Consider the following 114,537-nt stretch of genomic DNA (forward strand, 5'->3'; position numbering starts at 1 on the left):
TGGACCTCGCCCTGGACGGGGCCGCCAAGACCGCCCGCGCCGACGGCGACGCCCGCACCACCGACCAGCTCCGCGCCGACATCCTCACCAGCGTCGGCGCCAGCGCCCTGCGCCACGGCTGGATCGGGCCCCCGCCAGGCCAGCTCCCCCTACCCGAGAACGAACCCACCACCAGCAGCAGCGACAGCGGAGCCAGCGGCAACAGCAGCAGCGGGGCCGAGGGCCCCTGTGCCGGCGCGAGCACCGGCGCTGAGAACACCGGTACCGGCAGCGACCGCGAGACCGATGAATCTCACGGCCCTACCGCCGCCACCGGCGCCGGCGAGGCCGGTGGTGGGTATCGGGTCGGGTCGGTCGGTGGTGCCCCGGTTCAGCTCCGCGTCACCGTCCCGCTATCGACCCTGCTCGGCGGGAACGAACCCGGCGACCTCGACGGCGCCGGACCCATCGACGCCCTCAAAGCCCGCGCCCTGGCCCTGCAGGCCCCCACCTGGCAACGCCTGGTCACCGACCCCATGACCGGGACTGTCATCGACATCGGACGCACCCGCTACAAACCACCGGCCGACCTGGCCCGCCTGGTCCGAGAACGCGACCGCACCTGCGTACGACCCGGCTGCAACACCCGCGCCACCGCCTGCGACCTCGACCACACCACCCCCTTCGCCCACGGCGGGATCACCGCACTGATCAACCTCGGCGCGGTGTGCACCCCGGACCACCGCCACAAGACCCTCGGCGACTACCGCGTCATCCAGCACCCCGGCGGCGTCTTCGACTGGATCTCCAAAACCGGACACACCTACCGCCGAGAAGCCAACGGCACCACCACCCACCACGGACGCAGCACCCCACCACCACCGAAACCCCCAGCACAACACCAGCCCGAGCCGGCCAGCAGCAACCCGACCGAACCCGCTGATCCCGTCGATCCCGCTGATCCCAAGGACGACGAACCACCCTTCTGATTTCGGCAGTTACCGCCCTTCTGACCCGCTCCAGTAACAAGCCCGAGGGACGACTGTGGCCCCCGGCTATCAGCCGGGGGCCACAGTGCGAATTCGTCGAACACCGGATGCGTCTCGATCAGCGGTCTCGGTCAGCCGCCGCGCCGTTCGCGAAGTGCGGCGAGTGCTTCGTCGAGGAGCGCTTCGCCATCCTTCTCCGAGCGACGCTCCTTCACATAGGCCAGGTGCGTCTTGTACGGCTCATTCCTCGGAGCGAGCGGCGGATTCTCCTGGTCCTGGCCGGAAGGTAGTCCACACCGCGGGCAGTCCCACGTCTCAGGGACAACGATGTCCGGTTCCTTCGCGAAACTGGGCCGCACCTCGTGGCCGTTCGAGCACCAGTAGCTCACCCAAACCCGGGGTGCTGCCTCGCCTCGCTCGGATTCTCCCATGGGCCCCGCACCGACGCGCGAACCCCGGATAGCACTTCCGCCAGCCACACGCACTCCCTCAGACGTCGAACTTTTGGATCAGACCGAGCAGCGCCACGGTCACGATCCAGAGAACCGCGACCCCGATCGTGAGTCGGTTGAGGTTGCGCTCGGCGACCCCGGAGGATCCGACAGAGCTCGTCAAGCCACCGCCGAACATGTCGGACAGGCCGCCGCCCCTCCCCTTGTGCAGGAGGACCATCATGATCAGCAAACCGCTGCTGATCACCATCAGCACCTGAAGCGTTATCCGCAGTGCGTCCAAGATCTGTCCTCGTGTCGTCGTGTTGTCTGTGCCAGCAGTTCGGCATCAGCCACCGTCCAGGATAGGCGATGGGTCGCCGTGATCAGGCGAAGTCGTGCCGACTGTCACGGGAGCGCCGCCCGTAGAGCCTCATGAGCGCCTCCACCGCTACCCGAGCACAGTGGGTCTACGCGCCCTCGGAAGAGACCGGATGCCTGTTCGAGTGGCCCGGGCAGCGGTGATCTAGAGCCCCACCTGGTGGTGCTGGTAGCGCACGATTGCCGCGAACTCCTCGGCCTGAAGGCTCGCTCCGCCCACCAGAGCACCGTCGACGTCGTCCTGCGCCATGATCGTGGCAACGTTCGACGACTTCACGGAGCCTCCGTAGAGCACGCGGACCTTGTCCGCGAGCCCCTGCGTGTACAGCTCGGCCAGCCGTGCACGGATCGCCTGGCAGACCTCCTGGGCGTTCTCGGGCGTGGCGACCTCGCCGGTGCCGATCGCCCAGACGGGCTCGTAGGCCACCACGGTCTTCTCAGCCTCGTCCTGGGTCAGGCCCGCGTAGGCCCCGTCGAGCTGCGCGGTCGTGTGCTCGACGTGCTCCCCAGCCTTACGCACGTCGAGACCTTCGCCGACGCAGATGATCGGGCTCATGCCGCCGCCGAGAGCAGCCTTCGCCTTCGCGGCGACGAGCGCGTCGTCCTCCGCGTGGTGCTCGCGTCGCTCGCTGTGCCCGACCACGACGTAGCTCACGCCGAGCTTGGCAAGCATGGCCGCCGAGATCTCCCCGGTGTAGGCACCGGACTCGTGCGCCGAGATGTCCTGGGCGCCGTAGCGGATGTCGAGCTTGTCGCCATCGACCATCGTCTGTACGGAACGGATGTCCGTGAACGGCGGCAGAACCGCGACCTCCACGTCCGCGTAGTCGTGCTTGGCGTCCTGCAGCGTCCAGGCGAGCTTCTGGACGAGCGCGATGGCCTCATGGTGGTCGAGGTTCATCTTCCAGTTGCCCGCCATCAGCGGGGTGCGGTTGGCCATGTCAGTCCTCCGTGTTGATTGTCCGTTTCCTCGCGCTCCGCCGCGTGCGGGTGTTGTTCCTCGCCGCCCACCGTTTGCGCTCGTCAGTCCTCCAGGACGGCGATGCCCGGCAGGGTCTTGCCTTCGAGGAACTCGAGGGACGCTCCCCCGCCGGTCGAGATGTGCGAGAACGTGGACTCGTCGAAACCGAGCTGACGGACGGCTGCGGCCGAGTCCCCGCCGCCGACGATGGTGAAGCCCTCGGCGTCGGACAGCGCCCGCGCGACGGCCTTCGTGCCGGCCGCGAACGCTTCGAACTCAAAGACACCCATGGGACCGTTCCACACAATGGTCTTCGCGTCCGCCAGCTTCGCCGCGAACGCCTGCTGCGACTCCGGCCCGACGTCGAGACCCATCTGGTCGGCCGGCATCGCGTCGGCGGCCACCACGGTCGCCGGCGCGTCGGCCTTGAACTCGGGCGCCACGACGATGTCCGTCGGCAGCACGATCTCGACGCCCTTCTCCTCCGCCTCGGCGAGGTAGCCCTTGACGGCCTCGACCTGGTCATCCTCGAGGAGCGAGCTTCCGACCCCGTAGCCCTTGGCGGCGAGGAACGTGAAAACCATGCCGCCACCGATGATGAGGCGATCGGCCTTGCCCAGCAGGTTCGCGATCACGCCGAGCTTGTCGGAGACCTTCGACCCGCCGAGCACGACGGCGTAGGGCCGCTCGGGACTCTCGGTCGCCCGGGACAGGGACTTGATCTCGGTGAAGACCAGCTTGCCGGCCGCGTGCGGCAGCCGCTGCGCGACGTCGTACACGGACGCCTGCTTGCGGTGCACGACGCCGAAGCCGTCGGAGACGAACACGTCAGCGAGCTCGCTCAGCTCGTCCGCCAGGGCGCCACGCTCGGCGTCGTCCTTGGAAGTCTCGCGAGCGTCGAACCGCACGTTCTCCAGCAGGGCGACCTGGCCGTCGGCGAGACCGGCGACGACGGACCTTGCATCGTCACCGACGACGTCCTTCGCCAGTGCCACCTCGGCACCGAGCAGCTCGCCCAGCCGAGCGGCCACCGGGGCCAGGGAGTACTTCTCGTCGGGCGTGCCCTTCGGCCGGCCCAGGTGTGCCGTGACGACGACACGGGCGCCCTCGGCCAGCAGCGCCTGCAACGTCGGCAGGGCGGCCTTGATACGCCCGTCGTCGGTGATCGTCGTCCCCTCCAGGGGGACGTTGAAGTCGGAGCGGACCAGTACACGCTTGCCGCGCAGGTCGCCCAGGTCCTCGATGGTCTTCACGTGAGGCTCCTCAGCTCAGAGCGAGGCCGCCGGCCAGTGATAGCCGGAGCGGCCGGGGATGGCCAGTGAACAGTCGGCCAGGTGGTCGAACAGTCGGCCAGGCGGCCGGCGAGCAGCCAGCCAGGTGGCCGGTGGACCGTCGGCCCAGAGGTGGCCGGACCATTCACGCGCGGACGCCCGCGTGCACCACGCGGGCACGCGGGCGTCCACCGTCATCGCGTCACAGGCGCTCGCCGACGTACGCGGCGAGCTTGACGAGCGAGTTCGAGTAGCCGTACTCGTTGTCGTACCAGGAGACGACCTTCACCTGGTCGTCGATGACCTTCGTCAGTCCGGAGTCGAAGATGCTCGGATACGGGTTACCGACGATGTCCGCGGACACGATCGGGTCGTCCGTGTAGGCGAGCACGCCCTTCATGGAGCCCTCGGAAGCCTTCTTCATGGCGGCGTTGACCTCGTCGACCGTGACCGAGCGGCTCGCGGTGAAGGTGAGGTCGGTGGCTGAGCCGGTCGGCACAGGAACGCGCAGGGCGTAGCCGTCGAGCTTGCCCTTGAGCTCGGGCAGGACCAGAGAGACGGCCTTCGCGGCGCCCGTCGAGGTCGGGATGATGCTCAGGGCGGCAGCGCGTGCACGGCGCAGGTCCTTGTGCGGACCGTCCTGGAGGTTCTGGTCCGCGGTGTAGGCGTGGACCGTCGTCATGAGGCCTCGCACGATGCCGAACTCGTCGTTCAGGACCTTCGCAAGCGGGGCGAGGCAGTTCGTCGTGCAGGAGGCGTTCGAGATGACGTTGTGGGCGGCCGGGTCGTAGTCGGTGTGGTTCACGCCTACGACGAAGGTCGCGTCCTCGTTCTTGGCGGGCGCGGAGATGATGACCTTCTTCGCACCGGCGTCGATGTGGGCCTTGGCCTTGGTGGCGTCGGTGAAGATGCCGGTCGACTCGATGACGATGTCGGCGCCGAGGTCGCCCCAGGGCAGCTTGGCCGGGTCGCGCTCCTCGAGCGCCGTGAAGCTCTGGCCCCCCACCGTGATCGTGTCCTCGGTGAAGGACACGTCTTCCTTCAGCGGACCGAACACCGAGTCGTACTTCAGCAGGTGCGCGAGGGTCTTGTTGTCGGTCAGGTCGTTGACACCCACGATCTGGATGTCCGCCCCCGATGCCAGCACAGCGCGGGTGAAGTTTCGCCCGATTCGGCCGAAGCCGTTGATGCCGACGCGGATGGTCACAGTGTCCTCCTGGGAGTGCGCCAGCCGGCGCACGCATTCGTCCTATTCGTCAGCACCGCGGAGGGTGCTCCCGGTCCACGGCAACCCGAGCGCGCAGCGCCTGGCGGGTGGCCCGTACCGGCACGGGCGAGTCTACCCACGGCCAGGCGGCGCACCACGCGCAGAGGGCCTCAGCGGACCACCCTTCTCACAGGTCGAGCATGTCCGGGGTGAGCGTGGCCTCGGTGTCCGGGATTCCGAGCTCGTTGGCGCGCCTGTCCGCCATGGCGAGCAGCCTGCGGATCCGTCCGGCGACGGCGTCCTTGGTCAGCGGCGGGTTGGACATCTGGCCGAGCTCCTCGAGGCTCGCCTGCTTGTTCTGCAGCCGCAGCCTGCCGGCCTGGACGAGATGTTCGGGGACGTCTTCACCGAGGATCTCGAACGCGCGCTCCACCCGGGCCCCCGCCGCGACCGCGGCACGGGCCGAGCGCCGCAGGTTCGCGTCGTCGAAGTTCGCGAGGCGGTTCGCGGTGCCGCGCACCTCCCGGCGCATGCGCCGCTCCTCCCACGCGAGGACCGCGTCATGCGCGCCCATGCGTGTCAGCATCGCCGAGATGGCGTCACCGTCACGGATGACGACGCGGTCGATCCCGCGCACCTCACGGGCCTTGGCGACGATGTTCATCCGGCGCGCGGCGCCGACCAGTGCCAGCGCCGCCTCCGGGCCCGGGCAGGTGACTTCCAGCGAGCTGGACCGGCCGGGTTCGGTGAGCGAGCCGTGGGCGAGGAACGCGCCGCGCCAGGCCGCCGTCGCCTCGGCCACGCCGGCCGAGACGACCTGCGGCGGCAGGCCCCGGACGGGTCGGCCGCGGTTGTCCAGCAGGCCGGTCTGTCGGGCCAGCGACTCGCCGTCCCGGATCACCCGGACGACGTAGCGGTTGCCGCGGCGCAGTCCGCCGCCGGAGACGACGACGACGTCGGACTGGTGGCCGTACACGTCGAGCATGGTCTGGCGCAGCCGGCGGGCAGAGACACCGGCGTCCAACTCGGCCTCGACGACGATGCGCCCGGAGATGATGTGCAAGCCGCCCGCGAACCTCAGCGTCGCGGCGACCTCCGCCTTCCGTGCGGAGACCTTGTCCACGCGGGTTCGGGCGAGCTCATCTTTCACGGCAGAGGTCAACGACATGCCGGTCATCTTCGCACTCATCAGGTCGTCTCCCCCGATCGGCCTCGTCCGACGTCACCCAGCACACCCTCGAACGCATCGCGGTACGCGGCCGCCAGACGCAGCGGGTCGTGCCGCGGCGTGCCGTCCCCGACACGGATCTGGCGCAGCACCACCCGCGCGCCGCACGCGTTGGCGGCGTCGGTCAGATCATCGACGTCCTCGACGGCCGTGGGGTCTGCCAGGACCACGTCGAGCCGGAAGTCGGGAGCGGTCTCGCGCAGGCTCCGGACATGGTCGGCCGCCGTCATGTCGTCCGTCTCCCCCACCTGGGCCGAGAGGTTCACGGTCAGCGCCCGCCGCGCCGGCGTGTTGTGCAACGCCTCGGACAGCTCGGGCACGAGCAGGTGCGGGACCACGGAGGTGTACCAGGACCCGGGGCCGAGCACGACCCACTCGGCCTCCCGCACGGCCGCGACCGCCTCAGGACAGGCCGGCGGATTCTCGGGCAGCAGGCGGATCTCCTCGACCCGGCCCGGTTCGACGGCGACGGCGGACTGGCCGTGCACGGTACGCAGCCCGCCGGCCGAGTGCACGTCCGCCTCGATCTCGAGCGGTACCGCCGCCATGGGGAGCACTCGCCCGTGCACGCCGAGCAGTCGTCCCACCATGTCGAGGCCGGCGACCTCGTCCTCGAGCAGCTCCCACAGGGCCACGATGAGGAGATTGCCGACGGCGTGGTTGTCGAGCTCGCCGTCGGAGAGGAAGCGGTGCTGCAGGACGTCCCGCCACAGCAGACCCCAGTCGCCGTCGTCGCACAACGCGGACAGCGCCATGCGCAGGTCACCGGGCGGCAGGACGGACAGCTCGCGGCGCAGCCTGCCCGACGATCCGCCGTCGTCCGCGACGGTGACGACGGCCGTGAGGTCCTTGGTCAGGTGCCGCAGGGCGCCCAGTGTGGCGGCGAGGCCGTGGCCGCCGCCGAGCGCGACGACGGGGGGCCCGGCGGGGCGGCGTCGCACCGAGGTCGGAAGTTCCGGGGATACGGTCATTCGCGCCCCATGTCCCGGTGCAGGGTCCGGACCGACTGGCCGTGGTCCCGCAGCCGCTGAGCGAACATCTCCGCCATCGCCACCGAGCGGTGCTTGCCGCCCGTGCAGCCGACAGCGATCGTCACGAACGGCTTGAGCTCGTTGAGGTAGCCGTTCAGGACCGGGGTAAGGGTGTCGACGTACTGCTCCGCGAACTGCCTCGCGCCCTCTTGTCCCAGCACGTAGTCGCTGACGGCCTGGTCCTGGCCGGTGAGGTGGCGCAGCTCGCTGACCCAGTAGGGGTTCGAGAGGAACCGCACGTCGACGACGTGGTCGGCGTCCAGCGGGAGGCCGTACTTGAACCCGAACGAGACGACCGTCAGCCGCAGCGGGCGGTCGGCGGACTCGCCCGCCACGACCTCGCGCACCTTGCGGGCCAGATCGTGCACCGACAGGTCGGTGGTGTCGATCAGCACGTCGGCGCGCTGGCGCAGGTTCACCAGCAGCGCCCGCTCCTCGGCGATCCCGTCCAGGAGCCGGCCGTCACCCTGCAGCGGGTGCGGCCGCCGGACGGACTCGTAGCGCTTGACGAGCTCGGAGTCCGACGTGTCGAGAAAGACGATCCGGTACTCGGTGCCCTGGGCGCGCAGCTGGTCCAGCACGCCCACGAGCTCGGCGAAAAAGGTTCGCGAGCGGACATCCACGACGGCCGCGAGTCGGCGCACGCCGCCGTCGGCCGGGCTCATCAGGCGCGCGAGCGTCACGAGGAGCCGTGGCGGCAGATTGTCGACGACATACCAGTCGAGGTCCTCGAGCGCCGCAGCGGTGCGCGAGCGGCCCGCGCCGGACATGCCCGTGATGATGAGCAGCTCCGGCGGTTCGTTCGGCGGGAGCCGCGTCGTCTCGTCGAGGACGGGAATGCCCTCGGGGACGGTCGGCGGCCCCCCGTCGCTGCCCGGTGTCTCCATGGTTCTCAGGATGCCAGGTGCTCCGTGGTGCCGCTGTCAGGACCGGCTGCACCGGCATCGGTGGCGTCGTCGTCCGTGGCCACCGGCGTGCCGAGGGACTCGAGCACGGCCTCGGCGGTCCGCGGACCGATGCCCCTGACGGCCGCGACCTGCTCGACGCTCGCGGCCTTGATGTTCTTCACCGAGCCGAACGCCTTGAGCAGCGCCGCCTGCCGCGTGGGACCGAGGCCGGGAACGTCGTCGAGCACCGACCGTGTCATCGCCTTGGCCCGTCGGGAACGGTGGTGGGAGATGGCGAACCGGTGCGACTCGTCGCGCAGGTGCTGCAGCAGGTAGAGCGCCGGCGAGGTACGGGGCAGCACCACCGGGAAGTCTTCGCCGGGCAGCCACACCTCCTCCAGCCGCTTCGCCAGGCCGATCAGGGCGACCTCGTCGATGCCGAGGTCGTCCAGGACGCGTCGGGCGGCGGCCACCTGCGGCTGACCGCCGTCGACGACCACCAGCTGCGGCGGGTACGCGAACTTGCGGGCCCGGCCGGTCTCCGGGTCGACGGGCCCGCTGCGCAGGGGCACGCCGTCGTCGTCCACGGCCGGCGAGCCATCCCCGGCACGCGCCGTCTCGGCACGGGCCGCGTCGCGCTCCGCGACGTAGCGCGTGAACCGGCGGCGCAGGACCTCGTCCATGGCGGCGGTGTCGTCCATGTGACGATCAGTGCCCTCGACCGCTTCTCCGCGCACGACGAACTGCCGGTACTCGGACTTCTTCGGCAGGCCGTCCTCGAAGACCACCATCGAGCCCACCTGGTGCGAGCCCTGCGTGTGCGAGATGTCGTAGCACTCGATCCGCAGCGGAGACTCGGTCAGCTCGACGGCGTCCTGCAGCTCCGAGAGCGCCTGCGAGCGGCTGGTGAGGTCACCGGCCCGGCGCGTCTTGTGCAGGCTCAGCGACTGCACGGCGTTGGTGCGGACGGTGTCGGCGAGGGACTTTTTGTCGCCTCGCTGCGGCACACGGACGGAAACCTTCGACCCCCGCAGGCCTGTCAGCCATGCCGCCATGCCGTCCGGGTCGGTCGGCAGGTAGGGCACGAGGACCTCACGGGGCACCGTGGTGGTCGGGTTGTCGCCGTAGACCTGCTGCAGCAGGTGCTCGACGAGTCCGGGCTCGTCGAGCGCCTCGACCCGCTCGACCACCCAGCCGCGCTGGCCGCGGATGCGCCCGCCGCGCACGTGGAAGACCTGGACGCTGGCCTCGAGCTCGTCGGCCGCGAGGCCGAAGACGTCGGCGTCGGTGCGGTCGGGCAGCACCACGGCGTTCTTCTCCACGACCCGGCGCAGCGCCGCGGCGTCGTCACGACGCCGGGCGGCCGCCTCGTAGTCCTGGTCCGCGGCCGCCGCCTTCATCTCGCGCTCGACCCGCCGCAGGTAGGGCCCGGTCTCGCCGTCCATGAAACGGCAGAACTCCTCGGCCAGGGCACGGTGGTCCTCCGGGGAGATCCGGCCCACGCACGGCGCGGAGCACTTGTCGATGTAGCCCAGCAGGCAGGGCCGGCCGGAAGACTGCGCTCGACGGTAGACACCCGGCGAGCAGGTCCGGACCGGGAAGACGCGGAGCAGCTGGTCCACCGTCTCGCGGATCGCCCAGGCGTGGCTGTACGGGCCGAAGTACCGCGTGCCGGACCGCTTGGCGCCGCGCATGACCTGCACCCGGGGGATCTCCTCACCCATCGTCACGGCCAGGAACGGGTAGGACTTGTCGTCGCGGTACTTCACGTTGAACCGCGGGTCGAACTCCTTGATCCACGAGTACTCGAGCGCCAGCGACTCCACCTCGGTGCCGACGACCGTCCACTCGACGGACGCCGCCGTGGTGACCATCTGCTGGGTGCGCGGGTGCAGCGCGGTGATGTCCTGGAAGTAGGAGTTGAGCCGATTACGCAGGCTCTTGGCCTTGCCAACGTAGATGACGCGCCCGTGCGGGTCGCGGAAACGGTAGACCCCCGGCTGGTCAGGCACCTCGCCCGGTCTCGGACGGTAGGTGGACGGATCGGCCATACGTTCGAGGGTACGTCAGCGCGCAGACGGCCCGGGGGCCCGCGAAGGCGACGCGACGGCGTCGGTCGGGCCGCCGGGCGTCAGGCACTGGTGACAGGGACGTCAGGCGCTGGTGACACGGGCGTCAGGCGCTGGCGACAGGGACCGGGACGGGCTCGACGATGACGGGGAAGCCGACCGACCGGGCCAGGTGGTTGTACTCGCGTGCCTCGTGGTGCAGCCGGGCCGCCAGCTCCTCGGTGATGCCCGGGTCTCCGTAGGTCACGTGCGGCCGGAGCACGACCTCGACGAACGGCCCGGAGCCGGCGCCCTCGACGCGCTGGGTGGCGGTCGCCTTGTCCGAGTACCCGGTCACGACGATGTCCCGCTTGGCGGCGATGCGCAGCAACCACAACATCTGTGCCTGCGCGAGTGCGCCCACGAACAGCTCCTCGGCGCGGTAGCGGCTGACGTCGGTACGCACCTTGAGGTCCGAGGTGGCGAGCAGCGTGGGCTTGCCCTCCACGCGCACCTCGTGGTCCCGCGAGTAGCTCGTGTAGCTCGCGGTGCCACGCTCGTCCGCCCCGGTCCAGTCGACGTTGACGTTGTAGGTCTGGAGAGCTCCCATGCACCAACGGTAGTCACAACCCTGCTGCGGCGGGCCTGTGTCGGCCGCGGCCATGCCCGGGTGTCGCAGATGTCGCTCGTGGACCGGGGCGGCGCCGCGGCCGTCCGTGCTCCGGCCGCGAGCTCGTACGCGGGGCAGGCCCCATGCTCCGCGTGCTGCTCGAGCGTGGTGCTCGAGGTGCGGCTCGAGCGTGGTGCCTCACCGCGACGCCGTCATACCGCGGCGGCCTCCCTGTTATCGGCGTCGACGGCGTCGAACATGTCCGCCAGGAACTGCCCGGTGTACGACTCCGGCACCCGGGCGACCCGCTCGGGCGTACCCGTCGCCACCACGGTGCCGCCGCCGTTGCCGCCTTCCGGGCCCATGTCGATGACCCAGTCGGCGTTCTTGACGACGTCGAGGTTGTGCTCGATGACGATGACGGTGTTGCCCTTGTCCACCAGTCCCTGCAGCACCATGAGCAGCTTGCGGATGTCCTCGAAGTGCAGGCCGGTGGTCGGCTCATCGAGCACGTACACGGTGCGGCCCGAGGACCTCTTCTGCAGCTCGGAGGCGAGCTTCACGCGCTGCGCCTCGCCGCCGGACAGGGTCGGCGCGGGTTGGCCGAGGCGGACGTAACCGAGCCCCACGTCGACGAGTGTGCGCAGGTGCCGCGTGATCGCCGGCACCGCACCGAAGAAGTCCGCGGCCTCCTCGATCGGCATGTCGAGCACCTCGGCGACGGTCTTGCCCTTGAAGTGCACCTCCAGCGTCTCGCGGTTGTACCGCGCTCCCTGGCACACCTCGCACGGCACGTACACGTCCGGGAGGAAGTTCATCTCGATCTTGATGGTGCCGTCACCCTTGCAGGCCTCGCACCGGCCGCCCTTGACGTTGAAGGAGAACCGACCGGGCCCGTAACCGCGGATCTTCGACTCGGTGGTATCGGCAAACAGCTTGCGCACGTGGTCCCACACCCCCGTGTACGTCGCCGCGTTGGACCGCGGGGTCCGTCCGATCGGCGACTGGTCCACGTGGACGACCTTGTCTAGATCGTCCAGCCCGGTGACCCGCCTGTGTCGCCCCGGCACCGACTTCGCCCGGTTGAGCTCCCTGGCCAGCGCCCGGTACAGGATGCCGTTCACGAGCGTCGACTTCCCGGAACCGGACACGCCGGTCACACCGATGAACGTCCCGAGCGGGAAGCTGACGTTGATGTCCTTGAGGTTGTTCTCGGTCGCTCCGACGACGGTGAGCTGGCGCTTCTTGTCGATCTTTCGTCGGATCGCCGGCGTCGGGATCGTGCGGCGCCGAGCGAGGTAGGCACCGGTGACCGACTCCTCGACCTCCAGCAGCTCCGGCAGGTGCCCGGAGTGGACCACCTTGCCGCCGTGCTCCCCGGCGCCCGGGCCGATGTCGACGATCCAGTCGGCGGAGCGGATGGTGTCTTCGTCGTGCTCGACGACGATGAGGGTGTTGCCGAGGTTCCGCAGCCGGCTGAGGGTGTCGATGAGCCGCCGATTGTCGCGCTGGTGCAGCCCGATGCTCGGCTCGTCGAGGACGTAGAGCACGCCGACCAGCCCGGAACCGATCTGGGTGGCCAGCCGGATCCGCTGCGCCTCCCCGCCGGAGAGCGTCGCCGCTCCTCGGGAGAGCGTGAGGTAGTCGAGGCCCACGTCCAGGAGGAAGCCGAGCCGGGCGTGGATCTCCTTCAGCACCTGAGCCGCGATGGCCGCCTCACGGTGACCGAGCTCCAGAGAGTCCAGAAAGACCTTGGCGTCCGCGATCGACAGGTCGCAGAGCTCCGCGATGTTGAGGTCGCCGACCCGCACGGCGAGCACCTCGGGCTTCAGGCGGGCACCGTGGCACACGGGGCACGGAATCTGCCGCATGTAGCCCTCGTAGCGCTCGCGGGACCACTCGGACTCCGTCTCGGCGTGCTTGCGCTTGACGAAGTTGACGACGCCCTCAAAGCCGGACGTGTACGCGCGCTCCCGGCCCCACCGGTTGCGGTACCGGACGCGAACCTCGTAGTCCTTGCCGTGCAGGACAGCGTCCTTGGCGCGGCGCGGCAGTGCGCGCCACGGCACGTCGACCGAGAACTCGAGCTGCTCGCCCAGCGCGCGGAGCTGCCGCAGGAAGTAGTCGCCCTGCGCGGCCCACGGGGTGATGGCGCCTTCCGCGAGGCTGAGCTCCTCGTCCGGCACGACGAGCTCCGGATCCACCTCGAGCCGCGTCCCGAGACCGGTGCACCCCGGGCAGGCACCGTAGGGGGCGTTGAACGAGAAGGTGCGGGGCTCGACCTCCTCGAGGGAGAGCTCATGGTCGTTGGGGCAGGCGCGCTTCTCGGAGAAGCGCCGCTCCCGCTCGGGGTCGTCGGCGTCCAGATCGACGAGGTCGACCAGCACGAGGCCGTCGGCCAAGCGCAGCGCCGTCTCGACCGAGTCGGTGAGGCGCTGACGCACGTTCTCGCGCACCACGAGCCGGTCGACGACCACCTCGATGTCGTGCTTCAGCTTCTTCTCGAGAGCCGGCGGCTCCGACAGCTGGACGACCTCACCGTCCACCCGCGCCCGTGCGAAGCCCTGCGCCTGCAGCTCACGGAAGACGTCGGCGTACTCGCCCTTACGGCCTCGCACAACAGGCGCGAGCACCTGGAACCGAGTGCCCTCGGGCATCTCGCGAAGGCGGTCGACGATCTGCTGCGGCGTCTGGGCGACGACCGGCTCACCACATACCGGGCAGTACTGGGTGCCGGCACGCGAGAACAGCAGACGGAGGTAGTCGTAGACCTCGGTGATCGTGCCGACGGTCGAGCGCGGGTTGCGGTTCGTCGACTTCTGGTCGATCGACACCGCGGGCGAGAGACCCTCGATGAAATCGACGTCGGGCTTGTCCATCTGCCCGAGGAACTGGCGCGCGTAGGCACTCAAGGACTCGACGTAGCGCCGCTGCCCCTCCGCGAAGATGGTGTCGAACGCCAACGACGACTTCCCGGAGCCCGACAGGCCCGTGAAGACGATCAGTTGGTCGCGCGGGAGGTCGAGGCTGACGTTCCGGAGGTTGTGCTCGCGCGCACCGCGCACGAGTAGCTCGTCACTCACCCGGCGATGATAAGTCCGCCGACCAACGCTCGTACACTCGTTCGACGGCGTGTCTTGCCTGCTGGTCCGTGAGTCCGGTCACCATAGCCATCGCCGGCCCGCTCGGCGTCTGTCAGGATGCACGTGATGCCTCTCCCTCCGAACCTTTCCCAAGCACCCGGGCTCGTCCCCATCGGGGACTACGCCGCCATCGGGGACGCCCGCACGGTCGCCCTCGTCTCGCACGAGGGATCGGTGGACTGGCTCTGCCTGCCGTGGCTCGACTCGCCCGCGGTGTTCGCCGCCCTGCTCGGCACGCCGGAGAACGGTCGGTGGCGACTAGCCGCCGTCGCCGACGACGACGAGGGCGACGGCGAAGGTGACGACGGCGACGGCGACTCCGGCGGGGTCACGGCGGAGCGCCGGTACCGCGGTGACAGCTTCGTCCTGGAGACCACCTGGACGACGCCGACCGGTAGCGCCCGCGTCATCGACGCCATGCCCCTGGGTGACGACCGGTCGGACCTGGTCCGCCGCGTCGAGGGCGTCAGCGGTTCCGTGACGTTCGAGCACGAGTGGCTGGTGCGGTTCGGGTACGGCAAGACCACGCCCTGGGTGCACCGCGTGCGCACGAAGGACGGCGCCGAGGCGATCCGCGCCGTCGCGGGGCCGGACTCCCTGACGCTGGAGGGCGATCGCCTGCCACGCGGCGACCGGCGCAAGCACGCGGACCGGTTCACCGTCTCCGCCGGTGAGACGGTCGACCACGTGCTGACGTGGTCGCGCTCCTGGTTGCCGGTCCCGGATCTGCCCGACGTCGACGCGGCGCTGGCGGAGACCGAGGAGATCTGGGGCCAGTGGGCGCGCAGCACCACCTACTCCGGCCCGCACCGCGAGACCGTCGTCCGGTCCCTGCTGGTGCTGAACCTGCTGACGCAGGAGCCGACGGGAGGCATCGCGGCGGCCGCCACCACGTCGTTGCCCGAGGAGATCGGCGGCGAGCGCAACTGGGACTACCGGTTCTCCTGGCTCCGGGACGCGGCCCTGACCGTGGAGGCCCTGATCGAGCTGGGCTTCCGCGACGAGGTCGAGCAGTGGCGGGCCTGGCTCCTTCGGGCGGTCGCGGGCGACCCCGAGAACCTGCAGATCATGTACCGGCTGGACGGCTCGCGGGACCTGCCCGAGCGCGAGCTCGAGCACCTGACCGGATACGCCGGCTCCACGCCGGTCCGGATCGGCAACGCTGCCGTTGACCAGCACCAGAACGACGTCCTCGGCGAAGTCATGCTCGCTCTCGACCTCGCCCGCCGCAACGGCGTCGAGGGCGACCACGACGCCTGGGCCCTGCAGCGCGTGCTGGTGAACAAGATGGTCGATCACTGGCGCGAGCCCGACCACGGAATCTGGGAGATCCGTGGACCGCTGCGCCACTTCACCCACTCCAAGGTGATGTGCTGGGCCGCGCTGGACTGCGCGGTCCGCGCCGTCGAGGAGCACGGGATGGAGGGTCCGGTGGAGCAGTGGCGCGCCGTGCGTGACGAGGTGCGCGAAGACGTGCTCTCCCAGGGCTACGACGAGGAGCTCGGCTCGTTCGTGCAGTACTACGGCGGCAAGGCGGTCGACGCCTCGTTGCTGCAGCTCGTGGCCGTCGGGTTCCTCCCGCCCGACGACCCACGCATCCTGGGCACGGTCGACCGCGTGCGGGCCGAGCTCGCCGACGGCCCCTGGGTGAACCGGTATCGCACGGAGACCGGGGTCGACGGCCTCGCCGGCGGCGAACATCCCTTCCTCGCCTGCTGCTTCTGGCTCGTGGACGCCCTCGCCCGCACGGGCGACGTCGAGACGGCAACGGCGTACATGGACGAGCTGGTCGACGCCGCGAACGACCTCGGGCTCTTCGCCGAGGAGTTCGACCAGCACCAGCAACGATTCACCGGGAACTTCCCCCAGGCGTTCTCGCACCTCACCCTCGTGCGCGCCGCGTACTCCCTGCAGGCCGCCACGGAGGCCCGCACCGAGGCTCGTGAACCGGTCGGGGCCGATGCCGGCGAGCTGGAGTCGGTCGAGACTCCCGGTCCCGTCGGCGAGGAACGCAAGGAGTAGGCGTGCCGAGGAGCAGGGCTCGGAAAGGAGCAAGAGATGGCTGACGACCTGCTGGCGGATGCCCACGCCGAACCCGGTGGACCGAGTGTGGTCCACCGGCTCGGCGCGGTCACGGTGCGCAAGGCCTCCGTCTCGCGCGAGGACAACAACGCCTACCTGATCACCTCGGGCGACGGCAGCCAGCTGCTGGTCGACGCCGCCGACGACCCAGAGCGGGTGCTCGCACTCGTCGCCGAGGGCACCGGCAGCCTGCCCGCGGTCGTCACCACGCATCGTCACTGGGACCACCACCGCGCCCTGGCGGCCGTCGTGGAGGCCACCGCGGCTCAGGTGCTCGCCGGCGCCGAGGACGCTCGGGAGCTGCCGGTGGCGGCCACCCGGACGCTCTCGCACGGGGACGCGATCGTCGTCGGCGATGTCGAGCTGGAGGTCGTCGCGCTCCGCGGGCACACGCCCGGCTCCGTCGCACTCGCCCTGCGCGAGGACGACGACGGACCGCAACCAGGGCGGGTCCACCTGTTCACGGGCGACAGCCTCTTCCCGGGCGGCGTGGGCAGGACCTGGTCCCCCGACGACTTCCGGATGCTCATCACCGACGTCGAAGTACGTGTCTTCGCTCGGTTCGACGACGACACCCGCGTCTACCCGGGTCACGGCGACGACACCACGCTGGGTGCCGAACGACCGCACCTGCCCGAGTGGCGAGCGCGAGGTTGGTGAGGCCTGACCGGCGATGTTGCTGCTGGTGAGGCTCCCGTAGCCTGACGACCCATGATCGTTCACCACGAGACCACCGGTGACCCGGCCCGCCCGACCGTCGTGCTGTCCAACTCCCTCGGGACCGACCTCGCCCTCTGGGCGCCTCAGGTCGCGGCGCTGGCCGAGCGCTTTCACGTCGTGCGATACGACAGCCGGGGTCACGGCCGCTCCCCCGTCCCGGCCGGGCCGTACACGATCGAGGACCTCGGTGGCGACGTCGTCGCCCTGCTCGACCACCTCGGCATCGAGCGGGCCCACGTCGTCGGCATCTCGATCGGCGGCCTGACGGGGCAGCACCTCGCCGTCGCGCACCGCGACCGGGTGGACCGCCTCGTCGTCGCCGACACCGCCGCCAAGATCGGTGAACCGAAGACCTGGCGCGAGCGCGCCGCACTCGTGACACGTGACGGGATGTCGGCCGTCGCGTCCGGCGTCGTCGAACGCTGGCTGACGCCGGAGCACGCCGCCGCCCACCCGGAAAAGGTCAGGTGGCTGACCGAGATGCTGCTCGCCACCGACCCCACCGGCTACGCCGCCACGTGCGAGGTGCTGGCGACGACAGACCTGCGCGAGTCGATCGCCGGCATCACCGCGCCGACGCTCGCCATCGGTGCCACCGGCGACGTCCCGACCCCGCCCAGCGCCACCCGGGCGATCGCGGAGGCCGTGCCCGGAGGGCAGTACCGGGAGGTCGACGCCGCCCACATCTCCAACGTCGAGGCGGCCGAAGACTTCACCAGCGCGCTGCTGGACTTCCTGGCGTGAGGGTGCCCAAGCGCCGGCCCCGCAGGACAGCGTTGCCCCGGTCGGTAACCTGTCGTTCATGACCCTCTACGCCGTCGAGTACGTGTACGACCAGAGCCGCACGACGGACGTGGAGACCCTGCGTCCGCAGCACCGGGAGTTCCTTCAGGCTCTGCACGAGGACGGGGTGCTCGTCGCCTCCGGCCCTTGGCAGGACGCGGCCGCGCCCGGTGCGCTGCTCCTCGTCAAGGGCGAGGACCACGACAGCGTGCTGCACCAGCTCGACCGAGACCCGTTCCACCGCGCGCATCTCATCGTGCGCCGCACGGCCCGGGCCTGGAACCCGGTCATCGGCTCGCTCTCCTGATGGCGCGAGTCGTCCGCTGGGTCGACCCGTTCATCCTCACCCTCGTCGCCATCCTGGCGCTCGGCATCCTGGTGCCGGTGCCCGCCGGCGCGCGCCAGGTCATCTCCGTGGCGAGCGGCGTCGCCGTCACGGTGCTGTTCCTGGTCTACGGCATGCGGCTGTCGACCCGCGAGGTTCTCGGTGGCCTGCGGAACATCCGGCTGCAGGGTGCGATCCTCGCCTCCACCTACGTCCTCTTCCCGCTCCTCGGCCTGGGCCTGCACGCACTGACCGGGTCGCTGATCGGGGCGTCGCTGGCCACCGGCCTGCTCTTCCTCACCCTGCTGCCCTCGACGGTGCAGTCCTCGGTCGCCTTCACCTCGATCGCCCGCGGAAATGTCGCGGGAGCGCTGTGCGGAGCCACGATCTCCAACGTGCTCGGCATGGTGCTCACGCCGCTGCTGGTGCTCGTCGTCATGGAGGAGAGGGGCGCGGTGAGCCTCGACGGGTTGCGCGGCGTGCTCCTGCAGCTGCTGCTGCCCTTCGTGGTCGGGCAGCTGCTGCAGCCGTTCGTCGGCTCCTGGATCCGGGCCCGCCGAGCCCTCACCCTCGGCGTCGACCGAGGGACCATCCTCATCGTGGTCCTCGGTGCCGTCACCACCGCCACCGCCGACGGCGTCTGGCGCACCGTCTCGTGGGGCATGGTCGCCCTGCTGCTCGCGCTCTGCGCGCTGATCCTCGCCGTGATGCTCGCGGCGACGTGGTGGGGCGGTCGTATCCTCGGGCTCGGTCGGCCGGACCGGATCGCGCTGCTCATGGGCGGCTCGAAGAAGTCGCTCGCGACCGGCCTTCCGATGGCTGCCGTGCTCTTCCCGGTGGCCACGGCCGCCGTCGTCGCGGTCCCGGTGATCGTGTTCCACCAGCTGCAGCTGATCGTATGCGCTGTCATTGCCCGCCGGTTGGCGCGCCACGGCGCGTGACGAACGGCGTCGCCTCCCCGGCGGCCCCGCGCCTGTAGCGCCGATACCTTGACCACAGGCACCGCCAGCGGAAGAATCAGTTCCCCAGGCGCGCAAGTGTGCGTATAGCGAACAGAAAGTGAGCGGCACCGATGCTGATCGCCGAGGACGTCCGGGAGGCGGTGGACGGCATCCCCGACGGTGCCACCGTGATGATCGGCGGCTTCGGCTCGGCCGGGCAGCCCGTCGAGCTGATCGACGCCCTCATCGAGCAGGGCGCCAGCGACCTCACGGTCATCAGCAACAACGCCGGGAACGGCGACGTCGGGCTCGCCCAGCTCGTCGCGCTCGGGCGGATCCGGAAGATGGTCTGCTCGTTCCCGCGGCAGAAGGACTCCTGGCACTTCGACGAACGCTACCGCGCGGGCGAGATCGAGCTCGAGGTGGTCCCACAGGGCAACCTCGCCGAACGGATCCGCGCCGCAGGCGCGGGCATCGGCGCCTTCTTCACCCCCACCGGTTACGGCACCCTGCTCGCCGAGGGCAAGGAGACTCGCGAGATCGGCGGGCGCAGCTACGTCCTCGAGTACCCCATCCAGGCCGACGTCGCCCTCGTCAAGGCGTTGCGCGCAGACCGCTCCGGCAACCTGGTCTACCGCAAGACCGCCCGCAACTTCGGACCGATCATGGCCGCCGCGGCCGCGACCGCCATCGTGCAGGTCCGCGAGGTGGTCGAGGTCGGTGCGATCGACCCCGAGACCGTCGTCACGCCGGGTATCTACGTCGATCGAGTGGTCGCCGTCCCGTCGGCCGAGAGCCGAGCCACCGAGGAGGTTGCCCAGTGAGCACAGCGCTCGACCGCGACGGGATCGCCCGCCGCGTCGCCCAGGACATTCCTCGCGGCGCCTACGTCAACCTCGGCATCGGCATGCCGACGAAGGTCTCCGACTACCTCGACGTCGAGCACGACATCACGCTGCACACCGAGAACGGCATGCTCGGCATGGGCCCGGAGGCCCACGGCGACGAGATCGATCCCGATCTCATCAACGCGGGCAAGGTGCCGGTCACCGAGGCGCCCGGGGCCTCGTACTTCCACCACGCGGACTCCTTCGCCATGATGCGCGGCGGACACCTCGACCTCTGCGTCCTCGGCGCCTTCCAGGTCTCCGGCACCGGCGATCTCGCCAACTGGCACACCGGCAAGCCGGGCGCCATCCCCGCCGTCGGCGGCGCCATGGACCTGGCGATCGGCGCCAAACAGACGTTCGTCATGATGGAGCTGCTCACCCGCGACGGCGCCTCCAAGCTCGTGCGCGAGTGCACCTACCCGCTGACCGGCGTCGGTTGCGTCTCCCGCGTCTACACCGACCTCGCTGTCTTCGACCTGGTCGACGGCGTCAGCGTCAGCGAGACCTTCGGGGACACGACCGTGTCCTCCCTGCGCGAGCTCACCGGCCTCGAGCTGCGTGACGCCACCGCCGACTCCCCCGTCGGCTGACCCTCTGAGCCGAGGAGCCACCGTGACCACCTCCGCATTCGTCTACGACGCGGTCCGCACCCCGTTCGGCCGCTACGGCAAGGCGCTGGCCGGTGTCCGGCCGGACGACCTCGGCGCCACCGTCATCTCGGCAATTCTCGAGCGGAGCCCCGACCTCGACCCGGCAACCATCGACGAGGTCCTCTTCGGCAACGCCAACGGCGCCGGCGAGGAGAACCGGAACGTCGCCCGCATGTCGTCGCTCCTCGCCGGAGTGCCGACCTCGGTGCCGGGCGCGACCGTCAACCGGTTGTGCGGATCCGGCGTCGAGGCGATCATCCAGGGCGCCCGGGCGATCGAGACGCACGACGCCGATGTCGTCCTCACCGGAGGCACCGAGTCGATGTCTCGCGCGCCGTGGGTTCTCCTGAAGACGGAGAAGCCCTATCCGGCCGGGGACGCCACCCTCGTCTCGACCACGCTCGGGTGGCGGCTCGTCAACCCCCGGATGCCGCAGGAGTGGACGGTCGCGCTGGGCGAGGGCGCCGAGATCCTCGCCGACCAGCACGGGATCGACCGCGAGACGCAGGACGCGTTCGCGATGCGGAGCCACCAGCTGGCCGCGCGCGCCTGGGACGAGGGCCGCTACGACGCCGAGAGCGTCACCGTTCCCGGTGTGGACCTCGCCCGGGACGAGAACATCCGCCCCGACTCCTCCGTGGAGTCGCTCGGCAAGCTGAAGCCGGCCTTCCGTCGCGAAGGTGGCACGGTCACCGCGGGGAACGCGTCACCGCTCAACGACGGCGCCTCGGCCGTGCTCCTGGCCCGCGAGAGCGCCGGCGCTCGGCTCGGTCGCGACCCGCTCGCCCGCGTGGTCAGCCGCGGCGCGTCCGCCGTCGAGCCGCAGATCTTCGGCATCGGTCCGGTCGAGGCCGCGAACATCGCCCTGGACCGGGCCGGGAAGACGTGGGAGGACGTCGACCTCGTCGAGCTCAACGAGGCGTTCGCCTCGCAGTCTCTGGCATGCCTGGAGCTCTGGCCCGACCTCGACCCCGAGAAGGTCAACGTCGACGGCGGAGCGATCGCCATCGGGCACCCGCTCGGCGCGTCGGGCGGGCGGATCGTCGGGCACCTGGCCCACGCCCTCGCCGCGCGCGGAGGCGGGATCGGCGTCGCGGCGATCTGCATCGGCGTGGGCCAGGGCCTCGCCGTTGTCCTGGAGGCCTGAAGCGCTCCGGCTACTCCTCGGAGCCCCGCCGATAGCGACCTGCGGCGGACTCCTCCTCGCGCGTCTCCTGCCACGTCCCCGTCGCGCCTTCCTCGTCGGCTGACGACGGCGACACGACGTGGTGCTCCTCGGCGGGGATGGCCTCCCCGCGGTGGATCACGGCGGACTCGGCAGCCTCGAGTCGTTGGTCCCTGGCGTTGCGCATCAGGCTGGTGATCACCGTGATGGCCAGGACGCCGACGATCCAGCCGAGCGAGACCGCGATGTTGGGCTCCGGGATCACGGACCAGTGCTCGCCGGAGTTGATGAAGGGCAGCGTGTTCTCGTGCAGGGCGTGGTTGAGCAGCTTGAGGCCGATGAAGCCGAGGATCGCGGCAAGACCGTACGGCAGGTAGACCAGCCGGTCGAGCAGGCCGTCGATCAGGAAGTACAGCTGACGCAGACCGAGCAGCGCGAAGGCGTTCGCCGCGAAGACGATGTAGGGCTCCTGGGTGAGTCCGAAGACCGCCGGGATGGAGTCGACGGCGAACATCAGGTCGGCCGAGCCGAGTGCAAGGATGCAGATGAGCATCGGCGTCACGAAGGTCTTGCCGCTGTGCTGGTGGAAGAGCTTGCCGCCGACGAAGCCGTCCGTGACGGGCATGATGCGTCGCATGGTGCGCACCACGGCGTTCTCGTGGTACTCGTCCTCCTCCTCGTCCGGCTTCTTGCCCTCCCGGATCTGGGTGATCGCGGTGTAGATCAGGAAGGCGGCGAAGAGGTAGAACACCCACGAGAACCGCGCGATGGCGGCAGCGCCGACCAGGATGAAGATCAGGCGCAGGACGAGCGCGATGATGATGCCGGCCAGCAGGACCTTCTGCTGCTGGATGCGGGGAACCTTGAACGCGCCGATGATGATGATGAAGACGAAGAGGTTGTCGACCGAGAGGCTGTACTCGGTGATGTACCCGGCGTAGTACTCGCCCGCGTACTGACCTCCGTAGACACCCCAGATGATGAGGCCGAAGACGATCGCGAGGCTGACGTAGAAGGTTGTCCAGCGGGCGGATTCCTTCAGGGTCGGCGCATGCGCCTTCCTGACGTGTCCGACGAGATCCAGCGTGATGAGCGAGACGACGACACCCGCAAGGGCGATCCAGCCGAGGGCATGAACGTCCAACCTGTCCTCCGGTACGTAGGGTTTCGGCACCGGAGGTCTCTTCCGCCAGGTCCGGGCCGTCCGGCGCGCGTGCACGCAGGACAACCGGTGGTCCGGGCCCGTGGAACCGAGCAGACGATCGCGTCCGCCGTGATGACGGCTCCACTGTTGGGGGAATACTCCCCTCCGGCCGTCAGGATACGGCACCGCCCAGGAGCTCGACGACGGCGCAGCGCCGTGACGTGGGTCGCACTCGGCGCTCGGGCGAGGGCATGGACCGACCGACCCGGGAGCTGAACCGGTCAGGCGTTGGCGGCCGTCATCTGCCGCAGCTCCTTCTTCAGGTCCGAGATCTCGTCACGCAGCCTCGCCGCGAGCTCGAACTGCAGCTCCTCGGCCGCCGCGTGCATCTGGTCCGAGAGGTCCTGGATGAGCTGGGCGAGGTCGCCCGTGGCGGCACCGGCGAGCTGCTCCCGGTTCGACTCCCCCGCCTTGCGGCGTTCGGTGCGCCCCGCGCCCTTCCCGGCCCCCCGGTAGCCGCCCTCGAGGAGTTCCTGGGTATCCACGTCCTCCCGGGCGAGCATGTCGGTGACGTCCGAGATCCGCTTGCGCAGAGCCGTCGGCTCGACCCCGTTGGCCTCGTTGTACGCGAGTTGCTTCGCACGCCGCCGGTTCGTCTCCTCGATGGCCTGAGCCATCGACGCCGTCACCGTGTCGGCGTACATGTGCACCTGGCCGGAGACGTTGCGTGCGGCGCGGCCGATCGTCTGGATGAGAGATCTGCCGGATCGGAGGAAACCTTCCTTGTCGGCGTCCAGGATGGCCACCAGGGAGACCTCTGGCAGGTCGAGTCCCTCGCGCAGGAGGTTGATCCCGACGAGCACGTCGAAGGTGCCGAGCCGCAGCTCGCGCAGCAGCTCCACGCGCCTGAGGGTGTCGACGTCGGAGTGGAGGTACCGGACCTGGACACCTCGCTCGAGGAAGTAGTCCGTGAGGTCCTCGGCCATCTTCTTGGTCAGCGTGGTGACCAGGATCCGCTCGTTGCGGCCGACGCGGTCGTGGATCTCGCCCAGGAGGTCGTCGATCTGACCCTTGGTCGGTTTGACGACGACCTCGGGGTCCACGAGCCCGGTGGGCCGGATGATCTGCTCGACCACGCCGTCGGACTGGCTGAGCTCGTACGGGCCGGGAGTGGCCGAGAGGTAGACGGTCTGCCCGATGCGTTCGAGGAACTCCTCCCACCGCAGCGGTCGGTTGTCCATGGCGGACGGCAGGCGGAAGCCGTGCTCGACAAGGGTGCGCTTGCGCGACATGTCGCCCTCGAACATGGCCCCGATCTGCGGGACTGTCACGTGCGACTCGTCGATGACGAGCATGAAGTCCTCCGGGAAGTAGTCCAGGAGGGTGTTCGGAGCGGTGCCGGCCTCTCGGCCGTCGATGTGGCGGGAGTAGTTCTCGATGCCGGAGCAGGTGCCGATCTGCCGCATCATCTCGATGTCGTAGGTGGTGCGCATGCGCAGCCGTTGCGCCTCGAGGAGCTTGTTCTGCCGTTCCATCTCCTCGAGGCGCTCGGCGAGCTCGGCCTCGATCCCGGCGATCGCCCGCTCCATACGCTCCGGACCGGCGACGTAGTGGGTGGCGGGGAACAGGTGGATGGCCTCCTCGGAGCGGATCACCTCGCCGGTGACGGGGTGCAGCGTGCTCAGGGCGTCGATCTCGTCCCCGAACATCTCGATCCGGATGGCCAGCTCCTCGTAGACCGGGATGATCTCGACGGTGTCGCCGCGCACCCGGAAGGTGCCGCGGGAGAAGGCCGTGTCGTTGCGGGTGTAGAGCATCTGGACGAACTGGCGCAGCAGCTCCTGCCGCTCGATCTGGTCGCCGACCTTGAGCTGGACCATCCGGTCGACGTACTCCTGCGGCGTGCCCAGGCCGTAGATGCAGGAGACGGACGCGACCACGACGACGTCGCGACGAGTCAGCAAGGAGTTGGTGGCGCTGTGCCGCAGGCGCTCGACCTCGTCGTTGATCGAGGAGTCCTTCTCGATGTACGTGTCCGTCTGCGGCACGTACGCCTCCGGCTGGTAGTAGTCGTAGTAGGAGACGAAGTACTCGACCGCGTTGTGCGGGAGTAGCTCGCGGAACTCGGTGGCGAGCTGCGCCGCCAGGGTCTTGTTCGGCGCCATGATGAGCGTCGGCCGCTGCACCTGCTCGACCAGCCAGGCGGTGGTCGCCGACTTGCCGGTGCCGGTGGCTCCGAGAAGGACGACGTCTTTCTCCCCCGCCTTGAGGCGCTCGGTGAGGGCGGCGATCGCCGCCGGTTGGTCACCCGACGGTGAGAAGTCGGAGACGACCTCGATGGGGGCGACGGTGCGCTGCAGGTCGGTCACGGGACGCATAGCACTACGGTACGGCTGGGCACCGACACGACGCGTCCGAGGCGACCGGCCTCACATCGTGGCACCGGCGACGGCACCCGCGGTGCTCCTGGTTCCGGATCGGCTCGCGCGCAGTGGTCCCGCCCTCGAGGCTCGGGTGGCGGATGCGTCGTCCGGCCGACCCGTTCGAGGCCTGGCACCGAATCGACTCCCGTCAATCCGTACGGTTCGAGCCATGGCGAAGGAACCAGCGGTGGACCAGTCGATCGAGCGAGCGCGGCAGGCGCCGGAGGGCCGCATCGAGTCCGTTCGTGAACTCGCGACGGCGCGGCGCCGTGCCCACCCGTCACAGCGCGCGCTGCCTGGCCGAGGCCGGGAAGGGTCGCCGAGGTGGCCGCGTGGCTCCTCAGTGATCGCGCCTCCATGGTGACCGGCGCCGTCATGCCGGTCGACGGCGGCGCCGGCGCGTGACGCCAACAGTCCGCCCGACCCGCCGAACAAGCCCTCACTGCCTTTCGGAGCGCGCAGAAAGGCAGCTACCGCTTGTTCGGCGCCGGTTGGGGCGAAGGTGACCTGGAAGCGGAACGAACCTCCCACTCGTGACGGTTTGCCCGGCGCGCCTCCTGGGACGGGTCCATGCCTGAGCGGCCCTAGCATTCGAACCATGGCGATGCCCGACACGCTGCAGACAGATCGCCTATCGCTGCGACTCTTGGGCCCCGCCGATCTCGATACCGTGCACGGACTGTTCTCAGGCCCCGGCCACACGATCGGTGGTGGACCGGTCCAGGATCGGGCACAGACTGCTCGCTGGCTTGAGAGAAGATCGATGCGTTACCAGGAAGACGGACTGCCCTGGTACGGGCTTTGGACCGTACGTTCCACCTTCGCCGGGACCTGCGGTGTGTTCCTGGGTGAACGCTGTGGAGACGATCCTGAGATCGGATACGAGGTCGACGTCGCGCACCGTGGTAAGGGCTTCGCTCTTGAGGCAGCAGACGCCGTCACTCAGGCGGCGCATTCGGTGGGCCACGCCCGGCTCTGGGCGACGATTCGACCGAGGAATATCGCCTCGAAGCGCGTCGTCGAACGGATCGGCTACCAACTCGTCCGGAGACAGCCCGACGCTAAGGGTGACCTCGACTACTACCTGAGCGCACGCGGGGGTCCATGCCGATAGCCAGTGCCTCATCCGGCCACCGCCTTCCGGGCAACGCTGAACCGCGCATGGGGACCAACGTCGTCTACGACTTGGTCCTCGTTCGGCTGCCCACCGTTGTTGATGGCTTGACGGCACAGACGACAAAGAGACTTACCGCCGCGAAGAAGGTCTGAGCTCCGGAGAGGTGATCGAGCCAGCGCTGACCCTCATCGGGAGTCATCACCTCGTGCTCGATCGCTCGCCGCGTGACGCGGTGGAGACCCAGGACCTTGTCCGCCGCGCCCGCGTCATCGAACACGGTGGTGATCGGGATGATGGTTCGCACTGCCAGGCCGGCATCGTTGGCGAAGCCGGCGAGTTGACGGCCGATGCGCGCGTTGCGGACCTGGAACTCGGTGACGTAGCGGGTATAGGCCGTACTGAGCCGTGGTTCCGGATGGTCAACCACCAGCGTTTCCCAGTCGGGTTCGGCGAACGCTGCCGCCCCGCCCGGTCGAAGGACCCGGGCAACTTCGGCCAGCACCTCGGCCGGGTCGAAGACGTGCTGGAGGACCCTGTCCGTGTGTGCCGCATCAAAGGACTCGTCGGCCTCGTTGAGCCGGTGCCCATCGCCGATATGTACCTGCACCTGCGGTAGATGCAGCGTTCGCTTCCGCGCAGCTTCAACGGCGGTGTCATCGTGGTCGACCCCGACTACGGCACCTGACGGCCCCACCAGCTCGGCGTAGTCGGGAAGATCCGCACCTGGACCGCAGCCCACATCAAGGACACGGCTACCCGGTCGCAGCCCCAGTTGCCCACGGACCATGGATTTGTAGGACCGGCCCAGGTCAGAGGCGGCCAACCGCAGCATGTAGTCGGTCGACACTACTTCCGCTTCGAACCGACTCGAGGTCATCGCTCGAACTTACGTGGTATCGGGCCGGATAGATACAGGGCGTACAGCGACCGGCCTGCGGGCGTGCACAACCCGCTGCTCTTCCGGAAGAACACCGCGATGCTGTTCGGTGATGCGAAGGGGCAGGTGGAGACGATCATTCAGGCGCTGTGCCCGGCTTGCGGGCCCGTAGCCAGAACCTCTTCCGGGACAACCGGACCGGCTCCCCGTGCGCAGGTCCGGCGTCGTGCAGCGCGAGCAGGGCCCGGACGTAGCGGTCCACGGAGAAGTCCGCCGGTCCCTGCCAGGGAACCATCTGCAGGTAGGCGACCACGGCCGCGACATCGGTGAACTCGTACGTGCCGGACCACTCTGCCCCGTCGACGACCTCCAGGCCGGCGCCCGCCAGGGCGTCACGGAACTCCTCGTACCGGATCTGCGGCACGGACGGGCACACACCGGTGACCGCGGCGAGCTCGGCAAGCTCGCCGCCACCGACCTGCTGGGTCACGAACGTGCCGCCGGGCCGGAGCACCCGCGCCACCTCGGCCGGGTGGTAGGCCTCGTGCCGGTTCAGGACGACGTCGAAACGGCCGTCGGGGAACGGCATCCGCGCCGGGGCGGGATCGTCGTCGGGCTGCCCGAACTGGACGACCTCGAACCCGTGCGGGGCCAGGGCCGCCCGTGCCACCGGCGCATTCGGCTCCCACCCCTCCGCGGCGGTCGTGTCCTGCGGGAGCACGTCGCGGAAGCGGAGGAGAAACTCCCCGCCGCCCGTTCCCATGTCGAGCACGGAGCGCGCGCCGTCGAGCGTCTCCCGGTAGCTGGCGTCGAGATCCCAGGGGACCGCGGACTCCGACATGCGACCGTCTAGGGCGGAGAAGTCCCAGCCCTCGGGCTGGGGCCTCTCCTCGGCGCGCCAGGCGGTGATGAGTCCCCAGAGCTCGTCGACCTGCCCCGCCAGTCCCTCTTCGGCACCCGAGGCGTCGAGCACGACGTCGGCGACCGCCAGCCGGTCTTCGTCGGTCACCTGGGCGCTCAGGCGTGCCCGTGCGTCCTCTTCGCTGAGGTCGCGCGACACCACGAGCCGGGACACCCGCTGCTCGGCGGGAGCGTGGACGACGACCACCATGTCGAACCCGTCCACCTGGCCGGTCTCGACGAGCAACGGGATGTCGTGGACGACGACCGCGTCCGGCTCCGCCGCGTCGGCCTCCCGCTCGTGCGAGAGCCGGCGGACCTCGGGATGCACGATGCCGTTCAGACGCTCGCGTGCGTCGTCGTCGCCGAAGACGCGCGCCCCCAGCGCCGGCCGGTCGAGGCTTCCGTCCGCGGCGAGCACGCGCTCACCGAAGGTCTCCACGATCCTGCGCAGCCCGGCCGAGCCAGGAGCGACGGCCTCCCGGGCGAGCACGTCGTGGTCGATGACGGCGGCGCCGAGCTCGGCGAACCGGCGGGCCGCGACCGACTTGCCGGCCGCGATGCCGCCCGTGAGGCCGATGCGGATCATCCGGCGAGGGCCACGGCGGCGGGACGGTGGGCGCTCTGCAGGGGCACGCCTGGAGACTACTCGTCCGCCCGCGGTGGTAGTCCAGGCGCCTGGCACGGCAGGATGGCCGTGACCGATCGTCGTTCGCCCGGCCGGCCCGGGCGTAGACCCGAAGGAGCGCACTATGCCCAATCCAATCGTGAGCAAGGCAAGCACCACCTGGAACGGCGACCTCTTCGGGGGCTCGGGATCCACCCGGCTGGACAGCTCGGGCCTGGCGACCTTCGACGTCGCCTGGAAGAACCGCGCCGAGTCGCACGACGGCGGGACCAGCCCCGAGGAGCTCATCGCCGCGGCGCACGCCACGTGTTTCTCAATGGCGCTGGCGAAGGAGCTGAACGACAACGGCACACCGCCGACCCAGCTGGACACCTCCGCCGAGGTGACCTTCGTCGCCGGCGAGGGCATCACGGGCATCGTCCTGCGCTGCGACGCCCAGGTCCCCGACATCTCCGCCGAGGACTTCCAGTCCATCGCAGACACCGCCAAGACCGGCTGCCCGACCAGTCAGGCTCTCCAGGCCGTCCCGATCACGCTGGACGCCAAACTGGTCTGACCTTCCCGATCTCCCCGGCCCGAGAGAGGCATGCCCCTGCGGATCACGACGCGCAACGCACGCTTCCAGCTGCTGGAGACCCTGCTGACGAACCGGACCAAGCGCGGCCGGGCCGGGGAGTTCCTCGTCCAGGGCGTCCGACCGATCACGTTGGCCGTCGAGCACGGCTGGCAGATCAGGACGCTGCTCTACGACGGCGACCGACGGCTCTCCTCGTGGGCGCGCGCCATGCTCGACGGCGCCGACGCCGGGGAGCGCATCGCCATGTCGCCGCAGCTGCTGGCCGAGCTCGGCGAGAAGGACGACGGCGACGTCGAGCTGCTCGCCGTCGTCGCCATGCGTCCGGACGACCTCGGACGCCTCCCTACCGGTGAGCACTTCCTCGGCGTCGCGCTGGACCGGCCCAGCCAGCCCGGGAACATCGGTGCGATCGTGCGCTCGGCGGACGCCTTCGGAGCGCACGGTGTCGTTACGACCGGTCATGCCGCCGACGCGTACGACCCGCGGTCCGTGCGAGCGTCGACGGGCTCGTTCTTCGCGACGCCGGTGGTCCGGGTGCCCTCGCACCGCGAGGTGATGGCATGGGTCGAGTCCGAGCGGGCCGCGGGGACGCCGATCGTCGTGGTGGCCACCGACGAGGCCGGCGAGACGGACCTCGCCGACTTCGACCTGACCCTCCCGGTGCTGCTGCTGGTCGGCAACGAGACCGTCGGCCTCTCGCGCGCCTGGCGCGACGCTGCGGACGTGACCCTGCGCATCCCGACCACCGGTTCCGCGAGCTCGCTGAACGCGGCGAACGCCGCCTCGGTGGTCCTCTACGAGGCCCGCCGCCAGCGTCGCTGACCCAGCCGAGCCGCTGGATCGCGGCGCCGCTGCTCGGCGATGAGAAGCAACAAGGCCCGCCGTCCCTGAGGACGGCGGGCCTTGTCGGTGCTGCTGGACGCTCGGTGCGCAGAGCGCCCGGGTGGTGCTAGCGACTCACTGGCCGGTGAGCTTCTCACGCAGCGCGGCGAGCGCCTCGTCCGAGGCGAGCGTGCCGCCCTCCTCCTGCGGGGAGGAGTACGACGACGGAGCGCCGGCACCGGTGCTCTCGCTGCTCGCCGCCGCGGGACGCGCCGGAGCCGGGGTGGACGACGACGCGCCAGCGCTCGTCTCGGCCGCCGCCTCGGCGTCGGCGTCGATCGCCGCCTGGACCTGCTTCTTGTGGGCCTCCCAGCGGTCGTGGGCCTTGGCGTACTCCGCCTCCCAGGCCTCGCGCTGGGCCTCGTAGCCCTCGAGCCACTCGTTGGTCTCCGGGTCGAAGCCCTCGGGGTACTTGTAGTTCCCCTGCTCGTCGTACTCGGCGGCCATGCCGTACAGCGACGGGTCGAAGTCGTCGCTGTTCGGGTCGACGCCCTCGTTGGCCTGCTTCAGGGACAACGAGATGCGGCGGCGTTCCAGGTCGATGTCGATGACCTTGACGAAGACCTCGTCACCGACCTTCGCGACCTGCTCCGGCAGCTCGATGTGGCGCTGCGCCAGCTCGGAGATGTGCACCAGCCCCTCGATGCCGTCCTCCACGCGGACGAACGCACCGAACGGGACGAGCTTGGTGACCTTGCCGGGCACGACCTGGCCGATGGCGTGGGTGCGTGCGAAGGCCTGCCACGGGTCCTCCTGCGTCGCCTTGAGCGACAGGGAGACACGCTCGCGCTCCATGTCCACGTCGAGAACCTCGACGGTGACCTCCTGGCCGACCTCGACGATCTCGTTCGGGTGGTCAATGTGCTTCCAGGACAGCTCGGAGACGTGCACGAGGCCGTCCACGCCGCCCAAGTCGACGAAGGCGCCGAAGTTGACGATCGAGGAGACGACGCCCGGACGGACCTGGCCCTTCTGGAGGGTCTGCAGGAAGTTGGAACGGACCTCGGACTGGGTCTGCTCCAGCCACGCACGGCGGGAGAGCACGACGTTGTTGCGGTTCTTGTCGAGCTCGATGATCTTCGCCTCGAGCTCCTTGCCGACGTACGGCTGGAGGTCGCGGACGCGGCGCATCTCCACGAGGGAGGCCGGGAGGAAGCCGCGGAGGCCGATGTCGAGGATGAGACCACCCTTGACGACCTCGATGACCGTGCCGGTGACGACACCGTCCTCGTCCTTGATCTTCTCGATGGTGCTCCAGGCGCGCTCGTACTGGGCGCGCTTCTTCGACAGGAGCAGCCGACCCTCCTTGTCCTCCTTCTGGAGAACCAGGGCCTCGATCTGGTCACCGACGGCGACGACCTCGTCCGGGTCGACGTCGTGCTTGATGGACAGCTCGCGGGAGAGGATCACGCCCTCGGTCTTGTAACCGATGTCGAGGAGAACCTCGTCCCGGTCGACCTTGACGATGGTGCCCTCGACGATGTCCCCGTCGTTGAAGTACTTGATGGTCTCGTCGATCGCGGCGAGGAGCTCTTCCTCGGTCCCGATGTCGTTGACGGCCACCTGGGGGGACGTCGGCTGAGTGGGCGTAGTGGTGGTCATTGAGCTGTGGACTCCGATGCGGACAGGGGTAGGACGTCGGTAGACGTACAGGGGTGGACTGGATGATGTTGTGACGGCGACGGGCCGGCCATGTGCACCCGGTCCGCCTGGACGCCGCCTACGATGTGAGATAGTTCGGCGCGCGCCGACGCGAGGCCGCAATGCGCCAAAGACTGATGCTACCGAGGTCGCGCAACGCGCGGCAACCGGGCGGGCGCGGCAGCGGGGCACGCCGGCGTGAGATGCGTCTCCCGTCTCGTCACCGTGCCCACCCGTCATGCCGCTCGCGCCGGCCTCGTCATACTGCTCGCATGGGCAGCGACACCCCGGCCCGGGCAGGGTACGAACCGGTCGACGGCGAGGCGGCGGCCGTCGCGAACGCCCGCTGGTGGACCGACAGCTCGGCAGACTACCTCGCCGAGCACGGCGAGTTCCTCGGAGCGGCCGACTTCTGCTGGTGCCCCGAGGGGTTGCGGGAGGCGGACGCCCAGCTCCTGGGCCGCCTCGAGGACCTGCGCGGCGGCGGACGCGTGCTCGAGGTCGGCTGCGGCGCCGCCCAGTGCTCGAGGTGGCTGGCGGCGCGCGGTGTCGACGTCGTCGCGACCGACGTCTCCGACGGCATGCTCGCGCGGGCGGCCGAGCTCGACGCCGACACCGGCACCGCCGTGCCGACCGTGCTCGCCGACGCGCGGCACCTCCCGTTCCCCGACGCCGCCTTCGACGTGGCGTTCAGCGCCTTCGGTGCCGTGCCCTTTGTGCCCGACCCTGCCGCCGTGCACGCGGAGGCGGCCCGTGTGCTGCGCGCGGGTGGCCGCTGGGTCTTCTCCGTCACCCACCCGGTGCGGTGGGCGTTCCCGGACGATCCCACCACCCGCGGCCTGACAGTGACCCGCTCCTACTTCGATCGCGACCCGTACGTCGAGCGGGGGGCCACCGGCGCCCCGCTGTACGCGGAGTTCCACCGCACGCTGGGCGATCACGTCCGTGACCTCGTCTCGGCGGGCCTGATCATCGAGGACCTGGTGGAGCCGGAGTGGCCGGACGGGTACGACGGCGTCTGGGGCGGCTGGGGCCCGGAGCGGGGCAGGATGCTGCCCGGCACGGCCATCTTCGTCACCCGGAGGCCCTAGTGGCCAGGCTCGACGAGCGGACGTGCCGAGACCGTGTTCGAGCGGCGCGGGTCGGACGCCTCGCGACCGCCGACGCCGGCGGCGCACCGCACATCGTGCCGGTGACCTTCGCCGTCATCGGGGGCCCGGTCGGCACCGAGCTGGTCTCCGCCATCGACCACAAGCCCAAATCGACGGCGGCGCTGCGCCGGTTGCGCAACCTCGCCGCCAATCCACGTGCGGCCCTTCTGGTCGACCACTACGGCGAGGACTGGACCCGGCTGTGGTGGGTGCGCGCCGACGGCCACGTGGTCGTCGATCAGCACGGGCCGGCGTGGGCCGTCGCGATCGACGCGCTGGTCGAGAAGTACCGGCAGTACGCCGATCGCCGACCGGACGGCCCGGTGATCCGTCTGCGGGTCGAGCGTTGGTCCGGGTGGGCCTACCAGGACGGCTGAGTCGTCACTGAGCCGTGCCCGTCTGGCTCATCTCCTCACCCTCCGGCTCCGGCAGCCGCTTGTTCCTCACGGCTGCCCTCCGCCTCGGGCTCGTCAGTGAGCCGCGTCGCGCCAGGAACGTCCGGTACCGACCGAGATGTCCAGCGGCACGGACAGCTCCGCGGCGGCCCCCATCTCGCGGCGCACGAGCTCGTCGACCTGCTCGGCCTCGCCCGGTGACACCTCGAGCACGAGCTCGTCGTGAACCTGCAGGAGCAGGCGGGACCTGCAGCCGGCCTGCGTCAGGGCGCGATCGGTACGGATCATGGCCACCTTGATGATGTCCGCCGCCGAACCCTGGATCGGGGCGTTGAGCGCCATCCGCTCCGCCATGTCGCGCCGCTGCCTGTTGTCGCTGGTCAGGTCCGGCAGGTAGCGCCGCCGCCCCATGATCGTCTCGGTGTAACCCGTGCGGCGGGCCTGGTCGACGACGGTGGTGAGGTAGTCCCGGACGCCGCCGAACCGCTCGAAGTACACGTCCATCAGGGTGCGTGCCTCGGCGACCTCGATGCCGAGCTGGCGGGAGAGCCCGAACGCGCTGAGGCCGTACGCCAGCCCGTAGCTCATCGCCTTGATCTTGCTGCGCTGGGCGGGCGTGACCTCGTCGGTGCCGACCTCGAAGACGCTGCTGCCCACGAAGGAATGCAGGTCCTCGCCCGACCGGAACGCCTCGATCAGACCGTCGTCCCCCGACAGGTGCGCCATGATGCGCATCTCGATCTGGGAGTAGTCCGCGGTCATCAGCGCCTCGTAGCCGTCGCCGACCACGAACCCCTCACGGATGCGCAGGCCGTCGTCGCTGCGCACCGGGATGTTCTGCAGGTTGGGCTCGGTCGAGCTCAGCCGGCCGGTCGCGGCGATGGTCTGGTGGAAGGTCGTGTGGATCCGGCCGTCCGGGGAGATGGACTTCAGGAGCCCCTCGGCGGTCTGGCGCAGTCGGATCTGGTCGCGGTGGGCGAGGAGGTGCTCGAGGAAGGGGTGCTCCGTCTTCGCGTACAGCTCGGCGAGCGCGTCCGCGTCGGTGGTGTAGCCGGTCTTCGTCTTCTTGGTCTTCGGCATCTCCAGCTCGCCGAACAGCACCTCCTGGAGCTGCTTGGGGCTGGAGAGGTTCACCTCGCGCCCGATCGCCTCGTAGGCCGCGGCGGCGTGGCGCTCCACGGCCTCGTCGAACCCGCCGCGCAGCTCCTCGAGATTCGACGTGTCGGCGCAGATGCCGACGCGTTCCATCTCGCGCAGCACGCACTGCACGGGCAGCTCGACCTCCTCGAGGAGGTGCCGTCCGCCGCGCGCCTTCAGGTCGGCGCCGAGCACCTCGGTCAGCTCGACCAGGGTGGCTGCTCGTTGACCGGCTTCGCGGTCGGCACCGCCCTCGAGGGACAGCACGGCTTGGCCGTCCGGCTCGGTGTCCGTGGCCAGCTCACGCCGCAGGTAGCGGAGGCTGAGGTCCGCGAGGGAATAGCGCCGCTGGTCCGGGTGGGCGAGGTAGCCGGCCAGCGCGGTGTCGAAGACCACGCCGGCCAGCTCGAAGCCGCGACCGCGGAGCTCGTGCCAGGCGACCTTCGCCTCGTGGAGGACCTTGGGCCGCGCCTCGTCGGCGAGCCACGCGGCGAACGAGGCCTCGTCCGCGGGCGGGATCTCGGCGAGGTCCACGGTGACGGCGTGCCTGTCGGCGTCGCCCAGCGCGACGGACCAGGCGTCACCGCTGCCCTGGGCGGCCGTGCCGGTGATGTCCAGGCCGACGAGGGTGCCGGGTCCGGCGTGCTCGGCCAGCCACGCCTCCAGCCCGTCCGGCAGGTCGGCGAGTGCGACGACGTCGACATCGGCTCCCGGGGACGGCGCCACGGGAGCCGTCTCCGGCAGCGTCGCGAACAGCCGGTCTCGCAGCACGTCGAACTCGAGGGTGTCGAAGAGCTGGTGCACGGCCTCGCGGTCCACCGGCCGGCGCTGCAGCTCCCCGACCTGCATCGGCAGCTCGACGTCGAGGAGCAGGTGGTTGAGCTGACGGTTGCGGATCACCTGGTCGAGATGGTCGCGCAGGCTCTGCCCCGCCTTCCCCTTGATCTGGTCGGCGTTCGCGATGACGTTGTCGAGCCCGTCGTAGAGGTTGACCCACTTCGCGGCCGTCTTCGGCCCCACACCGGGCACCCCCGGCAGGTTGTCGCTGGTCTCCCCCACCAGCGCGGCCAGGTCCGGGTACCGGGCAGGTGGCAGGTCGTACTTCTCCAGCACCGCCGCGGGCGTCATCCGCGTCAGCGTGGAGACGCCGCGGATCGGGTAGAGCACCGTGATGTCGTCGTCGACCACCTGGAACGTGTCCCGGTCCCCGGAGATCACGAGGACCTCCATGCCGGACTTCGCCCCCGCGACGGCGAGCGTCGCCAGGATGTCGTCCGCCTCGTAGCCCTGCTTCTCCAGCACGTTCACGTTCATGGCGGTCATGACCTCGTGGATCAGGTCGATCTGACCCGCGAACGGCTCCGGGGCGGCCATCCGGTTCGCCTTGTACTCGGCGTACTGCTCCGTGCGGAACGTGCCGCCGGACATGTCGAACGCCACGGCGAGATGGGTCGGCTGCTCCTCGTCGAGCAGCTTGATCAGCATGGACAGGAAGCCGTACACGGCGTTCGTGTGCTGGCCGGTGGTCGTGGAGAAGTTCTCGGCCGGCAGGGCGTAGAACGCCCGGAACGCCATCGAGTGGCCGTCGACGAGAAGGAGCCGTGGGCGGTTCGACGGGGTTGTTTCCGAGCTCGATGCTGCGCTTGTCTCGTTCACGGATGACACCCTATGGCTCATGACTGACGTGACGGACCACCCCGCAGGCGCCGACGCCCGTGCCCGCGAGCTCCTCGCCCGGCTGGAGACCACCGCCGGCGGCACGCTCGTCGGACGGCTCGGGATCGAGTTCCTCGAGGCGGGCCCGGAGACGGTCGTGGCGAGGATGCCGGTGGAGGGGAACACCCAGTTCCATGGTCTGCTGCACGGTGGCGCGACGGCGGCGCTCGCCGAGAGCGTGGGCTCGGTGGCAGCCTCGCTGCACGCGGGGCCGCAGGCGCGGGCGGTCGGCACCGAGCTCAGCGCGAGTCACCACCGCGCCGCCAGGACCGGTCACGTCACCGCCCGGACGACGCCGTTGCACCAGGGTCGCCGGACGGCGACCTACGACATCACGGTGGTCGATGACGACGGCCGGCGCATCTGCACGGCACGCCTCAGCTGCATGATCCTCGAGGCGGGAACCGGCAGCGCCGGGTGAGCGCCGCCGTCGGCACTACTTGCTGGCGCTGCCGACCTGCTCGATCACGGCGTCGGCGACCTCACGCATCGTCAGGCGACGGTCCATGGACGTCTTCTGGATCCAGCGGAACGCCTCGGGCTCGCTCAGGCCCATCCTCGTCATCAGCAGTCCCTTGGCCCGGTCCACGCGCTTGCGGGTCTCGAACTGCTCGGCCAGGGACGCCACCTCAGACTCCAGCGAGGTGATCTCCTCGTGGCGCGAGATGGCGATCTCGACGGAGGGCAGCAGGTCTGCCGGGGTGAACGGCTTGACGACGTAGGCCATGGCTCCGGCGTCACGGGCACGCTCCACGAGCTCCTTCTGGGAGAACGCGGTCAGCATGACGACGGCGGAGGTGCGCGAGCCGATGATGCGCTCGGCCGCGGTGATGCCGTCCATGACGGGCATCTTGACGTCCATCACGACGACATCGGGCTCGAGCTCCTCGGCGAGCGAGATCGCCTGCTCGCCGTCGGCGGCCTCACCGACGACCTCGTACCCGGCCTCGGTGAGGGACTCGACGATGTCCAACCGGATGAGGGTCTCGTCCTCGGCGACGACGACCCGGCGCTTCTTGCCGGTGTCCTCGGCGGCGCCCGCCTCCGGCCCGGGCAGCTCGATGGGCTCCGCGCTCGTGGTCTCCTCGGCCGCGGCGTCACTGGTCACGGCGTCGTTCTCGTTGCTTGTCACGTGGGCAAGCCTATAGCCGCCACCCCGGTGGAAGCACTCTCCGAGGGGCGGACGTGACAGCACTCACGCCGCAGGACCTGGTGCGAGACGTTCGTGCTCCCGGCGGGACTCGAACCCGCATGCCTCTCGGCGCCGCATTTTGAGTGCGGAGTGTCTGCCTGTTCCACCACGGGAGCGTGGCGCCGCCCAGCGTAACGCCGGGACGACGGCGGCGGCCGTCAGGCCTGGAGACGCGTGTAGGTCTCGCCGATCTTGTGCACGCGGATCGAGTTGGTCGAGCCCGCCTGCCCGGGCGGCATGCCGGCCACGATGACGACGCGGTCGCCCTCGGCGGCCAGGCCGGTCGTCTGCAGCACCTGGTCGACCTGGTTGACCATGTCGTCGGTGTGGCTGACCTCCGGGACCGTGTACGTCTCGATGCCCCACGTCAGGGCGAGCGCGTTGCGGGTCACCGGGTCCGGGGTGAAGGCCAGCAGCGGGATGGGCGAGCGCAGGCGGGACATGCGGCGGGCGGAGTCACCGGACTGGCTGAACGTCACGAGGTACTTGACCTCGAGCATGGTGCCGATCTCGTTGGCCGCCCGGGTGATCACGCCCCCGCGGGTGTGCGGCGCCGAGCCGAGCGGGGCGATCCGCTCCCCGCCGCGCTCCTCCGTGTTCTCCACGATCCGCGACATGGTCCGCACGGTCTCGATCGGATAGTCGCCGACCGAGGTCTCGCCGGAGAGCATGACCGCGTCCGCACCGTCGAGGATCGCGTTCGCGACGTCGGAGGTCTCGGCGCGGGTGGGTCGCGGGCTGGTCACCATCGACTCGAGCATCTGCGTGGCGACGATCACCGGCTTGGCGTTGCGGCGGGCGAGCTCGATGGCCCGCTTCTGCACCAGCGGCACCTGCTCGAGCGGCAGCTCGACGCCCAGGTCACCGCGGGCGACCATGATCGCGTCGAACGCGTCGACGATCTCGACGAGGTTGTCGACGGCCTGCGGCTTCTCGATCTTGGCCACGACGGGGACCCGGTGACCCACCTCGTCCATGATCTCGTGCACGTCGTCGAGATCGGAGGCGGCGCGGACGAACGACAGCGCGATGAAGTCGGCGCCGAGGCGCAGGCCCCAGCGCAGGTCCTCCTTGTCCTTCTCGGACAGTGCGGGCACCGACACCGCGACGCCCGGGAGGTTCAGGCCCTTGTGGTTCGAGACCGGCCCGGCAACCTCGACGCGGGTGATGACGCGCGGCCCGTCCACCTCGAGGATCCGCACGGCGACCTTGCCGTCGTCGATGAGGATCCGGTCGCCGGGATGGCAGTCGCCCGGCAGGCCCTCGTACGTGGTCGAGGCGATCTCGGCGTTGCCGGGCACGTCCTCGGTGGTGATGGTGAAGGTGTCGCCCTCGTGGAGCTCCTCCTGGCCGTTCGCGAACGTGCCGAGACGGATCTTCGGGCCCTGCAGGTCCACCAGCACGGCGACCGCGCGGCCGGAGGTCTGGGCGGCCTCACGGACCTGCCGGTACACCACCTCGTGCTCCGCGGCGGTGCCGTGGGAGCGGTTGATGCGGGCGACATCCATCCCGGCGTCGACCAGCTCCTGGATCTTCTCGGCCGACGCCGTGGCCGGACCGATCGTGCACACGATCTTCGCTCTACGCATGGTCCAACCCTATTGCCTGCGTGACCGGTTCCCGACTGCTGATCGGACCCCGGACACTCCGGTCCGGCACCTTCCGTGGCGGCGTGCCGGCACGGCCCGCTAGGCCGAGACGGCGACCGTCGAGGGCAGCACCGGTGCGGGCAGCTCGCTCTCCCCGCACAGATACTCGTCGACGGCGGAGGCGGCGGACCGGCCCTCGGCGATCGCCCACACGATGAGCGACTGCCCGCGTCCAGCGTCACCGGCGACGAAGACCCCGGGGGTGGATGTGGCGAACGTCTCGTCCCGCACGATGCGGCCGCGCTCGTCGACCTCGACCCCGAGCTGCTCCACGAGCCCGCCGCGCGGGACGCCGGTGAAGCCCAGGGCCAGCAGGACCAGCTGGGCGGGGATGAGGCGTTCGGTGCCCTCGATCGGCTCGGCACGTCCGCCGGTGCGGACCACGTCGACCAGACGCAGGTGGCTGACCTGCCCCTCGCCGGCCGAGCCGTCGGAGACGAGCTCGACGGTCGAGGCACCGAAGACCCGCTCGCCGCCCTCCTCGTGGGACGTCGAGACGCGGTAGACGCGCGGGTAGGTCGGCCACGGCTGGTCCTCGGGCCGCTCCTGCGAAGGCTCGGGGTTGATGTCGATCTGGGTCACCGACCGCGCACCCTGCCGCATGGCGGTCCCGTAGCAGTCGGAGCCGGTGTCGCCGCCACCGATGACGACGACGTCCTTGTCGGTGGCGACGATCTGGTCGCGCACGTCCTGACCGTCCACGACCCGGTTGTGCTGGACGAGGTACTCCATCGCGGGGTGGACGCCACCGTGCTCGCGTCCGAGGACGGGAAGCTCGCGCGGCACGGTCGAACCCATCGCGAGCACCACGGCGTCGTACCGCTCCAGCAGGTCCTTGCCGGTCAGCGCGCCCTCGCCCTCGCCGCCGACGTCGACGCCGGGGCGCAGCCGGGTCCCCTCGGCCTCCATCTGCGCGAGCCTCCGGTCGACCTGGATCTTCTCCATCTTGAAGTCGGGGATGCCGTACGTGAGCAGGCCACCGAGCCGGTCGTCCTTCTCGTACACGGCCACGGTGTGCCCGGCGCGGGTGAGCTGCTGGGCGGCGGCCAGGCCTGCCGGTCCGGACCCGACGACGGCGATCGTGTTGCCGGTGAGCCGCTCGGGTATCTGCGGCTCGACCATCCCGAGGTCGAAGGCGTTGTCCGCGATCGACTGCTCGACGTACTTGATGGTCACGGGCGGCTGGTTGATGCCCAGCACGCAGGCCGTCTCGCACGGGGCGGGGCACAGGCGCCCGGTCCACTCCGGGAAGTTGTTGGTCGCGTGCAGCCGCTCGATGGCGCCCTCGTAGTCCTCCCGGCGCGTCAGCTCGTTCCACTCGGGGATGAGGTTGCCCAGCGGGCAGCCGTTGTGGCAGAACGGCACGCCGCAGTCCATGCACCGCGCGGCCTGCCGGGTCAGCGCCGGCGAGTCCTCCACGCGGCGCGTGTAGACCTCTCGGTTGTCGAGGATGCGCACCGGCACGGGGCGCCGGGGCGGCAGCTCACGCTCGCGGTACTTCAGGAAACCTTGGGGGTCAGCCACGGGACGCCTCCATGATCGTGGCCCACACGTCGGGCGAGGCCGGGTCGAGGCCGTCCTCGGTCGCCTTGACGAGGGCGGCCGAGACGGCGGCGTACTGGCGCGGGAGCACCTTGGTGAATCGTGCCGACAGCGCCGCATCGTGGTCCGGCAGCTCCTCGAGCAGGGCATCGGCCACGGTGGAGCCGGTCAGCTCGCGGTGCCGGCGCAGCAGGTCGGCGACGATCGAGACGTCCTCCGGGTCGAGGCCGGACAGGATGAGCTCGCCCGAGGCGAGCGCGGGCCCGTTGATCTTCGCGGTGTCGAGGTCGAGCACGTAGGCGGTGCCGCCGGACATGCCGGCACCGAAGTTGCGTCCGGTGGATCCGAGGACGAGCAGCGTGCCGCCGGTCATGTACTCGGCGGCGTGGTCGCCCACGGCCTCGACGACGGCGGTCGCGCCCGAGTTGCGCACGCAGAACCGCTCCCCGGCGCGGCCGCGGAGGAAGATCTCGCCGGAGGTGGCGCCGTAGGCGACGACGTTGCCGGCGATGACGTTGTCCTCGGCGGCGAAGACGGATCGCTCGTCCGGGCGCACGACGATCCGACCGCCGGAGAGCGACTTGCCGACGTAGTCGTTGGCGTCGCCCACCAGCCGCAACGTGACACCACGGGTCAGGACGGACCCGAAGGACTGCCCGGCCGAACCGGTGAGGGTGATGTCGATCGTGCCGTCCGGCAGGCCGTCGGGGCCGTACCGCTTGGTGATCTCGTGGCCGAGCATCGTGCCGACCGTCCGGTTCACGTTGCGCACCGGCAGGTCGATGCGCACCGGTTCGCCCCGTTCCAGGGCAGGTTCGGACAGCGCGATGAGCTGGTTGTCCAACGCCTTGTCGAGCCCGTGGTCCTGCGGACGAACCTGCCGCAGGGCGCTGCCCGGCCGGGGCTCGACCTTGGTGAGCAGCGGCTGGAGGTCCAGGCCGGAGGCCTTCCAGTGCTCGACGGCCTCGGTGGTGTCGAGCAGCTCGACCTGGCCGATCGCTTCCGCCAGGGACCGCAGCCCGAGGGAGGCGAGGTACTCGCGGACCTCCTGCGCGATGAACTCGAAGAAGGTCACGACGTGCTCGGCCTGGCCGGTGAACCGGTCCCGCAGCTCGGGGTTCTGCGTGGCCACACCGACCGGGCAGGTGTCGAGGTGGCAGACCCGCATCATGATGCAGCCCTCGACCACGAGCGGGGCGGTGGCGAAGCCGAACTCCTCGGCGCCGAGCAGGGCGGCGACGAGCACGTCACGGCCGGTCTTCATCTGCCCGTCCGCCTGGACGACGATCCGGTCGCGCAGGTCGTTGTGCACCAGCGTCTGCTGGGTCTCGGCCAGCCCGATCTCCCACGGCCCGCCGGCGTGCTTGAGGGAGGTCAGCGGGCTGGCGCCCGTGCCGCCGTCGTGCCCGGAGATCAGCACGACGTCGGAGTGCGCCTTCGCCACGCCCGCGGCCACCGTGCCGACACCGATCGAGGAGACGAGCTTGACGTGGATCCGGGCGGCCGGGTTGGCGTTCTTGAGGTCGTGGATCAGCTGTGCGAGGTCCTCGATGGAGTAGATGTCGTGGTGCGGCGGCGGCGAGATGAGCCCGACGCCGGGGGTCGAGTGCCGGGTCTTGGCCACCCAGGGGTAGACCTTGTGGGCGGGCAGCTGACCGCCCTCGCCGGGCTTGGCCCCCTGGGCGACCTTGATCTGGATGTCGTCCGCGTTGGTGAGGTAGTCGGACGTCACGCCGAACCGGCCGGAGGCCACCTGCTTGATGGCCGAGCGGCGCCTCGGGTCGCGCAGCCGGTCGGTGTCCTCCCCGCCCTCGCCGGTGTTCGACTTCGCGCCGAGGATGTTCATGGCGATGGCGAGGGTCTCGTGCGCCTCGGCGGAGATGGAGCCGTAGCTCATCGCGCCGGTGGAGAAGCGCTTGACGATCTCGCTGACCGGCTCGACCTCCTCGACGGGGATCGGCTCGCGACCCTCGGCCTTGAGCCTCATCAGGCCGCGCAGGGTCATCAGACGCCGGGACTGGTCGTCCACACCCTGGGTGTACCTGCGGAAGATGTCGTACCGGCGGGTCGCGGTGGAGTGCTGCAGCCGGAAGATCGTCTCGGGATCGAACAGGTGGGCCTCGCCCTCACGGCGCCACTGGTACTCCCCGCCCATCCGCAGGGTGCGGTGCGCGGGTGCGATGCCCGACGGTGGATACGCGGTGGCGTGCCGGGCGGCCACCTCGGCCGCGATGACGTCGAGGCCCACGCCGCCGAGCGGGCTGGGGGTGCCGGTGAAGTACTCGGCCACGAGGTCCTCGGACAGACCGAGGGCCTCGAAGACCTGCGCGCCCCGGTACGACATCACGGTGGAGATGCCCATCTTGGACATCACCTTGAGCACGCCCTTGCCCAGGCCCTTGATGACGTTCTTCACGGCCTGCTCGGGCGTGACGTCGGTGACGACGCCCTCCCGGACGAGGTGCTCGACGCTCTCCATCGCCAGGTACGGGTTGACGCAGGCGGCGCCGTACCCGATGAGCAGTGCCACGTGGTGCACCTCGCGCACGTCACCGGCCTCGACGATCAGCGAGATCTTGGTCCTGCTGTGCCTGCGCAGGGTGTGGTGGTGCACCGCCGAGGTCAGCAGCAGCGACGGGATCGGGGCGAGCTCGGACGTCGACTCCCGGTCGGAGAGCACGATGAAGCTCACGCCCGCGTCGATCGCGTTGTCGACCTCGTAGCGGATCTCGTCCAGGCGGGCCTTGAGCGCCGCTCCCCCGCCGGACACCTGGTACAGGCCCTCGATCGTGACGGCAGAGAAGCCGCCGCCCCGGTCCGGCGTGCGGCCGATCTTCTTGATCTTGGCCAGCTGGTCGTTGTCGATGGTCGGGAAGGGCACGACCACCTTGCGGGCGTGGCTCGCCGAGTCGGCGAGCATGTTGGGCTCGGGGCCGATGGCGCCGGCCAGCGACGTCACCAGCTCCTCGCGGATGGAGTCCAGCGGTGGGTTCGTCACCTGGGCGAAGAGCTGGGTGAAGTAGTCGAAGAGCAGCCGGGGGCGCGCGGACAGCACGGCCAGGGGCGTGTCGGTCCCCATGGAGCCGATCGCCTCGGCACCGCTCGCGGCCATCGGCGCCAGCAGGATCCGCAGCTCCTCCTCGGTGTAGCCGAAGGTCTGCTGGCGGCGGGCCACCGAGAGCCTGGAGTGGTCGACATGGTCGCGCGGCGGCAGGTCCTCGAGGTGGATGAGCCCCTCCGACAGCCACCTGCCGTACGGGTGCGCATCGGCGAGCGAGCGCTTGACCTCCCGGTCGTCGACGACGCGCCCGGTGCCGGTGTCGACCAGGAACATCCGTCCCGGCTCCAGGCGGCCCTTCTGGCAGATCCGGGCCGGGTCCAGGTCCAGGACGCCGGACTCGGAGGCGAGGACGACCAGACCGTCGTCGGTGATCCAGTACCGCCCGGGTCGCAGCCCGTTGCGGTCCATGACGGCGCCGATGTGCGTGCCGTCGGTGAAGCAGATGGCGGCCGGCCCGTCCCACGGCTCGATGATCGTGGAGGCGAACTCGTAGAAGGCCCGCAACGAGGGGTCCATCTCCTCGTTGTTCTCCCAGGCCTCCGGCACCATCATCAGCATCGCGTGCGGCAGCGGCCGGCCGGCGAGGTGCAGCAGCTCGAGCACCTCGTCGAACGTGGCCGAGTCGGAGGCGCCGGGGGTGCAGACGGGCAGCAGGTCCTCGAGGTCACCGAGGACGTCGGAGGCGAGCATCCCCTCCCGGGCGGACATCCAGTTCCGGTTGCCGCGGACGGTGTTGATCTCGCCGTTGTGGGCCACGAGCCGGAACGGGTGGGCGAGCGGCCACGAGGGGAACGTGTTCGTGGAGAAGCGCGAGTGCACCAGGGCGATCTCGGAGGCGAACCGCTCGTCGGACAGGTCCGGGAAGAAGGGCTGCAGCTGCCGGGTCGTGAGCATGCCCTTGTAGACCAGCGTGCGGCAGGACAGCGAGGCGATGTAGACGCCGGTGGCGTGCTCGGCCCGCTTGCGGAGCCGGTAGGCCATGCGCTCGAGCAAGATGCCGTCCGGACCCTCGGCACCTGGCTCGTCGCCGTCGGGCGCGACGAAGAGCTGCCGGAACGCGGGCATGGTGCCCAGCGCACCGGGTCCGATCATGGACGCGTCGACCGGCACGTCCCGCCAGCCGAGCACCTCCAGGGACTCCTCGGCGGCGATCGACTCGAGGGTCGCGACGGCCTCGTCGCGGGCCTGCGGCTCGTCGTCGGTCGGCAGGAAGACCGTGCCGACGGCGTACCGGCCCGCGGGCGGCAGCTCGAAGTCCACCACCTCGCGCAGGAACGCGTCGGGCACCTGGGTGAGGATGCCCGCCCCGTCGCCGGTGTTCTCCTCGGCACCGACGGCTCCGCGGTGGTCGAGGTTGAGCAGGGCCGTCAGGCCGGCGTCGACGATGTCCCGGCCCGGGGTGCCACGCAGGGTGGCGACGAATGCGACGCCGCAGGCGTCGTGCTCACGTTCCGCCGAGTACAGCCCGCCGGGTTCGGGGGTCCGGAAAGCGGGGAAGACGGAAGTTCCTCCGGTCACCTGCGCTGACTCCATCCGCGTACTCCCTCACCGCGAAGGGCCCCGGACGGGACGGCTCCGCATCGTCATGCTCGTGCCTGATGGGTCGCCGTCGTCCCGCTGTCGACGGGACGTCAGTCCCGCGTGGCGAGATGTTACTCGCCCATGACCACTACGTAACACTTCATGTCCACATGTTTGACGTTCACATGGTGATGTGGTGCGTACGACAAGCGAACGGTGCCGGTGCGCACCTGTCAAGGGAGTCGAGCTTGAGGAGTGCTCAGGTGGCGGTGGCCCCGGGACGCGGCTCGCTCTCGTCCGGCGGCGCGGTCGCCGACTCGTCGTCGACCTTGTCACCGGAGCCGTCGACGTCGTCGTCCGCATCGTCGCCGGCCGGCTCACGGCCGGGCAGCCAGACCGATTCGGGCACGTCCTTGGTACGTCGGCCGATCGCGACGAAGAACACCAGGGCCAGCAGGAAGACGGCGATCGAGGTCCACACGTTGAGGCGGAGCCCGAAGATGATCTCCGCCTCGTCGATACGCACCGCCTCGATCCACACGCGGCCGGCGGTGTAGAGCATGACGTAGAGCCAGAAGACCCGACCGTGCCGGAGGTCGAGGCGTTTGGCGATCCGCACCAGCACCAGCGCCGCCAGCAGGTTCCACAGCATCTCGTAGAGGAACGTCGGGTGGAACAGCGTGTCGGCCGGGTAGCCGCCGACCAGGTGGGCGGCGTCGATCTCCAGGCCCCACGGCAGCGTCGTCGGACCGCCGTAGAGCTCCTGGTTGAACCAGTTCCCGAGGCGGCCGATCGCCTGGGCGACGAGCAGGCCGGGGGCGACGGCGTCGGCGAACGGAGCGAGGCGCAGACCCCTGCGGCGCAGTGCCCACCACGCGGCGAGCGCACCGAACGGGATGGCCCCCCAGATGCCGAGGCCGCCCTCCCAGATCCTGAGCGCCTGGAGGAGGTCGCCGTCGGGGCCGAAGTAGGCGTCCGGGGAGGAGAAGACGTGGTAGATCCGTGCCCCGATGATGCCGGCGGGCACGATCCAGAAGGCGACGTCCAGCGCCGCCTCCTTCGGGCCTCCCTTGGCGGTGTAGCGCCGTTCGAGGATCCACAGCGCGGCGACGATGCCGAGCAGGATGCAGATGGCGTACGCACGCACCGGGAAGGGACCGAGGTACCACTCTGCCTGCGGCGGGCTGGGGATGGAGGCGAGCGGTGTCAGCACCCGACGACCCTACTTCGTCCCGCCGTGCGCGCCGGTCGCCAGCTCTTCGGCGAGGACCGCCAGATCTCGCAGGCCGGCCTCGGCGTCGTCCTCCCGCTCCAGGAGCGTGCGCACGAAGGCCGACCCGACGATGACGCCGTCGGCGTACTCGGCGATCTCCGCGGCCTGCTCCCCGGTGGAGACACCGAGCCCGACGCAGACGCGCTCCGCACCGGCCCGGCGGGCACGGGCGACAAGCGTGCGCGCGGCGGTGTCGACGCTGGCCCGCGCACCGGTCACGCCCATGGTGGAGGCGGCGTAGACGAACCCGCGGCACGCCTCGGCGGTCATGGACAGCCGCTCGTTCGTGGAGCTCGGGGCGACGAGGAAGACCCGGTCGAGCCGGTGGGCGTCGGATGCGGCGAGCCACTCCCCTGCCTCGTCGGGGATGAGGTCCGGCGTGATGAGGCCGGCTCCGCCGGCGGCCGCGAGGTCCCGCGCGAAGCGGTCGACGCCGTAGCGGTGCACGGGGTTCCAGTAGGTCATCACCAGCACGGCGGCGCCCGTCTCGGCCACCTGCTCGACGGCGCGGAGCACGTCCGCCGTCCGCACGCCGCGCTCGAGGGCAGCTTGGGCGGCACGCTGGATGACGACGCCGTCCATGCCGGGGTCGGAGTACGGCAGCCCGAGCTCGATGACCTCGGCGCCGGCCGAGACGAGGGTGCGTGCGGCGCGGACGGAGGTGTCGACGTCCGGGTACCCGACGGGCAGGTAGCCGACGAGGCCGGCGCCGCCACGTTCCTTGGCGGCGTCCAGCGCCGCGGCGGTGCGTGACGTCGCGGCGGCGGGCCGGGCCGTGACGGTGTCGCTCATGTCTCGACGCTCCCCGTCGCTCGGTACGGGGCCTCGTCCACGGCCCCGGTCTTGGCGTCCTGCTCCGGTTCGGCGGCCTCCGGGACACCGCCGTCGTGCTGGTCGGCGTCGAGCAGCTCGAACCAGCTGGCGGCCGTCTCCACGTCCTTGTCACCGCGGCCGGAGAGGTTGACCAGGATCGTCGGCGCGCGGCGCCCGGCCGCGACCGCCTCGTTGCCGATGCGCATGGCGCCGGCGAGGGCGTGCGCGCTCTCGATGGCCGGGATGATGCCCTCCGTGCGGCAGAGCAGCTGGAAGGCGTCCATGGCCTCCGCGTCCGTGACGGGCTGGTACTCCGCCCGCTCGATGACCGAGAGCCACGAGTGCTCGGGGCCGACGCCCGGGTAGTCCAGCCCCGCGGAGATCGAGTGCGACTCCTTGGTCTGACCGTCCTCGTCCTGCAGCACGAAGGTGCGCGCGCCGTGCAGCACGCCGGGGTCGCCGCCGGTGATGGAGGAGGCGTGCCGGCCGGTCTCGACGCCGTCGCCGGCCGCCTCGAGGCCGACCAGGCGGACGGACTCGTCGTCGAGGAAGGCGTTGAAGATGCCGATGGCGTTGGACCCGCCGCCCACGCACGCGCAGACCACGTCGGGCAGCGCGCCCGTGAGGTCCAGGACCTGCTGGCGGGACTCCTCGCCGATGACCTTCTGCAGGTCGCGCACCATCGCGGGGAACGGGTGCGGCCCGGCGGCGGTGCCGAAGATGTAGTTGGTGGTCTCGACGTTGGTCACCCAGTCGCGGAACGCCTCGTTGATGGCGTCCTTGAGGGTCCTCGAGCCGGTCGAGACGGGCACCACCTCGGTGCCGAGCAGCCGCATCCGGGCGACGTTGAGGGCCTGGCGGCGTACGTCCTCCTCGCCCATGTAGACGGTGCACTCGAGCCCCAGGAGCGCGGCGGCGGTGGCGGTGGCGACGCCGTGCTGGCCGGCGCCGGTCTCGGCGATGACGCGCCTCTTGCCGACCTTGCGGGTGAGCAGGGCCTGGCCGAGCACGTTGTTGATCTTGTGCGAGCCGGTGTGGTTGAGGTCCTCGCGCTTGAGGATGATGCGGGCCCCGCCCGCGTGCTCGGCGAACCGCGGCACCTCGGTGACGATGCTCGGCCGGCCCGTGTAGGTCCGGTTGAGGTGGTCCATCTCGGCGAGGTACTCGGGGTCGACCTTGAGCTTGTCCCACGCGTCGCTGAGGTCGTCCAGGGCGGCGACGAGCGCCTCGGCGACGAACCGGCCGCCGAACTCGCCGAAATAGGGCCCGGAGGCTTCAGCCAGGCGACCGGTGGTCGTGATGCGCGGGTCCTCGCCGGTCATCTCCCCACCGTCCGCAGGGAGGGGTGAGAGCCGGCAGCCACCATGTCGGCGACGGCGGAGCGGGGGGCGCCGCCGGTGACCAGCGCCTCGCCGACGAGCACCGTGTGGGCGCCCGCGCGGGCATAGTCGAGCACGTCGTGCGGGCCGCGGACACCGGACTCGGCGACCCGGACCACCTCGTCGGGGACGACCTCGGCGACGTCGCGGAACACGGACCGGTCCACCTCGAGGGTGTGCAGGTTCCGGGCGTTGATGCCCACGACCCGGGCGCCGGCGTCGAGCGCGCGCCGGGCCTCCTCACGGTCGTGCGCCTCGACGAGGGCGGTCATCCCGAGGGAGTGGACCCGCTCGACCAGGCTGGTGAGGACTTGCTGCTCGAGGGCGGCGACGATGAGGAGCACCATGTCGGCGCCGTGCGCCCGGGCCTCCCACACCTGGTAGGGGGTCACCACGAAGTCCTTCCGCAGCACCGGGATGTCGACGGACGCCCGTACGGCCCCGAGGTCCTCCAGCGAACCGCCGAAGCGGCGGCGCTCGGTGAGGACGGAGACGACGGCGGCGCCGCCCGCCTCGTACTCGGTGGCCAGCCCGGCCGGGTCGGCGATGGTGGCGAGCGCACCCTTGGACGGGCTCGAGCGCTTGACCTCGGCGATGATCGTCACGGCGCCGCTGCCCCCGCGCAGGGCCGCGACGCCGTCGCGCGCGCTGGGCCGGCGAGAGGCTTCCTCCTTGAGGACCTCGAGCGGACGGCGCTCCTGCCGCTCGACGAGATCCTCGCGGACCCCCGCGACGATGTCTTCGAGCACGGTCACGGCGCGCACTTCCTTTCCGTTCGGGCCGTTCGGGCCTCCATCGTAGGCCGCATCAGGGGGCTTCTCGTGCGCGTCCGGGTGCTGGCGCTCAGCTGCCGTACCAGTCCCTCGGCTCCCCGTCCTCGCGCGAGTCCGGCTGCCCGAGGCCCATGCCCCGCATGACGGCGCTGACGACCAGCGCGACGACGGTCACGACGACCCCGGCCACGGTCACGGGCATGCTGGAGAAGATCAGGCCGAGGCCGACGACCAGCACGCCGATGCTGGCGCCGATGGCCAGCACCCACGCCGCCTTGGTGCGGCCGTGGTTGTGGTTCGGCGCCGCCGGGGGCAGCGTGTACGTCTGCGGCTGTGGGATCTGGGCCATGGGGTTGCTCTCCTGGATCGTTCCGGTGCTCCCAGACTAACGCGGAGCCGTGGCCGTCTCGTTCACGTCGGCGGACGTTCTCCGCGCCCTTCGGCGTCCTGGGTCGGGTCCTCGCCACGGCCGAGCGCGTCCCAGTCGTCCATGGCGCGGGTGCGCGCGTCGCCCGCCCGCCCGACGGCGCTGCGAGCGCCGGCGCTCCCCACGCCGGCAGCCGGCCGCTCGAACCGGCGTCCGGCGCCCCCCCACGTGCGTCCGGCGACGACCGCCAGCACCCCGGCGGCGGCCGCGAGGACGGCGAGCGCCAGCGTGACGTAGGGCCACACGCCGACGGTCACCGTGCCGGCCAGCCGGGGCACGCCGCTGACCTCCGCGGCGCTCGCCCGCAGGGGTGCCGCGGGGTCGGAGAGGAAACCGGTGACGACGGCGACGACGACCGATGCCGCCCCCACCATGGCGAGTCCGCCGAGCGCGGCGCCGACCCGACGCCCGATGGCCACGGCGAGGGCTGCCGCCGCCACGACGAGCGCCGCGGCCACGAGACCGGGCGCCGCCGTCGTCCCGGAGACCGCGACGTCCTGCTCGCCCAGCACGGTCAGGACCTGCCCGCTCGCCCAGGTGGCCGACCCGGCCGCCAGCAGCAGCGCGCCCAGGGCCAGTGCCGCGAGGACGACCCGTGACCGGCGCACCCGGTCGGCCGGCCGCGTCACGGCGACGCGACGCCCCGCAGGCCCGCGGCGACCTGGATGGCGCGGACGGCGGCGGCAGCCTTGTTCCGGCTCTCCTGGTACTCGGCGGCGGGGTCGGAGTCGGCCACGATGCCGCCGCCGGCCTGCACGGTGGCGTGCCCGTCGGCGATGACCGCGGTGCGGATCGCGATGGCGAGATCGGCGTTGCCGGCCAGGTCGAGGTAACCCACCACGCCGCCGTAGATCCCGCGACGAGCGGGCTCGAGGGTGTCGATGAGCTCGATCGCACGGGGCTTGGGCGCGCCGGAGAGCGTCCCGGCCGGGAAGGTCGCCGTGAGGCAGTCCAGGGCCGTCGAGCCCGGCCGTTGCTGCCCGACCACCGTGGAGGAGATGTGCATGATGTGGCTGAACCGCTTGATCTCCATGAGGTCGACCACCTCGACCGTCTCCGGGCGGCACACCTTCGCGAGGTCGTTGCGGGCGAGGTCGACGAGCATGATGTGCTCGGAGAGCTCCTTGGGGTCGCCGAGCAGCTCCTCGGCGAGCTCCTTGTCGGCCGCGGGCGTGGCGCCGCGCGGCCGTGAGCCCGCGATCGGGAACGTGGTGACGTCGCCGTCCTGGACGTGCACGAGCGTCTCGGGGCTCGAGCCGACGACGGCGAAGTCGCCGCTCGGCCCCCCCGTCTCGTCCCCGTCGCCTGTCTCGCCGACCACGCCGCTGTCGAGCCGGAGGTAGTACATGTACGGGCTCGGGTTGATGGTGCGCAGCACGCGGTAGACGTCCAGCGGGTCCGCCGGGCAGTCGATGTCGAGGCGCTGGGACAGCACCACCTGGAAGACCTCACCGTCACGGATGGCCTGCTTGGCGGCCAGCACCGCGCTCTCGAAGTCCTCCCGCGGCGTGCGGAAGCGCAGCTGCGGCTCGTCGGTGGGCACGTGCACCGCGGCGGCACTCGTCGTCGGCCGGGCGAGGGCCGCGGCCATGGCATCGAGCCGGGCAACGGCGTCGGCGTACGCGGCATCGACGCGTTCGTCGGTGTCGTCCGCGTTGACGGCGTTCGCGATGAGCCACACCGAGCCGTCGTGGTGGTCGACGGCGACCATGTCGGTGGCGAGGCACAGCGCCACCTCGGGGGTGTCGTGCTCGACGGGCGCGAGCGCCCGCAGGTTGGGCTCCCACTGGCGCAGCACGTCCCAGCCGAGCGCGCCGACCAGTCCGCCGGTCAGCGGCGGCAGACCCGGGAGGGCGGGGGTCCGCAGCGCCTCGAGGGCCGCGGCGATCACCTCGAGGACCGGCCCCTCGGCGGGGATGCCGACGGGCACGTCCCCGCTCCACCGGGCCCGGCCGTCGCGCGAGGTGAGCGTGGCCCGGGAGTCGACGCCGACGAAGGACCAGCGGGACCAGGCGCCGTCGTGCTCGGCCGACTCCAGGATGAAGGTGCCGGGCCGCCCGCCCGCGAGCTGGCGGTACAGGCCCACGGGCGTGACGTCGTCGGCCAGGAGGCGGCGGACCACGGGGACGACGCGCCGGTCGACGGCCATGCTGCGGAACTCCCCGAGCGTCGGCCAGGTCTGGCCCCAGCTCAGCTCGGGGACGGCGGTCGGGGCGTCTGCGCGCGCGTCACCGGTGAGGGTCACGGCCTTTGCCCCGCGTCCCCGACGACGGCCCCCAGGTCGCCGCCGGCCTCGAAGCAGGTCCGGGTGCCGGTGTGACAGGCGGCGCCGACCTGGTCGACGCGGACCAGCACCACGTCGCCGTCGCAGTCGAGCGCGACGGACTTCACGTGCTGGGTGTGCCCGGAGGTGTCACCCTTGCGCCAGTACTCCCCGCGTGAGCGCGACCAGTAGGTGGCGCGACCGGTGGTGAGGGTGCGGTGGAGGGCCTCGTCGTCCATCCAGCCGACCATGAGCACCTCGCCGCTGTCGTGCTGCTGGACGACGGCGCAGACGAGGCCGTGCTCGTCGCGCTTGAGCTGCTGTGCGATCTCGGGGGCTAGAGAAGACATCGTCGACACCGGAGAATCTTGTCATGTACGTCGTGAGGTCGGCTCACTGACGAGGACCGGCCGGGAGGAGAAGGCATGAGTTGGACGGAGCTGGAGCGCGAGGCGCTCGTCGAGACGCTGCGGGCGGCCGATCCCGAGGCGCCGACCCTGTGCGAGGGCTGGTCCGTGCACCGGCTCACCGCGCACCTGGTGCTGCGGGAGCACCGGCCGGACCTGGCCGCCCGCGACGCCACGGCGCCGCCCGGGCACGAGCCACAGCTGTCCCGGCTGATCGCCGGACCGGAGGCGCCCGGCTTCGCCCGACTGGTCGACCGGTTCGCCGGCGGGCCGCCCCGCTGGTCGCCGGTCCGCTGGGGCGGCGACTCCGTCAACCTCGTCGAGTACGTGGTCCACCACGAGGACGTGCGCCGCGGCGGTGCGGAGCCGGCGGAGCCACGGGTGCTGCCCACCGACATGGTCCGCGCCCTGTGGGACCGCCTCGCAGCGCTGGGCCGGATGGCCTACCGGCGCAGCCCCGTCGGCGTGGTGCACGTGGTGCCCGGCGGCCCGCGACGGGTCGTTCGCCGGCGGCCGGATGCCGTGGTCCTCTCCGGCGACCCCGTCGAGCTGCTGCTGCACGCCCTGGGTCGCGAGGATGCCGCCGACGTGGAGCTGCTCGGCCGGCCGGAGACGGTCGAGGAGTTCGCGGCACGGAGCTAGCAATCCCTTGACAGTCTCGGTCGTGTGCCGTTCACTCTCGATTGACAGCGCTGTCAATCAGGAGGCGGGGACGGGATCGTGCGACCGGAGGCACAGCAGCGACCGGCACGTCCGGTGATGCTCGACGTCGCCCGCCGTGCCGGGGTGTCCCTCAAGACGGTCTCGCGCGTCATCAACGAGGAACCGAACGTCCGGCCGGCCGTGCGTAACCGCGTGCGGGCCGCCATCCGGGCGCTGGGCTACCGGCCCAACTCCGCGGCGCGCACCCTCGCCGCGCGGTCCAGCCACGTGATCGGCGTCGTGGCGCTCGGCAGCGCCCTCTACGGACCCGCCTCGCAGATGTTCGGCGTCGAGCGGGCGGCCTGGCAGGCGGGCTACTCCGTCGTCGTCTCCTCGCTCGGTGAGACGACCACGGAGGAGCTGGTCCGCGCGGTGGGCGAGCTCGTGGACCACGGTGTCGACGGCATCGTCATCGCGGCACCGGTGCACGTGGCGCCCGTGGCCGCCGACGAGCTCCTGCAGGGCATCCCCGCCGTGTCCCTGGACCGGTTCCCGGACGAGATGGGCCTGCCCGCCGTGCTCTCGGACCAGCGGACCGGGTCGCGTGACGCGACAGAGCACCTCCTCCGGCTCGGCCACGAGACGGTGTGGCACGTCGCCGGCCCGTTCTCCTGGCACCCCACCCAGGAACGCATGACCGGCTGGCGGGAGGCTCTCGAGTCCGCCGGCATCCCGGTCCCGGAACCCGTCGAGGGCGACTGGAGCGCCGGGACCGGCTACGCCATCGGTCGCGAGCTCGCCGCGCGACCGGAGGTCACCGCGGTCTTCGCCGCCAACGACCACACCGCGATGGGGCTGATGCGGGCGTTCTTCGACGCCGGCCGCCGCATCCCGGACGACGTGTCGATCGTCGGGTTCGACGACGTTCCCGAGGCCGAGCACCTGCTGATCCCACTCAGCACCGTGCGGCAGGACTTCGAGGCTGCGACCCGGCGCGCCGTCGGGGAGCTCCTCAGCATGCTGCGGGCCGACGGCAGGCCCGCCGTGCCCGACCTGACCTTCGTTCCGGTCGAGCTCAAGATCCGGGCGAGCAGCGGACCGCCCGGCGGAATCCGGACTCAGGCACCGATGACGATGGCCGACCAAGAGTGAACAAGCACCCGCTCACCCACAAGGAAGTAGGTAGTGACATGCGTACCAGACGGATCAGGCAGCACGGACGGACGAGGCAGCGCTCGGCCGCGGTGACGGCCGTGATGGCGGCCGGCGCCCTGGCGCTCACCGCGTGCAGCGGCGACGACGGCGGAGGCGGCGGCGGCGAGCCGCAGACCGAGGAGATCTCCCAGGAGCAGTTCGACGAGGCCATGAGCACCCCGACGGACCTGACCTTCTGGACCTGGGTGCCGGACATCCAGAACGAGGTCGACATGTTCATGGAGGAGTACCCGGAGATCGACGTCGAGGTGGTCAACGTCGGCCAGGGAGCGGATCACTACCAGCAGCTGCGCACTGCGCTGGAGGCCGGCGAGGGCGCCCCGGACGTCGCGCAGATGGAGTACCAGCACATCTCCTCGTTCCGGCTCGGCGAGCACCTGCTGGATCTCGCGCCCTACCTTCCGGACGACATGAGCAGCATGTACCCCGACTGGGTGTGGTCGCAGATCACCGCCGGCGAGGCCGTCTACGGCGTCCCCCAGGACACCGGCCCCATGGGCAACCTCTACCGGACGGACCTCTTCGAGGAGGCCGGCATCGAGGCGCCCGAGACGTGGGCCGAGTTCGCCGACGCCGCACGGACCTACCGGGAGGCGACGCCGGACAGCTTCATCACCAACCTGCCCCCGAACCAGGCCGGCCAGATGATGGGCTTCCTGTGGCAGGCCGGCGCCCGCCCGTTCGGGTACGACGGCGAGGAGACGGTGCGGATCGAGCTCGACTCCCCCGAGGCGATCCAGGTGGTCGAGTACTGGCAGGACCTGGTCCAGAACGACCTGGTCGCCGTCGACCCCGACTTCAACGACCAGTGGTACCAGGCGATCGCGTCCGGCAAGTACGCCAGCTGGCAGACGGCGGCCTGGGGGCCGGTCTTCCTCCAGGGCACCGCGGGGAGCACCTCCGGGTTGTGGCGCGCCACCGAGCTGCCGCAGTGGGAGGCGGGCGAGCACGTCTCGGGCAACTGGGGCGGGTCCACCGACGCCGTCATGGCCAGCTCCCAGAACCCGATCGCGGCGGCGGAGCTCGCGCGGTGGATCAACGTCGAGAAGGCGCCGGCGATGCGCCTCGCCACCGAGCAGTTCCTCTTCCCGCCGTCCAACAAGATCCTCGAGGACCCCGAGTTCCTCGGGCACGAGTCCGAGTTCTACGGCGGCCAGAAGGTCAACGAGCTCTTCGCCGAGATCTCGACGACGGTCCCGACGGACTTCGGCTGGCTGCCGTTCATGGAGTACGCCTACTCGTCCTACAACGAGACCCTCGGCGACACCATCGCGAACCGCGGCGACATGGTGGCCGGCCTGCGCGCCTGGGAGCAGGAGCTCGAGGCCTACGCCGAGAACCAGGGCTTCACGGTGGAGTGACCATGTCGACCACCGCTGCACCAGCCCGCCGCCCGGGAAAGGCGACGGAGCACACCACCGGGCTGCGCCGCCGCGAGGCCCGCGCGGGCTACCTGTTCGTGCTCCCGTTCATGGTCGTGTTCGTCGCCATGCTCGTGATCCCGCTCGCGTACTCGGGCTATCTCTCGTTCTTCCGCGAGCAGCTCATCGGGGGCACCAGCTTCGTCGGGTTCGAGAACTACGTCCGCGCGCTCGGCGACAGCACGTTCGTCTCGGGCGTGCTGCGCATGGCGCAGTTCTTCCTGATCCAGGTGCCGATCATGCTCGGACTGTCCCTGCTTTTCGCCCTGCTGCTGGACAGCGGTCGCCTCCACCTGCAGCGCGTCATCCGTCTCGGGATCTTCATCCCCTACGCCGTCCCGGGCGTCATCGCCGCGCTGATGTGGGGGTACCTCTACGGCCAGGACTTCGGCCCGTTCGCCCAGTTCTTCCGGGCGGTGGGCCTCGAGGCGCCGACGTTCCTCGACGGCGGCTCGATGCTCTACTCGATCATGAACATCGTCACCTGGAGCTTTGTCGGCTACAACATGATCATCCTGTACGCCGCGCTCCGGTCGATCCCGACCGAGCTCTACGAGGCGGCCCGGATCGACGGTGCCGGCGAGATCCGGGTGGCCTGGTCGATCAAGATCCCCGCGATCCGTCCCGCGCTGCTGCTGACGGTCATCTTCTCGATCATCGGCACGTTCCAGCTGTTCAACGAGCCGAGCATCCTGGAGACCATCGCGCCGAACGTCATCGGCAACGGCTACACCCCGAACTTCTACGCGTACAACGTCGCGTTCGTGGCCCAGGAGGTGAACTACGCGGCGGCCATCGCGTTCCTCCTCGGGATCGTGATCATGGCCGTCTCCTACGTGGTCCAGCTGGGCGTGCTGCGGAAGGAGCGTGCCGAATGACCACCGTCGCCGCCGGGGACCGCAGAGTCCCCCGGACCGTCGCCGGCACGCCCGCCCCGCGCCGCCGCAGGCGACGCGGCCCGCACGGCTCGCCGAGCTGGGTCCTCACGATCGCGGCGCTCGCCGCGGTGGCCTACTTCCTGCTGCCGCTGTGGTGGCTGCTCGTCGCGTCCACGAAGTCCAACGCCGACCTGTTCTCCTCCTTCGGGCTGTGGTTCGCCGACATGAACCTGCTGGCGAACCTCCGCGACGTCTTCACGGCGCGGGACGGCATCTACCTGCTGTGGGTGCGCAACACGATCCTCTATGCAGTGGTCTCCGCCGTCGGTGCCGCGGCCCTGGCGACGGCGGCCGGTTACGCCTTCGCCAAGCTCCGCTTCCGTGGCAGCACCGTGCTGTTCGGGGCGGTGCTCGGCGCGATCATGATCCCGCTCACGGCGCTCGCCATCCCCACGTACCTGCTCTTCTCGGAGGTAGGGCTCACCGACACCCCGTGGGGCGTCATCCTACCCTCGCTCGTCAGCCCGTTCGGCGTATATCTCATGCGCGTCTACGCGGCCGGCGCCGTGCCCGACAGCCTGCTGGAGGCCGCCCGCGTGGACGGTGCCAGCGAGGCCCGGATCTTCTTCAGCATCGTGATGCGTCTGCTGGCGCCGGGGTTCGTCACCGTGCTGCTGTTCGCGCTGGTGCAGACCTGGAACAACTACTTCCTGCCGCTGATCATGCTCAACAGCCCGGAGTGGTACCCCCTGACCGTCGGCCTGGCGCAGTGGCAGGCGACGTCGCAGGCCGGCTCCGGCTCGCAGGCGCTGTTCTCGATGGTCATCAGTGGCTCGTTCGTCTCGATCATCCCGCTGGTGGTGGCCTTCCTGTTCCTGCAGCGGTACTGGCAGTCGGGCCTGGCGACGGGCGGCGTCAAGCAGTGACCTCTTCCGAACCCCGGACCCTGCCGACCTCCGGCACCACACGAACCGAAAGGACGTCCTCCGCGATGCCACCACTGCCCAGCCCGGTCCTCTTCGGCGCGGCCTACTACCACGAGTACCAGCCGTCGCCCCGGCTGGGGGAGGACCTCGACCTCATGCAGCGTGCCGGCTTCTCCGTCATCCGGGTCGGCGAGTCCACCTGGTCCACCTGGGAGCCCGACGACGGCGTCTTCGACCTCGAGTGGCTCGTCCCGGTCCTGGACGGGGCGCACGCCCGCGGCATCGCCGTCGTCCTCGGCACCCCGACCTACGCGGTGCCGCCGTGGCTGGCACGCAAGTACCCCGAGATCGCCGCCGAGCGCCGTACCGGGCAGCGCATCGGCTGGGGCGCACGGCAGGAGATGGACTTCACCCACGCCGCGTACCGCTTCCACGCCGAGCGGGTCATCCGCGCCGTCGTCGGCCGGTACCATGACCACCCCGCGGTCATCGGGTTCCAGGTCGACAACGAGCCCGGTTTGCAGCTCTTCCACAACCACGGCGTCTTCCAGGCGTTCGTCGACGATCTGCGCCGCCGGTACGGCGACGTGGAGACGCTCAACCGCGAGTGGGGCCTCGTCTACTGGTCGCATCGCCTGACCACGTGGGCCGACCTGTGGACGCCGGACAACAACGCCCAGCCGCAGTACGACCTGGCCTGGCGCAGCTTCCAGGCGCGGCTGACGACGGAGTTCATCTCCTGGCAGGCCGGCATCGTGCGCGAGATCGCCGGGACCGAGAAGTTCGTGACGACCTGCCTGTCCTACACCCGGCCGGCGCTGGACGACCGGCGGGTCACCGAGACGCTCGACGTCACCGCCGGCAACCCGTACTACGTGATGCAGGACGGCCTGGTCCTGCCGGACGAGCCCGGCGGCGACCAGGGGTGGATGACCGAGGGGACGTGGACCGTCTTCCAGTCGGCGGACCGCATGTACTCCTCGCGACAGGAGCCGTTCTTGGTCACCGAGACCAACGCCGGGCCGATCGGCGGGTCCTCGACGAACCTGCCCGCCTACGACGGCCAGTGGCGCCAGGTCGGCTGGGCCATGGTCGCCCGCGGCGCCCGCATGATCGAGTACTGGCACTGGCACACGCTGCACTACGGCACCGAGACGTACTGGGGCGGGGTCCTCCCCCACGACCAGCGGCCGGGCCGCGTCTACGAGCAGCTCGCCGGCCTCGGGGCCGAGCTGCGCGAGGCGGGCGACATCCTCGAGGGCCTGGTCCCCGACGCGTCGGTCGGGCTGATCTGGTCGCAGGCCTCCATGTGGGGCCTGTCCGGCCAGCCCGCGCTCGCGGACGCCGGCCGGCCGGACAAGGACTCCTACCAGCACGTCGTCGAGGCCTTCTACCGGGGCTCCTTCGACGCCGGCGTGGGCGTGCGGATCCTGCACGACACCCAGCTCGTGGACGAGGCCGCCGACCTGCGGGACCCGGCGGAACTCGCCACCGAGCTGCCCGTGCTGCTCGTGCCGGCCCTGTACGTGGCTTCCGACGAGCTGCTCACGTGGCTGCGGCGCTACGCCGAGGCCGGCGGGCACCTCGTGCTGGGCCCCCGCACCGCGTACGCGGACGAGGAGGCGAGAGCCCGGCTCGAGGTCAAGCCGGCCCTGCTCGCCGATGTCGCCGGCGTCAGCTACCAGGAGTTCAGCAACCTTGCCCGGCCGCTGCCCGTACGCGGCGAGGGCGGCGGGCCGGCCCTGCCCGACGGCTGTCACGGCACCGCGTGGGTCGACGCGCTGCGGGCCGACGGCGCCGAGGTGCTCGCCCGCTACGACCACCCGCACCACGGGCGCTTCCCGGCGGTGACCACCATGCCCGCCGGGGACGGCCGGATCACCGTGGTGGGCACCGTTCCCGACCCCGCCCTGGGCCGGGCCCTGCTGGAGTGGCTGGTACCAGGCGGGGACGACCCGTGGCGCGCGCTCGGGTCCGATTCGGTGACCGTGACCTCGGCGACGACCGCCGGGGGACGTCGGCTGCGGGTGGTGCACAACTGGTCCTGGGACCCGGTGACGCGGACGGTCCCGGTCCCGGTCGCGGACGCGCTGAGCGGTTCCGCCCTCGAGGCGGACGGGACGCTGGAGCTCGGCGCGTGGGACGTCCGCGTCCTGGTCGAGAGGTGAGGCCGCCGTCCCCGAACGCGTCGCGGCAAGCGCCCGAGCGACGCGAGGCCATGGCCGGCGGCTCGCGATTCTACGAGTGCCTCATGGATCCTTCTTCTCGCGGTGAGCCCAGTCCCACCATGACGCCGTAGCACCTATCGAGGAAACGATCGCCAGTACCACCCCCAGCACCCGAGAGGTGGTGTTGTCAGCGACCAGGATCATGCTGACACCACACAGCACAAGGAAAGTAAGGCTGACCGACCTCACCATGACAGCCGTCACCATGTCGCGATCTCCCTTTCGAAGCAGGGGAACAACGTCCGTGACCGCCTCGACAGGACACCACAGATCCTCGGCGCGCGCCCAGGGAATAGACGGCCTCGTCCCCGGCGTTGGGCACTCTCGCCCCGACGAAAGGTGAGCGATGTCGCCGTCCCAGGCCGACCAGGAGATCGAGCGCGAGCAGCACTACGTGGACCGGCTGTACGCCCGGGTCGACGAGCTGCGCACCGAGGTGCAGGAGTCGCTCGACCAGGCGCTGCTCGCACGCGGATCGTCCGAGCGTGACCTGCTCGAGCGCGAGGCCAGCGTCGACCGGCTCACCGAGCGGGCCACCGCCCTGGACCGCGCCGAGCAGGGCCTGTGCTTCGGCCGCCTGGACCTCGAGGACGGCCACGTGCGCTACGTCGGCCGCACGGGCCTGCGCGCCCCGGCTCCCGAGCGCACCCCGCTGCTGCTCGACTGGCGCGCGCCGGGCGCCCGGGCGTTCTACGTCGCCACCCCGGCGAACAACCACGGTGTCGTGCGCCGTCGCCACCTGCGCACCGAGCGCCGCCGCGTCACGGGCGTGGAGGACGAGCTGCTCGACCTCGACGCCTTCGGCGCGGACGGCTCCACGCTCGACGCCGGCACGGAGCTGCAGGGAGAGGGCGCCCTGATGGCCGCCCTCGCGGAACGGCGCACCGGCCGGATGCGGGACATCGTCACCACGCTGCAGGCCGAGCAGGACGACGTGGTGCGGGCGACCTCGGCCGGCGTGCTTGTGGTCCAGGGCGGGCCGGGGACCGGGAAGACCGCGGTCGCCCTGCACCGGGCCGCCTACCTGCTCTACGCCCGGCCGGAGGTGGCCCGCCAGGGCGTGCTCGTCGTCGGGCCGTCCACGACGTTCCTCGACTACATCGAGCAGGTGCTGCCCTCGCTGGGCGAGACCCAGGTGGTGCTCACGACGACCGACGGACTCTTCCCGGGCGTGACGCCCACGGTCACGGAACCCGCGGAGGTCGTCCGCCTCAAGGGCGAGGCCGCCATGGCCGAGGTCCTGGTCCGTGCCGTTCGTGACCGCGAGCGGGCGGTCGACGTCGAGGTGCGCTTCGACGGCGAGGTCCATCGCCTGCCGGCGAAGACCGTCCGGGCGGCCGCCGACGAGGCGAGTCGCGCCGCCCGCACGCACAACGTCGCCCGGCGCACGTTCCGTGAGCTGGTGCTGCGCGCCCTGGCGATGGAGGTCGTCGGTGCCGGCTACCGGCTCCTCCAGGACGTCGAGGAAGGCTTCGAGAACGAGCTGGCGCGGTTCGACACATCCCTGTCCCGTTCCCCCGACGAGATCCCGGCACGCGTCGAGGTGGCCGGCACCGAGGTCGACGGCGTCACCGGCGTGCACGAGCTGCCCCACGTGGAGCGGGAGCTGCTCGCCGACCCGTACGTCACGTCCGCGCTGGAGGACATCTGGCCGCTGCTCACCCCGCAGCAGCTCCTCGAGGACCTCTTCGGCGACCCGGACCGCCTGGCCTCCGCGAGCCGCGGCCTCCTCGACGGGGACGAGCGTGCCCTGCTGCATCGCGAACCCGGCTCCGGCTGGTCGGCGGCGGACGTGCCGCTGCTCGACGAGGCGGCCGAGCTGCTCGGCGTCGACGAGACGGAGTCCCGCCAGCAGCGCGCGGCCCACCGACGCGAGGCCGCCCGGTTCGCCCGGCAGGTGCTCCGCTCGAACGACCTGCTCGCGGAGGAGGCCGACGGAGACGCCGTCGACCCCGCGGCGTTGCTCACCGAGGAGGACCTGGCGGGCCGACACGCGGCTCGCGACCACCGGTCCTTCGCGGAGAAGGCGGCCGCCGACCGCACCTGGACCTACGGCCACGTCGTCGTGGATGAGGCGCAGGAGCTCTCGGCGATGACGTGGCGCGCGCTCTTCCGGCGCTGCCCGGCCGGATCGATGACCGTGGTCGGCGACGTCCACCAGGGCAGCGGACCGAGCGCGGCCACGTCCTGGGAGCTGGCGCTCGCACCGCACACGTCGGCCAGGATCCGCCAGCAGGAGCTCACCGTCGGCTACCGGACTCCGGAGGAGGTCATGGCTGCCGCGACGCCCGTGCTGGCCGCGCTCGACCCTGGTGCGAGCGTGCCGACATCCGTGCGGTCCACCGGGTTGGCACCCCGGCGCGTGACCGCGGCCCCGGACGACCTTGCCGGCGCCGTCGCCGCGACCGTCGCCCGGGACCGGCCCGCCGGCGGGTCGACGGCGGTCGTGGCTCCCGCCGCGCTCGTGCCTGTGCTCCGCGACGCCGTCGCGGACGCGCCCACCGGGACGGACCTGCTCGCGGACGTCGTCGTGCTGAGCCCGGCCGAGGCCAAGGGCCTGGAGTTCGACGCCGTCGTGGTCGCCGAGCCGGCGGGGATCATCGCCGAGCCGCGAGGGCTGGGCCAGCTCTATGTGGCGATGACCCGGACGACCGGCACGCTCACGGTGGTGCACACCGGCGAGATCCCCGACGTCCTGGCCCACCTCGAGCCGTAGTCCAGTCAGCGCACCTCGACGCCGGCGCCGCGCATGTGGTCCTTGACCTGACCGATGCTCAGCGTGGCGAAGTGGAACACGGAGGCCGCCAGCACCGCGTCCGCGCCGTGGCGGGCGGCCTGGGTGAAGTGCTCCGGCGCGCCGGCGCCGCCGGACGCGATGAGGGGGACGCCGACCCGGGCGCGGACGTCGTCGAGCATGGCGAGGTCGAACCCGCCGGTCGTGCCGTCCGCGTCCATGGAATTGAGCAGGATCTCCCCCGCGCCGAGCTCGGCACCGCGGGCCGCCCACTCGACGGCGTCGATGCCGGTGCCCGTCCGGCCGCCGTGGGTGGTGACCTCGTAGCCCGACGGCGTGGTGGTCGACCCTGTATGGATGTGGTCAGCTCCTCGCTCTCCGCTCGTTCCTCGCTCGTGCTCGTCGCCGACCGTGACGCGGCGCGCGTCCACGGACAGCACAAGCACCTGGCGGCCGAACCGCTCCGCGATCTCGGTGATCAGCTCGGGCCGGGCGATGGCGGCCGTGTTGACGCCCACCTTGTCGGCGCCGGCCTTGAGGAGCCGGTCGACGTCGGCCGTCGAGCGCACACCACCGCCGACGGTGAGGGGGACGAAGACTTCCTCCGCCGTGCGGGAGACCACCGCCATCGTGGTCTCGCGGGCCTCCGCCGAGGCCGACACGTCGAGGAAGGTGATCTCGTCGGCGCCGTCGGCGTCGTAGCGACGGGCCAGCTCGACCGGGTCGCCGGCGTCACGCAGGCCCTGGAAGTTAACGCCCTTGACCACGCGCCCGTCGGCGACGTCGAGGCACGGGATGACCCTGACCGCCACGCTCATGCTGCTCCTGCCCTGTTCGTCTCGTCCGCGCCCGCGGGCGCACCACGAGGCTAGTCGCCCGGCTACGGTGCCGGGGTGCCCGTCCATCCCGTGCCCACTCCCGCGACCGGTCCCGGCCACGCGCGCGTGCTGCCGCTGGTGCGGGCGGCCCTGGCCGGGCACGCCGGCACGGGCCCGGTCGTCGTCGGGATCGACGGACGGTCCGGGGCGGGAAAGACGGATCTGGCCGCGGAGCTCGTCACCGCGCTGCGGACCGAGACCGGTCTCGCGGACGACGGCGTCGTGCTGTTCGCGCTGGAGGACGTCTACCGCGGCTGGAACGGGCTCGCCGTCGGGCTCGGCGCCGTCGCCGCCGGTCTGCTGGAGCCGCTCTCCCGGGGCCTGACCGGCCGGTTGCGGCGCTACGACTGGCACGCCGGAGAGGTGGACGGCCTCGTCGAGGTACCGCCGCCGGGCGCACCGCTCCCCCGCGTGCTCGTGCTCGAAGGCTGCGGCGCCGGCTCGGCGATCTGCGCACCGTTCGTCGACGTGCTGGTCTGGCTGGACGCACCGGCAGACGTGCGACGGCGCCGCGCCATGGAACGGGACGAGGGATCGTGGACACAGATGTGGGACGTCTGGGCCGAGCAGGAGAGCGCCCTGCTGACGGCCCGTGACGCGCGGGCCGCGGCCGACCTGATCATCCGGACCTAGTCGGTCGGGGTCTCGCTCGCCTCGTCGCTTTCCTCGGCCGTCGGGGTGTCCGTCTCGGGCGACACGACGGTGTCCGAGCTGCCTCCCGAGGTGGCGAGGATGTCCACGACGAGGACGAGCGTCTCCGTGCCGTGCGCGAGACCGGGCGGGATGACGAGGAGCACCTGGGAGCCCACAGTCTGGTCGACCAGCCCGTCGCGCAGGCCCTTGAAGGTCTCGTCGAGCAGGACGGTCTGGGGAACCTTGCCGCCTTCCCACGTGGAGTCGTAGATCTCCCCCGACTGCCACTCGACGCCCGTGTACTGCAGGATCACCTCTTGGCCCGGCCGGACCTGCGGGCCGCCGCCACGGATCAACGGCTCGACGACGAGCTCGTCGGGCGGCGGGCTGTCGGGCACCTCGATCGAGGGCGCGCCGTCCTCGTCGAGGGTCACGGTGGGCAAGCCGTCGGGCAGGCTGGCCGGATCGACCTCCTGGCCTCTGGCCTGGGTGTACCGCACGTCGACGACGAGGACGAGCATGTGCTCCTCCCCGCCCTCGTCCACCGGCTGCCTGAGCAGCAGGCGGCTGCCCTCCCGGGAGCCGGTCAGGACGTCGAAGAGGTCCTCGCCGACGTCCTCCGGCGTGAGCATGAAGGTGCGCGCGACACCGACCTCGCGGTCCTCGACCAGCTCGCCGCTGTCGCCGTCGTACGCGGTGAGCGAGAGCAGCACGGGCTCGTCGGCGGCCAGCTTGCGACCGTCGCCCTCGACGAGGGTCTCGACGGACGCGTCGGCCAGCGGCAGTGGTGGCTCGAACGTCACGACCGGCACGGAGCCGAAGTCGCCCGAGACCTCGACCTCGTGTTTCTCCTCAGGGTCGGCTTCGTCGGTGCAGGCGACGAGCACGACGACCACGAGGAGTGCCGCCACCGCGGCACGCACCTTGCGTCCGGTCCTGCTCACGAGATTCACGGCGTGCAGCCTACGTCGCCCGGCGCGTGCTGACCTGCACCTGTGGTGCGGCTCTCAGGCCCGCAGCGTGGCGAGGAGGTCGTCGACCCGGGCATCGACCGGGGAGAACGGATCCTTGAGCACGACGGTGCTCTGGGACGCGTCGTTGATCTTCAGGTGCACCCAGTCGACCGTGATGTCACGCCGGCGCTCGTGGGCGGCGGCGACGAAGTCGCCGCGCAGCCGTGCCCGGGTGGTGGCCGGGGGCTCCGTGACGGCGGTCGTGATCTCGTCGTCGTCGGTGATGCGGGCCATGAGGCCACGGGCGGCCAGCGTGGACGCCAGGCCGCGTGCGGGTGAGATGTCGTGGTAGGCGAGCGCGAGGCGGGCCACCCGCGGGTCGTCGAGACCGAGCGTGTGCTTGGCACGGTACCGCTCGACCAGCCGGGCCTTGATCGCCCAGTCCAGCTCGGTCTCCACGCCGGTCGCGTCCTGTTCCCGCAGGGCCGTCAGACCCCGCTCCCACAGGTCGAGGACACGGCGCTGGACAACGCCGAGCTCGCCGCGCCGACCGGTGTCGTCGAGCCAGGTGCTCACGCGATCGAGGAACTCGGTCTGCATGTCCAGGGCGCTCATCCGTCGCCCGTCGACCAGCTCCACCGGGCCGGTGGCGGTCATGTCCCGGGAGGTCTCCCGGATGGCACGCATGGGCTCGGCCATGGCCAGGTCCCGGATCTTCACCCCGTCCTCGAGCATCCCGAGGAGCAGCTCGGTCATCCCGACCTTGAGCATCGTGGTGGTCTCGGCCACCGAGGAGTCCCCGACGATGACGTGCATGCGGCGGTACTTCTCGGCGTCGCCGTGCGGCTCGTCGCGCGTGTTGATGATCGGCCTGGACCGCGTGGTCGCCGAGCTCATCGCGTCCCACATCTGGTCGGCCCGCTGGGAGAACGCGTACGACGCTCCCCCGCCCGCCCGCGGCCGGATGTGGCCGGCGCCGGTCAGGATCTGCCGACTGATGAAGAAGGAGACGAGTGTCTCGCCCACCGACTGGAAGTCCCGGCGGCGGCGCAGCAGGTAGTTCTCGTGGCAGCCGAAGGAGTTGCCGGCCGAGTCGATGTTGTTCTTGAACAGGTGGATGGTGCCGGGCACTCCCTCCTCGGCGAGCAGCTCGTTGGCCTCCTCGGTCATCTCGTCGAGGATCCGTTCACCGGCGCGGTCGTTGACCACCAGCTGGTGGACGTCGTCGCACTCGGCCGTGGCGTACTCGGGGTGGGAACCGACGTCGAGGTACAGGCGTGCGCCGTTGCGCAGGAAGACGTTGGAGGAGCGGCCCCAGGCGACGACCTTGCGGAAGAGGTAGCGGGCGGCGTCGTCGGCCGTGACCCCGGTGGTCGCACCGGGGTGCGGCGCGCAGGTGATGCCGTACTCGGTCTCGACGCCGAAGATTCGACGCCTCACCCGATCCGACCCCTCACTGCCCACCCTTCTGGACGAAACCCTGGACGAAGGTCTCGGCGTTGGACTCCAGCACGGTGTCGATCTCGTCGAGGATGTCGTCGACGTCCTGCGTACGCACCTGCGCGGCCGTGGACACCGCCTCCGGACCTGCGTCGTCGCCCGGGTCATCCCTGCGGGTGGTCCGGCGCTGCTCCTGCTCTGCCATCACTTGCTCCCTTCCTCTGGTCCGATCCTAAGGCGCCGGGGGCTTCCGCAGGTTCTCCAACAGCTCCCGCGCCGTGCCGGACTTCTCCAGCAGCGCGCCGACGTGGTCGCGGCTGCCCCGCAACGGGTCCTTCATGGGGATCCGGACGAGGTGGTCGTTGCCCGGCACGTCCAGCACGACGGACTGCCACCCGGCAGCGGCGACCTCTCCCGGGTAGCGCGCCACGACCTGACCACGGAACCAGGCCCTGGTGTCCGTCGGCGGCGCGTGCTCGGCGGCGGCGACGTCGGCGTCCGTGACGAGGCGCTCGACCCGCCCGCCGGCGGCCAGCCGCCCGACGACGGAGCGCTCGGGCCGCAGGTCCGACCACTGCAGGTCGAGCGCCTGGAGACGTGGATGGTCCCACGGCAGGCCGTCGCGTCGCCGCATCCCCTCGAGGATCTGCTGCTTGGCGACCCACTCGACCTCCGCGGCCGCACCGGCCGGGTCGGTGGCGAGCCGGTCGAGGACGCCGCCCCACCGCTCGAGCACATCGGCCGTGGCGGTGTCCACGCCGGCGGCGGGCGCGGCCTGACGGACGGCCGCGGCGACGACGGCGAGGTACTCGCGCTGGATCTCCAGGGCCGTCAGCTCGCGACCGTCGGCGAGGGCCAGCCGGTGCGTGAGGGTGGTGTCGTGGCTGACCGCCCAGGTCTCCGGCACGGGGTCGGCGAGCATCAGCGCGTCGAGCTCGAGCGGGACGGCGTGCTGCTCGAGCAGCCACAGCACGAGGGACGTGGTGCCGACCTTGAGGTAGCTGGAGACGTCGAAGAGGTTCGCGTCGCCGCCGATGACGTGCAGCCGCCGGTGGCGCTCCGCGTCGCTGTGCGGCTCGTCGCGCGTGTTGATGATGGGCCGGTTGAAGGTGGTCTCGAGGCCGACGTCGTTCTCGACGTAGTCGGCCCGCTGGGAGATCTGGAAGCCAGGCGTCTCGCTGCGCTGTCCGATGCCGACCCGGCCGGCGCCGCAGAAGATCGGCCGGGTGACGAAGAACGGCGTGAGGTACCGGACGACGTCGGAGAAGCTCACGGCCCGGTCGAGCAGGTAGTTCTCGTGGGTGCCGTACGCCGCGCCCTTGCCGTCGACGTTGTTCTTGTAGACGACGACGTCGGGCAGCGCCGTCGTCGCGGCCAGGGAGTCCATGGCGGCCCGCATGATGAGCTCGCCGGCGCGGTCCCAGCGGACGGCGTCGAGCGGGTTCGTCACCTCGGGGCTGGAGTACTCGGGGTGCGCATGGTCGACGTAGAGACGCGAGCCGTTGGTCAGGACGGCGTTGTGCGCCGTGGGCAGCGCGGCCTCCGCGGGCGTGGGCCGTCGTAGGTAGGTGGTTCCGTGCGAGAGCGGACCGCCGGGAGCGTCGGTCAGCTGTGAGGCGTCGGCACCGGCGCGGTCCATGCGGAAGCCGCGCGCGTCGGCCAACGGGTCCTCACCGGCGTAGTCCCAGGTCACGTGCCCGCCGCGGCCGGCGCTGCCGGGCTGCGAGGCGTAGGCCGCCACGACGTGGTTGGACAGGAGGACCGGGTTGGCCCTCGGGTTGCCGGGCTCGAGGAGGCCGTACTCGGTCTCGATGCCCATCGGGCGGTGCACGCTCATCGACGTCCTCTTCGCCCTAGAGGTATCCGGGCACGGGCGTGATGGTCTCCACGCTGTCGGGGCCCGACTCCCCGATGGCGACGTGTCCGGCGCTCGTCGAGGGCCCCGCGCCGCGGCCTCCCAGGGTGCGCAGGTAGGTGATGCGCTCGCCCTTCTTGCCGGACACGCGTGCCCAGTCGTCCGGGTTGGTGGTGTTCGGCAGGTCCTCGTTCTCTCGCATCTCGGCCCCGAGCGCGCCGAGGAGGTGCTCGGTGCGCAGCCCGCGGCCACCGTCCGCGAGCAGGTCCTTGATGGCACGCTTCTTCGCCCGGTCCACGATGTTGGCGATCATGGCGCCGGAGGCGAAGTCGCGCATGTGCATGACCTCCTTGTCCCCGTTCGCGTAGGTGACCTCCAGGAACTCGGTCTCCGGGCCGGTGGCGTACAGCGCCTCCACGACGGTGTCGATCAACGCCGAGACGGTGCGCGCCGGGTCACCGTCGTGGCGGGCCAGCTCGTCGGCGTGCAGCGGCAGGTCGGCGGTGAGGTACTTCTCGAAGATCTCCCGGGCTCCCTCGGCGTCGGGCCGCTCGATCTTGATCTTCACGTCGAGGCGACCGGGGCGCAGGATCGCCGGGTCGATCATGTCCTCGCGGTTCGAGGCACCGATGACGATGACGTTCTCGAGCTTCTCCACGCCGTCGATCTCGCTGAGCAGCTGCGGGACCACGGTGGTCTCGACGTCGGAGGAGACACCGGTTCCCCGGGTGCGGAACAGAGCCTCCATCTCGTCGAAGAAGATGACGACCGGGATGCCGCGGGCGGCCTTCTCCCGGGCGCGGGCGAAGATGACCCGGACCTGCCGCTCGGTCTCGCCGACGTACTTGTTGAGCAGCTCGGGCCCCTTGATGTTGAGGAAGTAGCTGCGGGCCGCGGGCGCATGACCGGTGGCCTCCGTGGGCTCGGCGGACTGGCGCCGGCTCTGGGCGGTGACCGCCAGCGAGGTGGCGACGGCCTTGGCCACGAGGGTCTTGCCGCAGCCGGGCGGCCCGTACAGCAGGACTCCCTTCGGCGGCTTCAGCCCGTGCTCGCGGTAGAGCTCGGGGTGCAGGAACGGCAGCTCGACGGTGTCGCGGATCTGCTCGATCTGCGGACCGAGACCGCCGATGTCGGCGTAGTCCGTGTCCGGGACCTCTTCCAGCAGCAGCTCCTCGACCTCCGAGCGCACCACTCGTTCCAGGACGAACCCGGTGCGCATGTCGGCGGTCAGGGCGTCACCCACGCGGACCCCCGAGGTCAGCAGCGGGCCGGCGAGCCGCATCACTCGCTCGTCGTCGGTGCGCGCGTGGACGAGCACGCGGTCGCCGTCGAGCAGCTCCTTGGCCGTGACGATCTCGCCGGTGGTCTCGAAGGCGCCGGCGGCGATCACCAGGAGCTGCTCGTTGAGGCGGACCTCCTGCCCGGGGCGCAGGGCGCCGAGGGGCACGGCGGCGGAGACGGAGAGCCGCATCTTGCGCCCGCCGACGACCACGTCGGCCTCGCGCTCATCGGGGTAGGAGGCGAGGAACGTGCCGTAGGAGCCCGGCGGCTTGGTGACCGCGTCGAGCTGTTCCTGCATCTCGATGAGGCGTTGCCGGGCGGCGTCGAGCGCCTGGGCGAGCCGGTCGTTCTTGCTGGCGAGCGAGATCGCCCGCTGCTCGAGCTCGCGTTCGCGTGCGTTGTCGCCGTCGGCCTCTGCCATGGCGGTCCTTCCTCCCGGTGTCCTCACCAGGGTAGGACCGGCCGACGAGGTGGCGCCGCGCTGTCCGCCGTACGAGGCGCCGTCCGCCGTACGAGGGCGGTCGATCAGTGTTGACTAATATTCGTGCTGGGCGACAATGGAGCCGTGCACGCGTTCGACGTCCTGGGCGACCCGGTGCGCCGCCGCGTCCTGGAGCTGCTCTCCGACGGCGAGCGCACGGCGGGCGAGATCGTCACGGCGGTGCAGGGCGAGTTCGGGATCTCCCAGCCGGCCGTCTCGCAGCACCTCCGGGTGCTCCGCGAGTCCGGCTTCGCGACGGTGCGCGCCGAGGGGACCCGGCGCCTGTACGCCGTGGACCCCGCGCCGCTGCGTGAGGTGGACGCGTGGATCGACGATTTCCGCCACCTCTGGGTCGGCCCGCTCGAGGCGCTGGGCACCGAGCTGGCCCGGGGCAGGCGCGAGCGGCGCACGCAAGAGAAACCCCCCGAGCAGGACGGCCGGTGAGCGCGGCCGCGGCCACCGTCCCAGCGAGGGCTCAGTCCGGCGATTCCTGCGCGCCCGGTCCGGGACCCGGGGCGCTGGCCACGCCCGTCTGCTCGACCACGGCGCGGCGCCGGACGTCACGCCGTACGCGACGGATCTTCTTGTCGGAGACGGCCCGCTCCCCGACCTCCTCGGGAGTCCACTCGGCGTCGGCCGGATAGGCGCCCTTGGCCGGCCGATGCTTGCGGCGCGGCGGCGTCGTGCCGGGCGCGAGCCGGCGCGCGGTGACGAGGAACCCGGTGTGGCCGATCATCCGGTGGTCGGGCCGCACGGCCAGCCCCTCGAGGTGCCAGCCGCGCACCATCGACTCCCACGCCCGGGGCTCGGTGAAGTTCTCGCTCGTACGCACGTCCTCGGCGAACCGGCTGAGCTGCGTGGTGGTCGTCACGTACGCCAGCAGGACGCCCCCGGGCACGAGGGCCTCGGCGGCGGCGTCCAGGTTCTCCCACGGGGCGAGCATGTCGAGGACGACCCGGTCCACCGAGGCGGGGTCGACGGCGTCGGGCAGGACGTCGGCGAGGTCGCCGGTGCGGACCTCCCAGGCGGGGTGCTGGCCGCCGAACCAGGACTCCACGTTGCCGATGGCGATGTCCGCGAACTCCTCGCGGCGTTCCACCGAGATCAGGTGGCCGTGCTCACCGAGGGCGGAGAGCAGGCTCATGGACAGGGCACCGGAGCCGACGCCGGCCTCGACGACACGCGCCCCGGGGAAGATGTCGCCCATCTGGACGATCTGCGCCGCGTCCTTCGGGTAGATGACGGCGGCACCGCGCGGCATGGACAGGACGTAGTCGCTCAGCAGCGGCCGCAGGGCGAGCAGCTGGTGGCCCGTCGGGGTGTCGATGACGCTCCCGTCGGGCCGCCCGATGAGCTCGGTGTGCCGGAAGGAGCCCCGATGGCTCTGGAAGTACCCGTCGTGGCTGAGCAGGACCGTGTGCATCCGGCCCTTGACGTCCGTCAGCTGCACGCGTTCGCCCGCCCGGAAGGGGCCGCGACGGCGGGCGGGACCGCCCAGGACGTCGTCGTCGGGCATGCTCGGGAGGGTCCGGGGGTCGGTGGTGTCGGTGCTATCGGGCGGGTCGTCGCTGGTCACGACGGGCGAGTCTACGGCCGTGCGCCACGCATGGCGCGCGCCACGGCCGCCACCTCGACGACGCCGCGCACGCCGCCGCCGTCCACGAGGACGACCACCGGTCCGTGGTGCTGGGCGTCGGCCACCGCGGCGATCGCCGGCCGCCCGCTGACGGCGGTGACGATCTGCGGCGGCGCCAGGGCACGGGCGGCGGCGCTCACCGGGGTCGATGAGCGGGCGGCGTGCGGGACCTGCCCTGCCACGGCGGGGTCGAGCAGGGCGACCGGACGGCCCCCGCTGACGAGGACGACGTAGGCGCCCGGGCGCCCGGCGAGCTCGGCGTCCGCCAGGGAGGCTCCGGTGTCGAGCGTGACGGCCGGTGCGGCGAGCGCGCGAAGGTCCACCGAGTCCGCCTGCTGACGGGCGCGGGCCCCCCGGAGAGCCTCGCCGGCCCCCATCCAGAGGAACACCGCGACGAGGACGATCCAGATGCTGCCGAGGTCGGGCCGTCCGCCCCGGACGAGCGGGACGACGATGAGGACGACGGCGATCGCCACCACGACGACGCGCCCGATCCATGCCGCGACGATGGTCCCGCGCGTGCGGTCGCCCGTGATCGCCCACACCAGGGCCTCGAGGATGTGTCCGCCGTCGAGCGGGAGACCGGGGAGCAGGTTGAAGGCCGCGACGATGCCGTTGGAGATCAGCGCTCCGTAGAGCAGCAGGGCGGCCGGGCCGGTGATGTCGAGGCTCTGCAGGGCAAGCCAGGCTGCGACGGCGAGGACCGCGTTGGCGGCGGGACCAGCCGCCGCGACGAGCGCCGATCCGCCGGGCCGGGACAGCTCTCGCTCGAAGGCGGTGTGCCCGCCCCAGAAGGTGAGCACGTACTCGCGGGGGCGGCCGCCGAAGCGTTGTGCCGTGAATCCGTGCGCCAGCTCGTGCAGGAGGACCGAGACCAGCAGCATGACGACGAAGGCCAGCGTCGTGGCGACGACCGTGCCGGTGGTGGCGCTCGGGACGAGGTCGCCGACCAGCGGGTAGTACAGGAAGACGAGGATGGCCGCGATCAGCAACCAGGAGGGCGCCAGCACCACGGGGATCCGACCCACGTGCCCGACCACCCAGCCCGAGGTCACGCGTGTGCCGATGCGGACGGAACTGGTGCTGCTCACCCGTGCAGCCTAAGCGGGCGGCCACTGCCTCCACACATATGACGTTCCGCCGAGAGATCCCCAGCTCCGCCGTGCCTCCCCCGCCGTGTCAGCCCCGCGACCTACGGTGGGGGCTATGACGGACACGGTGGTGGACAGCAGCCTGCAAGACGCTCCCGAGGAGCGCCGCCGGGCTGCGATCTCGCCGTCGCGCGCCAAAGACTTCCTGCAGTGTCCGCTGCTGTTCCGGTTCCGCGCCATCGACCGGCTCCCCGAGCCGCCCAGCCAGGCGGCCGTCAAGGGCTCGCTGGTGCACAACGTGCTGGAGCGCCTCTTCGACCTGCCCGCGGCGGGACGTACGGAGGATGCCGCGCACGGTCTCCTGGACCCGCAGTGGGAGACGCTGCAGGAGGAGCGCCCGGACGTGGCCGAGATGTTCACCGGCCCGGAGGAGCTCACGGCGTGGCTGGCCGAGGCTCGTGGGCTGCTGACCCAGTACTTCCGGATGGAGAACCCCAGCCGGCTCGAGCCCGCCGAGCGCGAGGCGAGAGTGGAGACCGAGCTCAGCTCCGGCATCCTGCTCCGCGGCTTCGTCGACCGGATGGACGTCGCACCGAACGGCGCCGTGCGGGTCGTCGACTACAAGACCGGCAAGTCACCGCATCCCAGCTACCAGGACGACGCGCTGTTCCAGATGCGGTTCTACGCCCTCATGCTGTGGCGGCTGCACGGGACGGTCCCGGCGCGCCTCCAGCTGGTCTACCTCGGCAACGGCCGGACCCTCACGCACGATCCGGTCGAGGAGGAGCTCGTCGCGTTCGAGCGAGATTTGGAGGGCCTGTGGCAGCGGATGGCCGGGGTCGCCCGTGCGGAGAAGTTCGCGCCACGGCCCTCGCGGCTGTGCGCGTGGTGCTCGTTCCAGCGGTACTGCCCCACGTTCGGCGGCGAGCCGCCGGAGCTGCCCGCCGACGGCGTCGCGCACCTCCTGACGGTCCAGGCCGTCTGAGGGGCCCGAGGGCGCCTCAGTCCTGGAGAGCCGGCAGCCCGTCGATCGAGGTGCGGTTGCGCCGCTCCTGGTAGTCCCGCACGCCGTCGGGTCCCTTGCGCTCCATGTGGCCGACGAGCAGGTCCCGCTCGCCGCGGTAGTCGAGCAGCGGCACCCCGAACCCGCACGAGTCGCTGACCCGCTCCACGTCGATGACGATCACGGCGCGGGCAGCGGGTGAGTCCGCCGTCTCGAAGTGGCCGGCCCAGTCGCGGTACCCGGCGTCGCCGGGCCGCACCACGCGGCCGCGGCCGTAGAGCCGCAGGATGTTCGGCTGGCCGTCGAAGGCGCAGAACATCACGGTGATGCGGCCGTTCTCGCGCAGGTGCGCGATCGTCTCCGCGCCGCTGGCGGTCAGGTCGAGGTAGGCGAAGGTGCGCTCGTCCACGACGACGGACGTCCCGGCGACGCCCTTCGGGGAGAGGTTCACGTGGCCGTCACCGGACAACGGTGCGGTGGCGACGAAGAACATGTGCTGCGCCGCGATGAAATCGCGCAGCCCGGGCGTGATCTCGGGGTGGACTTTTCCCATCGTTCAGCTCATCTCCGCGCCAGTCAGCTTCTCCAGGTCCTCGCCGGCGAGGACCCGTTCGATCGCGTCGAGGTCCACGTCCTCCAGCGACCGCACCCGGCTCAGTCCGGGCATGGCCGGGACGTCGACGAACATCGGGACCGCGAGGGTCCGTGCGCCCGCGGCGAGCGCCGAGGTCACACCCGGCACGGAATCCTCGATGGCGACGCACCGGGCCACGTCCACGCCGAGCTTGTCCGCCGCGACGAGATATGGCTCCGGGTCCGGCTTGCCGTTGGCCACCTCGTCGCCGGCGACCACGGCCGCGAAGCTACCGTCCGGCGCCCACTCGACCACCGCGTGCGCGAAGGCCGCGTAGGACATCGTCACCAGGGCGCACGGGATCGCTGCGGACCGCAGCAGCGAGAGCAGCTCGAGCGCACCCGGCCGCCACGGAGCCCCGCTGACGCGCAGCTGGTCCAGCACGCTCGCCTGCAGCGCCTCGACGACGTCTTCCGGCCTGCCGCCGACGCCGGTGTGTCGCTGAAAGATCCGGGCGTTGGTGAGGAGGTCGTTGCCGACGAGCTCGAGGCCCTGCTCGTGCGTCCACACGGCGCCGTGGCGCTCGGCCAGCGCGGTCTCCGCGGCCATCCAGTAGGGCTCGGAGTTCACCAAGGTCCCGTCCATGTCCCACAGGACGGCCTCAGGCCGTGCTCTTGCGTTCACGTCGCGACCCTATCGGCCCTTACTGTGGGGCCCATGACGAGTGCGGACCCGAGCCAGTCCCCGGAGCCGACCGACGAGCCCCGCCGGGACGACGACGCACATCCGGAGCTGCCGCCCGCCATCCTGCTGGCCGCCTTCGAGGGCTGGAACGACGCCGGTGGGGCCGCGTCGCAGTCGGTGGAGATCATCGCCGACGCCTGGGACGCCGAGGACGTCCACGAGCTCGACCCGCAGGACTACCACGACTTCCAGGTCAACCGGCCGAACGTGAGCATCAGCCCGGACGGCAGTCGGTCGCTCACCTGGCCCTCCACCACGATCTCGGTCGCCACGACGCCGATCTCCGGACGCCGGGTCGTACTCGTCCAGGGCGTCGAGCCGTCGTTCCGGTGGCGGGACTACTGCGACGAGATCCTCGAGGTCGCGCGCGGTCTCGGAGTCGGCACGGTCGTCGGCGTCGGCGCCCTGCTGGCCGACGTCCCGCACTCGCGCCCGATCCCGGTCCAGACCTCGTCCAACGACCCGCAGGTCCAGGCGCTGCTCGGCGTGGAGGGCTCGGAGTACGAGGGCCCCTCCGGCATCGTCGGCGTCCTGACCCACCTGGCCGGCGAGCACGACATGCACACCCTCGGTGTCTGGGCGGCCGTGCCGCACTACGTCTCGCAGCCGCCGTCGCCCAAGGCGACGCTGGCGCTGCTGCTGCGCCTCGAGGAGCTGGTCGGCGAACCCCTGCCCGTCGGTGAGCTCCCGGAGGACGCGCGGGCCTGGCAGGCCGGTGTGGACGAGCTGGCGGGGCAGGACCCGGACGTCGCCGAGTACATCCAGCAGCTCGAGGAGGTCAAGGACACCGCCGAGCTGCCCGAGGCCTCCGGCGAGGCCATCGCGCAGGAGTTCGAGAGGTACCTGCGCCGTCGGGACACCCGGGGTGACAAGGGCGACAAGGGCGGACCTCCCCCGCCCTCCGGACCGACCGGGATGTGAGCACCGCTCCCTCGCTCGTCCACAACGCGAGACGCGTCCCGGCGCCGCGGTCGACGGCGGGCTCCCGCCCCTAGCGTGTGGCGCGTCCGGTCGACGGCAGGCGTCGCCCGGCGGAAGGGAGGGACAGTGCGCAGCTCGATCCACCACGTCGTGTCGCCGATGCTGACCTGTCGCCGTCACGTCGACCTCAAGCGCACCAGCTCCGCCGTCTGTCGCGGCTGATCCGCTCCGGCTCCCGCACTCTTCCGACCTGCCGACGGCGCACCGGAGCGCCGTCGTCCCGCCGCACCGGCGGATCAGTACTTCGGCGCGCCCGCGCCCGCCACCCACAGACAGGACCTCAGCCATGCTCCTCACCGGGCTTCTCCTCGGCGCCGTGCTCGGCTTCGTCATGCAACGCTCCCGGTTCTGCGTCACCGGCGCGTTCCGGGACGTGTTCGTGTCCCGCTCGACGCGGTGGCTCACCGCGTTCCTCATCGTCATCGCCATCCAGTCCGTCGGCGTCGCCGCCCTCCAGGGCGCCGGCGTCATCTCACCGCCCAGCGACGCGCTCGCGCTGCCGGCCGTCGTCGCTGGAGGCCTGATCTTCGGCGTCGCGATCGTGCTCGCCGGCGGCTGCGCCACCGGTACCTACTACCGCTCGGGCGAGGGCCTGATCGGTTCCTGGATCGCGCTCGCTCTCTACGGCATCTCGGCCGCCGCGATGAAGTACGGCGTCCTCGCCGGCTTCACCACCTGGGCCACGTCGTTCACCGTCCCGGTCACGACGATCCACGCGTCCCTCGGCGTCAGCTCGTGGGTCATGGTCGCCGCGCTCGGCGCCGTCGTGCTGTACCTGGTCCGCCGCCACCTCGCCACACCGCGGCTGCCGCTGGCGACGCTCCCCTCGCGGCGGACGGGAGCCGCGCGTGTGCTCTTCGAGAAGCCGTGGGGCGCCTTCTCGGCGGCCGTGCTGGTGGGGCTTATCGCGATCGTCGCCTGGCCGCTGTCGACGGCGACGGGCCGCGAGTCCGGCCTGGGGATCACCACGCCGTCCGCCGACATCGTCACCTACCTCGTCACGGGCGACCCCGAGGTCGTCGACTGGGGCGTCTTCCTGGTCCTGGGCCTGCTCGTGGGCTCGTTCGTCGCCGCCAAGGGCTCCGGCGAGTTCCGCCTCCGCGTCCCGGACGGCACGACCGTGGTCCGCTCCGTCATCGGCGGAACCGGCATGGGCGTCGGAGCTGCCCTGGCGGGCGGCTGCACGATCGGGGCCGCCATGGTCGACACGGCCCAGTTCAGCTACCAGGGCTGGTTGGCGTTCGGCTGCATGGTTCTCGGCGTCGGGCTCGGGACCAGGGCGTTCGTGCTGCGCCGGCCGCTCACCGCCGGCCGGTCGACGACGCCCGTCGGCGCAGCCGCCTGACCGTCACCGCCGCCGCCTGACCACCACCAGCGAAAGGACCAGACCCATGGCCACCAAGACCGTGCTGCAGACCGACGGGCAGGTATGCCCCTTCCCCCTCGTCGAGGCCAAGGACGCCATCGCCGGCCTCGACGTGGGCGACGAGCTCGTCATCGACTTCGACTGCACCCAGGCGACCGAGACGCTCCCGCGCTGGGCCGCCGAGAACGGCTACCCCGTGACCGCGTTCGACCGGCGCGGGGACGCCAGCTGGACGATCACCGTCAAGAAGGCCTGAGCAGGCTCACCCCGAGGAGCGCGTCGACGGTGCGCCGGACGAGGTCCGGTGCGCCGTCGACCTGGTCGCCGGCGCCGTCGAGCGCCCGCTCCACCCACGCGTCCACCGCCGCGACGGCACGGGGCGCGTCGAGGTCGTCCGCCAGCGCGGCCCGCACCTCGGCGAGGACCGGCTCGGCGTCGGGCCCGCTCCCGGTCTCGCACGCCCGGCGCCACCGGTCCAGGCGAACCTCGGCGGCGGCCAGGTCCTCGTCGCGGTACTCCCAGTCGGAGCGGTAGTGGTGCCCGAGCACCACCAATCGCACGGCCATCGGCTCCGCGCCGCCCGCGACGAGGCGCGAGACCAGGACGAGGTTTCCACGGGACTTGCTCATCTTCTCACCGTCGTAGCCGACGAGTCCCGCGTGGCTGTGCAGCATCACGGGCATCGTGTCGCCGCCGAGCATCCGCAGGTGGGACTCGCTCATCTCGTGGTGCGGGAAGACCAGATCCCGACCGCCGCCCTGGACCTCCACGTGAGCCCCGAGGTACGCGTGGGCGAGACAGGCGCACTCGATGTGCCAGCCGGGTCGGCCGGTCCCGAGGACGCCGCCGTCCCACTCGGGCTCGCCGGGACGGGTCCGTCGCCACAGCAGCGGGTCGAGGGCCTGCCGCTTGCCGGGGCGTTCGGGGTCACCGCCGTTCTCCGCGAAGACCCGCATCATCTCGTCCTGCTCGAGCCGTGCGCCGGTACCGAAGAGCGGGTCGATGCTCAGATCGGCGTAGACGTCGCCGAGCTCCGGTGCGCGTCCGCCGGCCCCGTCGGGGATCGACACCCGGTAGGCGGTGCCCTCCTCGAGCATGTGCTCGACGGCGGCCACCACCACGTCGACCGCCTCGACGACGCCGACATAGCTGTCGGGCGGCAGCACGCGCAGCGCCGCCATGTCCGACCGGAACAGGTCGGTCTGGTCCTCGGCGAGCTGGCGCCAGCTCACGCCCGACTCGGTCGCACGCTCGAGCAGCGGGTCGTCGACGTCGGTGACGTTCTGCACGTACGTCACGCGTCGGCCGGCGTCCCTCCAGGCGCGGACCAGCAGGTCGTACGCGAGGTAGGTGCTGGCATGGCCGAGATGCGTGGCGTCGTACGGAGTGATGCCGCAGACGTAAAGGTTCGCCCGGTCGCCCACGCCTCGGGTCGGGGCAAGAGCGGCGGCCGCGGTGTCGTGCAGGTTCACGATCGAGCCCTTGCCGGGAAGCGTCGGGATGGCGGGAGCGGACCAGGAGTGCACGTGCCGACTCTAACCGTCGAACCGCGTCCGCAAGACGGCGCCCCGCGAGTCGGGTCATCGGGTCGGTCAAGGTTCGGTCAGGGTCCGGCCGGCACCGTCGCGGCCGGTTCGGCGTCGATGGTGCCAGCGACGACCAGAGCGACGACAACGACCGCGAGGACGATCCGATAGAGGACGAACGGCGCGTAGCTGTGGTGGGAGACATACCGGAGGAACCACGCGACCGCGGCGTACCCGACGACGAAAGCGACGGCCGTGGCGAGCGCGATGTAGGCACCGGGAACACCGTCCCTGCCCTCGGCCGGCTCGCCGACCAGCACGTCGGCGAAGAGCTTGTAGAAGCCGGACGCCATGACGGCCGGGATGGCGAGGAGGAAGGCGTACCGGGCCGAGGCCTCCCGGGTGTAGCCCATCAGCAGGCCGGCGGTGATCGTGCCACCCGAGCGTGAGACGCCGGGGATGAGCGCCATGGCCTGCGCGAACCCGAAGATGAGGGCGTCACGCCAGGTCAGGCGGTCCAGGGTCAGGGTGCGGCGGGACGTCATGTCTGCCCATCCGAGCAGGAGCCCGAAGACGGCGAGCGCCGCCGCCGTGATGTACAGGTTGCGCAGCGAGTGGTCGATCGCGTCCTCGAACGTCAGCCCGAGCACCGCGATCGGGATCGACCCGACGATGATGAACCAGCCCATCCGCGCGTCGGGATCGCTGCTCGGGACGGTGTTCTTCCAGGGCCCGACGGGGAGGGCGCCGAACCACCGCGAGACGATGCGGCCGATGTCCTTGCGGAAGTAGAGCACCACGGCGGTCTCGGTGCCGATCTGGCTGACGGCCGTGAACGCCGCACCGGGGTCGGCGCCGCTGGGCAGCAGCTCGCCGACGATCCTCAGGTGCGCGCTCGAGGAGATCGGCAGGAACTCGGTGAGGCCTTGCACGAGGCCGAGGACGATCGCTTCCCACCAGGTCACGAGGGGAAACGATAGGCCACCGGGAACCGTGCGCCGTCAGCCCGTGGTCGCACCGTCGCGGGCCGGCGTACGACCGGCGGTGGAGGCCGTGCTGGCCGGGCAGGCACGGCGTCGCGACTACGGTGACCACATGCAGCAGCGCAGGGTCGGCCGAACGGGTCTTCGGGTCTCGAGCATCGGCCTGGGCACGATGACCTGGGGCCGGGACACGGAGGAGCACGACGCCGCGGAGCAGCTCAAGGCTCTCCTCGACGTCGGCGGGACCCTCGTGGACACGGCCGCCGGCTACGGCAACGGTGCCGCCGAGGCGCTGCTCGGTCACCTCCTGGGCTCCGGCGTCGATCGCCGCGACGTCGTGCTCGCCTCCAAGGCGGGCATGCGTGGCGGGGTGGCCGACGCGTCCCGCAGAACCCTGCTGGACGACCTCGACGACTCGCTCGACCGGCTCGGCACCGACCACCTCGACCTGTGGCTGGTGGAGCACCCGGACCCGGCCACGCCGCTCGAGGAGACGGTCGGCGCCCTGGAGGATGCCGTGCGCAGCGGCCGCACCCGTTACGTCGGCCTGTCGAACTTCCCGGCCTGGAAGACGGCGCAGGCGGCCACGCTGCTGGCCACGGCCGGCCCTGGGATGGCCGCCGTGGAGATGGAGTACTCGCTACTCCAGCGCGGGGTCGAGCGCGAGATGGTGCCGGCGGCTCGGTCGCTGGGTTTCGGGGTGCTCGCCTGGTCCCCGTTGGGTCGCGGGGTCCTGACGGGCAAGTACCGCGCCACCGTGCCGGCGAGCTCACGGGCGGCCTCACCGCACCTGCGCGGGTTCGTCGAGCCCTACCTCACCGACCGGTCCCACGGCGTCGTGGAGGCCGTCATGACGGCCGCCAACGGCCTCGGCAGGACGCCGCTCGAGGTGGCCATGGCTTGGGCCCGGGACGCCCCGGGCGTCGCCTGCGCGATCACGGGTGCCCGCAACGCCGGCCAGCTGCGCGGCGTGCTGGCGGCCGACGACCTGGAGCTGCCGGAGGCCATCCGTGACGTCCTGGACGAGGTCACCGCGCCGGGGCTGGGCTATCCGGAGCGGCCCTGAACCGCCTCCCGGTCAGCCCTTCTCCTCGTCGTACTCGAGCTCGTCGTCGTCCTCGTCGTCATCTTCATCGTCGTCGGTGTAGATGTCGAACGGCGTGTCGACCCCGTACCCGGTGAACAACGCGTCGTCGTAGGTGTCGAACGCGTCCATCAGGGTGTTCGCGGCGGACTCGACTGCCGGTGCGTCGCTGTCACGAGCAGCGGCGACCGCGTCGTAGTGTGCTTCGAACGCAGCGATGAGTCGGTCGAGCGCAGCCCGCGGATCGTTTGCCATGGGACGAGCGTAGCGTTCTCGCCCAGGTGGCACAGCCGACTTCTGACCTGCGGCGACAGGTGTGATTTGGGACATGTCGGTGAGCGGAGGGAGCATAAGAGGATGCCGGGTCAGAACCACAGCACCGCCGTCAGGAAGCGCCGTCGCAACGCTTCCGACGCCTACTACGAGTACCGCACGGTCACGCTGCCGACGAACGTCACCAGGGGTGATGTCCGCAGGTTGCTCACGGACGAGGCCGAGTACGGCCGATGGGAGCTTGCCCGTACGCGGCTCTACGTCGGCGGTACGCGCAAGGTGTGGTTGCGTCGCAAAGCCATGACGGTGCAGAGCACCCTCTGACGCCGGTGGTCCGGGCCTGCTCGTTCAGCAGGTCCGGACCAGCCGCTCCAGAACGCGGCAGCCGAACTTCAGCGCGTCGACGGGGACCCGTTCGTCGACGCCGTGGAACATGCCCGCGAAGTCGAGGTCGGCCGGCAGCCGCAGTGGGGCGAACCCGTAGCCGGCGATCCCCAGCCGGGACATCGACTTGTTGTCGGTGCCGCCGGAGAGCATGTAGGGCAGGACGCGGGCACCCGGGTCCTCGGCGTCGATGGCCGCCACCATGGCGTCGACCAGGTTGCCCGAGAACGGCACCTCGAGGCCGGTGTCGCGGTGGATGTGCTCGATCCGCACGTCCGGCCCGGCGAGCTCGGCGAGGGTCTCCATGACCGCCTTCTCGTCCCCCGGGATCGGGCGCACGTCGACGGTGGCGCTCGCCTGGCCCGGGATGACGTTCGCCTTGTAACCGGCGTCGAGCTGACTGGGGTTGGCCCCCGTGCGCAGCGTCGCACCGACGAACTTCTGCACCGGTCCGAGCGCCTCGACCAGCGGCGCGATGCTCTGTGGGTCGGCCGGGTCGTAGGTCGTGCCGGTCAGCTCGGCCACGCCGTCGAGCAGCTGCTGGACGGTCTTGGTCAGGTGCAGCGGGAAGGTGTGCTGCCCGATCCGGTGCACCGCGCCGGCGAGGTTGGTCACGGCGTTGTCCGTGTTGACCTGGGACCCGTGCCCGGCGGTGCCGTCGGCGATCAGGCGCAGCCACGCGAGGCCCTTCTCCGCCGTCTGGAGGAGGTAGGCGCGGCGGCCGTCGATCTCCACGGAGAAGCCCCCGACCTCGCTCAGCGCCTCGCTGGCGCCCTCGAAGAGGTCAGGCCGATTGTCGACGAGCCACCGAGCGCCCATCGGGCCGCCGGCCTCCTCGTCGGCCATCAGGGCGATGATCAGGTCGCGCGGCGGCTGCCACCCGGTGCGGCCCATGTCGCGGACCAGCGCCAGGATCATGGCGTCCATGTCCTTCATGTCGACGGCGCCCCGGCCCCAGATGAGGCCGTCGTGCTCCTCGGCCCCGAAGGGATCCACCGACCAGTCCTCGGCCGCCGCCGGCACGACGTCGAGGTGGCCGTGCAGCACCAGTGCGGACCGGGAGGGGTCCGTCCCCGGGATGCGCAGCACGACGCTGGAGCGGCGCGGCGCCGACTCGACGAGCTCGGGCTCCCACCCGACCTCGGTGAGCTGCTCCATGACGTACTCGGCGGCCTCCCGCTCCCCCGGACCGGACCCGTCGCCGTAGTTCGAGGAGTCGATGCGGATGAGGTCGCGGCAGATGCGCACGACCTCGTCCTCGGGGCGCAGGAGCTGGCTGGCGGGGCTGGTCATAGGCGCAGGCTACCGACCCGCCGGCCCGTGCCGATCACGCCGTCTGCGGCTCGGAACGGCTGGTCAGTCCTGCAGGCCCCGCCGGGCGAGCAGCGGCTCGATGCGCGGGTCGCGGCCGGTCAGGTCGCGGAAGGATTGCAGCGGGTCCTGAGCGTTGCCGCGCGAGAGCAGCTTGTCGCGGAACTTCTGGCCCGCCAGGCGGTTGAGGCCGCCGTCGCCCGCGATCTGGGCCTCGGCGAACCACACAGAAGTGTCGGCGTCGAGGACCTCGGACCAGATGTAGGAGTAGTAGCCGGCGTCGTACCCGCCACCGAAGGTGTGGTTGAAGTACGTGGACCGGTACCGCGGCGGGACGAGCTCCAGGCCGACTCCCGCGTTCGCCAGGGCCGTGCGCTCGAACGCGGTGACCTCCTCCGGATCGGTCGGGACCTCCTCGGGCGTGAGCTGGTGCCACGCCTGGTCGAGCAGCGCCGCCCCGAGGTACTCGGTGGTGGCGAACCCCTCGCCGTACTCGGCGACGGCGAGGACCTTGGCCAGCAGCTCCGCCGGCATCGGCTCACCGGTGACGTGGTGGCGGGCGAACCGCTCGACGACGGCCGGGTTGGCCATCCACATCTCGTTGACCTGGGAGGGGTACTCGACGAAGTCCCGCGGCACCGACGTGCCCGACAGCGTCGGGTACCGGACGTCGGAGAACAGGCCGTGCAGGGCGTGACCGAACTCGTGGAAGCAGGTGCGCACCTCGTCCCAGGTGAGCAGGGTCGGCTCACCCTCCGGGGGCGCGGTCAGGTTGAGGTTGTTGACGACGACGGGATGGCGGCCGAGCAGGTGCGACTGGTTGCACAGGTGGTGCATCCACGCGCCGCCGCGCTTGCCGGAGCGGGCGTAGTAGTCACCGACGAACAACCCGAGGCCCGTGCCGTCCTCCTCCCTGACCTCCCAGATGCGCACGCCAGGGGTGTAGCCGGCCAGATCCGCGCGCTCGTGGAAGGTCAGGCCGTAGAGCTGGTTGGCGGCGAAGAAGACGCCGTCCGCGAGGACACGGTCGAGGTCGAGGTATGGACGCAGGACGGCGTCGTCGACGCCGTAGCGATCCCGACGGACCTTCTCGGCGTAGTTGGTCCAGTCGGCGGCCTGCAGGGCCGTGCCGTCGGCCACTGAGGGGTCGGCGTCGAGCATCTCCTGCAGCTCGTCCGCCTCCTTCTCGGCGTTGCGGGCGGCGGGACCGGCCAGGCGGGCGAGGCGCTCGTTCACCGCCGTCGAGGTGGCGGCCGTGGCGTTCTCCGCCACGTAGGCGCCATGGTGCTCGTACCCGAGCAGCCGGGCGCGCTCGGCACGCAACCGAGCGATCTCCAGCAGGGTGGCACGGGTGTCCGAGGCGTCGTCGACGCCGGCGCCGCGGTCCTGGGAGGCCGCGAGCAGCTCGGCGCGCAGGCCTGCGTCGTCGAGCTGCGCGAGCAGCGGCTGCTGGGTGGGCAGACCGAGGGTGATCAGGTGCCCCGCGTGGGAGTCCCGGTCCTTGGCGCTGCGTGCCAGGGCGGCCAGAGTGCCGTCGTCGAGGCCGGCCAGGCGGGCGGGGTCGGTGACCGCGACGGCGCCCGCCTCCATGGCCTTGACGACTCGCTGGCTGAACTCGGTCTCGAGCGTGACGAGGCGGGAGTTGAGCTCCTTCAGGCGCTCGGTGTCCGCGTCGCCGAGCTGGACGCCGGCGCGCACGAAGTTCTTCCGGTACTCCTGGAGCAGCCAGCCGGTCTCGGCGTCGAGGTCGAGGAGCGGCGCCGCGTTGGTGAGGGACTCGATGCGGGCGAAGAGGTTCCGGTCGAGCCAGAAGGCGTCGCTGTGGGCAGCGAGCTGCGGAGCGATGTCCGTCTCGATCTCGTCGATCTCGTCACCGCCCACCGAGGACGCGAGCGTGTGGAAGACGACCAGCACGCGGTGCAGGAGGTCCCCGGACCGCTCGAGCGCCTCGAGCGTGTTCTCGACGTCGGGCAGTGCGGGGTCCGTGGCGACGGCCTCCCACTCGGCGCGCTGGGCGTCCAGGCCGGCGGCGATGGCGGGACGGAAATGCTCGGTCTGGACGGCCGCGAAGTCCGGCAAGCCGTACGGCAGGGCCGAAGGCTGTGCGAACGGGTTCGTCGGATCGAGACGGGGTGCGGCCGCGGTGGCCGGGGCGTCTGGCATGGCCGCCATTGTGCACGTGACCTGCGACGTCGGCCGAATCGGACGGGAGTGACACCGGCGCGGCTCGGGAGCATCCTGGTGCCATGGAGTTCCCGGACCCGGTGTGGCCGGTCATCGTGCTCGCGCTCATCCAGCTGGTCGACGGTCTGCTGTCCGTCGGACCGGTGACATTCGTCGCGCGGTGCTTCAACGACGTGGGGTTCCCGAGGAGGTACTGGCGGCTGGCGCCGTTGGTGAAGCTGGCCGCCACGGTGGGCCTCGTGCTGGGAGTCTGGGTGCCGTACCTGGCGTTCGTGACGAGCGTGGCGCTGGTCGCCTACTTCGTGGTGGCCATCAGCTTCCACGTCCGGGCACGCGACTTCGGCCGAAATCTCTTCGTCAACGCGACCGGCATGCTGCTGATCTGCCTCGCGGTGACGGTGTTCTGCTTCCTGGTCTGACTCGCAGTCCGACCGACGCAGCCGTGGACCCTCAGGCCCGCGGGCGGTACCCGTGCGCGGCGAGCACCCGGGTGATGTCCGGCGGGAAGTAACCCGGCCCCTTGAGGACCTTGCCGTCCTCTCGGTAGATGGGCTTCCCGTCCTCGCCGAGCTTGGACAGGTTCGACGCCTGGATCTCTGCGAGGACGTCGTCCAGCGGGATGCCGCACTCGAGCGCCATGCCGTAGACGACGTACACCAGGTCGCCGAGCGCGTCGGCGGCCTCGAGGGTGTCGCGCGTACCGTCGTCGGCCGCGACGGCACGGGTGAAGGCCGCGGACATCTCCGCCCCGGCCTGCTGGCCGTAGACGGCCTCGACGAGCTCGGCGAGCTCCTCGGACACGAGCGCCATGCGCATGTGGATGCGGTCGCGGTCGACGTCCGGCGCGCCGGAGACGACCGGCAGCGCGTACGTGTCGTGGAACTGCCGGACGAGGGCCTCGGGGTCGCGCGGTGAGGGCACTTCCGCCGACGGCGAGGCATCCGCCGTCGGCCCGTCCCAGGGTGCGGCCGGCTCGCGCGGGTCGTCCTTGCGCAGCGTGCCGATCCAGGCGTCCTTCCACTCCCCCCGAGACAGGTTGAGGCCGCGCACGGAGCCCTCCTTGCGGAAGCCGTGCCGCCACACGACCCGCCACGAGTCCCAGTTCCCCTCGTCGGCGCGCCACTGGACGAGCTCGAGGCCGAGCCGGCCGAACGCCTCGTCGAGGGCGAGACCGACCGCGCGGTGCATGACGCCGGCCCCGCGAGCCTGAGGTGCCAGCCAGTACCCCAGCTCCGCCTTGCCGTACTGGGCGTCAGCGAGCCCGACCATGCCGACGAGGCGCGTACCGCCGTCGTCCACCGGCCGGATCGCCCACGTCGGCGAGCCGTTCTCCCATCCCCGCGGCACCATCGTGGAGACGAAGCCCGCCGCGTCCTCACGGGTGTACGGGCTCGGCACGGTCGTCCAGTGCTGGATGTCGGGCTCGGCGCAGATCTCGGTGATGCGGTCGACGTCGTCGGCGGTCGGCGCGGACAGCAGCAGGCTGCCGTCGCCCGAGCGCAGCTCGTAGGGCTCCATGGACCCCGACCGTAGTCGTGCGGGGGCCGCCGCGGGACGCTCGGCACGCCTGGTGTGGATTCCCTCACGAAACCACCCGACGGACCGTCCCGGAGGTCGAGCGACGCCCTCTCCGCGTGCTATGTTTCTTCGCGTTGCGCAGACCGGTTCGAGCAGTTTCGACCGGGTGCAGCACCACCGGTCCGGGTGGCGGAAATGGCAGACGCGCTAGCTTGAGGTGCTAGTGCCCGTATTAGGGCGTGGGGGTTCAAGTCCCCCCTCGGACACCATCAGAGAATCCACTGGATCGTGGACATCAGCACCGAGCCGACGAACGGCACGGCGGTGATGCTCAGCAGGAAGGCCCAGCCGCCGGTGAGCCGGCGCGATGCACTCAGCGGCCGACGGCGCCAGAGCGGCACGGGCTCCAGGACCACGAACGCCAGCCACAGCAGCGGCGCCTGCCAGGCGAGCCAGAACCAGGCCCACTTCGTGGCCAGACGGGGCTGCGGCCCACCGATCAGCAGCAGGAGTGCTACGAAGCCGGCCAGGGCGGCGCCGTGCCAGCTGATCCCGGTGTCGAGGAAGTCGTCGCGGATCGTCACGTCGACGGTAGTGGGCGACTGCTCGGCGGCCTCGAGGATTCGCTGTCCCTCGTCGACCTCCGGCCGCCGGTCGGTGTTGGAGAACTCATAAGTCGCCCGCCCGGGGAGTCCGTCACCCGTCCACTCCACGGGGTAGGTCCCGTACCCCTGACTGCCCGACTCTGGACGCATGATCGTGACGGTCTCGACGGCGCCGCGTCGCAACCCGTCGTAGAGCTCGTGCAGGGGGCGTTCGACCGGCTCCATGAGTGACTGCGCCATGCCGACGACGAGCCCGACGGCGAGGAGGAGACGCACCACGAGTGCGACACGGCCCGACGGCGCCGCCGGCGGTTCGTGAATGGCCGCGAAGGCTCCGTCCGGGTCGGTACGGGCGCCCGGAGTCAGCGCACTCATGACCAGACACTATCGATGACGGGCGGCGCCCGTGCCGCTTCCACGGCGCAGCCACTATCCGTCTGACAGATAGCGGCGTTCCGCATTACGCGTTCGACAGATAGGTTCCTGCGTCCTAGCGTCATGCTCGTGCCCATCCGACCGAACATCGTCCTCATCCACTGCCACGATCTCGGCACATGGTTGTCCTGCTATGGGATGCCGTCGGTCCCGAGCCCTAACTTGGAGCGCCTCGCCGCGGAGAGCGTCGTCTTCGACTCCGCGTTCGCGACGTCACCGCTGTGCACACCGGCCAGGTCCTCGATCTTCACCGGTCTCCGACCGCACCAGAACGGGCTCATGGGTCTCGCCCACGACGGATGGCACTACCGACGAGGCGTCGAGACGCTGCCCGAGATGATGCACGCCTACGGCTACCACTCGGCGCTGGTGGGCCTCCAACACGAGGACCTCGACGCCCGCACCCTCGGTTACGACGCGGTGCACGGGATGGGCTTCCTGTCGCGGGCGCTCGAGGTGGCTAAGCGCGTCGACCGCTGGCTCGACGGCGCGGACGGCACCGAACCGTTCTTCCTCACCGTCGGCATGTGGGAGGCCCACCGTCCATGGCCGACCACGGACTACCGGCCCACCGACCCGGCCACCGTCGACGTCCCTCCGTACCTCCCGGACAACGCCCACACCAGACAGGACATCAGCGAGTTCCACGGCGCCATCCGGCAGATGGACGAGGCCGTCGGCAGCATTCTGCGCTCCGTGGACAGCTCGCCGTTCGCGGACAACACCCTGGTGATCTTCACGACCGACCACGGTGCGGCCTTCCCGAGGGCGAAGAGCACGCTGTACGACTCGGGCGTCCAGGTCGCGCTCCTCGTGCGTCCGCCACGGACGTGGAGCACGAGACCCGCACGGCACACCGGCATGGTGAGCCACCTCGACCTCGCGCCGAGCCTCGTCCAGCTCGCCGGCGGCACCTCGCCGGCCGGGCTCGAGGGCCGCAGCTTCGTCCCGCTGCTGCAGGACTCCCCGCCCGTGCCGGAGCCGCGCGAGCTCGTGCTGGAGAAGACCTACCACGACCGGTATGACCCGATCCGCGCGCTGCGCACCAACGACGTGAAGTACATCCGAAACTTCGTCCCCGGGCCACAGCTGCCGTTCGCCCTTGACCTCGAGGAGAGCGCGACGCGGCGCGGCATGGACGACGGCGACGCCGGACCCAAGCCGGCCGAGGAGCTGTACCTTCTGCGAGATGACCCGTGGGAGCTGGAGAACGTCGCAAAAGATCCTCAGCACCAGGAGCTGCGCGCCGCTATGTCCCGGCGCCTGGAAGGTCACCTCCGACGCACTGCCGATCCCATCCTCGACGGCGCGGTTCTCGCGCCCGCTCCACCGGGTCGCGGAGAGCGCCGTGCCGACTAGCGCGGGAACGGTCCGGTGAGCTCATGGAGCTGAGCTGGTGTCGCTCGTTCATCGCCGTGCTCGAGCTCGGCGGTTTCTCGGCCGCCGCGAGCGCCCTGCATCGTTCGCAGTCCAGGATCAGCGCGCACGTCGCCGACCTGGAGAGACACCTCGGCGAGACGCTGCTCAACCGAGACGTCCATCCCCCTACCCTCACGGCGGCGGGTGAGGCGTTCCTCCCCCACGCCCGTGGGATGACGGACGAGTGGACCGCCGCCGTCGCGGCCGTCGAGGCGCGCCGCGGGGACATCAGCGGGACGGTCGCCATCGGCAGCGTGCCCAGCGTGAGCTCGCAGATCTTGGCACCGCTGCTCACCGAGCTCAGCCGCCGGCATCCGCGTGTGAGCTTCGAGGTCCACGAGGGGCCCAACTCCTGGCTGGACGAGGCACTCACCCACCGCACCGTCGAGGTCGCTCTCCGTCCCCTCATCCAGGTACGTCCGCGGCCGGTGTTCGAGCACCAGGTGCTCCTCGACGACCCGTTCGTCGTGGTCCTGCCCGCCGACCACGACCTTGCCCGCCAGGAGTCGGTCGATCTGGAGCAGCTGGCGGGTCACGCCATCCTCACCACCGGCGAGGCAGGACTCGACGCCCGCGTCGGTGGCGAGTTCCGGCAGGTGCTGGAGCGCGTCGGCATCGATCGGGACCACAGCATGGCCGTCACCCAGCCGACCACGGTCTCCTCGTTCGTCGAGGTGGGGCTCGGTCTCGGACTCATCGGTGCGCTGCCGGCACGGATGTTGCACCACCCGGCGGTGGTGCACCGCCCCCTCAACCATCCGGGCGCCTCCCGGCAGATCGCCGCCCACTGGGCGCGCACGCGTAGTCTCTCCCCCGCCGGGACCGCCTTCCTCCGAGAGCTCGTGCGCTTCACTCGCAGCGAGTTCGGGGTCGAGTACCCCGGGCCGGGCATGGCGCTGCTGAACGAGACCGCTGACGGCGCGGGCGCGTGACGCTTCCGTCGACGCCACGCCCACCTACGCCCCGTCCACGTCGCGCGCGACCAGCTCGAACGAGCCCGTATCGATCCCCCACGCCAGAATCCGTCGCGGCCTGATGCGGATCCATGCCGGGTCCCACGGGAAGGGCGCTTCGAGGCGGCCACCCGTCTCCTCACCACCGTCGGTGAAGGTATCCGCGTGCCCACGGATCTCGATGCCGCGCGGCAGCCAGGGTTCGGTCGACGCGAGGTCGTCAACCACCAGAGCGACGTCGGGATGTCGCTGCGCGTCCCGAAACTTCTTGCTGCCCGCCATATTCGATCCGGTGTGGCCGCCGATGAGAATCGATTCGGTCGCCGGGTCGTACATCACGCCGAGCGGCGCCACATGGGGGCGTCCGTGCGGGCCCACCGTGGCGAGGCGTCCTAGTGGCCCGTCGAGGGCGCTCCTCCTCAGGTAGGCGATCTCGGCATCGGTGAAGGTCGTCATCGTGTCTCCGTCCTGTTCCGGGTGTCGGTGAGCGCGTCGAGGTGGCGTAGCTCGTCGTCGGACAGCGTGAGGTCGGCCGCCGCGACGTTCTCCCGGACGTGGCGCGCGCGGGTCGAGCCAGGCAGCGCCAGCACAGGGACGTCGTGGACCTGCTCCCTGTGGTGGACCCAGGCCAGCGCCACCTGTCCGCCGTTGACGCCGTGCGCCCGGGCGATGTCGGCCAGGGCTGCGCGCAGGTCCGCGTGCGCGCCGTCGTCGCTGCCATGAAGCACTCCGTGACCGAACGGCGAGTGCGCGACGATCGTGGTACCGAGCGCGGCCGCTGTGGGCACCAGCTCCTCCTCCACCGCACGACGCACGAGCGACCACTCCTGCTGCAGTGCCGCAATGCGGTAGACGGCACTGGCCCGGCGAAGATCACCGACGGTCACGTTGGACAGGCCGAGGCTGCGCACCTTGCCCTCGTCCACCAGGGCAGCCATCGCGCCGACGGTCTCCTCGATCGGGACGTCGTCGCTGCGATGGTGCAGGTAGTACAGATCGATGACGTCGACTCCGAGCCTGCGGAGACTGGCTTCGCAGGCGTGGCGGACGTAGGCGGGATCGGCTCTGACCTGGAAGCCGGCCGCGAACTCGTCGCCCCAGACGAGCCCGAACTTGCTGGCGAGCTGAACCTCGCCCCGTCGGTCGCGAATTACACGTCCGACGAGCTCTTCGTTCTGGTAGGCATCGGCCGTGTCGATCATGGTCACGCCCAGGTCGAGTGCGGTGCCGATCACCCGGGAAGGGTCCCGGCCGGGACCGTCCGCGGTGTGGAGCCTCATCGCGCCGAACCCCTGGCGTATCGGATGGCCCTGCGTCGTCGTTCTCATGTCCTCGACGGTGCTGCTTCCGGGCGTGCCGAGGAAGGCCCTGCGGAGGCAGGCCCCGGGAGGGCCAGGATGCGTGTGGCCCGGGTCCGTAGAATTTCGGGGATGAACGGCAGCGAGCTCGGTGCGTTCCTCCGCACGCGTCGAGAGACAGTGACTCCCGAGGAGGTCGGGTTGCCTCGAGGTCCCCGACGGCGCACCCCCGGGCTGCGCCGGGAAGAGCTGGCGACGCTCGCCGGAATGAGCGTCGACTACCTGACCCGCCTCGAGCGGGGCAAGGATCAGAACCCGTCGGCACAGGTGCTCGCCGTGCTGGCCGACACGCTGCGATTGTCGGCGGAAGAACGGTTCCACCTGCTCATCCTCAGCAAGGAGGCCACCGGCGCGGCGCTGCTCTGCCCGACCGCGGAACCGCCGAGCGACCATGTCCGGCCGACCGTTCAAGCCCTCCTCGACCGGTTGGGTCTCACGCCCGCCTACGTGGTCAACAGCATTGGCGACGTCGTCGCCTCCACCACCGGGTTCGAGCACCTCGCCGCATCAACCGGCCTCTTCGACGCCGTCCGCCCCAACCTTGCCCGCTATGTCTTCACCGACCGACGCGCGCAGCAGACGTATCCCGACTGGGACGCGGTCGCCGACGAATGGGCCGCCACACTCAAGGCCGCATCGTGCCCGGAGGCGACGATGCTGGTGGACGAGCTGAGCATCGCTTGCGGCGCGGCGTTCACGGCCCGCTGGGAAGCCTCGTCGAACTTTCCGCGTCGGACGGGGACGGTACGTATGGCGCACCCCGACGTCGGTGAGCTCCGCCTCGCGCTCGAGGTGCTCGAGATGCCGGACGCGGGCGACCAACGGCTGGTCGTCCACCTGCCCGCCGACGACGCGACCTGCACCGCCCTCGACCAGCTCGCCGGCCGCCGCCCCGGTGCGCTGCGCACCGTCGGCGGCTGACTCGCGGGATCTGCGGCGCTATCCGACATCGTCCACAAGCGCTTCGGAGAGGACCTCGCCGATGATCCGGTGGCCCTCGACGTCCGGGTGGATCCCGTCACCGGTGACGGGGAACTCCAGCCCCGACACGTCGAGGAAGTTCGCGCCGTGCGACTTCGCGACCCGCTCGAGGATGGCGGTCATCTCCTCGATCCTCTCGGTCCGGTCCTCCGCAGCGGGCGGAGCGAACGGTGAGAGCACGACGACCTCGGTCCCGGACCCGGCGGAGCGTCCGATCACGGCGTCGGCGGCCTCCTCGAGCCCGTCGTGCACCAGATCGTTGAACCCGCCGGCGATGACCAGCACATCCGGGTCTTCGGCGAGGACGTCATCGATGCGGCTGGTGAACTGGGCGTCGCCGCACGGGCTCTGCGCGACGTACCCGCTGCCACCCATGGCGTCGACATGCACCGGTACGTCGAGCACGTCACCCGCGACGTAGGGGTAGGCCGCCATGGGGGCACCCGTGTGGCGGCCCTGAGCGTAGGAGTCGCCGATCACCGCGAGCAGCGGCCCGGCGCCGTCCGCCGCGGCAGTCCGCCGCTCGTGATGGTCGCGCAGGTCCGCCCGGATGTCCTCGCACAAGGCGTTGCCGTCGGCTCCCGTCGGCTCCTGGACCAGCACCCCGATCGCCGCCACACCCAAGATCGAGCACGCCGTCCCGACGACACCTCTCTTTTGCACACGTGGCACGCTATGGCCCCGTAGGGGTCCATTGCCCCGAAACCGAGGTCACGATCAGATGACGTCGCCCCGGCCCGCATCGTCACCGCCGGGAATCCTTTGACTGAGTGATCAGTCAAAGGCTACCGTCGTGCCGTGCCCCGCCGACCCGACCCGGCTCAGCAAGAGCGCCGCCGCGACGCCATCGTCGAGGCGGCGGCGACGCTCTTCGCCGAGAAGGGGTACGAGGCCACGACGGCCGCCGACATCGGCCGCGCCGCCGGCCTCAGCGGCCCCTCGGTCTTCTACTACTTCGAGGACAAGGCCACCGTCTTCCGGGCGCTGTTCGAGCGCGACGTCCCTCGCCTGCGAGCGGTTCTCGAGAGGGAGTCGGCCGGCGACGACCCGGTCGATGCCCTGCTGACGATCGTCCGAGACCTGGCCGCGGACGTGAACGACCCCATCGCGCCGGGACTGGTCGCCGAGCTCGTGCGGCGCGCACCGCACGACCCGGCGCTGGCCCAGGTCGTGATGGACGCGGACGCCCGGACTCAGCGCGTGCTCACCGCGCTCGTCGAGCGGGCGGTCGACGTCGGGCGCGCCCGGCCCGGGCTGCCGGCCGCCGTCGTTGCCCGCTGGATCCAGATCGTGGTCGATGGTGTCGCCCTGCACGGCGGGGAGTCGAGCGACGATCCGTGGCCGGCCCTACGCACGCTCGTCCTGCGGTTCCTGCGTGCCGAGGAGAAGCCATGACCCCACCGTCACACGAGAGCCCGACGCGGGTGTCGCTCGGGCGCGGTTGGGCGCTGGCGTGCATCGCCGCCCTCACCGCCGCCGGTGCCCTGCTCGGTCTGGCTCTGCGACCCCTTGTCCGCTTCCTGGAGAGTCACGACCTGCCTAGGCACGCCGCCATGGACCTCCTCGCCCGGCTCCCGGCGGGGCTGGAGGTCGCCGCGCTGGGGCTGGTCGGTGCGCTGGCGGGCACCTGGTTCTGGACCGTGTGGCGAAGGGAGGCACTGGCCCTGACCGTCGAACCGGACGGCATGATCCTGTCCCAGGAGGGCCACGACCGCTTCGTGGCACGCCAATCTGTCGAGAGCGCGCACCTCGACGGCCCGGACCTGGTCCTCCGCTCCGCCGACGGTCGCGAGCTTGCCCGACGGGACGCAGGGGCGGTCGAGAAGTCCTTGCGGAACGCCCTGACCGGTGCCGGCTACCGATGATCGGACACCGATCCCGACACGCGTTCCTGGGCCAGATGGGTGGAGGGGCGCCCCGGCATCTCACCGGAGGGGCACCGGATCCTCGCCCTCCGGCGCGACGCGCTCAAGGCCAAGGAGCATGCCAAGGCCGACACCCTCGCCGTCGAGCTCAACGACCTCGGCCTGACGGTGCGTGACCGCTCGGGCACGCAGGAGGCACGACCGGTCGAGCGACCGTGAAGACACGGACGTGAGGCGCATCTCATCCGGAGCATGATCCCGGCCACATATGCCGGAGAACTCAGGTGGCCACCGCTCGAATATCTCAGATACGAGATATGGTGCCGTCCATGACCGCGATAGATACGCAGACGTCACTCACCCAGGTCGGGTCGCTGATCCGCGGCGCACGCCAGAACAAGGGTCTCACGCAGGCACAGCTGGCCGAACGCCTGGCCACCAGCCAGAGCGCCATCGCCCGCATCGAGCAGGGTAGCCAGAACCTGTCCGTCGACCTCCTCGCCCGCATCAACCAGGCCCTCGAGGCGGATCTGCTCTCCATCGGAGGGGCTCGGCCGGCCCACCTGCGGGTGACCGGCGGCCACCAGCTGTCCGGGACCATCACGGTCAAGTCGTCGAAGAACGGCGCCGTCGCGCTGCTGTGCGCCTCGCTGCTGAACCGTGGCCGCACCGTCCTGCGCGGCGTCGCCCGCATCGTCGAGGTCGACCGGATCGTCGACGTGCTGCGTTCCATCGGCGTACGGGCCACCTGGTCCGCCGACGGCAAGGACCTCGAGATCGTCCCGCCTGCGCTGCTCGACCTCGACGGCATCGACGAGGACGCGGCCCGCCGCACCCGATCGATCATCATGTTCCTCGGCCCGCTCCTGGGGCGGGAGCAGCGGTTCCAGCTGCCCTACGCCGGTGGGTGCGACCTCGGCACGCGCACCGTCGAACCGCACATGATCGCCCTGCGCCCGTTCGGTCTCGACGTGGTCGCCACCAGCGGCTCGTACCAGGCCACCGTGAAGCGCGACCAGCCGGAGGAGCTCTCGGTCGTCCTCACCGAGCGTGGCGACACGGTCACGGAGAACGCGCTCATGGCTGCCGCCCGGCACCCCGGCACCACCACGATCCGCAACGCCAGCCCCAACTACATGGTGCAGGACCTCTGCTTCTACCTCGAGCTGCTCGGCGTACGCGTCGAGGGCATCGGCACCACGACCCTGCGCGTGCACGGCGTCACCGACATCGACGCCGACGTGGAGTACGCGCCCAGCGAGGACCCGGTGGAGGCGATGAGCCTGCTCACCGCCGGCATCGTCACCCACTCCGAGATCACGGTGGCCCGGGTGCCGATCGAGTTCATGGAGATCGAACTCGCCACGCTCGCGGAGATGGGGCTGCGCTACACCCTCTCCCCCGAGTACCCCGCCGCGAACGGCCGGAGCCGGCTCGTCGACGTCACGGTCCACCCGAGCGACCTCAAGGCGCCGATCGACAAGATCCACCCGATGCCGTTCCCAGGCCTGAACATCGACAATCTGCCGTTCTTCGCCGTGATCGCGGCCTGCGCCGACGGCCATACGCTCATCCACGACTGGGTCTACGAGGGTCGCGCCATCCACCTGACGGATCTCAACCGGCTGGGCGCCGAGGTCCGCCTCCTCGACCCGCACCGGCTCGACGTCACCGGACCCACGCACTGGTCCGGCGCCGAGGTGAGCTGCCCGCCGGCACTGCGTCCCGCCGTCGTGATCCTGCTGGCCATGCTCGCCGCCAAGGGCACCTCGGTGCTGCGCGGGGTCGACATCATCGCGAGGGGCTACGAGCAGCTGCAGGAGCGCCTGATGGAGCTCGGCGCGCAGATCGAGACCTTTCGCGACTGAGGCGGCCCCCGTCCGCGGCAAGACTCAGGACGAGCAGGTCGCCAACAGCATCGGCACCAGCAGGTCGTTGATGTCGTACAGCGCCTCCGGATCGGCCGAGACGTTTCGGCCGGTGATACCCGCAGCGACCTGACGCTCGCCGTCGGCGGACGTCAGGGTGATGGCCAGCGTGCCGAACGTGGCGCCGTCGTGGCCGTACAGGTACTCCCCCGGCTCGCACGGGTCGGGCACGCGGTAGACGCCGAGACCGTACTCCAGCGACTCGACGCTGCGAGGTGTGAGCATCTGCTCCACCAGTGCCGGATCGACGAGATCACCGGTGACCAGCGCCGCGGTGAAGTCTTCCAGGTCCTCCGTGGTGCTCGTCACGGCACCGGCCGAGGAGAACAGGCTCGGGTCCTGCGCGTCGAGGTTGTACCAGCCCTCCCCCTGGGCCCCGGTGTAGGCCGCGCCGACGAGGAACGGACCCTTGGTCCCCGGCTCGTCCGGCAGCTCGGTGTGCCGCATGCTCGCGGGGGCGAACACGCGGTCCTCCAACAGGCTCTCGACGCTGCGGCCGGTCACCTCCTCGAGCATCATGCCGAGCACGACGTAGCCGGTGTTGGAGTACGTGAAGTCTGTTCCCGGCTCGAACAGCCACGGCAGGGAGCGGGCCGCCTCGACCAGCTCTGGATCGGTGTAATCCTGCTCGAGCGCGTCGAAGAACTGCTCGACCGAGCTCGGGTCGCTCACCCGCTCGAGGATCGCGGGTGTCACGAAGTCCGGTGCGCCGGAGCGGTGGCTGAGCAGCTGACCGATGGTGACGCCGTCGGGCAGCACACCGGGCAGGACCTCCTCGACGCTGGTCTCCAGGGTCCACGTACCGCGTTCGACCTCCTGCATGACGAGAGCGGCCACCATAGACTTGGTGATCGAGCCGACGCGGAACCGGTCCTGCGGGTGCGCGGGCGGCGCGTGGTCGAGCTCGCGATCTCCGTCGGCGCCGCGCCAGACCGTCTCGGGGGTCTCCACGCGGGCGGTGACGCCGACCGCTCCGCCTTCGACCAGGCCGCTCACGGCGGCGTCTAGTCCTGCTGTCAATGTCTGCTGCGAGTCCGGTGCGCGCATGGCACGCCCGCCCTGCTGCCGGGCGGCTGCCTCGGCAGCCGCGTCGGCGACGAGGCGCGACAGCTCGGTCGGATCGTCACCGAGCCGGTCGACGGCGGTGGTCTCGTCGGGTGCGGCGGTCGCCGTGGCGGCGGGCACGGCCAGCACGGCAACCGTGGTCATGAGGGCGGTACGACGGGCGGTGCGGAACATGACTTCCCTTCGGATCGGCGTGCCACCATGCTCGCCGCGCACCATCGTCCGCCGCATCAGCCGAAGGAACGAGCTCGTCAGCGTGCACTCCTCCCGACGACGGAGACCTCCCGGGGGAGCTCAGCGCTGGGCGCAGGATTCAGCAGCGAGCGACTGGACGGATGCGCTCGACGTGGCCGGCTCGTGCGCGTGCTCGAGCACTTCGCCTCGCGCCGGCCTCTCCTCACGCTCGTCCTGTGCGGGCGTCTGGGGCGCGCGTCCCCTGCGCCGGCGGTGGATCAGGACGGCGACCACGACGGCCAGCACGGCGGCGCCGAGGACGTACCAGCCGGCGGTGCCGAGAAACGCGGCCGTCTCCGGAAGGGCGGTCCGGGCGAGCGACCCGGCGCCGACCCACATGACCGACCAGAGCGCCGCACCGGTCAGGGACCCGACGGCGAAACGCAGGTACGTCAGACCGCCGGCGCCGGCGGCAGCCGGCACGATCGTGCGCACGGCCGGCAGCAGCCGGGAGATGACGACGGCGAAGCTGCCGTGGCGCTGCACGAGCGCGCTCCCGCGGTCCCAGTGCCGTATCCCGACCCGGCGGACGATCCGCGAGCGGCGCAGCGCCGGACCGGCGCGACGGCCGATGAGGTAGCCGACGTGGTCGCCCGCGCTGGCGCCGATCGCGATGACGCCCATCGCTGCCGCGACCTCCGAACCGGTGGACGTCGCCGCTCCCAGGGTGAGGACCGCGGTCTCGCCAGGGAAGAGGAAGCCGAGCCCGAGCGCCGACTCCACGAACGCGAGCAGGGCCCCGAGTGCCAGCAGCAGCGGTCCGAAGTGCTCGGACAGCTCCGCGAGCAGCCCGACGAGAAAATTCTCCATGTCCACGAGTCAACAGTGTGGAGGCCGCCGCAGACATCGGGATTTTCCCCTGATCTTCCCCTGGGACTTCCCTGATGTCTCAGGATCGCCTCCGACGCCCCAGGCGACGACGGGCTCGTGGAGGCACACCTGTGGTGCCGTCCTCTCGTTCTCGTGGTTCGGCTGTCGGCACCGCGAAACCTCCGCCCCGTCCTGGTGGACGGCCGTACGGTTGGAAGGTCCGCAGCCGCGAGGGAACAGATCGGAGCTGATCGTGCATCGACGCGATCGACGCGGGTGGGCCGCTGCCGCCACGGCGAGCGCCGTCGTCGTCCTCGTAGGGTGCAGCCCTTCAGGACCCACCTACTCCGGTCTCGACACCGAGCGGACGCCGGAGGACGAGCTTCCGCCGTCCATCGAGACCAACAGCTTCAGGTCGGAGACTTCTCGCCTGGTCCACCAGGACGAGGACTACGCGTACTACCTCGCCAGCCCGACGAACGACCCGGCGGAGGGGAGATCGGACAACATCTGTGTGGTCCAAGCCCCCCTCGATGACGACCGAACATGGACATCCAGCTGTGCGCGCACCTGGGCGACCGTAGGCAACGGCACCCAGAGTGTGACCGCGGTCCCCGACGGCGCAGACGTGTCGCGCTGGATCGACCGCGGCTGGGAGCAAATCCACGAGAACCTGCTCATCCCCCGACCCTCCGACCAGTAGAGGCGTCCGGCCGGCCACCCCCGACGACACGAGAGCCCCGGTGATCGCTCACCGGGGCCCTCGACGTCAGTCAGGCGCTCTGCCTGTCAGTCGCTGTCAGGCGTGCGCCGTCGTGGCGGCAGCGGCTGCCTCCTTGCCGGGGTCGGGCTCGCCCTTCGCCGCGTGGTAGGCGGCCTCGATGCGGGCGCCGATCTCAGCGTCGACGTTCTTCCAATACTGGAAGGCGCGCGCCAGGACGTCGCCGTGGACGCCGTCCAGCAGGTGGCCGGACACGTTCGCCACGAACTCCTCGCGCTCGGCCTCGTCGAAGACCTCGCGGACGAGGATGCCGGCCTGGTGGAAGTCGGTGTCCTCCTCCGAGCGTACGGTCGCCGCCGCGCGGACGAGCTCGCCATCGACCTCCCAGCTGTCCTCCGCCGGACCGGTCAGCTCCGAGTACGCACGCCCCTGGGTGTTGGGCGCGTACGTCGCCGCGTCGCCGTGGTGGTCGTAGGCCATTGCGCCGTCGAAGACGTAGCTGTTGACCTCCGCGGCACGGGGGCGATTGACAGGCAGTTGCAGGTAGTTCGGACCGATGCGGTGCCGGTGCGTGTCCGGGTAGGAGAACGTCCGGCCGAGGAGCATCTTGTCGGGGCTGAAGCCCACGCCCGGGACGACCGACGCCGGGGAGAAGGCGGACTGCTCAATCTCGGCGAAGAAGTTCTCCGGGTTCTTGTTCAGCGTCATCTTGCCGACCTCGATCAGGGGGTAGTCCTGGTGCGAGACCGTCTTGGTGACGTCGAACGGGTTGATCTTGTAGGTCTTGCCGTCTTCGTAGGGCATGACCTGCACCTTGAGCGTCCAGCTCGGGTCCTCGCCACGCTCGATCGCGTCGTACAGGTCGCGGCGGTGGTAGTCCGCGTCCGCGCCGGCGATCTTGCCGGCCTCCTCACCCGAGAGGCCCTCCACGCCCTGGTCCGAGATGAAGTGGTACTTGACCCAGAACTTCTCGCCCGCGCCGTTGATCCACATGTAGGTGTGGGAGCCGTAGCCGTTCATGTGCCGGTAGGTCTTCGGGATGCCGCGGTTGCCCATGAGGTACGTGACCTGGTGGGCGGACTCGGGGTTGAGGGTCCAGAAGTCCCACTGCATCTGGTTGTCGCGGAGGCCGCTCGACCCGCGCCGCTTCTGGGAGCGGATGAAGTGCGGGAACTTGATGGCGTCCCGGACGAAGAAGATGGGGGTGTTGTTCCCGACGAGGTCGTAGTTGCCCTCGGTCGTGTAGAACTTGACGGCGAAACCGCGCGGGTCGCGCCAGGTGTCCGGCGAGCCCATCTCGCCTGCCACGGTGGAGAACCGCAGGAGCATGTCCGTCTTGGCGCCCGGCTGAAACAGGGCGGCCTTGGTGTACTGCGCCACGTTGCCGGTGACCTCGAACGTCCCGAACGCGCCGGCTCCCTTCGCGTGCACGACTCGCTCCGGCACCCGCTCGCGGTCGAAGTGCGCCATCTGCTCCACGAAGTGCACGTCGTGGAGCATGATCGGGCCGTCGGGCCCGGCCGTCAGGCTGTTGCGGTCGCTGGGCGCCGGCGCGCCCGTCTCCGTGGTGGAACCGGTGGGCTGGGCGAGCCCGAACGTGTCCGTCATGCGTTCTCCTTCTTTGATGCGGTTACTTCTCGGGTGGACTCTTGCGTGCCGACGTGGGATCCCTCGGCAAGGCATGCCTGACAGGTGCCCCAGTAGATGACCTCGGCGGTCTCGATCACGAAGCCGTGGTCGTCCGACGGCGTCAGGCACGGGGCATGGCCGACGGCGCACGGGACGTCCTCGACAGCGCCGCACGAACGACACACGGCGTGGTGGTGGTTGTCGTCCTCGTGGGCGAGCTCGTAACGCCCCGGTGAGCCCTCCGGCTCGATGCGGCGCAGCAGACCGGTGGCGGTCAGGGCGCGGAGGACGTCGTAGACCGCCTGCGTCGAGACGGTCCCGAGTCGCTCGTGCACGCCGGCCCGGATGGTCTCGGCGTCGGCGTGGGGATGGTCGGCGAGCTCGGCGAGGACCGCGAGGCGTGGACCGGTCACGCGCAGCTGCACACCACGGAGCAGCTCGACGTGGTGGTCCCGCAGGTGCTGTTTGGCTGGCACCGGACCAGCACACCACCTTTTCTGGAATGGATCAAATATAGGACCGGCTCGTGAGACGCGATCCGTCCGATTGGTCTCGCCCGACGACCGGGGACCGAGACTCGGTCGGGCACACCTGCCGAGAGCCCTATCCTCGTGTGGCCACCGCGACCAGTATCGAGAGGAAGCACGATGAGCAAAGGTGCCGCGTCCCTGTCCGCCGTCATCGATCTGGACGTTCCCGGCCCGGTGATCAGCCGGCACCTGTATGGCCACTTCGCCGAGCACCTGGGCCACTGCATCTACGGCGGTTTCTGGGTCGGCGAGGACTCCGACGTCCCGAACGAGGGCGGCATCCGCAAGGACGTCGTCGACGCTCTCCGTGCCTTGGACATCCCGAACCTGCGCTGGCCCGGAGGCTGCTTCGCCGACGAGTACCACTGGATGGACGGTATCGGCCCGCGCGAGGAGCGGCCGCGGATGGTCAACACCCACTGGGGCGACGTCGAGGAGAACAACCACTTCGGCACCCACGAGTTCCTGGCGCTGTGCGAGCTGCTCGGGACCGAGCCGTACGTCTCGGCGAACGTCGGGTCGGGATCCGTGCGCGAGACGAGCGACTGGGTCGAGTACCTCAACCGGGAGGGTGACTCACCCATGGCGCGGCTGCGGGCCGAGAACGGCCGCTCCGAACCGTGGGGCGTCAGCTTCTTCGGCATCGGCAACGAGCCGTGGGGCTGCGGCGGGAACCTGCGCGCCGAGCAGTACGCCCCGATGGCCCGCCAGCACGCGACCTACGCGCGCGACCACGGCGAGAACAGGCTGTACCGAATCGCCGCCGGCGCCTCGGACGCGGACTACTCCTGGACCGAGACCCTGATGAAGCAGGTCGCCTCGGGCCTGGGCGATCGCAATCCTCGTGGGATCTTCCAGGCAGTCTCGTTCCACTACTACACGATGTCCGGCGCCTGGGGAGACAAGGGGTCGGCCACTGACTTCAGCGGCGACGAGTACTGGACGACAGTGCGCCGCGCCCAGCACGTGCGCGAGCTCATCGCCGGCCACTCCGCCGTCATGGACGCCTACGACCCCACGAAGAAGCTCGGCCTCGCCCTGGACGAGTGGGGCACCTGGTGGAACGTCGAGCCCGGCACCAACCCCGGCTTCCTTTACCAGCAGAACACGATGCGCGACGCTCTCGTTGCGGCGATCCACTTCGATGCCTTCCATGACCATGCGGACCGCTTGCGGCTCGCCAACATCGCCCAGACGGTCAACGTGCTCCAGGCCATGGTGCTCACCGACGGCAACCAGATGGTCCGCACCCCGACCTACCACGTTTTCGAGATGAACAAGGATCATCACGACGCTCGAGCACTGGCCGTCCACCCGCTCGGCGGTTCGCCGACCCGCGAGGTAGACGGCGTCGACATCCCGACGCTCTCGACATCCGCCTCGACCAAGGACGGGCGTGTGACTATCTCGCTCACCAACCTCGACCTGGCGGCGGAGGCCCGCGTCGAGCTGTCCTTGCGCGGTGCGCGCATCGGCGCCGTGAGCGGTCGGATCCTGTCCGCCTCCGACGTCGCCGACCACAACACGGCCGAGGCTCCGGACGCCGTCTCGCCGCAGCAGTACAGCGCCGTCAGGGTCGACGACGAACTGCTCACCATGGACGTTCCGCCGGGCTCGTTCGTCACGCTGAAGCTCGAGACGGCCTGATCACCCGGTGTGCCGGCTCAGCCAGTGCCATGCTCGACGGCGAAGTACACCGTCGTCGTGTGGCTCTCCCCCGGCGAGAGCACGACGCCGTCGTGGAGCACGTTGGCGGCCTCGACGCACACCATGGTGGTCCAGTGCTCCTCACCGAGGTCCGGCATCTCCGCGGCCGCCGCGGACCACGGGTTCCACACCACCGTGCTCGCGGAACCGTTCTTGCCGACGTGGACCCTCCGGTCGAGCCCGGGATCCACGACGGTTGCGGCCGAGGAGGTGCCGTAGACCCGGTCGGTCTTGCCAGTCAACGTCAGCTCGCCGTGCTGGCTGTACGGGCCCGGGTCGCCGATCTTGCTGAGGTAGGGGACACCCTCGAGCCCGGCGATCCGGACGTCGCGTACGTCCGCGACGGCAACGTACGCGTGGAGGGCATCCTCGTACGAACGCACCCGGTCGCCGCTGTTCGTGACGGTGAACGCGACGTACAGCGTCGGGCCGACGGTGATGGTCGCCGTCAGCTCGAACGGATGGGGCCAGACGTCCGTGCCGGGCAGACCCGTGACGTCGGTGTCGGTGAGTCGCAGGGTGAGGGTCATGGCACCGTCGGACTCCTCCTCTGCGCCGACCAGCGTGAACTCCGCGAGCCGTGCGAAGCCGTGCGACGGCCGCATCTCCGGTTCACGTCCCGCCGCGAACCAGGGGAAGCTCGGCGGGATACCACCGCGGATGGCCACGGACCGCTCGAAACGGCTGCGCGGGCTCGTCCACAGGACCGGCTCGTGCCCGGTCGGTGCCCACGACAGGGCCTGCGCGCCCTGCAGGGAGATCTCCGCACTCGCGTTGTCGGTGTCCACGCGAAGCATCGGCAGGCCGCCTGCTCCTTCGACGAGCGTGACGGCGGGAGGGAGGTCGATCGAGGGGTTGGCCACGTCCGACACGGTAGACGAACCCTGTTCGTGGCTACTCGGCGGAGGTGGTCAGCTGGGTGTCGAACTCACGAACCTCGAACGGGTCCGAGGACGTGGTCGTCGTGGCGACGCCGTTGACCGGGAGCCACACACCGGAGTCGGCGACCTCGAACTCCCCGACCCAGCGGGTGGTCAACGTGATGGTGCGGGTGACGTCCGCGTCGGTGTAGGTGTGCCAGACCGTGTGGTTCGGCCACGGGGCACCGGGTTCGGTGGTGGTGGTCTCGGTGCCGTCGCCGAAGTCCCAGGTGTAGTCGATGGGAACGACGTGGACCTCGACCGGCGTGCCCAGCAGCGTGATGTTGAAGGTCTGCTCACCGGCGCCGGTGTAGACGACCGTCTCCTTGTTCACCAACACCCAGCCGCGGTCCGGCTGGACGGTCAGGCCGCCCGGGTCGATCGGCAGCGTGGCGAGCTCTTCGGCCGTGACGATGATCGGTTCCGACTCTGGCTCCGGTTCGGCCTGATCCTCGGGCTCCGCAGGCTCTTCGGGCGTGACCTCGACGACCTCAGGACCGATCTCGACGTTTGTGTAATCGGCCGGATCGCACGGGTTGGTCTGCATCGTGGCAAGGCCCTCACCACGCATCTCCCAGTCGGTGCACAACTGCGGCAGGTCAACCGGGCCATCGATTAGTGTGCGACTTGCTGGGGCATTCGAGTTCGGCGACGGCGCCTCGGTGTGGTCGGACCGGCTGTCGGCGGGTTCGCCAGAAAGTTGCGACTTTTCCGTGTTTGTCACCTTGTAGGCGTCGTCGTCAACATGGACGTCGACATCTGCGCCGTACGCGTTTGATATGAGAGCAACTGTAACGACGGATGCCAAAGTAGCGGCCAGAGCCACATAGCGAGATTTATACATCCGCGTCGCCTTCTTCCACCTGCACAGCACGCACTTTCCACTCGTTCTCGCCTCGGCCGATGGCGAAGACCATCAGGCGTTCCCCGCCCTCACTTTCGACAATTTCGCCAGAGCCCGCGACCTCTGTAGACGGAGATTGCTCGATGACCACATCTACCCGGTAGTACGGATTTCTTTCGATAGGTTCGTGGCCCTCCGCAGATCGGATCGTGATCGCTCCTCCGGTGGATCTACCACCGTCGCTGTACAGCGTCGAGACGCTAGTTGTAACGCTCTGGCAGAAGCGGCACTCCGCATGTGACATCTGCTCCAACTCGGCGAGGCCACCCGTTTGGTACGCGTAAACGTAGAGCTTTAAAAAATACTCTGCCGCGGCCTCTGCACCGTGTACGTCGTCCCGCGCAATGGCGTTCGGCGGCACCGGCGGGTCGATCTCCTGCGTCGGCGTCTCCTCGGCCGACGGGCTCTCCGCCTCGGACGGCGAACCGGTCGGTGTCGGCTCGTCGCCCCCACCGTCGCAGGCGGCCAGTCCGACAGCCGCAAAGAGCCCTGCGGCAGCCATTGCCAGCAGGGTTCGCAAACGTTGCGCCGCCCGAGCCATGCGGGAGAACCTATCGGGCCGCGTCACCGCCCGGCTAGGGCGCGAAAACTTCTGTGGACGGCGAGACGGTCCCGAAGACTCTCTAGGTCATCGCAGCAGTCGCACGACGACCGGCATCGCCAGCTCCTGGACCGTCAGTACCCGGAACAGCGGGTGCGGCCGACCGCTCGAGCGCCACGCCAGTGCGCGCGCGGCACCTCCGGCCGCGGTGATCACGGCCAGACGGTCCAGCTCGCCCCGATCGAGCGTGCGCCGGGCGGCGGCTCTGCCGAAGACCGCTGCCTGCGTCGCCCAGATCACGCTGTAGAACCGAAGGACGCTGTCGGTGCTGGCGTCGGGCGCCGTCGTCGACCCCGGGATGCCACGGTGACCCCGCGTCATCACCAGGGTGCCGGTCAGTGCCGCCGTGCCGGCCATCGACCACATCAGTCCGCGCAGGATCGCGCCCTTCGTCTCCGAGCCCATGCGCGAAGACTCACACGTCCTCGCCGGATCCGCCAGAACCTTCAGCTCTCGATCTGCGGGTGGCTGCCGTCCCGGGCGTCCTCGTCCTGCTCGTCGATGAACGCCGAAAGAATCTCCGCCGACAGATCGTCGATCCGCTGATCGACGTGCTTGCGCTCCCGAGTCGAGGCCTTGGAACTCATCGCGCCCAGCAGGGGCAACGACGCCTCGATGCGGTCCAGCTGGGTACGCCAGGCCTCGGCACGAGCTCGTTCGGCGTGGTCGTCGGCGGAGGCGCGCAGGTAGGCCACCTGGTCGCGCAGGGCGGCGATGCGCAACCGCAGGCCGTCGGGACTCCGACCCTGCCGGCGCGCTTCGCCCAGCCGCTTGACCTGCTTCTCTACGGTCTCGAACACCTCTGGGTTGTCCTTGCGCAGACGCACCAACGTCGGTCCCACGCGCTGCACGACCTTCCAGACCGTCGGCCCCGCCACCGCAGCGACCTTGGCCAGCGTCCCGAGTCGTCCCATGTTCTCCTCCTGTGGCTGCGCCGTGGTGCCCAGCGTGGGCATGGCGCGTCGTGTGCAGGTTCCAGCGTGCCACGTACCCTTGTCCCAGACTTCCCGAGAGGACCCGGATGATCTCCCCTGCCCTCGGCGCGCCCGCTCCGACCGAGCTGCGCGCCACCGCTGTGCTGCTCGACCTCGACGGCACGATCACGGATTCCGCGTCGGCGATCATGACGTCGATCCGCGAGACGTTCGACGCGTTCGGCTACCCGCAGCTCGACGACGACACCCTGCTCCGGTTCATCGGCCCACCGATCCGCGAGGCGCTGGCGGAGATCGCCGGCGTCGCGCACGACGACCTCGACGCCATGGTCGACGACTATCGCGGCCGGTACAGCACCCGAATGGTCGACGTCCCGCTGTTCCCGGGCGTGCGCGAACTGATCCGCTCCTGGCACGCTGCTGGCATCCCGCTCGCACTGGCGACGGCAAAGCTGCAGCACATGGCCGAGCCGATCATCGATCGGGCCGGCCTCACGCCATACTTCACCGCCGTCTGCGGCGACCAGCCCAAGGAGAACGTCACCGTCGACGGCGTGACCGTCAAGGCCGATGTCGTCGCCCGCGCCCTCGCAGGGCTCGCGGCGGCCGGTGCCGATGTCAGCGGCGCCGTCATGGTCGGCGACCGGTTCCACGACGTGGCGGGTGCCGCCCGCCACGGCGTCGAAACAGTCCTCGTCGGCTGGGGCTACGGCCGGCCGGGCGAGGGCGAGGGGGCCGTCGCGGTGGTCCACGACTCCGCCGAGCTGGCGGCCGTGCTGGGTGCCCGGGCGTCTGCGACATGACCGTCCCGACCATCCCCGACGCCCTGGCCCGGCAGGTCGGGAGCGCGGCCGACGGCGCCGCCTGGCTCGAACGTCTGCCTCACCTGGTTGAGGGCGCCCGTGAGCGCTGGGGCCTGACGCTCGGCGACCCGTTTCCGTCCGGTGCCGCCGGGTGGACGGCACCCGCGCGGACGGCCGACGGCGCGGACGTCGTCGTCAAGATCGTCTTCCCGCACGACGAAGCCGTCGGTGAGGCGATCGCGTTGCGCCTGTGGTGCGGCAACGGCGGACCGGAGCTGCTCGACCACGACGCGGAGGCGTGGACGCTGCTGCTGCGTCACCTGCGTCCGGGTCACGGCATCGAAGAGGATCCGGCACTGCTTGAAGCACGTGTCGAGAACCGGCTCGAGATCGCGGGCGAGCTGCTCGGCCGGCTCCAAGGCGCATCGAGCGACGGTCTCGAACTGGTCCGCCTGGCCGACTACACCACCAATCTTGCGGACATCCTCCGCGACCGCACGCAGCGACACGGTCCGTCGCTCGGCGCGGATCGCGGCCTGCTGGTGGAGGCCGCCAACCTGCTCGAGGAGCTGCCTACGGAGTACACGGCGAGCGGCGCCTCGCTCGTGCACGGCGACTTCAACCCCGGCAACATCCTGGCCGACGACGCGACCGGCACGCGCACGTGGGTCGCCATCGACCCCAAGCCGATGGTCGGCGATCCCGCCTACGACCCGGCGCCCCTGGTCTCCCAGGTGGCCGACCCCTTCCGGCAGGAGGACGCCGTCACGTTGCTGCGCACCCGGACCCGAGTGGTAGGCGGCGCGAGCGGCCTGGATCCCGCCCGAGTCGCCGCCTGGGCCATGGCACGCGCCGCCGAGTCGGCCCTGTGGCGCGCGGATCAGCTGGGCGATCGAGAGGGCGCGCTGGCCGAGCTCGATCAAGCGCACCTCTGGTCGCGCCTAGCGGTGTGACCGGCACCTTTGCGGCACACTGGGCGCGATGGCAGAGAAGCGGGACGCGCGCAGGCTGCTGAGCCAGGTCGGTCAGCGGATGGGTCGCCGTGTTCGGCCACGGGTACGTCGGGTGCGCACCACGTCGGTGAACCACATCGTCTCGCCGGCAGCGCTCAGCGCCGGGTCGCCGTCCGGCTCACCGAGCGCCGCGAGCCAGTCCGTCCGCCCGTCCCAGGCCTCGCGGCTCAGCGTGCGCCGGATGCCCGACCGTGCGATGCACGCCGACTCCGCCCCTGACGGTCTGCCCCGGTGGATCCGCACCTACGGGACGGGCGCCTGGTTCCTCATCGGCATCATCATCGTCGTGGGCATGGTCGTGTTCGCGACCGCCCGTATCCAGATGGTCTTCATCGCGGTGTTCCTCGCCCTGGTGGTCGCCTCGGTGCTGTACCCGATCGTCAGCGTGCTGGCGCAGTGGATGCCAAGACCGCTGGCCACCTTCCTGGCGCTGTTCGGGTCCTTCCTCGTCGTCGCGGGATTGTTCACCTACGTCATCTCGTCGGTCGCCGACCAGTGGGACACCCTGGCGGATCGGTTCCAGAGCGGTATCCAGACGATCCTCGACTTCCTCGAGTCGGGTCCGCTGCCGTTCCAGATCACGCAGGCAGAGATCTACGAGACGATCAACAGCGCCGTCGCCGAGGCGACGACGTATGTTCGTGAGAATGCCGGCGATCTGGCCGGCCAGGTGCTCAACAACGCGGGCGCCGTGGCGATCGTCTTCACGATTTTGGCGCTGAGCCTGTTCCTGACGATCTTCTTCCTCGCGCGCGGGGAGTGGATGTGGCTGTGGTTTCTCAACCAGCTGCCGGCCAGGAACCGCGAGCGCACCCACGCGGCCGCCACGGCCGGCTGGTACACCTTCTCCGGGTACGCCCGCGGCACCATGATCGTCGCCATCGCCGACGGCGTCATGGCCTTCATCCTGCTCTCGATCGTCGGCGTGCCGCTCGCCGCACCGCTCGCCGTCCTGGTGTTCATCGGTGCGTTCATCCCGTTGATCGGCGCGCCGGCCGCCATGATCATCGCCGGTGTCGTCGCACTGGCCGCAGGCAGCGTCTTCGACTTCGTCGTCGTCATCCTCGGCGTCGCGCTGATCGGACAGATCGAGGGGCACATCCTCCAGCCGCTGGTCATGGGCAGGCAGGTCTCCCTGCACCCGGTGGTCGTGGCGGTGGGCGTGACCGCCGGAACGTTCCTCGGCGGGCTGGTCGGTGCCATCATCGCCATCCCGGTGCTGGCCGTGACGTGGGCGGTCTACAGCGCGATTCGACAGGTCGACCCGCCCATGAACGAGCTGCCGGAGGTTGATGCCAAGATCCCGGCCACCGCCAAAGAGTAGGCGGTCGAGTGCTGGTGCTCAGCCGAAGTCGCGCGACGTCGAGGGCACCAGCAGGCTGAGCGGCTCGATCCGGTCGGCGACCAGGTTCGTCACGCCGTCGCCCCGTTCGATCACCCCGCGGACCACGAGAGCCGCGCTGGTGCGGGCAACTTTCCGGTGCCGCGCCCACAACCCGGCCGAGCAGACGACGTTGACCAGACCGGTCTCGTCCTCCAGGGACAGGAAGGTGACTCCACCCGCGGTGCCCGGGCGCTGTCTATGGGTGACGACGCCTCCCACCCGCAGCCGTTCCCCCGACTGGCGCGCGGCCAGCTCCGTCACGGTGAGGACACCCGCGGCGGTCAGGTCGGCCCGACGGAACTGGGTGGGGAAGGACTCCGGCGAGATCCCGGTCGCCCACACGTCGGCGACGGCGGTCTCCACCTCCGCCATGGCCGGCAGTCGGCGTGGCGGCTCGACCCCGACGGCGGTCAGCGGCAGCGGCGGCTGGTACCAGACAGTCTCCTCCCGCACATGCCGGCGGCCGTGCTCGCCGGCGAGCACCCCGCTGGCCCACAGCGCTTCCCGCCGCTCGAGCCCGAAGCACCGCAACGCCCCTGCTGTCGCCAGGGCCTCGAGCTGGGCGGCCGTGAGATCCACCCGCCGAGCCAGGTCGGGCAGGTCGGCGTAGGGCCCGCCGCTCTCGCGCTCGGCGACGATCCGCTCGGCGCTCTTCTCCCCCACCCCCCGCACCGGCGACAGGCCGAGCCGGACCGCCAGGTCGGGGTCCGGGTGCACCAGGTGAGCCACCTCCGGGACGGCAGGGGTCCGTGCGGCTTCCGCTCGCAGCTCCGCCGTCGTCAGGGTCTGGACGGATGCCTCGATGGCGGAGGCGTTGACGTCGGCGCGCAGCACCGCCACCCCGTGCCGGCGGGCGTCGGCCACGAGCGACTGCGGCGAGTAGAAGCCCATCGGCTGAGCGGCGAGCAGAGCGGCATAGAACGCCTCGGGGTGGTGGACCTTCAGCCAGGAGCTGGCGTAGACGAGGTACGCGAAGGAGAAGGAGTGCGACTCGGGGAATCCGAAGTCGGAAAAGGCCTTGAGCTTGTCGTAGATCTGCTCGCCGATCTTCGGACCGATCCCGTTGCGGGCCATGCCCTCGAGCAGCCGCCCGTGCAGGGCCTCCATCCGCTCGTCGGAGCGCTTGGCTCCCATGGCCTTGCGCAGCTGGTCGGCCTCCGCCGGGCTGAAACCGGCGACGTCGACGGCGATCTGCATGAGCTGCTCCTGGAACAGCGGCACGCCGAGGGTCTTGGACAGGGCCGGCTCGAGCAGCGGGTGGAGGTAGGTGACGGGTTGGCGACGGCGCCTGCGTTCTAAGTAGGGGTTGACCGAGTCGCCCTGGATGGGGCCCGGCCTGATGAGGGCGACCTCGACGACGATGTCGTAGAAGTTCCGTGGCCGCAGCCTGGGCAGGGTGGCCATCTGTGCGCGGGACTCGACCTGGAAGACGCCGACGGTGTCCGCCGCGCACAGCAGGTCGTAGACGCACCCGTCCTCCTGGGGCAGCGAGTGCAGGCCGAGGGGCTTGCCGGTGGCGTCGCCGCCGTGCGCGTTGATCGACTCGAAGGCCAGGCGCAGCGCGGTGAGCATCCCCAGGCCGAGGAGGTCGAACTTCACCAGGCCGGCGTCGGCGCAGTCGTCCTTGTCCCACTGCAGCACGGTCCGGCCGGGCATGGTCGCCCACTCCACGGGGCAGACCTCGATGACGGGCCGGTCGCACAGCACCATGCCGCCGGAGTGGATGCCGAGGTGGCGGGGCAGGCGCAGCATCTGGTCGGCGACGTCGACCACGGGTTCCGGGATGCCGGCGATGTCGTCCCCGCCGAGCGAGCCCCACTGCTCAATCGTCTTGGACCAGGCGTCCTGCTGGCCGACGTCGTAGCCGAAGGCCCGAGCGGCGTCGCGCACCGCCGACTTCGGGCGGTAAGAGATGACGTTGGCGACCTGTGCGGCGTGGGTGCGTCCGTAGCGCTCGTAGACGTGCTGGATGACCTCCTCACGCCGCTTGGACTCGATGTCCAGATCGATGTCAGGCGGGCCGGAACGGCCCGGGGAAAGGAACCGTTCGAACAGCAGCCGGTGCTGGACGGCGTCGACGGCGGTGATGCCGAGGGCGAAGCACACCGCGGAGTTGGCGGCCGACCCCCGTCCCTGGCACAGGATGCCCTCGCGGCGGCAGAAGTCCACGATCTCGTGGACGATGAGGAAGTAGCCGGGGAAGTCCAGGTCGTTGATGATCGCCAGCTCGTGCTCGATCATCTCGTACGCGCCGGCGACTCGTCCCGACCCCGGTGGCCCGTACCGGTCGGCGGCGCCGCGGTAGGTGAGCTCGCGCAGCCACGTGGCCTCGGTGTGCCCCTCGGGCACGGGGTACGGAGGCAGGTCCGGGGCGACGAGCTGGAGGTCGAAGGCGCACTCGGATGCGAGCGCCACCGAGTTGGGCACGGCCTGCGGGTGCCGATGATGCCTGGCCGCCATCTCGGCGCCGGAGCGCAGGTGCGCGGGCGACGGCGGGAGCCACCCGTCGATCTCGTCCAGCGAGGCCCGGGCGCGAGTGGCGGCGAGGACGTCCGTGAGTCGCTGGTCGGCGGGACGTGCGCAGTGCACGGCGCCGGTGGCCACCAGCGGCAACCGGGCGGCGCCGGCGAGGTCGGCGAGGGCGTCGTTGCGTGCCGAGTCCAGGGGCGAGCCGGTGTCGGTGATCTCGACGGCGACGTTGTCGCGGCCGAACAAGGCCGTGAGGCGGTCGAGCTCTGCCCGCGCGGCGCCCTGCCCACCGGTCTCGAGGGCGCGACGGACGGCACCCTTGCGGCAGCCGGTGAGGACGAGCCACTCCCCTCCGGCGTCGGCGGCGACATCCTCGATACCGATCTCCATGCGGCCCTTGACCCCGGAGTCGAGGTGCCCGCGGGCGAGGGTGCGGGACAGGCGGCCGTAACCAGCGGGGCCGCGGGCGAGGACGACCAGGTGGGTGCCGTCGGGGTCGGGGCGTCCGCTCATCCCGGGCGTGGCCCCGGCCCCGGCCCGCCCCGACGTGCCGAGGTTGAGCTCCGTGCCGAGCACAGTGGGTATCCCCAGGGTGCGGGCCGCCTCGGCGAGCCGAACGACGCCGTAGAGTCCGTCGTGGTCGGTCAGGGCTAGGGCGTTCAGGCGCAGTCGGGCCGCCTCGGCGGCGAGCTCCTCCGGGAGGTTCGCGCCGTCGAGAAAGCTGAAGGCCGAGTGGGCGTGCAGCTCGGCGTACGGGACGACGTCCACGACGCCATTCTATCGAACGTATGTGCGATGCCGTCCTTCGTCGTCGCGCTTCCGCTGAAGCGTCAGGCGGCATGCTCCGGACGCTCGGAGGCCGCCGTCCGGCCTCTTGCTCGTCGCTTGGCGGCCTCCCAGGCACCCACCACGGTCGAGACGGCGTAATCCATGTCGAGCCTGCCGCCGTCAACCGGCGCAAGGGAATCGGGAGCATCGTCAGTGGCCCGGCCGGATGCACCAACGGGTAGCGGCAGGCCTGCCGTCACGGCTGGTGCAGGCACCTCCGTCCGCGGCACCGGTACGACAGGTTGGCCGTTCTGCCCGAAGAAGGTCAGGCTCCCGTCTGCATGACGGGCGACCTCGAAGCCGCCCTCGTGGTGAAGGCGGTGGTGTTCCCCGCACAGCAGTACGAGGTTCTCCAGGACCGTGAGGCCGCCGTCCGCCCAGTGCACGATGTGGTGGGCGTGCAGGTACCGACGGCGTTCGCACCCGGGGAATCGACAGCCCTGATCTCGGTCCCACAACGCTCGGAACTGCGCGGCGTTCGGGGTGCGTCGGCGCCGGCCGACGTCGACGGTCCGGCCCGGTCGCTGACTGGGCGTGACGATGACGCTCGTCCCCGGCTCGTCCTCGGTCTCGCTCTGGTGGAGATGGAGCACGACGCCGGTGTCGCAGGTCAGGCGTCGGGCGGTCTCGGGATGCAACGCGGGGCCGTACTCGAGGCGAGGCCCGATCACATCTCGGTCGGCCCGGCCCGGGCACTGCGCCGGGGGCGTGGTCTCGGCAACGCGTATCGCGGCAAGATCGTCGAGGGTCGCGTGGACGACGGTCTCGCTGCGCCGCGATCCCCGGGCGACGGTCGCCGGCGCGGCGGCGGTCGTGCTGTCCGCGTCGGCCATGTTGTCCGCGTCGTCAGCAAGGTCCACGTCCACGTCGGTGCGACCGTCCGTGTCGTCGTCGATGGTGGCGTGCTCGCACAGCAGCACCAGGGCGTCGATGAGTGCGCGCCGCTTGGTCGCCTCAGCCTCGTCCGCCGCCACGGTGGTGCCGGAGCTGTCGGTGGCATCAGCACCGCCTGTGAGGCGATCGGCGCTCGTCCGTGCGAGGTAGTCCTGGACCCGGCGCAACGCCTCGACGATCACCGCGCCGTCCTCCGGGGAGCAGCGCCCGGAGAAGGAGACCGACCCGTCCCACTCGGTCCGGAACGACAGGCGCCGGTCCTCGTGACGCTCGTTGACCTCGTCGAGCGTGGTGGCCGTGCGCACCCCGACGCAGAACCGCTCCAGCTGGTTCGCCGTCGCGGCGGCAGCGATATCGAGCAGCTCGACCTCGGTCTCCGCCGTGGCGACCCGCGTGAGTGCCCGAACCTTGGAGTAGCTCAACCGGCCCTCCGCGAACGCCTGCGCGATGAGTGGCAACCCTGCCAGGGCACGCGCGATGCGCACGTGCTCACGCGCGGTCACCGTCGACATGCCGCATCGCCATGACAGCCACTGCGCCGTCGACACCATGCCGGCCACCTCCATCCAGCCGTCCCGGGCGTCGAACTCGGCCACCAGCTGCAGGAACCGGCACGTCGCCGACGCGATCCGCGCCGCGAGCGTGGCGAGCTCAGCCTCGACCTCGCCCAAGGGCCGCACCATCGTCGTCACACCCATCCATCTCACCCCATC

The 114,537-nt window shown here is 70.8% G+C and carries 104 protein-coding genes, 2 tRNA genes and 1 pseudogene; 46 read left to right on the forward strand and 61 right to left on the reverse strand.

Features of this window, described 5'->3' with window-relative positions; all coding sequences use genetic code 11:
* Positions 1–968 (forward strand): HNH endonuclease signature motif containing protein (locus ABD907_RS08085; protein ID WP_486334062.1); only part of this gene is annotated, 968 nt, incomplete at its 5' end.
* A 131-nt stretch (positions 969–1,099) separates the two neighbouring features.
* On the opposite strand, the gene ABD907_RS08090 is transcribed toward ABD907_RS08085, so the two are convergent.
* The 11 genes from ABD907_RS08090 to uvrA all read right to left on the reverse strand — a co-directional run bounded on the left by ABD907_RS08090 (position 1,100) and on the right by uvrA (position 14,106).
* Entirely contained in the window at positions 1,100–1,447 is a 348-nt protein-coding gene (locus tag ABD907_RS08090) for an RNA polymerase-binding protein RbpA (RefSeq protein WP_345215741.1), read from the reverse strand.
* Positions 1,448–1,457: 10 nt separating this feature from the next.
* Positions 1,458–1,703 carry a preprotein translocase subunit SecG gene (secG, locus tag ABD907_RS08095; protein ID WP_345215742.1) on the reverse strand — a complete coding sequence of 82 codons (246 nt, stop codon included), beginning with the start codon at positions 1,701–1,703 and terminating at the stop codon, positions 1,458–1,460.
* Between the two features lie 222 nt (positions 1,704–1,925).
* Positions 1,926–2,720, reverse strand: coding sequence for a triose-phosphate isomerase (tpiA, locus tag ABD907_RS08100; RefSeq protein ID WP_345215743.1), 795 nt, complete (start codon positions 2,718–2,720; stop codon positions 1,926–1,928).
* An 83-nt stretch (positions 2,721–2,803) separates the two neighbouring features.
* The gene (locus ABD907_RS08105; protein WP_345215744.1) at positions 2,804–3,994 is read right to left on the reverse strand and encodes a phosphoglycerate kinase; all 1,191 of its coding nucleotides are present in this window, start codon (positions 3,992–3,994) and stop codon (positions 2,804–2,806) included.
* A 220-nt stretch (positions 3,995–4,214) separates the two neighbouring features.
* The gene (gap, locus tag ABD907_RS08110; protein WP_345215745.1) at positions 4,215–5,219 is read right to left on the reverse strand and encodes a type I glyceraldehyde-3-phosphate dehydrogenase; all 1,005 of its coding nucleotides are present in this window, start codon (positions 5,217–5,219) and stop codon (positions 4,215–4,217) included.
* Positions 5,220–5,406: 187 nt separating this feature from the next.
* The gene (gene whiA / locus ABD907_RS08115; protein WP_345215906.1) at positions 5,407–6,387 is read right to left on the reverse strand and encodes a DNA-binding protein WhiA; all 981 of its coding nucleotides are present in this window, start codon (positions 6,385–6,387) and stop codon (positions 5,407–5,409) included.
* A gap of 20 nt (positions 6,388–6,407) precedes the next feature.
* The gene (locus tag ABD907_RS08120; protein ID WP_345215746.1) at positions 6,408–7,418 is read right to left on the reverse strand and encodes a gluconeogenesis factor YvcK family protein; all 1,011 of its coding nucleotides are present in this window, start codon (positions 7,416–7,418) and stop codon (positions 6,408–6,410) included.
* Positions 7,415–8,365, reverse strand: coding sequence for an RNase adapter RapZ (rapZ, locus tag ABD907_RS08125; RefSeq protein ID WP_345215747.1), 951 nt, complete (start codon positions 8,363–8,365; stop codon positions 7,415–7,417). Before rapZ ends, ABD907_RS08120 begins: the two co-directional genes overlap by 4 nt.
* Before the next feature lie 5 nt (positions 8,366–8,370).
* Positions 8,371–10,416: an excinuclease ABC subunit UvrC gene (uvrC, locus tag ABD907_RS08130; protein WP_345215748.1), complete on the reverse strand. Its 2,046-nt coding sequence runs from the start codon at positions 10,414–10,416 to the stop codon at positions 8,371–8,373.
* Positions 10,417–10,540: 124 nt separating this feature from the next.
* Positions 10,541–11,023, reverse strand: a complete 483-nt coding sequence (locus tag ABD907_RS08135) for an OsmC family protein (RefSeq protein ID WP_345215749.1) — start codon at positions 11,021–11,023, stop codon at positions 10,541–10,543.
* 212 nt (positions 11,024–11,235) lie between these two features.
* Complete coding sequence (gene uvrA, locus ABD907_RS08140) at positions 11,236–14,106, reverse strand: excinuclease ABC subunit UvrA (RefSeq protein WP_345215750.1); 2,871 nt, start codon at positions 14,104–14,106, stop codon at positions 11,236–11,238.
* A gap of 126 nt (positions 14,107–14,232) precedes the next feature.
* Between uvrA and ABD907_RS08145 the strand changes: the two genes are divergently transcribed.
* The 8 genes from ABD907_RS08145 (at position 14,233) to ABD907_RS08180 (ending at position 21,704) form a co-directional block, all read left to right on the forward strand.
* A complete protein-coding gene (locus ABD907_RS08145; protein ID WP_345215751.1) occupies positions 14,233–16,188 on the forward strand; it encodes a glycoside hydrolase family 15 protein in 1,956 nt (651 codons plus the stop codon).
* A gap of 36 nt (positions 16,189–16,224) precedes the next feature.
* The gene (locus tag ABD907_RS08150) at positions 16,225–16,908 is read left to right on the forward strand and encodes an MBL fold metallo-hydrolase (RefSeq protein ID WP_345215752.1); all 684 of its coding nucleotides are present in this window, start codon (positions 16,225–16,227) and stop codon (positions 16,906–16,908) included.
* Between the two features lie 51 nt (positions 16,909–16,959).
* The gene (gene pcaD, locus ABD907_RS08155) at positions 16,960–17,712 is read left to right on the forward strand and encodes a 3-oxoadipate enol-lactonase (protein ID WP_345215753.1); all 753 of its coding nucleotides are present in this window, start codon (positions 16,960–16,962) and stop codon (positions 17,710–17,712) included.
* A 58-nt stretch (positions 17,713–17,770) separates the two neighbouring features.
* Positions 17,771–18,058 (forward strand): YciI family protein, encoded by a 288-nt coding sequence (locus ABD907_RS08160; RefSeq protein WP_345215754.1) that lies wholly within the window; start codon positions 17,771–17,773, stop codon positions 18,056–18,058.
* Positions 18,058–19,017: a bile acid:sodium symporter family protein gene (locus ABD907_RS08165; protein WP_345215755.1), complete on the forward strand. Its 960-nt coding sequence runs from the start codon at positions 18,058–18,060 to the stop codon at positions 19,015–19,017. The genes ABD907_RS08160 and ABD907_RS08165 overlap by 1 nt, the downstream gene beginning before the upstream one ends.
* A gap of 131 nt (positions 19,018–19,148) precedes the next feature.
* Positions 19,149–19,841, forward strand: a complete 693-nt coding sequence (locus ABD907_RS08170) for a 3-oxoacid CoA-transferase subunit A (RefSeq protein WP_345215756.1) — start codon at positions 19,149–19,151, stop codon at positions 19,839–19,841.
* Complete coding sequence (locus ABD907_RS08175) at positions 19,838–20,497, forward strand: 3-oxoacid CoA-transferase subunit B (protein WP_345215757.1); 660 nt, start codon at positions 19,838–19,840, stop codon at positions 20,495–20,497. Before ABD907_RS08170 ends, ABD907_RS08175 begins: the two co-directional genes overlap by 4 nt.
* A gap of 22 nt (positions 20,498–20,519) precedes the next feature.
* Positions 20,520–21,704, forward strand: coding sequence for a thiolase family protein (locus tag ABD907_RS08180; protein ID WP_345215758.1), 1,185 nt, complete (start codon positions 20,520–20,522; stop codon positions 21,702–21,704).
* 10 nt (positions 21,705–21,714) lie between these two features.
* On the opposite strand, the gene ABD907_RS08185 is transcribed toward ABD907_RS08180, so the two are convergent.
* Both ABD907_RS08185 and uvrB read right to left on the reverse strand, forming a co-directional pair.
* Positions 21,715–22,866 carry a TerC family protein gene (locus ABD907_RS08185; RefSeq protein WP_425555734.1) on the reverse strand — a complete coding sequence of 384 codons (1,152 nt, stop codon included), beginning with the start codon at positions 22,864–22,866 and terminating at the stop codon, positions 21,715–21,717.
* Between the two features lie 281 nt (positions 22,867–23,147).
* Positions 23,148–25,244, reverse strand: a complete 2,097-nt coding sequence (gene uvrB, locus ABD907_RS08190) for an excinuclease ABC subunit UvrB (protein WP_345215760.1) — start codon at positions 25,242–25,244, stop codon at positions 23,148–23,150.
* A gap of 351 nt (positions 25,245–25,595) precedes the next feature.
* Here uvrB and ABD907_RS08195 point away from each other — a divergent pair.
* Together ABD907_RS08195 and ABD907_RS08200 are read left to right on the forward strand one after the other, a co-directional pair.
* Positions 25,596–25,694, forward strand: a pseudogene (locus tag ABD907_RS08195) (SDR family oxidoreductase); the annotation flags it as partial.
* A gap of 193 nt (positions 25,695–25,887) precedes the next feature.
* A complete protein-coding gene (locus ABD907_RS08200; protein WP_345215761.1) occupies positions 25,888–26,403 on the forward strand; it encodes a GNAT family N-acetyltransferase in 516 nt (171 codons plus the stop codon).
* A gap of 64 nt (positions 26,404–26,467) precedes the next feature.
* On the opposite strand, the gene ABD907_RS08205 is transcribed toward ABD907_RS08200, so the two are convergent.
* Together ABD907_RS08205 and coaE are read right to left on the reverse strand one after the other, a co-directional pair.
* The gene (locus tag ABD907_RS08205; RefSeq protein WP_345215762.1) at positions 26,468–27,283 is read right to left on the reverse strand and encodes a methyltransferase domain-containing protein; all 816 of its coding nucleotides are present in this window, start codon (positions 27,281–27,283) and stop codon (positions 26,468–26,470) included.
* Between the two features lie 136 nt (positions 27,284–27,419).
* Positions 27,420–28,772, reverse strand: a complete 1,353-nt coding sequence (coaE, locus tag ABD907_RS21090) for a dephospho-CoA kinase (RefSeq protein ID WP_425555731.1) — start codon at positions 28,770–28,772, stop codon at positions 27,420–27,422.
* 163 nt (positions 28,773–28,935) lie between these two features.
* Here coaE and ABD907_RS08220 point away from each other — a divergent pair, with 163 nt between their 5' ends.
* Together ABD907_RS08220 and ABD907_RS08225 are read left to right on the forward strand one after the other, a co-directional pair.
* Positions 28,936–29,367 (forward strand): OsmC family peroxiredoxin, encoded by a 432-nt coding sequence (locus ABD907_RS08220; protein WP_345215763.1) that lies wholly within the window; start codon positions 28,936–28,938, stop codon positions 29,365–29,367.
* A gap of 30 nt (positions 29,368–29,397) precedes the next feature.
* Positions 29,398–30,210, forward strand: coding sequence for a TrmH family RNA methyltransferase (locus ABD907_RS08225; RefSeq protein WP_345215764.1), 813 nt, complete (start codon positions 29,398–29,400; stop codon positions 30,208–30,210).
* 135 nt (positions 30,211–30,345) lie between these two features.
* Here the strand turns inward: ABD907_RS08225 and rpsA are convergent, their stop codons facing one another.
* Positions 30,346–31,872: a 30S ribosomal protein S1 gene (gene rpsA / locus ABD907_RS08230; protein WP_345215765.1), complete on the reverse strand. Its 1,527-nt coding sequence runs from the start codon at positions 31,870–31,872 to the stop codon at positions 30,346–30,348.
* A 311-nt stretch (positions 31,873–32,183) separates the two neighbouring features.
* On the opposite strand from rpsA, the gene ABD907_RS08235 reads away from it, so the two are divergent.
* Both ABD907_RS08235 and ABD907_RS08240 read left to right on the forward strand, forming a co-directional pair.
* The gene (locus ABD907_RS08235; RefSeq protein WP_345215766.1) at positions 32,184–33,002 is read left to right on the forward strand and encodes a class I SAM-dependent methyltransferase; all 819 of its coding nucleotides are present in this window, start codon (positions 32,184–32,186) and stop codon (positions 33,000–33,002) included.
* On the forward strand, positions 33,002–33,439 hold the full coding sequence (locus ABD907_RS08240) for a TIGR03668 family PPOX class F420-dependent oxidoreductase (RefSeq protein ID WP_345215767.1): 438 nt from the start codon (positions 33,002–33,004) through the stop codon (positions 33,437–33,439). The genes ABD907_RS08235 and ABD907_RS08240 overlap by 1 nt, the downstream gene beginning before the upstream one ends.
* Before the next feature lie 93 nt (positions 33,440–33,532).
* Here the strand turns inward: ABD907_RS08240 and polA are convergent, their stop codons facing one another.
* On the reverse strand, positions 33,533–36,271 hold the full coding sequence (gene polA / locus ABD907_RS08245; RefSeq protein WP_345215768.1) for a DNA polymerase I: 2,739 nt from the start codon (positions 36,269–36,271) through the stop codon (positions 33,533–33,535).
* Here polA and ABD907_RS08250 point away from each other — a divergent pair.
* Entirely contained in the window at positions 36,270–36,731 is a 462-nt protein-coding gene (locus tag ABD907_RS08250) for a PaaI family thioesterase (protein WP_345215769.1), read from the forward strand. The two genes, polA and ABD907_RS08250, sit on opposite strands and share 2 nt — an antisense overlap.
* A gap of 15 nt (positions 36,732–36,746) precedes the next feature.
* On the opposite strand, the gene ABD907_RS08255 is transcribed toward ABD907_RS08250, so the two are convergent.
* The 13 genes from ABD907_RS08255 to hisI all read right to left on the reverse strand — a co-directional run bounded on the left by ABD907_RS08255 (position 36,747) and on the right by hisI (position 52,553).
* A complete protein-coding gene (locus ABD907_RS08255) occupies positions 36,747–37,367 on the reverse strand; it encodes an ANTAR domain-containing response regulator (protein WP_486334063.1) in 621 nt (206 codons plus the stop codon).
* A 169-nt stretch (positions 37,368–37,536) separates the two neighbouring features.
* Positions 37,537–37,618 (reverse strand) — tRNA-Leu (locus ABD907_RS08260).
* A 42-nt stretch (positions 37,619–37,660) separates the two neighbouring features.
* Complete coding sequence (gene pyk, locus ABD907_RS08265) at positions 37,661–39,091, reverse strand: pyruvate kinase (protein ID WP_345215770.1); 1,431 nt, start codon at positions 39,089–39,091, stop codon at positions 37,661–37,663.
* A 99-nt stretch (positions 39,092–39,190) separates the two neighbouring features.
* Positions 39,191–40,675 (reverse strand): glutamate synthase subunit beta, encoded by a 1,485-nt coding sequence (locus ABD907_RS08270; RefSeq protein WP_345215771.1) that lies wholly within the window; start codon positions 40,673–40,675, stop codon positions 39,191–39,193.
* Complete coding sequence (gltB, locus tag ABD907_RS08275; RefSeq protein ID WP_345215772.1) at positions 40,668–45,287, reverse strand: glutamate synthase large subunit; 4,620 nt, start codon at positions 45,285–45,287, stop codon at positions 40,668–40,670. The genes ABD907_RS08270 and gltB overlap by 8 nt, the downstream gene beginning before the upstream one ends.
* Positions 45,288–45,534: 247 nt before the next feature.
* Positions 45,535–46,485, reverse strand: a complete 951-nt coding sequence (gene lgt, locus ABD907_RS08280; RefSeq protein WP_345215909.1) for a prolipoprotein diacylglyceryl transferase — start codon at positions 46,483–46,485, stop codon at positions 45,535–45,537.
* 12 nt (positions 46,486–46,497) lie between these two features.
* A complete protein-coding gene (gene trpA, locus ABD907_RS08285; RefSeq protein ID WP_345215773.1) occupies positions 46,498–47,340 on the reverse strand; it encodes a tryptophan synthase subunit alpha in 843 nt (280 codons plus the stop codon).
* Entirely contained in the window at positions 47,337–48,683 is a 1,347-nt protein-coding gene (trpB, locus tag ABD907_RS08290) for a tryptophan synthase subunit beta (RefSeq protein WP_345215774.1), read from the reverse strand. Before trpB ends, trpA begins: the two co-directional genes overlap by 4 nt.
* Entirely contained in the window at positions 48,680–49,495 is an 816-nt protein-coding gene (trpC, locus tag ABD907_RS08295) for an indole-3-glycerol phosphate synthase TrpC (protein ID WP_345215775.1), read from the reverse strand. The genes trpB and trpC overlap by 4 nt, the downstream gene beginning before the upstream one ends.
* 88 nt (positions 49,496–49,583) lie before the next feature.
* On the reverse strand, positions 49,584–49,862 hold the full coding sequence (locus ABD907_RS08300) for an HGxxPAAW family protein (RefSeq protein WP_345215776.1): 279 nt from the start codon (positions 49,860–49,862) through the stop codon (positions 49,584–49,586).
* 62 nt (positions 49,863–49,924) lie between these two features.
* The gene (locus ABD907_RS08305; protein ID WP_345215777.1) at positions 49,925–50,569 is read right to left on the reverse strand and encodes a Trp biosynthesis-associated membrane protein; all 645 of its coding nucleotides are present in this window, start codon (positions 50,567–50,569) and stop codon (positions 49,925–49,927) included.
* The gene (locus ABD907_RS08310; protein ID WP_345215778.1) at positions 50,566–52,185 is read right to left on the reverse strand and encodes an anthranilate synthase component I; all 1,620 of its coding nucleotides are present in this window, start codon (positions 52,183–52,185) and stop codon (positions 50,566–50,568) included. Before ABD907_RS08310 ends, ABD907_RS08305 begins: the two co-directional genes overlap by 4 nt.
* Entirely contained in the window at positions 52,182–52,553 is a 372-nt protein-coding gene (hisI, locus tag ABD907_RS08315) for a phosphoribosyl-AMP cyclohydrolase (RefSeq protein ID WP_345215779.1), read from the reverse strand. Before hisI ends, ABD907_RS08310 begins: the two co-directional genes overlap by 4 nt.
* 75 nt (positions 52,554–52,628) lie before the next feature.
* Between hisI and ABD907_RS08320 the strand changes: the two genes are divergently transcribed.
* The 7 genes from ABD907_RS08320 to ABD907_RS08350 all read left to right on the forward strand — a co-directional run bounded on the left by ABD907_RS08320 (position 52,629) and on the right by ABD907_RS08350 (position 62,636).
* Positions 52,629–53,252, forward strand: coding sequence for a TIGR03085 family metal-binding protein (locus ABD907_RS08320; RefSeq protein WP_345215780.1), 624 nt, complete (start codon positions 52,629–52,631; stop codon positions 53,250–53,252).
* A 78-nt stretch (positions 53,253–53,330) separates the two neighbouring features.
* On the forward strand, positions 53,331–54,404 hold the full coding sequence (locus ABD907_RS08325; protein ID WP_345215781.1) for a LacI family DNA-binding transcriptional regulator: 1,074 nt from the start codon (positions 53,331–53,333) through the stop codon (positions 54,402–54,404).
* 38 nt (positions 54,405–54,442) lie between these two features.
* Positions 54,443–55,828, forward strand: coding sequence for an ABC transporter substrate-binding protein (locus ABD907_RS08330; protein WP_345215782.1), 1,386 nt, complete (start codon positions 54,443–54,445; stop codon positions 55,826–55,828).
* Between the two features lie 2 nt (positions 55,829–55,830).
* Entirely contained in the window at positions 55,831–56,766 is a 936-nt protein-coding gene (locus ABD907_RS08335) for a carbohydrate ABC transporter permease (protein WP_345215783.1), read from the forward strand.
* Positions 56,763–57,692: a carbohydrate ABC transporter permease gene (locus ABD907_RS08340; protein ID WP_345215784.1), complete on the forward strand. Its 930-nt coding sequence runs from the start codon at positions 56,763–56,765 to the stop codon at positions 57,690–57,692. Before ABD907_RS08335 ends, ABD907_RS08340 begins: the two co-directional genes overlap by 4 nt.
* A gap of 65 nt (positions 57,693–57,757) precedes the next feature.
* Positions 57,758–59,860: a beta-galactosidase gene (locus ABD907_RS08345; protein ID WP_345215785.1), complete on the forward strand. Its 2,103-nt coding sequence runs from the start codon at positions 57,758–57,760 to the stop codon at positions 59,858–59,860.
* A gap of 406 nt (positions 59,861–60,266) precedes the next feature.
* Positions 60,267–62,636 carry a HelD family protein gene (locus tag ABD907_RS08350; protein WP_345215786.1) on the forward strand — a complete coding sequence of 790 codons (2,370 nt, stop codon included), beginning with the start codon at positions 60,267–60,269 and terminating at the stop codon, positions 62,634–62,636.
* 5 nt (positions 62,637–62,641) lie between these two features.
* Here ABD907_RS08350 and hisF read toward each other — a convergent pair whose 3' ends face one another.
* Positions 62,642–63,472, reverse strand: a complete 831-nt coding sequence (hisF, locus tag ABD907_RS08355) for an imidazole glycerol phosphate synthase subunit HisF (protein WP_345215787.1) — start codon at positions 63,470–63,472, stop codon at positions 62,642–62,644.
* 75 nt (positions 63,473–63,547) lie between these two features.
* Between hisF and ABD907_RS08360 the strand changes: the two genes are divergently transcribed.
* Positions 63,548–64,165 (forward strand): uridine kinase family protein, encoded by a 618-nt coding sequence (locus tag ABD907_RS08360; RefSeq protein ID WP_345215788.1) that lies wholly within the window; start codon positions 63,548–63,550, stop codon positions 64,163–64,165.
* Here the strand turns inward: ABD907_RS08360 and ABD907_RS08365 are convergent.
* The 5 genes from ABD907_RS08365 to arc are packed head-to-tail and all read right to left on the reverse strand — an operon-like array spanning position 64,162 to position 70,115.
* Positions 64,162–65,118 carry an FKBP-type peptidyl-prolyl cis-trans isomerase gene (locus ABD907_RS08365; protein ID WP_345215789.1) on the reverse strand — a complete coding sequence of 319 codons (957 nt, stop codon included), beginning with the start codon at positions 65,116–65,118 and terminating at the stop codon, positions 64,162–64,164. The genes ABD907_RS08360 and ABD907_RS08365 overlap by 4 nt on opposite strands.
* A gap of 54 nt (positions 65,119–65,172) precedes the next feature.
* Positions 65,173–66,558 carry a Pup--protein ligase gene (gene pafA, locus ABD907_RS08370; RefSeq protein ID WP_345215790.1) on the reverse strand — a complete coding sequence of 462 codons (1,386 nt, stop codon included), beginning with the start codon at positions 66,556–66,558 and terminating at the stop codon, positions 65,173–65,175.
* A gap of 13 nt (positions 66,559–66,571) precedes the next feature.
* On the reverse strand, positions 66,572–66,763 hold the full coding sequence (locus ABD907_RS08375) for a ubiquitin-like protein Pup (protein WP_345215791.1): 192 nt from the start codon (positions 66,761–66,763) through the stop codon (positions 66,572–66,574).
* Between the two features lie 27 nt (positions 66,764–66,790).
* Positions 66,791–68,395, reverse strand: a complete 1,605-nt coding sequence (dop, locus tag ABD907_RS08380; RefSeq protein ID WP_345215792.1) for a depupylase/deamidase Dop — start codon at positions 68,393–68,395, stop codon at positions 66,791–66,793.
* Positions 68,396–68,411: 16 nt separating this feature from the next.
* Positions 68,412–70,115, reverse strand: a complete 1,704-nt coding sequence (gene arc, locus ABD907_RS08385) for a proteasome ATPase (protein ID WP_345215793.1) — start codon at positions 70,113–70,115, stop codon at positions 68,412–68,414.
* A 144-nt stretch (positions 70,116–70,259) separates the two neighbouring features.
* On the opposite strand from arc, the gene ABD907_RS08390 reads away from it, so the two are divergent.
* Positions 70,260–70,619 carry an ArsR/SmtB family transcription factor gene (locus ABD907_RS08390; protein ID WP_345215794.1) on the forward strand — a complete coding sequence of 120 codons (360 nt, stop codon included), beginning with the start codon at positions 70,260–70,262 and terminating at the stop codon, positions 70,617–70,619.
* A 31-nt stretch (positions 70,620–70,650) separates the two neighbouring features.
* Here ABD907_RS08390 and ABD907_RS08395 read toward each other — a convergent pair whose 3' ends face one another.
* Together ABD907_RS08395 and ABD907_RS08400 are read right to left on the reverse strand one after the other, a co-directional pair.
* On the reverse strand, positions 70,651–71,691 hold the full coding sequence (locus ABD907_RS08395; protein WP_345215910.1) for a tRNA (adenine-N1)-methyltransferase: 1,041 nt from the start codon (positions 71,689–71,691) through the stop codon (positions 70,651–70,653).
* A gap of 71 nt (positions 71,692–71,762) precedes the next feature.
* Positions 71,763–72,902, reverse strand: coding sequence for a site-2 protease family protein (locus ABD907_RS08400; RefSeq protein ID WP_345215795.1), 1,140 nt, complete (start codon positions 72,900–72,902; stop codon positions 71,763–71,765).
* Between the two features lie 115 nt (positions 72,903–73,017).
* On the opposite strand from ABD907_RS08400, the gene ABD907_RS08405 reads away from it, so the two are divergent.
* Complete coding sequence (locus ABD907_RS08405) at positions 73,018–73,887, forward strand: RecB family exonuclease (RefSeq protein WP_345215796.1); 870 nt, start codon at positions 73,018–73,020, stop codon at positions 73,885–73,887.
* A gap of 16 nt (positions 73,888–73,903) precedes the next feature.
* On the opposite strand, the gene ABD907_RS08410 is transcribed toward ABD907_RS08405, so the two are convergent.
* Entirely contained in the window at positions 73,904–74,458 is a 555-nt protein-coding gene (locus ABD907_RS08410; RefSeq protein WP_345215797.1) for a pyridoxamine 5'-phosphate oxidase family protein, read from the reverse strand.
* 3 nt (positions 74,459–74,461) lie between these two features.
* Entirely contained in the window at positions 74,462–75,163 is a 702-nt protein-coding gene (locus tag ABD907_RS08415; RefSeq protein WP_345215798.1) for an HAD family hydrolase, read from the reverse strand.
* Between the two features lie 33 nt (positions 75,164–75,196).
* Here ABD907_RS08415 and ABD907_RS08420 point away from each other — a divergent pair, with 33 nt between their 5' ends.
* From ABD907_RS08420 to ABD907_RS08430, 4 genes are all read left to right on the forward strand, one after another.
* Positions 75,197–76,144, forward strand: a complete 948-nt coding sequence (locus ABD907_RS08420) for a PAC2 family protein (RefSeq protein WP_345215799.1) — start codon at positions 75,197–75,199, stop codon at positions 76,142–76,144.
* 150 nt (positions 76,145–76,294) lie between these two features.
* Positions 76,295–76,366 (forward strand): putative leader peptide, encoded by a 72-nt coding sequence (locus ABD907_RS21095; protein WP_425555735.1) that lies wholly within the window; start codon positions 76,295–76,297, stop codon positions 76,364–76,366.
* Positions 76,367–76,490: 124 nt separating this feature from the next.
* Positions 76,491–77,549: a YeeE/YedE family protein gene (locus ABD907_RS08425; RefSeq protein ID WP_345215800.1), complete on the forward strand. Its 1,059-nt coding sequence runs from the start codon at positions 76,491–76,493 to the stop codon at positions 77,547–77,549.
* A gap of 46 nt (positions 77,550–77,595) precedes the next feature.
* Positions 77,596–77,826 carry a sulfurtransferase TusA family protein gene (locus ABD907_RS08430; protein WP_345215801.1) on the forward strand — a complete coding sequence of 77 codons (231 nt, stop codon included), beginning with the start codon at positions 77,596–77,598 and terminating at the stop codon, positions 77,824–77,826.
* Here the strand turns inward: ABD907_RS08430 and mshC are convergent.
* Both mshC and ABD907_RS08440 read right to left on the reverse strand, forming a co-directional pair.
* Complete coding sequence (mshC, locus tag ABD907_RS08435) at positions 77,813–79,096, reverse strand: cysteine--1-D-myo-inosityl 2-amino-2-deoxy-alpha-D-glucopyranoside ligase (RefSeq protein ID WP_345215802.1); 1,284 nt, start codon at positions 79,094–79,096, stop codon at positions 77,813–77,815. The genes ABD907_RS08430 and mshC overlap by 14 nt on opposite strands.
* A gap of 77 nt (positions 79,097–79,173) precedes the next feature.
* Entirely contained in the window at positions 79,174–80,061 is an 888-nt protein-coding gene (locus tag ABD907_RS08440) for an undecaprenyl-diphosphate phosphatase (protein ID WP_345215803.1), read from the reverse strand.
* A 130-nt stretch (positions 80,062–80,191) separates the two neighbouring features.
* On the opposite strand from ABD907_RS08440, the gene ABD907_RS08445 reads away from it, so the two are divergent.
* The gene (locus tag ABD907_RS08445) at positions 80,192–81,145 is read left to right on the forward strand and encodes an aldo/keto reductase (protein WP_345215804.1); all 954 of its coding nucleotides are present in this window, start codon (positions 80,192–80,194) and stop codon (positions 81,143–81,145) included.
* 12 nt (positions 81,146–81,157) lie between these two features.
* Here the strand turns inward: ABD907_RS08445 and ABD907_RS08450 are convergent, their stop codons facing one another.
* Positions 81,158–81,418 (reverse strand): DNA primase, encoded by a 261-nt coding sequence (locus ABD907_RS08450; protein ID WP_345215805.1) that lies wholly within the window; start codon positions 81,416–81,418, stop codon positions 81,158–81,160.
* A 102-nt stretch (positions 81,419–81,520) separates the two neighbouring features.
* Between ABD907_RS08450 and ABD907_RS08455 the strand changes: the two genes are divergently transcribed.
* Complete coding sequence (locus ABD907_RS08455; RefSeq protein WP_345215806.1) at positions 81,521–81,760, forward strand: DUF5703 family protein; 240 nt, start codon at positions 81,521–81,523, stop codon at positions 81,758–81,760.
* 24 nt (positions 81,761–81,784) lie between these two features.
* Here ABD907_RS08455 and ABD907_RS08460 read toward each other — a convergent pair whose 3' ends face one another.
* Positions 81,785–83,113, reverse strand: coding sequence for a M20/M25/M40 family metallo-hydrolase (locus ABD907_RS08460; RefSeq protein ID WP_345215807.1), 1,329 nt, complete (start codon positions 83,111–83,113; stop codon positions 81,785–81,787).
* A gap of 63 nt (positions 83,114–83,176) precedes the next feature.
* Positions 83,177–85,294 (reverse strand): M3 family metallopeptidase, encoded by a 2,118-nt coding sequence (locus ABD907_RS08465; RefSeq protein WP_345215808.1) that lies wholly within the window; start codon positions 85,292–85,294, stop codon positions 83,177–83,179.
* 83 nt (positions 85,295–85,377) lie between these two features.
* On the opposite strand from ABD907_RS08465, the gene ABD907_RS08470 reads away from it, so the two are divergent.
* Positions 85,378–85,734, forward strand: coding sequence for a DoxX family protein (locus ABD907_RS08470; RefSeq protein WP_345215809.1), 357 nt, complete (start codon positions 85,378–85,380; stop codon positions 85,732–85,734).
* 31 nt (positions 85,735–85,765) lie between these two features.
* Here ABD907_RS08470 and ABD907_RS08475 read toward each other — a convergent pair whose 3' ends face one another.
* Positions 85,766–86,833: a GNAT family N-acetyltransferase gene (locus ABD907_RS08475; protein WP_345215810.1), complete on the reverse strand. Its 1,068-nt coding sequence runs from the start codon at positions 86,831–86,833 to the stop codon at positions 85,766–85,768.
* Between the two features lie 180 nt (positions 86,834–87,013).
* Here ABD907_RS08475 and ABD907_RS08480 point away from each other — a divergent pair.
* Positions 87,014–87,102 (forward strand) — tRNA-Leu (locus tag ABD907_RS08480).
* Here the strand turns inward: ABD907_RS08480 and ABD907_RS08485 are convergent.
* On the reverse strand, positions 87,103–87,813 hold the full coding sequence (locus ABD907_RS08485) for a hypothetical protein (protein WP_345215811.1): 711 nt from the start codon (positions 87,811–87,813) through the stop codon (positions 87,103–87,105).
* Positions 87,814–87,942: 129 nt separating this feature from the next.
* On the opposite strand from ABD907_RS08485, the gene ABD907_RS08490 reads away from it, so the two are divergent.
* Positions 87,943–89,232 carry a sulfatase family protein gene (locus tag ABD907_RS08490; RefSeq protein WP_345215812.1) on the forward strand — a complete coding sequence of 430 codons (1,290 nt, stop codon included), beginning with the start codon at positions 87,943–87,945 and terminating at the stop codon, positions 89,230–89,232.
* Between the two features lie 23 nt (positions 89,233–89,255).
* Positions 89,256–90,224 carry a LysR family transcriptional regulator gene (locus ABD907_RS08495; RefSeq protein ID WP_345215813.1) on the forward strand — a complete coding sequence of 323 codons (969 nt, stop codon included), beginning with the start codon at positions 89,256–89,258 and terminating at the stop codon, positions 90,222–90,224.
* Positions 90,225–90,248: 24 nt separating this feature from the next.
* Here ABD907_RS08495 and ABD907_RS08500 read toward each other — a convergent pair whose 3' ends face one another.
* Entirely contained in the window at positions 90,249–90,701 is a 453-nt protein-coding gene (locus ABD907_RS08500) for a PPOX class F420-dependent oxidoreductase (protein ID WP_345215814.1), read from the reverse strand.
* A complete protein-coding gene (locus tag ABD907_RS08505) occupies positions 90,698–91,573 on the reverse strand; it encodes an aldo/keto reductase (RefSeq protein WP_345215815.1) in 876 nt (291 codons plus the stop codon). Before ABD907_RS08505 ends, ABD907_RS08500 begins: the two co-directional genes overlap by 4 nt.
* Positions 91,574–91,675: 102 nt before the next feature.
* On the opposite strand from ABD907_RS08505, the gene ABD907_RS08510 reads away from it, so the two are divergent.
* A complete protein-coding gene (locus ABD907_RS08510) occupies positions 91,676–92,524 on the forward strand; it encodes a helix-turn-helix transcriptional regulator (protein ID WP_345215816.1) in 849 nt (282 codons plus the stop codon).
* A gap of 18 nt (positions 92,525–92,542) precedes the next feature.
* On the opposite strand, the gene ABD907_RS08515 is transcribed toward ABD907_RS08510, so the two are convergent.
* Complete coding sequence (locus tag ABD907_RS08515; RefSeq protein WP_345215817.1) at positions 92,543–93,247, reverse strand: SGNH/GDSL hydrolase family protein; 705 nt, start codon at positions 93,245–93,247, stop codon at positions 92,543–92,545.
* Positions 93,248–93,382: 135 nt separating this feature from the next.
* Here ABD907_RS08515 and ABD907_RS08520 point away from each other — a divergent pair, with 135 nt between their 5' ends.
* The 4 genes from ABD907_RS08520 (at position 93,383) to ABD907_RS08535 (ending at position 96,317) form a co-directional block, all read left to right on the forward strand.
* Positions 93,383–93,979 carry a TetR/AcrR family transcriptional regulator gene (locus tag ABD907_RS08520; RefSeq protein ID WP_345215818.1) on the forward strand — a complete coding sequence of 199 codons (597 nt, stop codon included), beginning with the start codon at positions 93,383–93,385 and terminating at the stop codon, positions 93,977–93,979.
* Positions 93,976–94,449 (forward strand): YqeB family protein, encoded by a 474-nt coding sequence (locus tag ABD907_RS08525; RefSeq protein ID WP_345215819.1) that lies wholly within the window; start codon positions 93,976–93,978, stop codon positions 94,447–94,449. Before ABD907_RS08520 ends, ABD907_RS08525 begins: the two co-directional genes overlap by 4 nt.
* Positions 94,450–94,488: 39 nt before the next feature.
* Positions 94,489–94,668 (forward strand): CysS/YqeB C-terminal domain-containing protein, encoded by a 180-nt coding sequence (locus ABD907_RS08530; RefSeq protein WP_345215820.1) that lies wholly within the window; start codon positions 94,489–94,491, stop codon positions 94,666–94,668.
* A 110-nt stretch (positions 94,669–94,778) separates the two neighbouring features.
* Entirely contained in the window at positions 94,779–96,317 is a 1,539-nt protein-coding gene (locus ABD907_RS08535) for a UDP-N-acetylglucosamine 1-carboxyvinyltransferase (protein WP_345215821.1), read from the forward strand.
* A 24-nt stretch (positions 96,318–96,341) separates the two neighbouring features.
* Here the strand turns inward: ABD907_RS08535 and ABD907_RS08540 are convergent, their stop codons facing one another.
* A complete protein-coding gene (locus tag ABD907_RS08540; protein ID WP_345215822.1) occupies positions 96,342–97,616 on the reverse strand; it encodes a serine hydrolase domain-containing protein in 1,275 nt (424 codons plus the stop codon).
* Positions 97,617–97,736: 120 nt separating this feature from the next.
* Complete coding sequence (locus ABD907_RS08545) at positions 97,737–98,486, reverse strand: DedA family protein (protein ID WP_345215823.1); 750 nt, start codon at positions 98,484–98,486, stop codon at positions 97,737–97,739.
* A gap of 253 nt (positions 98,487–98,739) precedes the next feature.
* Between ABD907_RS08545 and ABD907_RS08550 the strand changes: the two genes are divergently transcribed.
* Complete coding sequence (locus tag ABD907_RS08550; protein ID WP_345215824.1) at positions 98,740–99,189, forward strand: hypothetical protein; 450 nt, start codon at positions 98,740–98,742, stop codon at positions 99,187–99,189.
* Positions 99,190–99,285: 96 nt separating this feature from the next.
* Here ABD907_RS08550 and ABD907_RS08555 read toward each other — a convergent pair whose 3' ends face one another.
* Both ABD907_RS08555 and ABD907_RS08560 read right to left on the reverse strand, forming a co-directional pair.
* On the reverse strand, positions 99,286–100,815 hold the full coding sequence (locus ABD907_RS08555; RefSeq protein ID WP_345215825.1) for a catalase: 1,530 nt from the start codon (positions 100,813–100,815) through the stop codon (positions 99,286–99,288).
* The gene (locus tag ABD907_RS08560) at positions 100,812–101,312 is read right to left on the reverse strand and encodes a Fur family transcriptional regulator (protein WP_345215826.1); all 501 of its coding nucleotides are present in this window, start codon (positions 101,310–101,312) and stop codon (positions 100,812–100,814) included. Before ABD907_RS08560 ends, ABD907_RS08555 begins: the two co-directional genes overlap by 4 nt.
* A 171-nt stretch (positions 101,313–101,483) precedes the next feature.
* Here ABD907_RS08560 and ABD907_RS08565 point away from each other — a divergent pair, with 171 nt between their 5' ends.
* Positions 101,484–103,013 (forward strand): alpha-N-arabinofuranosidase, encoded by a 1,530-nt coding sequence (locus ABD907_RS08565; RefSeq protein ID WP_345215827.1) that lies wholly within the window; start codon positions 101,484–101,486, stop codon positions 103,011–103,013.
* A 17-nt stretch (positions 103,014–103,030) separates the two neighbouring features.
* Here the strand turns inward: ABD907_RS08565 and ABD907_RS08570 are convergent, their stop codons facing one another.
* The 5 genes from ABD907_RS08570 to ABD907_RS08590 form a co-directional block, all read right to left on the reverse strand.
* On the reverse strand, positions 103,031–103,936 hold the full coding sequence (locus ABD907_RS08570; protein WP_345215828.1) for a D-hexose-6-phosphate mutarotase: 906 nt from the start codon (positions 103,934–103,936) through the stop codon (positions 103,031–103,033).
* 31 nt (positions 103,937–103,967) lie between these two features.
* Positions 103,968–104,540 (reverse strand): hypothetical protein, encoded by a 573-nt coding sequence (locus tag ABD907_RS08575; protein WP_345215829.1) that lies wholly within the window; start codon positions 104,538–104,540, stop codon positions 103,968–103,970.
* A gap of 289 nt (positions 104,541–104,829) precedes the next feature.
* Positions 104,830–105,438 (reverse strand): DUF6318 family protein, encoded by a 609-nt coding sequence (locus ABD907_RS08580; RefSeq protein ID WP_345215830.1) that lies wholly within the window; start codon positions 105,436–105,438, stop codon positions 104,830–104,832.
* 87 nt (positions 105,439–105,525) lie between these two features.
* Complete coding sequence (locus ABD907_RS08585) at positions 105,526–105,903, reverse strand: DUF4345 family protein (RefSeq protein WP_345215831.1); 378 nt, start codon at positions 105,901–105,903, stop codon at positions 105,526–105,528.
* A gap of 41 nt (positions 105,904–105,944) precedes the next feature.
* A complete protein-coding gene (locus tag ABD907_RS08590) occupies positions 105,945–106,454 on the reverse strand; it encodes a hypothetical protein (RefSeq protein ID WP_345215832.1) in 510 nt (169 codons plus the stop codon).
* 65 nt (positions 106,455–106,519) lie between these two features.
* Between ABD907_RS08590 and ABD907_RS08595 the strand changes: the two genes are divergently transcribed.
* From ABD907_RS08595 to ABD907_RS08605, 3 genes are read left to right on the forward strand one after another with little or no spacing between them, the layout of a single operon-like run.
* Positions 106,520–107,236: an HAD hydrolase-like protein gene (locus ABD907_RS08595; RefSeq protein ID WP_345215833.1), complete on the forward strand. Its 717-nt coding sequence runs from the start codon at positions 106,520–106,522 to the stop codon at positions 107,234–107,236.
* Complete coding sequence (locus tag ABD907_RS08600) at positions 107,233–108,189, forward strand: aminoglycoside phosphotransferase family protein (protein WP_345215834.1); 957 nt, start codon at positions 107,233–107,235, stop codon at positions 108,187–108,189. Before ABD907_RS08595 ends, ABD907_RS08600 begins: the two co-directional genes overlap by 4 nt.
* Positions 108,190–108,217: 28 nt before the next feature.
* On the forward strand, positions 108,218–109,573 hold the full coding sequence (locus tag ABD907_RS08605) for an AI-2E family transporter (protein ID WP_345215835.1): 1,356 nt from the start codon (positions 108,218–108,220) through the stop codon (positions 109,571–109,573).
* Between the two features lie 18 nt (positions 109,574–109,591).
* On the opposite strand, the gene ABD907_RS08610 is transcribed toward ABD907_RS08605, so the two are convergent.
* Both ABD907_RS08610 and ABD907_RS08615 read right to left on the reverse strand, forming a co-directional pair.
* Positions 109,592–112,870, reverse strand: a complete 3,279-nt coding sequence (locus tag ABD907_RS08610) for an error-prone DNA polymerase (protein ID WP_345215836.1) — start codon at positions 112,868–112,870, stop codon at positions 109,592–109,594.
* 62 nt (positions 112,871–112,932) lie between these two features.
* A complete protein-coding gene (locus ABD907_RS08615) occupies positions 112,933–114,522 on the reverse strand; it encodes an HNH endonuclease signature motif containing protein (protein WP_345215837.1) in 1,590 nt (529 codons plus the stop codon).
* Positions 114,523–114,537: the final 15 nt, after the last annotated feature.

Source organism: Georgenia halophila (genome assembly GCF_039541595.1).

Coding starts and splice junctions, on each gene's coding strand:
- ABD907_RS08600 (WP_345215834.1), top strand. CDS start 107,233: ATGACCGTCCCGACCATCCCCGACGCCCTGGCCCGGCAGGTCGGGAGC.
- ABD907_RS08495 (WP_345215813.1), top strand. CDS start 89,256: ATGGAGCTGAGCTGGTGTCGCTCGTTCATCGCCGTGCTCGAGCTCGGC.
- ABD907_RS08500 (WP_345215814.1), bottom strand. CDS start 90,701: ATGACGACCTTCACCGATGCCGAGATCGCCTACCTGAGGAGGAGCGCC.
- ABD907_RS08460 (WP_345215807.1), bottom strand. CDS start 83,113: ATGACCAGCCCCGCCAGCCAGCTCCTGCGCCCCGAGGACGAGGTCGTG.
- coaE (WP_425555731.1), bottom strand. CDS start 28,772: ATGATCCGCATCGGCCTCACGGGCGGCATCGCGGCCGGCAAGTCGGTC.
- ABD907_RS08475 (WP_345215810.1), bottom strand. CDS start 86,833: ATGGAGCCCTACGAGCTGCGCTCGGGCGACGGCAGCCTGCTGCTGTCC.
- ABD907_RS08535 (WP_345215821.1), top strand. CDS start 94,779: ATGACCGCGATAGATACGCAGACGTCACTCACCCAGGTCGGGTCGCTG.
- ABD907_RS08375 (WP_345215791.1), bottom strand. CDS start 66,763: ATGGCAGAGCAGGAGCAGCGCCGGACCACCCGCAGGGATGACCCGGGC.
- ABD907_RS08145 (WP_345215751.1), top strand. CDS start 14,233: ATGCCTCTCCCTCCGAACCTTTCCCAAGCACCCGGGCTCGTCCCCATC.
- ABD907_RS08545 (WP_345215823.1), bottom strand. CDS start 98,486: ATGGAGAATTTTCTCGTCGGGCTGCTCGCGGAGCTGTCCGAGCACTTC.
- ABD907_RS08135 (WP_345215749.1), bottom strand. CDS start 11,023: ATGGGAGCTCTCCAGACCTACAACGTCAACGTCGACTGGACCGGGGCG.
- ABD907_RS08470 (WP_345215809.1), top strand. CDS start 85,378: ATGGAGTTCCCGGACCCGGTGTGGCCGGTCATCGTGCTCGCGCTCATC.
- hisF (WP_345215787.1), bottom strand. CDS start 63,472: ATGAGCGTGGCGGTCAGGGTCATCCCGTGCCTCGACGTCGCCGACGGG.
- ABD907_RS08160 (WP_345215754.1), top strand. CDS start 17,771: ATGACCCTCTACGCCGTCGAGTACGTGTACGACCAGAGCCGCACGACG.
- ABD907_RS08525 (WP_345215819.1), top strand. CDS start 93,976: ATGACCCCACCGTCACACGAGAGCCCGACGCGGGTGTCGCTCGGGCGC.
- ABD907_RS08585 (WP_345215831.1), bottom strand. CDS start 105,903: ATGGGCTCGGAGACGAAGGGCGCGATCCTGCGCGGACTGATGTGGTCG.
- ABD907_RS08165 (WP_345215755.1), top strand. CDS start 18,058: ATGGCGCGAGTCGTCCGCTGGGTCGACCCGTTCATCCTCACCCTCGTC.
- ABD907_RS08320 (WP_345215780.1), top strand. CDS start 52,629: ATGAGTTGGACGGAGCTGGAGCGCGAGGCGCTCGTCGAGACGCTGCGG.
- ABD907_RS08510 (WP_345215816.1), top strand. CDS start 91,676: ATGAACGGCAGCGAGCTCGGTGCGTTCCTCCGCACGCGTCGAGAGACA.
- ABD907_RS08205 (WP_345215762.1), bottom strand. CDS start 27,283: ATGACCTCGAGTCGGTTCGAAGCGGAAGTAGTGTCGACCGACTACATG.
- ABD907_RS08340 (WP_345215784.1), top strand. CDS start 56,763: ATGACCACCGTCGCCGCCGGGGACCGCAGAGTCCCCCGGACCGTCGCC.
- trpA (WP_345215773.1), bottom strand. CDS start 47,340: ATGAGCGACACCGTCACGGCCCGGCCCGCCGCCGCGACGTCACGCACC.
- ABD907_RS08450 (WP_345215805.1), bottom strand. CDS start 81,418: ATGGCAAACGATCCGCGGGCTGCGCTCGACCGACTCATCGCTGCGTTC.
- tpiA (WP_345215743.1), bottom strand. CDS start 2,720: ATGGCCAACCGCACCCCGCTGATGGCGGGCAACTGGAAGATGAACCTC.
- ABD907_RS08485 (WP_345215811.1), bottom strand. CDS start 87,813: ATGAGTGCGCTGACTCCGGGCGCCCGTACCGACCCGGACGGAGCCTTC.
- ABD907_RS08540 (WP_345215822.1), bottom strand. CDS start 97,616: ATGTTCCGCACCGCCCGTCGTACCGCCCTCATGACCACGGTTGCCGTG.
- pcaD (WP_345215753.1), top strand. CDS start 16,960: ATGATCGTTCACCACGAGACCACCGGTGACCCGGCCCGCCCGACCGTC.
- ABD907_RS08345 (WP_345215785.1), top strand. CDS start 57,758: ATGCCACCACTGCCCAGCCCGGTCCTCTTCGGCGCGGCCTACTACCAC.
- ABD907_RS08605 (WP_345215835.1), top strand. CDS start 108,218: ATGGCAGAGAAGCGGGACGCGCGCAGGCTGCTGAGCCAGGTCGGTCAG.
- ABD907_RS08590 (WP_345215832.1), bottom strand. CDS start 106,454: ATGCCCACGCTGGGCACCACGGCGCAGCCACAGGAGGAGAACATGGGA.
- ABD907_RS08250 (WP_345215769.1), top strand. CDS start 36,270: ATGACTGACGTGACGGACCACCCCGCAGGCGCCGACGCCCGTGCCCGC.
- pyk (WP_345215770.1), bottom strand. CDS start 39,091: ATGCGTAGAGCGAAGATCGTGTGCACGATCGGTCCGGCCACGGCGTCG.
- ABD907_RS08595 (WP_345215833.1), top strand. CDS start 106,520: ATGATCTCCCCTGCCCTCGGCGCGCCCGCTCCGACCGAGCTGCGCGCC.
- ABD907_RS08615 (WP_345215837.1), bottom strand. CDS start 114,522: ATGGGTGTGACGACGATGGTGCGGCCCTTGGGCGAGGTCGAGGCTGAG.
- ABD907_RS08225 (WP_345215764.1), top strand. CDS start 29,398: ATGCCCCTGCGGATCACGACGCGCAACGCACGCTTCCAGCTGCTGGAG.
- ABD907_RS08330 (WP_345215782.1), top strand. CDS start 54,443: ATGCGTACCAGACGGATCAGGCAGCACGGACGGACGAGGCAGCGCTCG.
- ABD907_RS08410 (WP_345215797.1), bottom strand. CDS start 74,458: ATGGGAAAAGTCCACCCCGAGATCACGCCCGGGCTGCGCGATTTCATC.
- rapZ (WP_345215747.1), bottom strand. CDS start 8,365: ATGGAGACACCGGGCAGCGACGGGGGGCCGCCGACCGTCCCCGAGGGC.
- ABD907_RS08465 (WP_345215808.1), bottom strand. CDS start 85,294: ATGCCAGACGCCCCGGCCACCGCGGCCGCACCCCGTCTCGATCCGACG.
- ABD907_RS08220 (WP_345215763.1), top strand. CDS start 28,936: ATGCCCAATCCAATCGTGAGCAAGGCAAGCACCACCTGGAACGGCGAC.
- polA (WP_345215768.1), bottom strand. CDS start 36,271: ATGAGCCATAGGGTGTCATCCGTGAACGAGACAAGCGCAGCATCGAGC.
- ABD907_RS08555 (WP_345215825.1), bottom strand. CDS start 100,815: ATGACGGACACGTTCGGGCTCGCCCAGCCCACCGGTTCCACCACGGAG.
- whiA (WP_345215906.1), bottom strand. CDS start 6,387: ATGTCGTTGACCTCTGCCGTGAAAGATGAGCTCGCCCGAACCCGCGTG.
- trpB (WP_345215774.1), bottom strand. CDS start 48,683: ATGACCGGCGAGGACCCGCGCATCACGACCACCGGTCGCCTGGCTGAA.
- ABD907_RS08350 (WP_345215786.1), top strand. CDS start 60,267: ATGTCGCCGTCCCAGGCCGACCAGGAGATCGAGCGCGAGCAGCACTAC.
- ABD907_RS08455 (WP_345215806.1), top strand. CDS start 81,521: ATGCCGGGTCAGAACCACAGCACCGCCGTCAGGAAGCGCCGTCGCAAC.
- ABD907_RS08395 (WP_345215910.1), bottom strand. CDS start 71,691: ATGCCCGACGACGACGTCCTGGGCGGTCCCGCCCGCCGTCGCGGCCCC.
- dop (WP_345215792.1), bottom strand. CDS start 68,395: ATGAGCGTGCACCGCCCGATGGGCATCGAGACCGAGTACGGCCTCCTC.
- ABD907_RS08235 (WP_345215766.1), top strand. CDS start 32,184: ATGGGCAGCGACACCCCGGCCCGGGCAGGGTACGAACCGGTCGACGGC.
- ABD907_RS08565 (WP_345215827.1), top strand. CDS start 101,484: ATGAGCAAAGGTGCCGCGTCCCTGTCCGCCGTCATCGATCTGGACGTT.
- ABD907_RS08300 (WP_345215776.1), bottom strand. CDS start 49,862: ATGGCCCAGATCCCACAGCCGCAGACGTACACGCTGCCCCCGGCGGCG.
- ABD907_RS08575 (WP_345215829.1), bottom strand. CDS start 104,540: ATGCAGACCAACCCGTGCGATCCGGCCGATTACACAAACGTCGAGATC.
- ABD907_RS08120 (WP_345215746.1), bottom strand. CDS start 7,418: ATGACCGTATCCCCGGAACTTCCGACCTCGGTGCGACGCCGCCCCGCC.
- ABD907_RS08335 (WP_345215783.1), top strand. CDS start 55,831: ATGTCGACCACCGCTGCACCAGCCCGCCGCCCGGGAAAGGCGACGGAG.
- rpsA (WP_345215765.1), bottom strand. CDS start 31,872: ATGACCACCACTACGCCCACTCAGCCGACGTCCCCCCAGGTGGCCGTC.
- ABD907_RS08200 (WP_345215761.1), top strand. CDS start 25,888: ATGGCGATGCCCGACACGCTGCAGACAGATCGCCTATCGCTGCGACTC.
- arc (WP_345215793.1), bottom strand. CDS start 70,115: ATGGCAGAGGCCGACGGCGACAACGCACGCGAACGCGAGCTCGAGCAG.
- ABD907_RS08430 (WP_345215801.1), top strand. CDS start 77,596: ATGGCCACCAAGACCGTGCTGCAGACCGACGGGCAGGTATGCCCCTTC.
- ABD907_RS08445 (WP_345215804.1), top strand. CDS start 80,192: ATGCAGCAGCGCAGGGTCGGCCGAACGGGTCTTCGGGTCTCGAGCATC.
- ABD907_RS08420 (WP_345215799.1), top strand. CDS start 75,197: ATGACGAGTGCGGACCCGAGCCAGTCCCCGGAGCCGACCGACGAGCCC.
- ABD907_RS08170 (WP_345215756.1), top strand. CDS start 19,149: ATGCTGATCGCCGAGGACGTCCGGGAGGCGGTGGACGGCATCCCCGAC.
- ABD907_RS08425 (WP_345215800.1), top strand. CDS start 76,491: ATGCTCCTCACCGGGCTTCTCCTCGGCGCCGTGCTCGGCTTCGTCATG.
- ABD907_RS08150 (WP_345215752.1), top strand. CDS start 16,225: ATGGCTGACGACCTGCTGGCGGATGCCCACGCCGAACCCGGTGGACCG.
- hisI (WP_345215779.1), bottom strand. CDS start 52,553: ATGTCTTCTCTAGCCCCCGAGATCGCACAGCAGCTCAAGCGCGACGAG.
- ABD907_RS08580 (WP_345215830.1), bottom strand. CDS start 105,438: ATGGCTCGGGCGGCGCAACGTTTGCGAACCCTGCTGGCAATGGCTGCC.
- uvrB (WP_345215760.1), bottom strand. CDS start 25,244: ATGCGTCCCGTGACCGACCTGCAGCGCACCGTCGCCCCCATCGAGGTC.
- uvrC (WP_345215748.1), bottom strand. CDS start 10,416: ATGGCCGATCCGTCCACCTACCGTCCGAGACCGGGCGAGGTGCCTGAC.
- ABD907_RS08505 (WP_345215815.1), bottom strand. CDS start 91,573: ATGAGAACGACGACGCAGGGCCATCCGATACGCCAGGGGTTCGGCGCG.
- ABD907_RS08405 (WP_345215796.1), top strand. CDS start 73,018: ATGACGGACACGGTGGTGGACAGCAGCCTGCAAGACGCTCCCGAGGAG.
- gltB (WP_345215772.1), bottom strand. CDS start 45,287: ATGGAGTCAGCGCAGGTGACCGGAGGAACTTCCGTCTTCCCCGCTTTC.